Source organism: Sphingomonas sp. T1 (genome assembly GCF_902506585.1).
In the GTDB taxonomy this organism is placed as follows: Bacteria; Pseudomonadota; Alphaproteobacteria; order Sphingomonadales; family Sphingomonadaceae; genus Sphingomonas; species Sphingomonas aerolata.
In genome coordinates, this window is record NZ_LR733875.1 from 3,322,602 (window position 1) to 3,435,728 (window position 113,127).

105 protein-coding genes, 2 tRNA genes, 1 pseudogene and 2 riboswitches (1 of these 110 cut by a window edge) are annotated in these 113,127 nt (G+C 67.3%); of the genes and pseudogenes, 76 read left to right on the forward strand and 32 right to left on the reverse strand.

The window, feature by feature from the left end; translation table 11 throughout:
- The 3 genes in view from GV027_RS15135 to GV027_RS15145 are tightly spaced (at most 31 nt apart) and all read left to right on the forward strand, a layout consistent with a single transcriptional unit that may run on beyond the window.
- Positions 1–1,335, forward strand: partial view of a hypothetical protein gene (locus GV027_RS15135; protein WP_159512364.1) — the 3' portion only. It extends 558 nt beyond the left edge of the window; the window shows 1,335 of its 1,893 coding nt (coding positions 559–1,893); its start codon lies off the left edge, out of view; the stop codon is at positions 1,333–1,335.
- Positions 1,336–1,348: 13 nt separating this feature from the next.
- Complete coding sequence (locus GV027_RS15140) at positions 1,349–2,296, forward strand: tyrosine-type recombinase/integrase (RefSeq protein ID WP_159512365.1); 948 nt, start codon at positions 1,349–1,351, stop codon at positions 2,294–2,296.
- A gap of 31 nt (positions 2,297–2,327) precedes the next feature.
- Positions 2,328–3,275 carry an acetyl-CoA carboxylase carboxyltransferase subunit alpha gene (locus GV027_RS15145; protein ID WP_159512366.1) on the forward strand — a complete coding sequence of 316 codons (948 nt, stop codon included), beginning with the start codon at positions 2,328–2,330 and terminating at the stop codon, positions 3,273–3,275.
- A gap of 76 nt (positions 3,276–3,351) precedes the next feature.
- Here the strand turns inward: GV027_RS15145 and GV027_RS15150 are convergent, their stop codons facing one another.
- Both GV027_RS15150 and GV027_RS15155 read right to left on the reverse strand, forming a co-directional pair.
- A complete protein-coding gene (locus GV027_RS15150; RefSeq protein ID WP_031396231.1) occupies positions 3,352–3,525 on the reverse strand; it encodes a Flp family type IVb pilin in 174 nt (57 codons plus the stop codon).
- A 120-nt stretch (positions 3,526–3,645) separates the two neighbouring features.
- A complete protein-coding gene (locus GV027_RS15155; RefSeq protein WP_443029542.1) occupies positions 3,646–3,861 on the reverse strand; it encodes a Flp family type IVb pilin in 216 nt (71 codons plus the stop codon).
- Between the two features lie 31 nt (positions 3,862–3,892).
- On the opposite strand from GV027_RS15155, the gene GV027_RS15160 reads away from it, so the two are divergent.
- Positions 3,893–4,303 carry a (deoxy)nucleoside triphosphate pyrophosphohydrolase gene (locus tag GV027_RS15160; RefSeq protein WP_037529009.1) on the forward strand — a complete coding sequence of 137 codons (411 nt, stop codon included), beginning with the start codon at positions 3,893–3,895 and terminating at the stop codon, positions 4,301–4,303.
- A gap of 39 nt (positions 4,304–4,342) precedes the next feature.
- Here GV027_RS15160 and GV027_RS15165 read toward each other — a convergent pair whose 3' ends face one another.
- Entirely contained in the window at positions 4,343–4,924 is a 582-nt protein-coding gene (locus GV027_RS15165; protein ID WP_159512367.1) for a DUF1989 domain-containing protein, read from the reverse strand.
- Positions 4,917–5,615, reverse strand: coding sequence for a guanitoxin biosynthesis heme-dependent pre-guanitoxin N-hydroxylase GntA (gntA, locus tag GV027_RS15170; RefSeq protein WP_159512368.1), 699 nt, complete (start codon positions 5,613–5,615; stop codon positions 4,917–4,919). The genes GV027_RS15165 and gntA overlap by 8 nt, the downstream gene beginning before the upstream one ends.
- Before the next feature lie 122 nt (positions 5,616–5,737).
- Between gntA and GV027_RS15175 the strand changes: the two genes are divergently transcribed.
- The 4 genes from GV027_RS15175 (at position 5,738) to GV027_RS15190 (ending at position 10,241) form a co-directional block, all read left to right on the forward strand.
- Positions 5,738–6,472 (forward strand): Crp/Fnr family transcriptional regulator, encoded by a 735-nt coding sequence (locus GV027_RS15175; protein ID WP_159512959.1) that lies wholly within the window; start codon positions 5,738–5,740, stop codon positions 6,470–6,472.
- Positions 6,469–6,687, forward strand: coding sequence for a hypothetical protein (locus tag GV027_RS15180; RefSeq protein ID WP_159512369.1), 219 nt, complete (start codon positions 6,469–6,471; stop codon positions 6,685–6,687). The genes GV027_RS15175 and GV027_RS15180 overlap by 4 nt, the downstream gene beginning before the upstream one ends.
- A gap of 195 nt (positions 6,688–6,882) precedes the next feature.
- A complete protein-coding gene (locus GV027_RS15185) occupies positions 6,883–8,952 on the forward strand; it encodes a M3 family metallopeptidase (protein ID WP_236559251.1) in 2,070 nt (689 codons plus the stop codon).
- Positions 8,952–10,241: an MFS transporter gene (locus tag GV027_RS15190; protein WP_159512370.1), complete on the forward strand. Its 1,290-nt coding sequence runs from the start codon at positions 8,952–8,954 to the stop codon at positions 10,239–10,241. Before GV027_RS15185 ends, GV027_RS15190 begins: the two co-directional genes overlap by 1 nt.
- 42 nt (positions 10,242–10,283) lie before the next feature.
- Here the strand turns inward: GV027_RS15190 and GV027_RS15195 are convergent, their stop codons facing one another.
- From GV027_RS15195 to GV027_RS15215, 5 genes are all read right to left on the reverse strand, one after another.
- Positions 10,284–11,600 (reverse strand): sensor histidine kinase, encoded by a 1,317-nt coding sequence (locus GV027_RS15195; protein WP_159512961.1) that lies wholly within the window; start codon positions 11,598–11,600, stop codon positions 10,284–10,286.
- 52 nt (positions 11,601–11,652) lie between these two features.
- On the reverse strand, positions 11,653–12,372 hold the full coding sequence (locus GV027_RS15200; RefSeq protein ID WP_031395033.1) for a response regulator: 720 nt from the start codon (positions 12,370–12,372) through the stop codon (positions 11,653–11,655).
- Positions 12,373–12,456: 84 nt separating this feature from the next.
- Positions 12,457–13,107 carry a hypothetical protein gene (locus GV027_RS15205; RefSeq protein ID WP_159512371.1) on the reverse strand — a complete coding sequence of 217 codons (651 nt, stop codon included), beginning with the start codon at positions 13,105–13,107 and terminating at the stop codon, positions 12,457–12,459.
- Positions 13,108–13,255: 148 nt separating this feature from the next.
- Positions 13,256–14,032, reverse strand: coding sequence for a thioesterase family protein (locus tag GV027_RS15210; RefSeq protein ID WP_159512372.1), 777 nt, complete (start codon positions 14,030–14,032; stop codon positions 13,256–13,258).
- Positions 14,029–15,597 carry a class I adenylate-forming enzyme family protein gene (locus GV027_RS15215; RefSeq protein ID WP_159512373.1) on the reverse strand — a complete coding sequence of 523 codons (1,569 nt, stop codon included), beginning with the start codon at positions 15,595–15,597 and terminating at the stop codon, positions 14,029–14,031. The genes GV027_RS15210 and GV027_RS15215 overlap by 4 nt, the downstream gene beginning before the upstream one ends.
- A 77-nt stretch (positions 15,598–15,674) precedes the next feature.
- Between GV027_RS15215 and GV027_RS15220 the strand changes: the two genes are divergently transcribed.
- The 3 genes from GV027_RS15220 (at position 15,675) to GV027_RS15230 (ending at position 21,553) form a co-directional block, all read left to right on the forward strand.
- On the forward strand, positions 15,675–16,289 hold the full coding sequence (locus tag GV027_RS15220; RefSeq protein WP_159512374.1) for a glutathione S-transferase family protein: 615 nt from the start codon (positions 15,675–15,677) through the stop codon (positions 16,287–16,289).
- 682 nt (positions 16,290–16,971) lie between these two features.
- Positions 16,972–20,151 (forward strand): TonB-dependent receptor domain-containing protein, encoded by a 3,180-nt coding sequence (locus GV027_RS15225; protein WP_159512375.1) that lies wholly within the window; start codon positions 16,972–16,974, stop codon positions 20,149–20,151.
- A 79-nt stretch (positions 20,152–20,230) separates the two neighbouring features.
- Positions 20,231–21,553 (forward strand): spinster family MFS transporter, encoded by a 1,323-nt coding sequence (locus GV027_RS15230; protein ID WP_234387509.1) that lies wholly within the window; start codon positions 20,231–20,233, stop codon positions 21,551–21,553.
- A gap of 64 nt (positions 21,554–21,617) precedes the next feature.
- On the opposite strand, the gene GV027_RS15235 is transcribed toward GV027_RS15230, so the two are convergent.
- Positions 21,618–22,847 (reverse strand): TetR/AcrR family transcriptional regulator, encoded by a 1,230-nt coding sequence (locus tag GV027_RS15235; protein WP_159512376.1) that lies wholly within the window; start codon positions 22,845–22,847, stop codon positions 21,618–21,620.
- Between the two features lie 156 nt (positions 22,848–23,003).
- Here GV027_RS15235 and GV027_RS15240 point away from each other — a divergent pair, with 156 nt between their 5' ends.
- The 5 genes from GV027_RS15240 (at position 23,004) to GV027_RS15260 (ending at position 28,195) form a co-directional block, all read left to right on the forward strand.
- On the forward strand, positions 23,004–24,287 hold the full coding sequence (locus GV027_RS15240) for an acyl-CoA dehydrogenase family protein (RefSeq protein ID WP_159512377.1): 1,284 nt from the start codon (positions 23,004–23,006) through the stop codon (positions 24,285–24,287).
- Positions 24,288–24,410: 123 nt separating this feature from the next.
- Positions 24,411–25,493, forward strand: a complete 1,083-nt coding sequence (locus tag GV027_RS15245; protein ID WP_037527369.1) for a Zn-dependent alcohol dehydrogenase — start codon at positions 24,411–24,413, stop codon at positions 25,491–25,493.
- A complete protein-coding gene (locus GV027_RS15250) occupies positions 25,490–26,569 on the forward strand; it encodes a phosphotransferase family protein (protein ID WP_159512378.1) in 1,080 nt (359 codons plus the stop codon). Before GV027_RS15245 ends, GV027_RS15250 begins: the two co-directional genes overlap by 4 nt.
- Positions 26,570–26,604: 35 nt before the next feature.
- Positions 26,605–27,369 (forward strand): SDR family NAD(P)-dependent oxidoreductase, encoded by a 765-nt coding sequence (locus GV027_RS15255; protein WP_159512962.1) that lies wholly within the window; start codon positions 26,605–26,607, stop codon positions 27,367–27,369.
- Between the two features lie 13 nt (positions 27,370–27,382).
- Entirely contained in the window at positions 27,383–28,195 is an 813-nt protein-coding gene (locus GV027_RS15260; protein ID WP_167396666.1) for an SDR family NAD(P)-dependent oxidoreductase, read from the forward strand.
- A gap of 10 nt (positions 28,196–28,205) precedes the next feature.
- On the opposite strand, the gene GV027_RS15265 is transcribed toward GV027_RS15260, so the two are convergent.
- The 6 genes from GV027_RS15265 to GV027_RS15290 all read right to left on the reverse strand — a co-directional run bounded on the left by GV027_RS15265 (position 28,206) and on the right by GV027_RS15290 (position 35,470).
- On the reverse strand, positions 28,206–28,619 hold the full coding sequence (locus tag GV027_RS15265; protein ID WP_159512379.1) for a BLUF domain-containing protein: 414 nt from the start codon (positions 28,617–28,619) through the stop codon (positions 28,206–28,208).
- A gap of 76 nt (positions 28,620–28,695) precedes the next feature.
- A complete protein-coding gene (locus GV027_RS15270) occupies positions 28,696–29,583 on the reverse strand; it encodes an acyl-CoA thioesterase (protein ID WP_031440969.1) in 888 nt (295 codons plus the stop codon).
- A gap of 73 nt (positions 29,584–29,656) precedes the next feature.
- Positions 29,657–30,784, reverse strand: a complete 1,128-nt coding sequence (locus tag GV027_RS15275) for an acyl-CoA dehydrogenase family protein (RefSeq protein WP_159512380.1) — start codon at positions 30,782–30,784, stop codon at positions 29,657–29,659.
- 90 nt (positions 30,785–30,874) lie between these two features.
- Positions 30,875–32,056, reverse strand: coding sequence for an acyl-CoA dehydrogenase family protein (locus GV027_RS15280; RefSeq protein WP_159512381.1), 1,182 nt, complete (start codon positions 32,054–32,056; stop codon positions 30,875–30,877).
- 123 nt (positions 32,057–32,179) lie between these two features.
- Positions 32,180–34,210 (reverse strand): 3-hydroxyacyl-CoA dehydrogenase NAD-binding domain-containing protein, encoded by a 2,031-nt coding sequence (locus tag GV027_RS15285; RefSeq protein ID WP_159512382.1) that lies wholly within the window; start codon positions 34,208–34,210, stop codon positions 32,180–32,182.
- A 30-nt stretch (positions 34,211–34,240) separates the two neighbouring features.
- Positions 34,241–35,470: a serine hydrolase domain-containing protein gene (locus GV027_RS15290; RefSeq protein WP_159512383.1), complete on the reverse strand. Its 1,230-nt coding sequence runs from the start codon at positions 35,468–35,470 to the stop codon at positions 34,241–34,243.
- Between the two features lie 187 nt (positions 35,471–35,657).
- Between GV027_RS15290 and GV027_RS15295 the strand changes: the two genes are divergently transcribed.
- The 4 genes from GV027_RS15295 (at position 35,658) to GV027_RS15310 (ending at position 39,057) form a co-directional block, all read left to right on the forward strand.
- Positions 35,658–37,367 carry a class I adenylate-forming enzyme family protein gene (locus GV027_RS15295; protein WP_159512963.1) on the forward strand — a complete coding sequence of 570 codons (1,710 nt, stop codon included), beginning with the start codon at positions 35,658–35,660 and terminating at the stop codon, positions 37,365–37,367.
- A gap of 243 nt (positions 37,368–37,610) precedes the next feature.
- Entirely contained in the window at positions 37,611–38,759 is a 1,149-nt protein-coding gene (locus GV027_RS15300; protein ID WP_107931384.1) for an AI-2E family transporter, read from the forward strand.
- Positions 38,760–38,814: 55 nt separating this feature from the next.
- Positions 38,815–38,891: transfer RNA gene (locus GV027_RS15305), tRNA-Asp, on the forward strand.
- 89 nt (positions 38,892–38,980) lie between these two features.
- A tRNA-Asp gene (locus GV027_RS15310) sits at positions 38,981–39,057 on the forward strand.
- Between the two features lie 71 nt (positions 39,058–39,128).
- Here GV027_RS15310 and GV027_RS15315 read toward each other — a convergent pair.
- The 4 genes from GV027_RS15315 to GV027_RS15330 all read right to left on the reverse strand — a co-directional run bounded on the left by GV027_RS15315 (position 39,129) and on the right by GV027_RS15330 (position 40,608).
- Positions 39,129–39,329 carry a DUF2842 domain-containing protein gene (locus GV027_RS15315; protein ID WP_031396564.1) on the reverse strand — a complete coding sequence of 67 codons (201 nt, stop codon included), beginning with the start codon at positions 39,327–39,329 and terminating at the stop codon, positions 39,129–39,131.
- Complete coding sequence (locus GV027_RS15320; RefSeq protein WP_159512384.1) at positions 39,326–39,859, reverse strand: 5-formyltetrahydrofolate cyclo-ligase; 534 nt, start codon at positions 39,857–39,859, stop codon at positions 39,326–39,328. Before GV027_RS15320 ends, GV027_RS15315 begins: the two co-directional genes overlap by 4 nt.
- 216 nt (positions 39,860–40,075) lie before the next feature.
- Entirely contained in the window at positions 40,076–40,384 is a 309-nt protein-coding gene (locus GV027_RS15325; RefSeq protein ID WP_031440961.1) for a cell division protein ZapA, read from the reverse strand.
- Positions 40,384–40,608 carry a hypothetical protein gene (locus tag GV027_RS15330; protein ID WP_159512385.1) on the reverse strand — a complete coding sequence of 75 codons (225 nt, stop codon included), beginning with the start codon at positions 40,606–40,608 and terminating at the stop codon, positions 40,384–40,386. The genes GV027_RS15325 and GV027_RS15330 overlap by 1 nt, the downstream gene beginning before the upstream one ends.
- A gap of 144 nt (positions 40,609–40,752) precedes the next feature.
- Between GV027_RS15330 and gap the strand changes: the two genes are divergently transcribed.
- The 3 genes from gap (at position 40,753) to GV027_RS15345 (ending at position 43,539) form a co-directional block, all read left to right on the forward strand.
- Complete coding sequence (gene gap / locus GV027_RS15335; RefSeq protein WP_031396568.1) at positions 40,753–41,763, forward strand: type I glyceraldehyde-3-phosphate dehydrogenase; 1,011 nt, start codon at positions 40,753–40,755, stop codon at positions 41,761–41,763.
- Positions 41,764–41,941: 178 nt separating this feature from the next.
- Positions 41,942–42,352, forward strand: coding sequence for an MOSC domain-containing protein (locus tag GV027_RS15340; protein WP_201302688.1), 411 nt, complete (start codon positions 41,942–41,944; stop codon positions 42,350–42,352).
- Entirely contained in the window at positions 42,349–43,539 is a 1,191-nt protein-coding gene (locus tag GV027_RS15345) for a phosphoglycerate kinase (protein ID WP_159512386.1), read from the forward strand. Before GV027_RS15340 ends, GV027_RS15345 begins: the two co-directional genes overlap by 4 nt.
- Here the strand turns inward: GV027_RS15345 and GV027_RS15350 are convergent.
- Positions 43,536–44,045: a TlpA family protein disulfide reductase gene (locus GV027_RS15350; protein ID WP_159512387.1), complete on the reverse strand. Its 510-nt coding sequence runs from the start codon at positions 44,043–44,045 to the stop codon at positions 43,536–43,538. The genes GV027_RS15345 and GV027_RS15350 overlap by 4 nt on opposite strands.
- A gap of 155 nt (positions 44,046–44,200) precedes the next feature.
- Between GV027_RS15350 and relB the strand changes: the two genes are divergently transcribed.
- From relB to GV027_RS15480, 26 genes are all read left to right on the forward strand, one after another.
- Positions 44,201–44,467 (forward strand): type II toxin-antitoxin system RelB family antitoxin, encoded by a 267-nt coding sequence (relB, locus tag GV027_RS15355; RefSeq protein WP_159512388.1) that lies wholly within the window; start codon positions 44,201–44,203, stop codon positions 44,465–44,467.
- Entirely contained in the window at positions 44,464–44,796 is a 333-nt protein-coding gene (locus tag GV027_RS15360) for a type II toxin-antitoxin system PemK/MazF family toxin (protein WP_056674787.1), read from the forward strand. The genes relB and GV027_RS15360 overlap by 4 nt, the downstream gene beginning before the upstream one ends.
- 20 nt (positions 44,797–44,816) lie before the next feature.
- A complete protein-coding gene (locus GV027_RS15365; RefSeq protein ID WP_107929739.1) occupies positions 44,817–45,737 on the forward strand; it encodes a class I fructose-bisphosphate aldolase in 921 nt (306 codons plus the stop codon).
- Positions 45,738–45,812: 75 nt separating this feature from the next.
- Positions 45,813–46,499 (forward strand): thiamine phosphate synthase, encoded by a 687-nt coding sequence (gene thiE, locus GV027_RS15370; RefSeq protein WP_159512389.1) that lies wholly within the window; start codon positions 45,813–45,815, stop codon positions 46,497–46,499.
- 172 nt (positions 46,500–46,671) lie between these two features.
- Positions 46,672–47,682 carry a L,D-transpeptidase family protein gene (locus tag GV027_RS15375; RefSeq protein WP_159512390.1) on the forward strand — a complete coding sequence of 337 codons (1,011 nt, stop codon included), beginning with the start codon at positions 46,672–46,674 and terminating at the stop codon, positions 47,680–47,682.
- 4 nt (positions 47,683–47,686) lie between these two features.
- Positions 47,687–48,298, forward strand: a complete 612-nt coding sequence (locus GV027_RS15380) for a M23 family metallopeptidase (protein ID WP_031440953.1) — start codon at positions 47,687–47,689, stop codon at positions 48,296–48,298.
- A gap of 73 nt (positions 48,299–48,371) precedes the next feature.
- A complete protein-coding gene (gene efp, locus GV027_RS15385) occupies positions 48,372–48,935 on the forward strand; it encodes an elongation factor P (RefSeq protein WP_037527514.1) in 564 nt (187 codons plus the stop codon).
- A gap of 162 nt (positions 48,936–49,097) precedes the next feature.
- The gene (locus GV027_RS15390) at positions 49,098–49,910 is read left to right on the forward strand and encodes an inositol monophosphatase family protein (protein ID WP_031393846.1); all 813 of its coding nucleotides are present in this window, start codon (positions 49,098–49,100) and stop codon (positions 49,908–49,910) included.
- Positions 49,911–50,161: 251 nt separating this feature from the next.
- Positions 50,162–50,536 carry an NADH-quinone oxidoreductase subunit A gene (locus GV027_RS15395; protein ID WP_031393845.1) on the forward strand — a complete coding sequence of 125 codons (375 nt, stop codon included), beginning with the start codon at positions 50,162–50,164 and terminating at the stop codon, positions 50,534–50,536.
- Positions 50,527–51,096: a NuoB/complex I 20 kDa subunit family protein gene (locus GV027_RS15400; RefSeq protein WP_159512391.1), complete on the forward strand. Its 570-nt coding sequence runs from the start codon at positions 50,527–50,529 to the stop codon at positions 51,094–51,096. The genes GV027_RS15395 and GV027_RS15400 overlap by 10 nt, the downstream gene beginning before the upstream one ends.
- The gene (locus tag GV027_RS15405; RefSeq protein ID WP_056674793.1) at positions 51,093–51,941 is read left to right on the forward strand and encodes an NADH-quinone oxidoreductase subunit C; all 849 of its coding nucleotides are present in this window, start codon (positions 51,093–51,095) and stop codon (positions 51,939–51,941) included. The genes GV027_RS15400 and GV027_RS15405 overlap by 4 nt, the downstream gene beginning before the upstream one ends.
- Positions 51,942–51,961: 20 nt before the next feature.
- A complete protein-coding gene (locus tag GV027_RS15410; RefSeq protein WP_443029558.1) occupies positions 51,962–53,173 on the forward strand; it encodes an NADH-quinone oxidoreductase subunit D in 1,212 nt (403 codons plus the stop codon).
- Positions 53,173–53,841 (forward strand): complex I 24 kDa subunit family protein, encoded by a 669-nt coding sequence (locus tag GV027_RS15415; protein WP_031393841.1) that lies wholly within the window; start codon positions 53,173–53,175, stop codon positions 53,839–53,841. The genes GV027_RS15410 and GV027_RS15415 overlap by 1 nt, the downstream gene beginning before the upstream one ends.
- A complete protein-coding gene (gene nuoF / locus GV027_RS15420) occupies positions 53,841–55,142 on the forward strand; it encodes an NADH-quinone oxidoreductase subunit NuoF (protein ID WP_056050371.1) in 1,302 nt (433 codons plus the stop codon). Before GV027_RS15415 ends, nuoF begins: the two co-directional genes overlap by 1 nt.
- Positions 55,142–57,136, forward strand: a complete 1,995-nt coding sequence (gene nuoG / locus GV027_RS15425) for an NADH-quinone oxidoreductase subunit NuoG (protein WP_159512393.1) — start codon at positions 55,142–55,144, stop codon at positions 57,134–57,136. The genes nuoF and nuoG overlap by 1 nt, the downstream gene beginning before the upstream one ends.
- Positions 57,133–58,182 carry an NADH-quinone oxidoreductase subunit NuoH gene (gene nuoH, locus GV027_RS15430; protein ID WP_031393838.1) on the forward strand — a complete coding sequence of 350 codons (1,050 nt, stop codon included), beginning with the start codon at positions 57,133–57,135 and terminating at the stop codon, positions 58,180–58,182. The genes nuoG and nuoH overlap by 4 nt, the downstream gene beginning before the upstream one ends.
- Positions 58,179–58,664 (forward strand): NADH-quinone oxidoreductase subunit NuoI, encoded by a 486-nt coding sequence (gene nuoI / locus GV027_RS15435; RefSeq protein ID WP_031393837.1) that lies wholly within the window; start codon positions 58,179–58,181, stop codon positions 58,662–58,664. Before nuoH ends, nuoI begins: the two co-directional genes overlap by 4 nt.
- Before the next feature lie 119 nt (positions 58,665–58,783).
- A complete protein-coding gene (locus GV027_RS15440) occupies positions 58,784–59,395 on the forward strand; it encodes an NADH-quinone oxidoreductase subunit J (protein ID WP_031440949.1) in 612 nt (203 codons plus the stop codon).
- Entirely contained in the window at positions 59,392–59,700 is a 309-nt protein-coding gene (nuoK, locus tag GV027_RS15445; RefSeq protein WP_031393835.1) for an NADH-quinone oxidoreductase subunit NuoK, read from the forward strand. The genes GV027_RS15440 and nuoK overlap by 4 nt, the downstream gene beginning before the upstream one ends.
- Positions 59,701–59,705: 5 nt before the next feature.
- Entirely contained in the window at positions 59,706–61,814 is a 2,109-nt protein-coding gene (gene nuoL / locus GV027_RS15450; RefSeq protein ID WP_159512394.1) for an NADH-quinone oxidoreductase subunit L, read from the forward strand.
- Entirely contained in the window at positions 61,814–63,346 is a 1,533-nt protein-coding gene (locus tag GV027_RS15455) for an NADH-quinone oxidoreductase subunit M (RefSeq protein WP_159512395.1), read from the forward strand. Before nuoL ends, GV027_RS15455 begins: the two co-directional genes overlap by 1 nt.
- Positions 63,346–64,791 (forward strand): NADH-quinone oxidoreductase subunit NuoN, encoded by a 1,446-nt coding sequence (gene nuoN / locus GV027_RS15460; protein ID WP_159512396.1) that lies wholly within the window; start codon positions 63,346–63,348, stop codon positions 64,789–64,791. Before GV027_RS15455 ends, nuoN begins: the two co-directional genes overlap by 1 nt.
- The gene (locus GV027_RS15465) at positions 64,758–65,525 is read left to right on the forward strand and encodes a biotin--[acetyl-CoA-carboxylase] ligase (protein WP_201302631.1); all 768 of its coding nucleotides are present in this window, start codon (positions 64,758–64,760) and stop codon (positions 65,523–65,525) included. Before nuoN ends, GV027_RS15465 begins: the two co-directional genes overlap by 34 nt.
- A 72-nt stretch (positions 65,526–65,597) precedes the next feature.
- Positions 65,598–66,374 carry a type III pantothenate kinase gene (locus tag GV027_RS15470; protein WP_159512397.1) on the forward strand — a complete coding sequence of 259 codons (777 nt, stop codon included), beginning with the start codon at positions 65,598–65,600 and terminating at the stop codon, positions 66,372–66,374.
- Positions 66,375–66,437: 63 nt separating this feature from the next.
- Complete coding sequence (locus tag GV027_RS15475) at positions 66,438–68,075, forward strand: ribonuclease J (RefSeq protein WP_159512398.1); 1,638 nt, start codon at positions 66,438–66,440, stop codon at positions 68,073–68,075.
- A gap of 4 nt (positions 68,076–68,079) precedes the next feature.
- The gene (locus GV027_RS15480) at positions 68,080–68,361 is read left to right on the forward strand and encodes a DUF1467 family protein (RefSeq protein WP_031393778.1); all 282 of its coding nucleotides are present in this window, start codon (positions 68,080–68,082) and stop codon (positions 68,359–68,361) included.
- 23 nt (positions 68,362–68,384) lie between these two features.
- Here the strand turns inward: GV027_RS15480 and GV027_RS15485 are convergent, their stop codons facing one another.
- Positions 68,385–70,580, reverse strand: coding sequence for a hypothetical protein (locus tag GV027_RS15485; RefSeq protein ID WP_328799469.1), 2,196 nt, complete (start codon positions 70,578–70,580; stop codon positions 68,385–68,387).
- A gap of 182 nt (positions 70,581–70,762) precedes the next feature.
- On the opposite strand from GV027_RS15485, the gene GV027_RS15490 reads away from it, so the two are divergent.
- From GV027_RS15490 to GV027_RS15505, 4 genes are all read left to right on the forward strand, one after another.
- Positions 70,763–71,056: an Hpt domain-containing protein gene (locus tag GV027_RS15490; protein WP_159512400.1), complete on the forward strand. Its 294-nt coding sequence runs from the start codon at positions 70,763–70,765 to the stop codon at positions 71,054–71,056.
- A gap of 80 nt (positions 71,057–71,136) precedes the next feature.
- The gene (locus tag GV027_RS15495; protein ID WP_159512401.1) at positions 71,137–72,318 is read left to right on the forward strand and encodes a hypothetical protein; all 1,182 of its coding nucleotides are present in this window, start codon (positions 71,137–71,139) and stop codon (positions 72,316–72,318) included.
- 34 nt (positions 72,319–72,352) lie between these two features.
- Positions 72,353–73,483 carry a DUF2336 domain-containing protein gene (locus GV027_RS15500; RefSeq protein ID WP_159512402.1) on the forward strand — a complete coding sequence of 377 codons (1,131 nt, stop codon included), beginning with the start codon at positions 72,353–72,355 and terminating at the stop codon, positions 73,481–73,483.
- A complete protein-coding gene (locus tag GV027_RS15505) occupies positions 73,480–74,898 on the forward strand; it encodes a sensor histidine kinase (protein WP_159512403.1) in 1,419 nt (472 codons plus the stop codon). The genes GV027_RS15500 and GV027_RS15505 overlap by 4 nt, the downstream gene beginning before the upstream one ends.
- Here GV027_RS15505 and GV027_RS15510 read toward each other — a convergent pair.
- From GV027_RS15510 to gltX, 3 genes are read right to left on the reverse strand one after another with little or no spacing between them, the layout of a single operon-like run.
- Entirely contained in the window at positions 74,854–75,054 is a 201-nt protein-coding gene (locus tag GV027_RS15510) for a hypothetical protein (RefSeq protein WP_159512404.1), read from the reverse strand. The genes GV027_RS15505 and GV027_RS15510 overlap by 45 nt on opposite strands.
- Position 75,055: 1 nt before the next feature.
- Complete coding sequence (locus GV027_RS15515) at positions 75,056–76,339, reverse strand: citrate synthase (RefSeq protein ID WP_159512405.1); 1,284 nt, start codon at positions 76,337–76,339, stop codon at positions 75,056–75,058.
- 25 nt (positions 76,340–76,364) lie between these two features.
- Positions 76,365–77,870 (reverse strand): glutamate--tRNA ligase, encoded by a 1,506-nt coding sequence (gene gltX / locus GV027_RS15520; protein ID WP_081877730.1) that lies wholly within the window; start codon positions 77,868–77,870, stop codon positions 76,365–76,367.
- Between the two features lie 103 nt (positions 77,871–77,973).
- Between gltX and GV027_RS21815 the strand changes: the two are divergent.
- Both GV027_RS21815 and GV027_RS21820 read left to right on the forward strand, forming a co-directional pair.
- Positions 77,974–78,996 (forward strand): annotated as a pseudogene (locus GV027_RS21815) (ComEC/Rec2 family competence protein); the annotation flags it as partial.
- A gap of 88 nt (positions 78,997–79,084) precedes the next feature.
- Complete coding sequence (locus GV027_RS21820; protein WP_328799470.1) at positions 79,085–80,098, forward strand: ComEC/Rec2 family competence protein; 1,014 nt, start codon at positions 79,085–79,087, stop codon at positions 80,096–80,098.
- Between the two features lie 159 nt (positions 80,099–80,257).
- Here the strand turns inward: GV027_RS21820 and lexA are convergent, their stop codons facing one another.
- Together lexA and GV027_RS15535 are read right to left on the reverse strand one after the other, a co-directional pair.
- Positions 80,258–80,983 (reverse strand): transcriptional repressor LexA, encoded by a 726-nt coding sequence (gene lexA, locus GV027_RS15530; protein WP_031440935.1) that lies wholly within the window; start codon positions 80,981–80,983, stop codon positions 80,258–80,260.
- 68 nt (positions 80,984–81,051) lie between these two features.
- Positions 81,052–82,236 (reverse strand): molybdopterin molybdotransferase MoeA, encoded by a 1,185-nt coding sequence (locus GV027_RS15535; protein ID WP_159512406.1) that lies wholly within the window; start codon positions 82,234–82,236, stop codon positions 81,052–81,054.
- A gap of 237 nt (positions 82,237–82,473) precedes the next feature.
- Positions 82,474–82,686: riboswitch (cobalamin riboswitch) on the forward strand.
- 179 nt (positions 82,687–82,865) lie between these two features.
- On the opposite strand from GV027_RS15535, the gene GV027_RS15540 reads away from it, so the two are divergent.
- The 7 genes from GV027_RS15540 (at position 82,866) to cobJ (ending at position 92,054) form a co-directional block, all read left to right on the forward strand.
- Positions 82,866–83,903: a HoxN/HupN/NixA family nickel/cobalt transporter gene (locus GV027_RS15540; RefSeq protein ID WP_443029559.1), complete on the forward strand. Its 1,038-nt coding sequence runs from the start codon at positions 82,866–82,868 to the stop codon at positions 83,901–83,903.
- 160 nt (positions 83,904–84,063) lie between these two features.
- A riboswitch (cobalamin riboswitch) is annotated at positions 84,064–84,280 on the forward strand.
- A gap of 138 nt (positions 84,281–84,418) precedes the next feature.
- Positions 84,419–85,468 carry a cobalamin biosynthesis protein CobW gene (gene cobW / locus GV027_RS15545; protein WP_159512407.1) on the forward strand — a complete coding sequence of 350 codons (1,050 nt, stop codon included), beginning with the start codon at positions 84,419–84,421 and terminating at the stop codon, positions 85,466–85,468.
- A 5-nt stretch (positions 85,469–85,473) separates the two neighbouring features.
- Entirely contained in the window at positions 85,474–88,767 is a 3,294-nt protein-coding gene (gene cobN, locus GV027_RS15550; protein WP_159512408.1) for a cobaltochelatase subunit CobN, read from the forward strand.
- A complete protein-coding gene (locus GV027_RS15555) occupies positions 88,764–89,888 on the forward strand; it encodes a cobalamin biosynthesis protein CobG (protein WP_159512409.1) in 1,125 nt (374 codons plus the stop codon). Before cobN ends, GV027_RS15555 begins: the two co-directional genes overlap by 4 nt.
- On the forward strand, positions 89,888–90,517 hold the full coding sequence (locus tag GV027_RS15560) for a precorrin-8X methylmutase (protein WP_159512410.1): 630 nt from the start codon (positions 89,888–89,890) through the stop codon (positions 90,515–90,517). The genes GV027_RS15555 and GV027_RS15560 overlap by 1 nt, the downstream gene beginning before the upstream one ends.
- Positions 90,514–91,293, forward strand: a complete 780-nt coding sequence (gene cobI, locus GV027_RS15565; RefSeq protein ID WP_159512411.1) for a precorrin-2 C(20)-methyltransferase — start codon at positions 90,514–90,516, stop codon at positions 91,291–91,293. The genes GV027_RS15560 and cobI overlap by 4 nt, the downstream gene beginning before the upstream one ends.
- Positions 91,290–92,054: a precorrin-3B C(17)-methyltransferase gene (cobJ, locus tag GV027_RS15570; RefSeq protein WP_159512412.1), complete on the forward strand. Its 765-nt coding sequence runs from the start codon at positions 91,290–91,292 to the stop codon at positions 92,052–92,054. Before cobI ends, cobJ begins: the two co-directional genes overlap by 4 nt.
- Here the strand turns inward: cobJ and GV027_RS15575 are convergent.
- A complete protein-coding gene (locus GV027_RS15575) occupies positions 92,030–92,779 on the reverse strand; it encodes a cobalt-precorrin-6A reductase (RefSeq protein WP_159512967.1) in 750 nt (249 codons plus the stop codon). The genes cobJ and GV027_RS15575 overlap by 25 nt on opposite strands.
- Between GV027_RS15575 and cbiE the strand changes: the two genes are divergently transcribed.
- Genes cbiE through cobF form a run of 6 tightly spaced genes read left to right on the forward strand, consistent with a single transcriptional unit; the run spans position 92,769 to position 97,929 of the window.
- Positions 92,769–93,974: a precorrin-6y C5,15-methyltransferase (decarboxylating) subunit CbiE gene (cbiE, locus tag GV027_RS15580; RefSeq protein ID WP_443029543.1), complete on the forward strand. Its 1,206-nt coding sequence runs from the start codon at positions 92,769–92,771 to the stop codon at positions 93,972–93,974. The two genes, GV027_RS15575 and cbiE, sit on opposite strands and share 11 nt — an antisense overlap.
- Complete coding sequence (locus GV027_RS15585; protein WP_159512414.1) at positions 93,971–94,336, forward strand: cobalamin biosynthesis protein; 366 nt, start codon at positions 93,971–93,973, stop codon at positions 94,334–94,336. Before cbiE ends, GV027_RS15585 begins: the two co-directional genes overlap by 4 nt.
- Positions 94,333–95,118: a precorrin-4 C(11)-methyltransferase gene (gene cobM, locus GV027_RS15590; RefSeq protein WP_159512415.1), complete on the forward strand. Its 786-nt coding sequence runs from the start codon at positions 94,333–94,335 to the stop codon at positions 95,116–95,118. The genes GV027_RS15585 and cobM overlap by 4 nt, the downstream gene beginning before the upstream one ends.
- A gap of 8 nt (positions 95,119–95,126) precedes the next feature.
- On the forward strand, positions 95,127–96,449 hold the full coding sequence (locus GV027_RS15595) for a cobyrinate a,c-diamide synthase (protein WP_159512968.1): 1,323 nt from the start codon (positions 95,127–95,129) through the stop codon (positions 96,447–96,449).
- A complete protein-coding gene (gene cobA / locus GV027_RS15600) occupies positions 96,446–97,165 on the forward strand; it encodes a uroporphyrinogen-III C-methyltransferase (protein WP_031440828.1) in 720 nt (239 codons plus the stop codon). Before GV027_RS15595 ends, cobA begins: the two co-directional genes overlap by 4 nt.
- Positions 97,162–97,929 carry a precorrin-6A synthase (deacetylating) gene (gene cobF, locus GV027_RS15605; RefSeq protein WP_236559252.1) on the forward strand — a complete coding sequence of 256 codons (768 nt, stop codon included), beginning with the start codon at positions 97,162–97,164 and terminating at the stop codon, positions 97,927–97,929. The genes cobA and cobF overlap by 4 nt, the downstream gene beginning before the upstream one ends.
- A gap of 3 nt (positions 97,930–97,932) precedes the next feature.
- Here the strand turns inward: cobF and GV027_RS15610 are convergent, their stop codons facing one another.
- Both GV027_RS15610 and GV027_RS15615 read right to left on the reverse strand, forming a co-directional pair.
- Positions 97,933–101,091 (reverse strand): helicase-related protein, encoded by a 3,159-nt coding sequence (locus GV027_RS15610; RefSeq protein WP_159512416.1) that lies wholly within the window; start codon positions 101,089–101,091, stop codon positions 97,933–97,935.
- Positions 101,092–101,182: 91 nt separating this feature from the next.
- Entirely contained in the window at positions 101,183–101,938 is a 756-nt protein-coding gene (locus GV027_RS15615) for a Crp/Fnr family transcriptional regulator (RefSeq protein WP_159512417.1), read from the reverse strand.
- 142 nt (positions 101,939–102,080) lie between these two features.
- On the opposite strand from GV027_RS15615, the gene GV027_RS15620 reads away from it, so the two are divergent.
- From GV027_RS15620 to GV027_RS15655, 8 genes are all read left to right on the forward strand, one after another.
- The gene (locus GV027_RS15620) at positions 102,081–102,914 is read left to right on the forward strand and encodes an alpha/beta hydrolase (RefSeq protein ID WP_236559253.1); all 834 of its coding nucleotides are present in this window, start codon (positions 102,081–102,083) and stop codon (positions 102,912–102,914) included.
- A gap of 134 nt (positions 102,915–103,048) precedes the next feature.
- Positions 103,049–105,082, forward strand: coding sequence for an alpha/beta fold hydrolase (locus tag GV027_RS15625; protein ID WP_159512418.1), 2,034 nt, complete (start codon positions 103,049–103,051; stop codon positions 105,080–105,082).
- Between the two features lie 299 nt (positions 105,083–105,381).
- The gene (locus GV027_RS15630; protein WP_236559254.1) at positions 105,382–107,259 is read left to right on the forward strand and encodes an HAD family hydrolase; all 1,878 of its coding nucleotides are present in this window, start codon (positions 105,382–105,384) and stop codon (positions 107,257–107,259) included.
- Positions 107,256–108,368 carry a glycosyltransferase gene (locus GV027_RS15635; RefSeq protein WP_159512420.1) on the forward strand — a complete coding sequence of 371 codons (1,113 nt, stop codon included), beginning with the start codon at positions 107,256–107,258 and terminating at the stop codon, positions 108,366–108,368. Before GV027_RS15630 ends, GV027_RS15635 begins: the two co-directional genes overlap by 4 nt.
- Positions 108,369–108,431: 63 nt before the next feature.
- Positions 108,432–109,352, forward strand: a complete 921-nt coding sequence (locus GV027_RS15640) for a glycosyltransferase family 2 protein (RefSeq protein WP_159512421.1) — start codon at positions 108,432–108,434, stop codon at positions 109,350–109,352.
- Complete coding sequence (locus GV027_RS15645) at positions 109,349–110,422, forward strand: glycosyltransferase (RefSeq protein ID WP_159512422.1); 1,074 nt, start codon at positions 109,349–109,351, stop codon at positions 110,420–110,422. Before GV027_RS15640 ends, GV027_RS15645 begins: the two co-directional genes overlap by 4 nt.
- Positions 110,419–111,327 (forward strand): polysaccharide pyruvyl transferase family protein, encoded by a 909-nt coding sequence (locus GV027_RS15650; protein WP_236559255.1) that lies wholly within the window; start codon positions 110,419–110,421, stop codon positions 111,325–111,327. Before GV027_RS15645 ends, GV027_RS15650 begins: the two co-directional genes overlap by 4 nt.
- Positions 111,324–112,250: a glycosyltransferase family 2 protein gene (locus GV027_RS15655; protein ID WP_159512424.1), complete on the forward strand. Its 927-nt coding sequence runs from the start codon at positions 111,324–111,326 to the stop codon at positions 112,248–112,250. The genes GV027_RS15650 and GV027_RS15655 overlap by 4 nt, the downstream gene beginning before the upstream one ends.
- Positions 112,251–112,318: 68 nt before the next feature.
- Here the strand turns inward: GV027_RS15655 and nusG are convergent, their stop codons facing one another.
- A complete protein-coding gene (nusG, locus tag GV027_RS15660) occupies positions 112,319–112,855 on the reverse strand; it encodes a transcription termination/antitermination protein NusG (protein WP_159512425.1) in 537 nt (178 codons plus the stop codon).
- Between the two features lie 9 nt (positions 112,856–112,864).
- Complete coding sequence (gene secE, locus GV027_RS15665; RefSeq protein ID WP_031393770.1) at positions 112,865–113,062, reverse strand: preprotein translocase subunit SecE; 198 nt, start codon at positions 113,060–113,062, stop codon at positions 112,865–112,867.
- Between the last annotated feature and the right edge of the window lie 65 nt (positions 113,063–113,127).

Below are 113,127 nucleotides of genomic sequence, written 5' to 3' on the forward strand. Positions count from 1 at the left end.
CGGGCGCTCGTGTCGCGGGTCGAGACCCCGGTCGGCGTCAACGGCGCGGATTTCGCCGCCGAGCGCGCCTGGCTGTTGCTGCGCATGGGCGAGTCCGTCGCCGCGCGTGCGGTGGTGCAGGGCGTCGATACCGGCAATTACACACCCAAACTCTATCAGGTAGCGATGAACGCCGGTCTCGCCGCGGGCGATCCAGGCGCGCTGTGCCCGCTCGTCGAGGGCGCGATGCAACGCGCACCGGCACGCGGCTGGACGATGGCGCAGGCGATGTGCGCGGGGCTGTCGGGATCGCCGACCCAGGCCGGCACGCTGATCACCGCGGCACGGCGCCGCAACGTCGCGTCGGGCGTCGACATGCTGCTCGCGCAGAAGGTCGTCGGCGCGGGCGGGCAGGGGCGTCAGGCGGTCACGATCGAATGGGATTCGGTCGACCAGCTGACCTCGTGGCGGTTCGGCCTGGCGATGGCGACCGGCGTCGCCGTTCCCGATGCGCTGTACCGGACCGTCGGCGTGCAGGCGACCTATTGGCGGGCGCTGTCGCCTGCGATGACGATCGCCGACCGCCTGCCCGCCGCGGACGCCGCCGCGGCGCAAGGCGTGCTGTCGAGCGCAGCACTGGTCGATCTCTATGCGGCGGCGGAGGCGGACGACAGCGTGCAGAGCGCGGTGGCCGCGACCGTGCAGGACCTGCGCACCGCCTATGCCGACCGCAACGCCGAAGGCCGGATGACCGCGCTGCGATCGATCTGGGGCAAGGCGGACGATGCTTGGCCGTCCTATGCCCGGATGGTGCTGACCGCGCGGGCGGCGGCACGGATCCCGCCCGCAAATGGCGAACGCGATGCGGACCGGATGGTCGCCGCGATGCTGTCCGCGGGGCTCGACCGGACCGCGGCGCGCTGGCGCGGCACGGTCGCCAAGGGGGGCGATGGCTGGGCGATGATCGCGCTGGCGGATCCCGATGCGACCGGTCGCCTGAGCTATGGCGATCTGGCTGCCTATAGCGGTGGCCGCGGCGATTCGGCCCTGAAGCAGCGTCTGCTGTTCGCCGGACTGGCCGGGCTCGGGCGTCTGAGCGCGGGCGATATCGAACGGGCCGCGCAGGCGCTGGCGGTTCCGATCGGCACCGAAAATGGCTGGACGCGTGCGCTCGACAAGGCCGCGCGGGCCGGCCAGACGGGGACGGTCGCGCTGCTCGCGGCGACGGGCATGCAGACCGCCAGCTGGCACGGCATGCCGCCCGAGGCCTTGTACCGGATCGTCGCGGCCCTGCGCGCCGTGGGACTTGAGGGCGAGGCCCGGATGATCGCGGCCGAGGCGATCGCGCGCGCGTGACGCGGGCCCGATCATGACCGATGCGGTCGCCGGGGCAAATGCGTTCGAGCGCGCGCCGCCGGCGAGCGACCGGGCGCTGATCGAGCGGTTCCTCGAGATGATGGCGGCGGAATCGGGCGCCGCGGCGAACACGATCGCGGCGTATCGCAGCGATCTCATGCTCGCATCACGCGTCGCCGAGGGCGCGCTGGCCCGCGCGGACGGCGATGCGCTGGGGCGGCTGGCGGACAGCTGGAGCAGCCTGTCGCGCGCGACGGTAGGCCGCAAGTCCGCGGCCTTGCGGCGCTTTTTTGGATTTCTCGCCGACGAAGGGCATCGCAGTGACGATCCGGGCAAGGCACTGCCGCGGCCGGGCACGGCACGGCCCTTGCCGAAGATCCTCAGCCATGCCGATGTCGACCGGTTGTTCGCCGCGATCGTCGAGCGCGTCGCGCGCGATCCGATGGATCCGGCCGACCTGCGGCTCTCCGCGCTGATCGAACTGCTTTACGGATCGGGGTTGCGTGCGACCGAGCTCGTCAGCCTGCCACGCGCCGCGGTGCATCCCGACCGGCCGTTCCTGATCCTGCGCGGCAAGGGCGGGCGCGAGCGGCTCGTGCCGATTTCCGACCGGGCGCGTGCCGCCGTCGCGCTGTGGCGCACGCATGTCGCGGCGGATCAGCCGTGGCTGTTCCCCTCCGGCAAGGGGCATTTGTCACGGATTCGCCTGTACCAGATCGTCAAGGCGCTGGCCGCAGAGGCGGGGGTGCCCCCCGACCGCGTCAGCCCGCATGTCCTGCGCCACGCCTTCGCGACGCATCTGCTCGCGGGGGGCGCCGATCTGAGGGCGTTGCAGGCGATGCTCGGGCATGCCGATATCGCGACGACGGAGATCTATACGCATGTCGAGGCGAGCAAACTGATCGAGCTCGTCAACACCCGCCACCCCCTGACCGATCCGGAGCACGCGACCTCACGTTGACGTTCCGGCGCGCGCCCCGTAACCGACGCGGATGCCAAGCTTCCTCGACTTTGAGAAACCCATCGCCGAACTGCAGGGGCGGATCGACGAACTTCGTGAGACCGCCAGCGATGGCAATCTCGATCTGTCCGCCGATATCATGCGGTTGCAGGCGAAATCCGACAAGCTGCTGAAGGACACCTTCGCCCGGTTGACGCCGTGGCAGAAGACGCAGGTCGCGCGCCATCCCGAGCGGCCGCACTTCAAGGATTATGCGGCCGCGCTGTTCGAGGAATTCATGCCGCTCGCCGGTGACCGGGCGTTCGGCGACGACCAGGCGATCCTGGGGGGCTTTGCGACGTTCCGCGGCCGCAAGATCATGGTGCTCGGCCATGAGAAGGGCGACGATACCGCAAGCCGGTTGCGGCACAATTTCGGCATGGGCAAGCCCGAGGGCTATCGTAAGGCGATCCGCCTCGTCGAGCTTGCGGACCGGTTCGGCCTGCCGATCGTGACGCTGGTCGACACGTCGGGGGCGTTTCCCGGCATCCAGGCGGAAGAGCGCGGGCAGGCGGAGGCGATCGCCCGGTCGACCGAAGCCTGCTTGAACGCAGGCGTGCCGATCGTCTCGGCGATCGTCGGCGAGGGCGGATCAGGTGGCGCGGTCGCGCTGGCGGCGGGCAATCGCGTGCTGATGTTCGAACATGCCATTTATTCGGTGATCAGCCCCGAAGGCTGTGCGTCGATCCTGTGGCGTACCGCGGACAAGGCGGCTGAGGCGGCGGAGGCGATGCGGATCACCGCGCAGGATCTGAAGGCGTTCGGCGTGATCGACACGATCGTCCCCGAACCGCTGGGTGGCGCGCACCGTGACCGCGCGGTGGCGATCGACGCGCTGGGCGACGCGCTGACGGATGCACTCGACTCGCTCGTTCCTTTGTCGCCGGTCGAGCTGCGCAAGGAACGCCAGGCCAAGTTCCTCAAGATGGGTCGTCTCTGAGCCCGACAACGAAAGGGCGGCGGATCCGAAGATCCGCCGCCCTATGCGTTTCGTTTCGATCCTGGGACCGAGCAGATCAGGTCGTCGAGCCGTTCAGCTTGGTCGAGACGTTGTTGAACGTCTTGTTCAGGCTGCCACCCAGGCCCTGCATTGCGGCGATGGCTGCGACGGCGATCAGCGCGGCGATCAGGCCGTACTCGATTGCGGTTGCGCCCTTGGTGTTCTTGAAAATCTTCCGAAGCGTCTGCATTCCGGTCTCCATCGTTAAAAGCATCAGTCACCCGGCCGCCCGGGGCTACACCGGATCAGCAATTCCGTGACTAGACGTGACCCATTGAGAAAAGCTTAAACGGGCGGATTTTTGCTATGGTTAGCGCGCGTTAGCTACTCGGTTGTGCAGCATGCTCCAGAGCGCCGTAGTGCCATCAGCAAGATAGACGAGTCCGGCAATCATGCCGAGAACGACGAGCGCAAGAATAAGGCCGTATTCGACTGCGGTAGCGCCGCGCCGGTCGGTGATGAGCGCGGCCGCAGCGGCGCGGATCTTGCGACGCATGGTCTTTACGACGATCAGCTTCGGCTTCATGGCATGCCCTATACAGCGCGGAGATTAACGAATGACCAAAGTCGCTTACTTGTTGCCGGTCGTCGCCGCCGCGCTGGTCGATGCGGACGGCCGCGTCCTGCTACAGCAGCGCCCCGAGGGCCGCTCGCTTGCAGGTCTGTGGGAGTTTCCGGGCGGCAAGGTCGAGCCAGGCGAAACGCCCGAAGCCGCCTTGATCCGCGAGTTGGAAGAGGAACTGGCGATCACCGTGCCGCAGGCCTGCCTTGCCCCCGCCGCCTTCGCCAGTGCGCCGCTCGACGACCGGCATCTGCTCCTGCTTCTCTATATCACGCGCAAATGGACCGGCGTGCCGCGCGCGCTCGAGGCATCCGCGTTGCGCTGGGTCCGCCCGGCGGACATGCACGACCTGCCGATGCCACCTGCCGACCGGCCGTTGATCGGACTGCTCGACGCCTTGTTGTGAGCTCACCTCCGGCGTTTCGGCGCCAAAGGGCAGACGGCGTCAGTCGATCCGGTACTGGATCGGTTTGAACGCACCGCCATTGGACTGGAGCGCGGAACAGGCGGTCAAGCCGATGATCAGGTCCATCTCTGCGCGGAACGTGACGGTGTCGCCGGCGCGGCTGAGGGGTGGTTCGACCGTGAACGCCCCCGTCGTGCCATCGATCGGCACGTTCATGAAGCAGTTGAACGCGACCGGGATCGCATCCGGCTCGATACCATAAGGCGCGAGGGCGGCCGCGAGATTGCCGAAGCAGCCCCGGTGCGGATCGGTGTCGCCGTAGATGATCGCGAAGGTTTCCTTCGAACACGGCGTCAGCAGGAAATCATGCCGGCCGACATCGTCGGCGATGATGTCGAGCATCACGGTGCTGCGGTTCGAATAGAGCCGGTCGCCCGTGGTGAGATAGAGCCGGCTGGCATAGTCCAGCGTCCGCCCCGACGAAATCACCTCGCGCGTGTCGGCGCAGCTATAAGCCAGAAGATCGGCGACCTGCCGGCCCTCGGGATCGATCACGGTCAGCGTCTGGCCGCGATCGAGCATGAAGGCTGTCCCCGACCGGGGGCTGATCGTCTCAACCATGTGCACTGCTCCGCTTGAACGGGCATTTCCAGGAATCATCGACGACCCGCCCGCTATACTGGCGTGCCTCGCTCGATTCGCCGTGGCGCGCAAGCATCGGGTTCATCGACCCCGCCAGCTCGAGATCGCGCGCCAGGATCGACGTGCGCAGCTTGTCGTAACGCTGTTGCGTCCGGAGCACCTCGAACTGATCGTGGAGGTTGAACACCATCGCCGGCGCCTCGAAACGACGCGCGGGACGACTGGCCTGCGGATGCAGGCCGACGACGAAAAATGCCTCGCCGGAAAAGCTCAGCGAAAAATGCGGATCATCGGGATCGGCGCTGACCGATGGATCGGGACGATGACCAAGCCACGCATCCTTGTCGCTCAGCGACTGGGCCCGGGCCCAGAGGTGCGCTTCAAATTCCTCTTCGCTCAGGTGCGTGGCACTGTCGGCCGGACCTTCGAACAGCACCACGAGCGTCCGGAAGATCGCGCGGTCCTCATGATATTTTCGAACCGTGTCGCCCAACATGGGCAGGATGCGCAGGTCGTCCCATGCCGATCGAAGGTCGCGCGCGACGATGATGTCCATCTGCCCCTTCGCCAGCGCCGACTTGGCGCCGACACACGGGAAGGCAGTGTCCTTGATCGTCACGATGAACGCGCGTGCGAGCGGATGGTCGTTTTGGGATTGCGGCTGATACATGGTCGACGAGGAACAGATGGCCGGCGGCTTTGTTTCGCCTTCGACGCGATTGACTCATCTCGATCAATATGAATCCGCTGATGAGCGCGTCACGTGCGCGGTATTGCGGTGGGGAAACAGGCATGCTGACGGAAAAATTTTTGCTGGGCCGAGGCCGCGAGGACCTGAGCGCACAGGAAAAGCAGATCCTGGAAGACAGCGTCGCCGAGGTAAGGTCGCTGCCGCCGCGTCATCGCCTCGTGCGTGCCGGCCAGCCCGTCCAGACGAGCACGCTGCTGCTCGAAGGGTTCATCTGCCGTTACATGGATGATCGGGATGGTCTGCGGCAGCTCGTCGCCGTCCATATCCCGGGGGATTTTGTCGATCTTCACGCCTTCCCGATGAAGCGGCTGGATCATGACGTCGCCACATTGGGGCCGGTAAAGGTCGCGACGTTCGATCATGCGACGCTGAAGACGATTACGGAACGGCATCCGCATCTGACGCAGCGGCTCTGGTTCAGCACGCTGCTGGATGCGGCGATGCACCGCGAATGGATTTTCCGGATGGGGCGGCTCGGCGCCGAGGGCCGCGTGGCGCATCTGTTCTGCGAGATCTACGCACGATTGGCGATGGTCGGCTTGGCGAAGGACGGCTGCTACACGCTGCCGATGACCCAGCCCGATCTGGCGGAGGCCTGCGGCATCACCGGTGTCCACGTCAATCGTGTGCTGCGCTTGCTGCGAGAGCGCAAGCTGGTGACATTCCGGGCAAATACCGTCGAGATCATGGATCCAGCCGGGCTGGCGAGTGTTGGGGAATTTCATCCCGACTATCTTTACGGGACGAGCGCCACCCCCGCCGGAGCCTTTGCATGAACGACAGGTTGAAGCCGGAGGACGAGCCGGGCGTAGCGGCGGCCGAGCAGGGGCAGGTGACGCTTGATGGACCCAATGGCCTGGCAATCGCGATGACGCCCGCGGCGGCGGCCGAAACGGGCCGCCGGCTGATCGAGGCGGCACGTCTAGCTGAACAGCAGACCCCGCCTTCAAACGCTATGGATGGGCATTCAGAGGCGTCTGACGACGTCTAGTCCCGGGCAGCCTGACCGGTCCTTCGGCGCCTTGGACACGGCCTGCCAGCGCGGGCCGGGGGGTGCCGCCGCGGCACGCGGGGTTCCGCATCTGCACATTGTCTCTATGATGGCGTCAACATCGTCCGGGAGAACCATGTGCATTTTCTACCCCTCGCAATCAGTGCAGCCGCATTGATGGCGTCAGCATCTACCATGGCGCAGACCGCGGTCGCGCCCTCCGCCAATCCGCTGCTTGCCGACTGGACCGGCCCCGCAGGCGGGGTGCCGCCCTGGGACAAGGTCCGCCCCGAACTGTTCCCGCAGGCGTTCGAGACGACGCTGGCGGAGCGCACCGCCGAATATCGCAAGATCGCCGATAACCCGGCCAAGCCGACCTTCGCGAACACGATCGTGCCGATGCAGCTTGCGGGCAAGCGCTACGGGCAGGTGATGACGCTGTTCGGCGTGATGACGGGCAACATGAATACGCCCGCCTATCAGAAGCTCGACCGCGAATGGTCGCCCAAATTTTCCGCCGCGTCGGATGCGATCACGTTCGACAAGCCGTTGTTTGCGCGGATCCAGGCGATCTACGACGCGCGCAATTCGAGCGGGCTGGACGCGCAGCAGATCCGGCTCGTGACGCGGATCTATGACAGCTATGTGCGCCAGGGCGCGAAACTGAACGATGCCCAGAAGGCGCAGCTTTCTCAGTATAACCAGCAGCTCGCGACGCAGTTCTCGACCTTTGGCGAGAAGTTGCTCGCCGACGAGAGCAAGGCGATCTCGGTCACCGACGAAGCGCAGCTGGCCGGGCTTCCCGACAGCGTGAAGGCGGTCGCCAAGGCCGCGGCGGCCGAGCGCAAGCTGCCGGGCTTCGCGATCGTCAACACGCGCAGCGCGGTCGATCCGGTGCTGACCTACGCGACCGACCGCGCGCTGCGTGAGAAGGTGTGGCGCGCGTTCGTCAATCGCGGCGATAACGGCGATGCCAACGACACGAACGCGACGATCGCGCAGATCGTCAAGCTGCGTGCCGACCGCGCGCATCTGCTCGGGTTCAAGACGCATGCCGACTGGCGGATGCAGGACACGATGGCCAAGACGCCCGCCGCGGCGATGGACCTGATGATGCGCGTCTGGCCCGCCGCCAAGGGGCGCGTCGCCGAAGAGGTCGCCGACATGCAGAAGATCGCCGGCGCGTCGCTGACGATCGAGCCCTGGGATTACCGCTTCTATCAGGAGAAGGTCCGCAAGAGCCGCTACGATCTCGACCAGGCGCAGCTCAAGCCGTATTTCGAGCTCGGCAACATCATCCAGGGATCGCTTTACGCCGCCAACCGGCTGTACGGGCTGAACTTCAAGGAGATCACCGGCACGGTGCCGGTGTTCGAGCCGAACATGCGTGTGTGGAGCGTGACGGACAAGACCGGCAAGGATGTCGGGCTGTTCTACCGCGACGATTTCGCGCGGACCGGCAAGCGCTCGGGCGCCTGGGCGAACACCTATCGCGGGCAGCGCGGGCTTGCCCCGGCGCAGCTGGTGCTGTCGTCGAACAACAATAACTTCGCCAAGGGCGCACCCGGCGAGCCGATCCTGATCAGCCTCGACGATGCGCAGACGCTGTTCCACGAATTCGGCCATGCGATCCACGCGATGCTGCAGAACGTCCAGTATCCGGGCCTTGCAGGGACGCCGCGCGACTTCGTCGAATATCCGAGCCAGGTGAACGAGCATTGGCTGCTCACCCGCGACGTGCTCGACAAATATGCGCGGCATTACCAGACCAAGGCGGCGATGCCGCAGGATCTGCTCGACAAGATCGAGAAGTCACGGACGTTCAACCAGGGTTTCGCCACCGCGGAATATCTGTCGTCGGCAATCGTCGACATGAAGATACACACCGTGGCCAATGGCGTGATCGACCCGGACAAGTTCGAGGCGGCGACGCTCGCCGAAATCGGCATGCCGAAGCAGCTGGTGATGCGGCACCGCGTGCCGCAGTTCCAGCATCTGTTCTCGTCCGACAGTTATTCAGCGGGCTATTACAGCTATCTCTGGTCCGAGACGATGGACGCGGACACGTTCGCTGCGTTCGAGGAGGCGGGCAGCCCCTGGGACAAGCCGACCGCGGACAAGTTCGCCAGGCTCCTGCTGTCGACGGGTAACGAGACCGATCGCGCGGAGGCGTACCGCGCCTTTCGCGGTCGCGACCCGGATGTGAACGCGTTGCTCAAGAAGCGCGGCTTTGCCCCAACCCAAGCCGCACAGGACGCGAAATAATGGCCCCCGATCAGAAGACACGCCTGAAAGCGATCATCGGCGGATCGACCGGCAATCTCGTCGAATGGTTCGACTGGTACGTCTATTCCGCCTTCACGCTCTACTTCGCGCCGCACTTCTTCCCCTCAACCGACCGCACGGCGCAGCTGCTGAGCGCGGCGGCGATCTTTGCCGTCGGCTTCCTGATGCGGCCGATCGGCGCGTGGATCATGGGGGTCTATTCGGATCGCCACGGCCGCAAGGCGGGGCTGACCGTCGCGGTGACGCTGATGTGCGCAGGCTCGCTGATCATCGCATGCACGCCGGGATACGAGACGATTGGCGTGTTCGCGCCGATCATGCTGGTGATCGCACGCCTGATGCAGGGGTTGTCGGTCGGCGGTGAATATGGCGCGTCGGCGACCTATCTGACCGAAATGGCGGGCAAGGATCGCCGCGGCTTCTTCTCATCGTTCCAGTATGTCACGCTGATCTCGGGCCAGTTGCTCGCGATCTGCGTGCTGCTGGTGCTCCAATCGACGATGAGCGAGGCGGCACTCGATTCCTGGGGCTGGCGCATTCCGTTCGCGATCGGTGCGGTCCTGGCCGTGGTCGTGTTCTATATTCGTCGCGGGCTGGCCGAAACGCAGAGCTTCGAGAATGCCAAGTCCGAGGCGGGCGACGGCAAGCCCAAGTCGGGCTTCCTCCAGCTGATCACCAAGCATCCGCGCGAGACGATGACGGTGATGCTGCTGACCGCAGGCGGTACGCTCGCCTTCTACGCCTACTCGATCTACATGCAGAAGTTCCTGGTGAACACGAGCGGTTTCAGCCGCGAAGTGGCGAGCCAGATCAATGCCGCGACGCTGTTCGTGTTCATGCTGCTCCAGCCGATCGCGGGCGGGTTGTCGGATCGGGTCGGCCGCAAGCCGCTCATGATCGCGTTCGGTATTGCGGGCGTGCTGTTCACCTATCCGATCTTCACCGCGCTCGAGACCGCGACCAACCCGCTCTATGCCGGGTTGCTGGTGATGGCGGCGCTGCTGATCGTGACGGGCTACACCTCGATCAACGCAGTCGTGAAGGCTGAGTTATTCCCTGCGCATATCCGTGCGCTGGGTGTGGCCTTGCCCTATGCGCTCGCCAACACGCTGTTCGGCGGGACCGCCGAATATGTCGCGCTCAAGTTCAAGGATTCCGGGTTCGAGCGCGGCTTCTACTGGTATGTGACCGGGATGATCGCGGTGTCGCTGATCGTGTATCTGCGGATGAAGGATACGCGGACCAACAGCCAGATCGTCGAGGACTAGGCGAGCATTGTCCCCCTCTCCGGTGGGGAGGGGGAAGACCGGTCAGCGCGGGAGTTCGATGATCGCGTCCAGGCCGCCGCCCGTGCGGTTGACGAGGCGGATCTCGCCGCCGGCCTCGCGGATGATCGCGCGGGCGAGCGCGAGGCCCAGTCCGATGCCACCGGTTTCGCGATTGCGTGACGTCTCCAGCCGGGTGAACGCATCGAACACGTCGCCCATGCGATCCTCGGGGATCCCGGGTCCCTGATCGGCGACGACGATCGCGACGCGGCGCGCATCCGCCTCGACGCGGACCTCCGCCGACACACCATATTTGACCGCATTTTCGATCAGGTTGCGAACTGCACGTCGGATCAGCGAGGGGCGCAAGTGCATCCGCAGCCGCCCCGCCTCGACGAACGTCACATTGTCACCGATATCGCGGAAATCCTCGACCACCGCGTCGACCAGCGCCGCCAGATCGACATCGGTCGGCGGCTCGCTCGGACGGCCGAGCCGGGCGAGCGACAGGATGTCGTCGAGCGTGCGGTTCATCTCGGCGATCGTGTCCGCCATCCGCGTGCGATCGGTGTCGTCCTCGACCGATTCGATACGGACACGCAGTGCTGCCAGCGGCGTGCGCAGGTCATGGCCGATCGCACCGAGCATCCGATCCTTCTCGTCGAGCATCGCGGTGACGCGCAGCCGCAGCGCGTTGAAGGCGCCGACCAGCGCGGCGACGTCGTCGGGGCCGCGAACCGACAGCGCGATACCCGGCTCGCCCGGCCGGAACGACTCCGCCGCGGCGCGCAGATCGCGCAACGGGCGCGACATCCGCCGGACGATCCACAGCACCGGCAACAGCACGATGACGTACAGGATCGCGGTCTGGCTCAACAGTGCGAACAGCAGCCGCCAACCCGGCTGCGGCCACGGCGCGGTGATCGCCAGCCACCCGCGGCCCGGCTGTTCGACCGCGATCACCAGCGTGGGGCCCTGCAGGTCGCCCCGCCGGTCGGCGTTGCGACGACCCTCCCGCCGCCGGGACCCGGCATCGTCGTCGGAAACCGGGCGCAGACCGGTATCGATCCGGCCCACCGTCAGCCCTTGGTCGGCAAGCTGGCGACGGAGTTCCGCCGCGACCTCCGGATGCCGCTGATAGGCGAAGGGGGCGAGCGGATTGGCGGTGAGGCGACGGACCCGGCCGCGGTCGGCGGTCAGCGGCCGCCCGGCATGCGCCTCGCGTTCGAGCGCATCGGCAATCCGCGTCGCCACCGGTCGCGTGGCCTGGGCGAGACGGAATTCGGTCCGGTCGCGAAGGATGAGCCCGAAATTGATCGCCTGCGCGACGAACAGGGCGAGTGCGATGAGCAGCGCCATCTGCCCTGCCAGACTGCGCGGCCAGGGCCGGGACGCCGTCACGGGTGCGCGATCACAGACGGATGACCTCGGCCGCCAGCGTATAGCCGCCGCCCCAGACCGTCTTGATAAGTTCGGGCGTCTTGGCATCCGCCTCGATCTTGCGACGCAGCCGGCTGACCTGGTTGTCGATCGCGCGATCGAACGCGGCGGCCTCGCGCCCCTGGGTCAGATCGAGCAGCTGGTCGCGGGTCAGGACCTGGCGCGGTCGCGTGACGAGCGCGAGCAGCAGGTTGTACTCGCCGGTCGACAACGGCACCGACACGCCTTCACGGTCGACCAGCGCGCGTTCGCCCGATTTCAGAACCCAGCCGGCAAAGGCGTAGGAATTGGCCTCGGGCGCATGCTGACGTGCGCCGCCCGCGGTGGCGCGGCGCAGGACGACCTTCACCCGCGTCGCGAGTTCGCGCGGCGAGAAAGGCTTCACGACATAATCGTCGGCGCCCATTTCCAGCCCGACGATCCGGTCGGTTTCCTCCGCGCGCGCGGTGAGCAGGATGACCGGCACGTCGCTGGTCGCGGCGATGTGGCGGCACAGGCTCAGCCCGTCCTCGCCCGGCATCATGATGTCGAGGATGACGAGGTCGATCGCATAGGCGGTCAGCCGCGTCCGCGCGGCTTCCGCGTCGCCCGCCTGCGTGACGCGAAATCCCTGCTTCGTCAGATAGGCGGCCAGTGGCTCGCGGATCGAACGCTCGTCATCGACGAGCAACAGATGCGGCATGTCTCCCATGGGGGCGACGTCTAGCATGGTGCGTGTCCAAAGGAAGCGCCGGACGATCGCAGACCGTCCGGCGCGCAGGGGCAGGGGGGCAGATTACTGATCGGTGTCGCCGCCAGCCCGGTCCATCCGGTGCCCGCGACCATGGCGCATCGCACGGCGATCCGGCCGCTCGCTCGCGTCGAGCTGTCCGTCACGATTGGCGTCCATCCGGTCGAAACGCTGCCCGGCACGGTCGATGAATTCGGCGCGTGTGAGCACGCCGTCACCGCCGCCGCGCCTGCCGCGCATCATCTGGCCCTTCCTGCCGTCCGCCATGCCTGCGCGCTCGGGCGGGAGCGTCTTGCCGCGTGCCGCCATCCGGGCCTCGCGACGATCGCGCATCGCTTCGCGTGCCGCCTGGCGTTCGGCCGCCGTCACGATGCCGTCGCCGTCGGCGTCCAATCGGGCGAACTGGGCCTCGGCCTGCGCGACGACTTCGGCGCGGGTGAGGACGCCGTCGCGATCGGTGTCGGCCTGCATCATCGGCCCGCCGCGCATCCGGCCTGCGCGCTGCGGGCCGGGACCGCGCGGGCGCGCTTCGGGCGCCGCCTGCGCCTGGCCGGCGATGGTCGTCTGCAGCGCGGCGCGATTGGCGGCGCTGGTGGCGGCGGCGTCGGCGCGGTCGGCGGGGGCGGACTGTGCGCCGCATGCCGTGGCGGCAAAGCTGCTGGCAGTCAGCGCCAGCGTGAGCAGGGTCTTGCGCATCGCGTATCTCCGGTCGGACGGGGCTGATCCCCATCGAATGTCCCGGTTATGATGGTCTGCTGTCGCGACGCTTTGTCAGGTGACGGATAAACTGTCGCAATCTGTATCGTGCACGTCACATTCGCGCGCGGCCGACCTGACGTGGCCGTCAGGCGAAGATCGCGACGCTCTGCATCTGTTCGGCGATCGGCAGGCCTTGCGCGTTCCAGATCGCCATCGACTGGCTCGAACTGCCGTCGCGGACATAGTCGGTCGTCGCGCGCAACAGCCACCAGCCATTTTGCGTCACCGGTTGCGGGCCGAGAATGTTGAGCAGCCAGGTCATCGAGCTGAGCGGTGCCGGCCCGCCGAGCAGCTTGAGCGCGGAAGGTGGCAGGCAGTCGGCGACCGCGATCAGTTCGACCATCGGATCGATGCCGTCGCGATCCGCCAGCCGGACCCAGCGCAACCATTCGGCGGGGCCGACGCTGTCGTCGCGCCGGTCGAGCAGATCGAAATTGCGCGAGAAGGCGACCGCGCTGTGGCCGCGATAGGTCGCGGTGTCGGCGTCGGGTACCGCGAAGGCGGGCGCGGTGCCGGTGTGGTGGTCGACGCGCGAGGCGATCGGCCCCATGAAGACGAAGGTGGCGCGCAGCCCGAGCCCTGCCGCGCTTTCGACGTCCGCCTGGACGAACGCGGCATTGCGGCCGCGTCTTAGCCGCGTCGCGCGGATGACGATGTCGCCTGACAGCGGCCCGATGAACGAGACTTGCGCCGACCGGAGCGGTGGCAGGTCGGTGTCCGACATTTGCGCGGCATGCAGCGCGAGCGCGGCCGAGAACCCGCCATAGGCGGTGCGCCCCTGCAGCCAATTGTCCGGCACGGTCCCGCGCCAGCCGCCCTCGGTCGGTTGCAGCGCGTCGATCGCCTGTCGGAGACTGGTCATGCCGGCGTGCCCGTCAGCCGGTCGCGCAGTTCGCGTTTGAGCACCTTGCCGATCGCGCTGCGGGGAAGTTCGCTGGTCGGATGGATGCCCGACAGGCGCTGGGTCTTGCCGAGCTGCGCGTTGGTCCATGCCAGGATATCCGCCGGGTTAGCCTCGGGCGAGCGAGGGACGATGACCGCAACCGGCGTCTCGCCCCAGCTCTCCGACGGCATGCCGATGACCGCGCAATCGGCGACGTCGGGATGCTGCCCAAGCACCGCCTCGAGGTCGGAGGGGTAGATGTTGAACCCGCCCGAGATGATCAGGTCCTTCTTGCGATCCATCAGGATCAGGAAGCCGTCCTCGTCGAACCGACCGACATCGCCGTGGCGGATATAGCGGTTGCCCTCGGCATCATGCCATTCGGCGTCGCGCGTCGCAGCGCTGCGGCCGTGATAGCCGTTCATCATTGCGGGCGAGCGGCCGACAACCTCGCCCATTTCGCCCGGCGGCACCTCGACGCCGTCGTCGTCGATCAGGCGGATCTCGTGCCCCGGCATCGGCTGACCCACGCTGTGCAGCTTGGTCGGATGCGCGGTCGCGTTGAGCGCGCAGCTCGCTCCGCCTTCGGTCATGCCGTAGAACTCGAGGAGCAACCCTGGCCAGCGTGCGACGACGTCGGCCTTCAGCGCGGCGGAGAAGGGCGCGCTGGTGCTCGTCTTGAAGCGGAACGCCGACAGGTCGAACGCGTCGAAATTGGGGAGCGCCATGATCCGCTGATACTGGACCGGGACGAGCATCGTGTGCGTCGCGCGGTAGCGCTCGGCGAGCGTCAGATAACCGCGCGCGTCGAACTTGCCCATCAGCACGACGCTGCCGCCCCAGCCGAGCGTCGGCAGGACGCTGACCAGCGTGGTGTTCGAATAGAGCGGCGTCGCGATCATCGTGACCGCAGTGTCGAACCCTGCGGCGCTGTTGCGCGCGATATGCGCCCAGCGCATCGCATGGCTCTGGACGATCCCCTTGGGCGTGCCGGTCGTGCCCGACGAGTAGATGATGTTGAACGCATCGCCAGGCGCGATCGCCACGGGCGTGGGGCGTGCGGCATCGGGTGCGAGCCAGCTCTCCAACAGCTCGGCGTCGCCGGACGGCCCCTGGGGCGGCAGGTGGGCATCCGACATCAGCAGGGTCCGCGCGGTGATGCGTTCGTCGGCCAGAGCCTGCGCCATGGCCTCGTCCAGCACGACGATCGGCGCGCCGCTGTCCGCGATCATCGCCGCGATCGCTGCGGGAGTCGCCGACGGCGCGATCGGGGTCGCAACACAGCCGGCCCGTACCGCGCCAAGGAAAACACAAAGATAGCTGGTCGACGGTGCGGCAACGATCGCGATCGCCTGTCCCGCGGCGATGCCGTCGCGTTGCAGCGCTGCCGCGACACGGTCCATCGTCCGGTCGAGCGTCGCATAGTCGATACTGCCCTGTGAATCCGCGATGGCGGTCGATGATCCGCGTTCGCGGGCATGCGCGCGGATCAGATCCGGCAGGGTCGCGAAGTCGGTAGCGAGCAAATCGGAGGCGATCGTCATATCCGCGTGGCTAGGCGAAGTGCGCGTCGAATGCCATACGCGATATTCGAAAAGGCGACTCGCAAAAGGATCAGCTGATGTTGTTCTACGACAGTGCCTCGCCGGCGCCCAACCCGCGCCGCGTCCGGATCTTCCTTGCCGAAAAGCAGGTGCGCATTCCGATGGTGCAGGTGTCGATACCAAAGGCGGAGCACAAGGCGGCGCCGTTCCTCGCGGTGAACCCCTATGGCCGGACGCCTGCGCTGGCGTTCGACGATGGCCGCGTGCTGACCGAGAGCGTCGCGATCTGTCGATATTTCGAGGCCCTGCATCCGGAGCCGCCGCTTTTCGGGCACGGCGCGCACAATATCGCCGAGGTGGACATGTGGACGCGGCGGGTCGAATTGCGGCTGATGACGCCGCTGTCGCTGGTGTGGCAGCATACGCATCCCTGGACGGCGCGGATCGTGAAGCCGCAATATACCGAATTCGGCGAAACCCAGAGGCCGCGTGTCCGGGCGGCCATGGCGGAGTTCGACGCTGCGCTGGCGGACACCGAATGGCTCGATGGGGTGCGCTATACCATTGCCGACATCGTCCTGCTGACGACGATCGATTTCGCCGGTTTCGTCGGCATTCCCATCCCGGACGAGTTGGAGCATCTCAGGGCCTGGCACGACCGCGCGTCGGCCCGTCCGAGCGCAGAGGCCTAGCGCCGCTGGCGTCCCGGGTCTTGGCCCCGGCCTCGTGCTTCGGACCGGCCCGACGTGGTCGGAGGGCTCTCATGTTGGCATCCCCGACTTTAGTCCGGCATCCGCGACGGCGCCCGAACTTCCCTTTGCATCCCCCGGCGAATCATGCCAATAGCTGCCCATACCTGATGTTCAGTTTCGGAAAGAGACGGACTTAGGGTGGTTGAGCCTCGCAGCACTCGCGCAGTGCTCGGTATCGACAGGCAGGCAGTCCAACAGGTCGCCGCCTTGACGAGTTTGGAGAGGGGATAAGGCGGAAGGACGGCAAGGCCGTACCTTCCGCCGTCCTTCCTGAAACCCCAGCATCAGCGAGCATTGTGCGACCTGGCCTGACGTCGCGTGCGCTGCCCCGTTTTGCGTCATCATCGGCGTGATCTGATTGCGGCGCTTGAAGGCCGGCGGCGGCTGGTTTCCTTAGGGTCGGACCGCTGCGGCAAAGGCCCTCTCCCCGGGGCCACATTATCGCAAGATCGAAAAATGGTTCTGGCCGATCCGGAACTGGCGAAAGCCGTCTACATGACAGTATTGGCAGGAATTAGTGGCAATATGCTACGATTTTCCCGCTTGACGCGTAAGGCGTAGAAGAATCTATTCGATGATGCGGTACGGGCCAAAGTGCTTCGGCCGAACAGGGGAGAGTGATGTGGCCAAGCAGCGCTATTTCGTCGCGTCCGCGTTTTTCGTCATTGCATGGGCCCTTGCCGTTCCGGCGGCAGCGCAAATCGGGGGTGATCCACAACCATTGGGAACGACGGGAGCGGGGCAGGTCACAGCGACCCCCGCGCAGTCTGCCGCCGTCCAGTCCGAAAATGCCGACATCATCGTCACCGGCTCGCTGATCCGCGGGTCGTCCGAGGATGCCGCCGCACCCGTCGACGTGATTTCGGGCGATGAACTCGCGAAGCAGGGCGCGCCGACCGCGGTCGAACTGCTCAAGAACCTGCCGACCTCGAACGGCGTGACCGGCGACGCGAACCAATTCGACAGCCGCAGTCAGGGCAATGAAGGCGTCGCGTCGGTCAACCTGCGCGGGCTGGGGCCGCAACGTACGCTGGTGCTGCTCAACGGCAAGCGGCTGGTGCCGGTCGGGGGCGGTATTCCGATCGTCGACATCAACCTGATCCCGTCGGCCGCGATCGGCCGCGTCGAGGTGCTCAAGGACGGGGCCGCCGCGACTTATGGCTCGGACGCGATCGCGGGCGTGGTCAATTTCATCACGCGCACCGACCAGCAGGGTTTCCTGGTGTCGGGCGACTATCGCTATATCGACGGGTCGAAGGGCGATTACGGCACGGCCATGAGCTATGGTCACAGCGGCAACGGCGTGCGGATGCTGGCGTCGTTCGGCTATCAGCATCGGTCCGAGCTGCGTACCACCGATCGAGATTTTACGATCCAGCCCTACGCCAACAATCCCCAGGGCGGGTGGACCGGCGGCGGCAACCCCGGCAATCTCGATTTCAACGCGACCGTTCCGTTTCTCGACCCGGTCAGCGGGCGTCTGTTCACCGGCTATGGCGCGAACGGCGTGTCGAACGGGGTGAATTTCGTTCGCGATCTGGGGTGTGAATCGCTCGGCGGATTCCGCAGCGTCGCGGGCTCGACCACACCGACGCCGACTGCGGTCGGGACGATCGCCGTGCCGACCGATCGATGCTTCAACAATTACGGTCAGTTCGGCAATCTGGTCGAGCCGGAGGACCGGTATCAGGCCTATGCCGAGGTCGCGATCGACCTCACCAGTTCGCTGCAATTCACCGCGACCGCGCTCTATGGAGCGACATCGACGCGGATCACGACGTCGCCGACCTATCTGCCGACGCTGCCGCCATCGGCGAATGCGGCGGGCGGCGGCGCGGGCTTCTTCCAGGTGCCGACCTATGCACCCGCACTGCGCGATTATTGCCAGGTCTATGGTGCGGCGGCGGGCTGCCTGACCGCGAACGGCACGCCGCTCGCACCCGCGCTCGCCTTCCCCGTGCTGTTCCGTCCGGCACTGCTTGGTGGCAATCCGGTCATGCGGGGCGGGGACAATGACCGCGGATCGGCATTTTCCAAGCGCCAGTCCGAGGAAATGCGCTTTACCGCGGACCTGTCGTGGGAGGTCACCGACCGGATCAACCTGACCGCGAGCGGGACCTATTCGCAATATGTCCGCGAGAATGAGGGGACCGACACGTTCGGTGACCTGCTGCAGAACGCGATCGCAGGTTTTGGTGGCCCCAATTGCGCCTATGCGACCACCGCGTCGCGCGCCGGGCTGACCGCTGCGCAGATCGCTTCGCTTGCCGGAACGAATGGCTGCACCTTCTTCAACCCGTTCTCGACCGCGGTGGCGGCAAACCCGGTCACGGGCCAGGTGAACCCCAATTATGCCGGGTCACGCGGTACCAACGGGCTCAGCACCGCGCCCGGTGCGGGATTGGTCAACGACATTGCGACGGTCGACAATTTCTTCCGGACGACGCGCACCGTCTACAACACGCAATTGTTCGTCGGCGATCTCGTGCTCGGCGGGCGGACGGGGCTGCGACTGCCCGGCGGCGATGTCGGCTTTGCGATCGGCGGCCAGTATCGGCGCAATTATTATGCCGTGAACTATAATGCCGACAGCAATCTGGCGGTCAATCCCTGCCCTGGGACGCCGCTCAATCCGCGTGCGACCTGTACGCCGCAGACGGGTGCGCTGGGCTTTCTTGGCACCAACCGGAACGCGTCCTCGGTGGGCGACGTGAAGGCGCTGTTCGCCGAGCTGCAGCTGCCGATCCTCGAGGCGATCAACGCCCAGCTGTCCGCGCGGTACGAGGATTATGGTGGCAATGTCGGGTCGACCTTCAATCCGCAGGGACGGTTGCGAATCCAGGTGGCGCCGTGGCTGGCGCTGCGCGGCGGGGCCGGGACGACGTTCCGTGGACCGCCCGCGCAGCAGCTCGAAGGCAATCTGACCGCGCTGCAGATCATCGGCACCTCGTTCCGCGCGGTCGACATCAACGGCAATCCGGATCTCGAGCCTGAAAAGGCGACGACCTATAGCGGCGGCGTGATCCTCGACGCGGGCGGGTTCAATGCGAGCGTCGATTATTTCCGCTACGACCTGAAGGGGCCGATCGAGCAGGAGCCGACACAGGGCATCGTCAACGCATTGTTCGGTGCGAGCGGCGCGGCCAATTGCGGCAATGCCGCCTTTGCCGCGCTCCAGCAGCGCTTCACCTTCACCGGTGCGGGCTGCGGCGTCGGCAATGTCCAGCGGTTGCGCACCGTCTATGTCAACAGCGCCAATGTCACGACCTCGGGTCTCGACATCCAGGCAAGCTTCCGCGGCGAGCTCGGGCTGGCGACCGTCACGGTGGGCGCGACCGGCACCTATGTCATCGACTACAAGACCAAGGACGTGACGGTCGAGGGGATCGTCGTGCAGCCCGCGTTCGACGGTGTCGGCCTGCTCAACTACCAGACGACCGCCTATCCGGTGCCCGAAATCAAGGGCAACTGGTATGTGCAGGGTGATTACGATGTCGCCAGCCTGCGGGTGCAGTTCAACTATATCGATGGCTATACCGACCAACGCGGCGCGGCGATCTTCGGGCCGAACTTCGGTGCTCTGGCGGGTGGATCGGTGACGGGCGGCAAGGAGATCGGCGCGTTCAAGACGATGGACGCCACGCTGAGGATCGCGTTGCCGACCGGATCGACGGTGTCGCTGTCCGCGCTCAACATCTTCGACCGCGCGCCGCCCTTCGCGCGGCTGGACCAGAATTACGATCCGTTCACCGCCTCGCCGCTCGGGTTCACCGCAAAACTCGGTTTGTCGCAAAAATTCTGATTGCTCTCGGCGCTGGCCTTGCTTTCAACGATTGGGTACGGTCCCAACAAGGTCGCAAGGCCAGCAACGATACGAGAGGATGACCATGGCGACAGCGTTGAAGACGCATTCCGACATCGCCGATTCCCTGGCCATGAAGCGCCGCGGCCTGACGCTCACCCTGCTCACGCTCACCTATTTCTTCAGCTATATGGATCGGCAGATCCTCGCGATCCTGCTCGAACGCATCAAGGCGGACCTCGTGCTGACCGACACGCAGCTTGGGCTGCTTTCGGGACTGGTGTTCGCGATCTTCTACGCGACGCTCGGCATTCCGGTCGCGCGACTGGCGGACCGGACGAGCCGTCGCAACATCATCGCGGTGAGCCTGACGATCTGGAGCGCGATGACCGCGATGTGCGGTCTGGCGCAAAACTTCACGCAACTCATGCTGTTCCGCATCGGGGTCGGAATCGGCGAGGCCGGATCCAGCCCGCCCAGCCATTCGATCATCGCCGATCTCTACCCGCCCGAAAAGCGCGCGGGTGCGATGGCGGTCTATTCGCTCGGCGTGGTGCTGGGGGCGGGCTTCGGGACGCTGATCGGTGGCGTCGTTGCACACAGCTATGGCTGGCGGGTGGCGATGATGACCGTCGGGCTGCCCGGTATCGCGCTGGCGGTGCTCGTCCGGCTGTTCATGGTCGAACCGCGTCGCGGCCTGTCCGACGCCGGCCCGGTCGCCGCGCCGGCGCCGATGCCGAGCGTCGCGCAGGGCTTTGCCTCGATGTGGGCGAGCGCGCCCGCGCGGCATCTCGTCGTCGGCGTGACCCTGACCTCGATGATCGGGTACGCGCTGACGGGGTGGGGGCCGAGCTTCATGCAGCGCTCGCTGGGTATCTCGATGCTCGACGTGTCGCGCTACATCGCGCTGCCGGGTGCCCTGTTCGGGGCAATCTCGGCGCTCGCCGGCGGCAAGATCGCCGATGTGCTCGCCAAGCGCCACGGCCTTCACGTGCAGAGCTGGGTCGTGCTCGTCATGAAGGGGCTGTCGCTGCCCTTCGCGCTGGCCTTCTACCTGATCGACGTGCCGGCAATCGCGATCGGCAGCTATTTCGTCTACCTGATCTTCGCCAATTCCTACCTGGGGCCGAGTTTCGCACTGATCCAGCATCTCGCGCCGCTGAAGACCCGTGCGATGTGGGCGGCGATCACGTTGCTGGTCATCAACCTGGTCGGCCTCGGCCTCGGCCCGACGATGGTCGGCTGGCTGAGCGACCTGTTAAAACCGACCTTTGGCGAGGAATCACTACGCTATGCGCTGGTCATCATCGTGATGATGACGCCCTGGGCGCTCTATCATTACTGGCGTGCGGGCGTGCTGCTCAAGCGCGACGAGCATCAGGCTGCGTTCGCGACGGCCTGAGACGTCGGGGGCGGGGAGCGGCGCGGCAGTCTGCCTGTGCCGGTCCCCGCCGCTCCTCTGCCGATCAATCGTCGAACAGGCCGTACATCAGCGTCGAGGCATACATCGCCACAGCCCGCTCGCGCGGCATCGTCGACGCCCATTTGCGCATGTCGAAGGCGGCATTCTGGACCGCCATCAGCGCCTGTGCGGCGATGAGCGCATCGACCGCGCGGATCGAGCCTTCGCCGATCCCGTCCATCATCATCCCCGCATAGCGCCGCGCGATCCCGTTCGAGCGCTCGACCATCGCGTCGCGGACGCTCGGCGGCAGGCCGCTGAGCGCCGTCGTGCGGAGCAGCGGACCGCGTTCGGCGAACTGGACGTCGAGCAAAGTCGCGACGGTGCTCGACAGCTTGTGCCAATAGCTGCCGCCCTCGGCCTCACCGCGTCCCTGCGCATCGGCGATCGTGTCGAAGCTGCGGCGATAGCAGGCGATGACCAGATCGTCCTTGGCATCGAGATGGTGGTAGAAGCTGCCCTTGGTGACGTTCAGTTCGGACGCGATCTTCTGCACCGATGCGCCGCGATAGCCTAGTTCGTTGATAAGCCGCGTCGCCGCCAGCAGGAACGCCTCGCGCCCCGGTTCGGCATCGTCATGGCTAAGGTCGAGCAGCGTCGGTGCCCAGCGCGCACCCGGCCCGGCGATGCCGTGCGCGAACACGTCCATCAACCGCGCCTCGACACGGGTATATTGGTCGGGCTCGTAGCGCGTCAGCCAGATCGGCAACCAGAAGGTATTTTCGAGCAGGACGTGCGCGCGCGCGCTCTGAATGTCGGTCTGTGCGCGGCCGGTCGACGGGCCCCAGAGGAGGCGGGTGCGGCGGAACACTTCGCGCCAGCCGTTCATCAGCCGGCTGCGGATCGGGTCTTCGGTGGCGCGCAGATCGGAGAGGACCGCGAACGCCTTTTCCTCGCCGCGCTGGATCCGGCCGAGCCGCGCCATGTTGAGCGCAAGATAGCGGGCGACGCGCGCCTGCGGGGTCGGTTCGACCATCGCCTCGTCGAGCATCCGCAGCAGATAATCGAGCGTGTTCTCGAACGCGGCGGCGGCAAGGTCTTCCTTGCGCTTGAAATAGTAAGTAACGCTCGTCGTGTTGAGCCCGACCCGCCGCGCGACGTCCGCGAAGGTCATGCCCTTGGCGCTTTGCTCGTTGATCGCCTCTGCGGCTGCGGCGAGGATGGCGTCACGCTTGGCACGGAAGCGCTTCGTTCCCTGTTCGCCGTCTTCGATCGCCTCTGCCGGAACCTTCATCAAAATACCCTAACAGCTTCGATTTGAAGTTACAGTGCTTTTTAGGCGCTTTCGTGGCCGAGCGGAAAACCGGCTTTCGGCACGCTCCGGGATGCTTTACCGAATACGCGGTATGGTCTAATCGACCGCCAGACCGTGGACCGATGGAGAGCCCGCATGGATTTCAGCTTCAGCGACCGAGAGACCTATTTCCGAGATCGCGTGCGCGACTTCATCGATCAGAATATCCGCCCGCGTCAGGCCGACTACGACGCGCAGGCCCACCATGGCGAGCGCTGGAAGGTGATTCCGGTAATCGAGGAGATGAAGGAAAAGGCCAAGGCCGCGGGGCTGTGGAATTTCTTCATGCCCCCCCATTCCGGGCAAACTCACGTCGATGACAGCTTCGTGTTCGAGGGAACGCAGCTGACCAATCTTGAATATGCGTTATGCGCCGAGGAGATGGGCAAGGTCAGCTGGGCGAGCGAATGTTTCAACTGCTCGGCGCCCGATACAGGCAATATGGAGGTATTCCATCGCTATGGAACCCGCGAGCAGAAGGAGGCGTGGCTCGGCCCGCTGATGCGCGGCGAGGTCCGGTCCGCCTTTTTGATGACCGAGCCTGCGGTGGCGTCATCGGACGCGACCAATATCGAGACGTCGATGGTCCGCGACGGCGATCATTACGTGATCAACGGGACGAAATGGTGGTCGTCGGGGGTCGGCGATCCGCGCTGCAAGATCGCGATCGTCATGGGCAAGACGAGCTTCGAGGGATCGCGGCATCAGCAGCAGAGCCAGATCCTGGTGCCGATGGACACGCCCGGCGTGACGATCAAGCGGATGCTGTCCGTCTATGGCTATGACCACGCGCCGCACGGGCATGGCGAGGTCGTGCTCGAGAATGTCCGCGTGCCGGTCGAGAACGTGCTGCTGGGCGAAGGACGCGGGTTCGAGATCGCGCAGGGCCGGCTCGGGCCGGGCCGCATCCACCACTGCATGCGGACGATCGGCGTCGCGGAGACCGCGATCGAGGCGATGGCGAAGCGGCTGCTGAGCCGTGTCGCGTTCGGCAAGCGGATCGCCGACTTCTCGGTCTGGGAGGAGCGGATCGCGACCGCGCGGATCGATATCGAGATGACGCGGCTGCTGTGCCTCAAGGCCGCGGACATGATGGACAAGGCCGGCAACAAATCCGCACAGATCGAGATCTCGATGATCAAGGTCGCCGCGCCGAACATGGCGCTGAGGATCCTTGACGATGCAATCCAGGCGCATGGCGGCGGCGGCGTGTCGGACGATTTCCGGCTTGCGCACGACTGGGCGGCAATGCGGACGCTGCGCTTCGCCGATGGTCCCGACGAGGTCCACAACCGGTCGATCGCGCGTAACGAATTCGGCAAATACGGGGACTTCCGAAAGGGGAGCGTGTCGAGCGGGGATGTCGGGGTGAGCCGCTGACCCTGTCCCGTTCGTCCTGAGCGCAGTCGAAGGACATGCCCCGAACGAGCCAGTCCTTCGATTTCGCTCGGGACGAACGGCATTTTTGATTGCGCGCCCGCCAAATCTGGAGCCAGACCACCCATGAAAGCCGCAGTCCTTTTTGAAGCCAATACGCCGCTCAGCATCGAGGACGTCACCGTCTCGAAGCCGGGTCCGCGTGAGGTGTTGATCCGTACCGTCGCGGTCGGGGTGTGTCGCTCCGACCTGCACTTCGTCGACGGCGCCTATCCGCATGCGATGCCGACCATCCCGGGGCACGAGGCTTGCGGCGTGGTCGAGGCGGTCGGTGACGAGGTCGCCATGGTCAAGGTGGGCGACCATGTCGTCACCTGCCTGTCGGCGTTTTGCGGCCACTGTGAGTTCTGCGTGACCGGCCGCATGGCGCTCTGCGTTGACAGTTCGGTGCGGCGTCCAAAGGGCGCGCCGCCGCGGCTGATGCTGGGTGACCGGCCGATCGCGCAGATGCTGAACCTGAGCGCCTATGCCGAGATGATGCTGGTGCACGAACATGCCTGCGTCGCGATCGACCGCGACATGCCGATGGACCGTGCGGCGCTGCTCGGCTGCGCGATCACGACCGGGGCGGGCGCGGTGTTCAACACGACCGACGTGACGCCGGGCGAGACGGTGTGCGTGGTCGGGTGCGGCGGGATCGGGCTGGCGGCGGTGAACGCTGCGAAGATCGCGGGTGCGGGCAAGATCATCGCGCTCGATCCGGTGCCGGAGAAGCGCGCGATGGCGGAGAAGCTTGGCGCCACGCACAGCTTTGACGCGCTGTCCGAGACCGCCGCGGACGAGGTCGTCGCGCTGACCAGGGGCGGCGTCCACCATGCGATCGAGGCGGTCGGCCGGACGCAGTCGGCGGCGACCGCGGTCAAGGTGCTGCGGCGCGGCGGGACCGCGACGATCCTGGGCATGATGCCGCTGGGCGAGAAGGTCGGGCTGTCGGCGATGGACCTGTTGTCGGGCAAGCGGCTGCAGGGCGGGTTCATGGGGTCAAATCGGTTTCCGGTCGACATCCCGCGGCTCGTCGATTTCTACATGCGCGGGCTGCTCGATCTCGACACGATCATCGCGGACCGGATGCCGCTCGAACGGATCAACGATGCGTTCGACGAATTGCGCCGCGGCGACACGACGCGCAGCGTGATCACCTTCGCATGAGCAGCGACGCAGCCAGCACGATGGTCGGTACGATCCCGGTCGGCGAGCGGGACCGGCTCGATCTCGACCGTTTGACGGCATGGATGACGGAGTCGGTCGAAGGCTTTGCCGGGCCGCTGCGCTACGCCAAGTTCGCCGGCGGCCAGTCGAACCCGACCTATCGGCTCGACACGCCGGCGCGCGCCTATGTCCTGCGACGCAAGCCGTTCGGGCCGATCCTGCCCTCGGCGCATGCGGTCGAGCGCGAATATGCGGTGATCGCCGGGCTTCATCCGACGGGCTTCCCGGTGCCGCGACCGTACGGGCTTTGCGAGGATCCCGACGTCATCGGCGCGCCATTCTACGTGATGGAGATGGTCGAAGGCCGGACAATCTGGGACGGCGCGATGCCGGGTGCGACGCCCGCCGAACGCCGCGCGCATTATGACGCGATGATCGACGCGCTCGCCGCGCTCCACAACACCGATTACGCGGCGGCGGGGCTCGCATCCTATGGCAAGCCCGGCAATTATTTCGAGCGGCAGGTGGGGCGCTGGACCAAGCAATATCGCGCGGCGGAGACCGAGCGGATGGAGTCGGTCGAGCGGCTGATCGACTGGTTGCCGCGCACCTTGCCCGACCAGACGCGGACGTCGATCGTCCACGGTGACTATCGCATCGACAACATGATCTTCGCCAATGCAACGGACGGCGCGGGCGCGAAGGTGATCGCGGTGCTCGACTGGGAATTGTCGACGCTCGGCGATCCGCTCGCCGACTTTTCCTACATGCTGATGAGCTGGGTGACCGAGCCCGAAGGCCGGTCGGGGGTGCTCGGCCTGACCGGTCCGGAGACCGGGATTCCGACGATCGAGCAGGTCGTCGCGCGCTATTGCGCTGCGACCGGGCGGGACGGCGTCCCCGATCTCAACTGGTATTTCGCCTATAACCTCTTCCGGCTCACCGGGATCGTCCAGGGGATCAAGAAGCGGATCATCGACGGCACAGCGTCGAGCGCGCAGGCCGAAGCGACGGTCGCCAAGGTGCACGCGCTGGCGGATGCGGCATGGGGCTTTGCGGTGAAGGCGGGCGCATGACGCACGTCCCGAATGCGGAAGGGGAGAGGCAGGGCATGACGCAGTTCGACCTGCGCAGGAAGGTCGCGATCATCACCGGATCGTCGCGCGGGATCGGCAAGGCGAGCGCTTTCGAGCTGGCGGCACATGGCGCGAGGGTGGTGATCTCCAGCCGGAAACAGGAGGCGTGCGATGCCGTCGCGGCGGAGATCAACGCGCGCTACGGCGAGGGCCGCGCGATCGCGGTCGCGGCGAACATCGCCGACAAGGCGGCGCTCCAGCATCTCGTCGACACGACCCGCAGTGCGTTCGGCCGCATCGACGTGCTGGTCTGCAACGCCGCCTCCAACCCCTATTACGGACCCCAGGCGGGGATCGGCGACGACCAGTTCCGCAAGATCCTCGACAACAACATCGTTTCCAACCACTGGCTGATCCAGATGGTCGCCCCCGGCATGACGGAGCAGCGGGACGGCAGCATCATCATCATTTCCTCGATCGGCGGGCTTCGCGGATCGCCGGTCATCGGCGCCTATTGCATCAGCAAGGCCGCCGACATGCAGCTCGCACGCAATCTCGCGGTCGAGTTCGGCCCGTCGGGCGTCCGCGTGAACTGTATCGCGCCAGGCCTGATCCGCACCGATTTCGCGCGCGTGCTGTGGGAGGATCCCGAGCGGATCGCGGCGGCGAACACCCGCGTGCCGCTGCGACGCATCGGCGAACCCGAGGAAATCGCGGGCGCGGTGGTGTTTCTCGCCGCATCCGCGAGCCGTTTCATGACCGGGCAGACGCTGGTCATCGACGGCGGCGTCACGATCTAAAGGGGAGGGCATCATGCGGTTCGAGAACAGGTCGATCATCGTCACCGGCGCAGGATCCGGCATCGGCCGCGCGGCGGCATTGCTGTTCGCGGCAGAGGGCGGGCACGTCGTTGTCGCGGACCGTACCGAGGGTGCGGACGAGACCGCGCATCTGATCAGCCAGGCCGGCGGCATCGCCACCCCGATCCGTGTCGACGCGGGGGAGGAGGAGGACGTGATCCGCATGGTCGCGCTCGCCTGTGATACATATGGCGGGCTCGACGTGCTGTTCGCCAATGCCGGCATCTCGGGCGGCATGGCCAATCTCTTCGACACCGACGTCGCGCTGATCACCGAAGTGCTGCGGGTCAATCTGATCGGTCCGTTCCTCGCCATCAAGCACGCGGCACCACGGATCGTCGCGCACGCGGCCGAGACGGGCAGGGGCGGCGCGATCGTTCTGACCGCGAGTGTCGCCGGGTTACGGTCGGGCGCGGGGTCGCCGGCCTATTCCGCGTCCAAGGCGGGGGTGATCAACCTCGCGGCGGTGTCGGCGCAGCAGCTGTCGGGTGCGAACGTCCGGGTCAATGCGATCTGCCCCGGGCTGACCGAGACGGGGATGACCAAACCGGTGTTCGATTACGCGCGCGAGGCCAACAAGATGGACCGCGTCGGCCGTCTCAACCCGCTCCACCGCGGCGCGCAGCCCGAGGAGCTTGCCCGGGTCGCGGTGTTCCTCGCCTCCGATGACGCAAGCTACGTCAATGGTCAGGCGATCGTGGTCGATGGCGGATTGTCGTCGAGCCATCCCGTGACGCGACAGGATTACGGCAAGACCGCAGCCTGAGGTGGTCCGCTCAAGCGGCTGAGAGATGGAGGTCGGCGAAACCGGTGAAATAGCCGCGTAGCGTCGGGTCCTCGATCGGTGCGATCAGCGCCGCGATCGTGGCGGCCGGCGACGCCGCGCCACCACCAGGCGCGGCGCCGCTGGCAAATCCCATCGACCAGCTGCCGAAGCTGCGCTCGGTGATCGTCTGTTTCGCGAGCTGCACCATCGCGAAATGCCGGTCGTCGCGCTGGATGCGATCGAAGGTGCGCGACACGGCGAGATCATCGCCTTCGAGCACCTGAAGGAACCTGTTGCCGCCAGCGATGAGCAGACCGGTCACGCCCGCGGCGGCATTGTTGCGCCGCGAGACCCGCAGGATCTCGTCGATGACCGGCTGTGTCACACGGCCACGCGACGTGCTGATATAGAGAAGGCGCTGCATGCCGATGATCCCGGAGAATGATTCCGCGGGACTAATCGGAAGTTACGAAGACCGGGTTAACTCGCGTAAACCAAGGCTATTTTCGCATCCGGATCAGCCCCTCCTGCGCGACGCTCGCGACCAGCCGTCCGTCGCGGGAGAAGATCTTGCCGCGGTTGAAGCCGCGCGCATGGCCCGACCAGGGGGCATCGCAGGCATAGAGCAGCCAGTCGTCCGCGCGGAAATCCTCGTGCAGCCATAGCGAATGATCGAGGCTGGCGGTCTGCAGACCCGGCGTGATCCAGTTGATCCCGTGCGGCAGCAACGCGGTTCCCAACAACGCCATGTCCGAGGCATAGGACAGGACCGCGCGGTGCATCGCCGGGTCATCGCCGATCGGCGCCACGATCCGAAACCAGTTGGCATGGTTCGGCGCCTGCGCGGGCGGATCGATCCAGCTGCGCGGGTTGACCGGGCGGACCTCGATCGGGCGCCAGCGCAGCATGTGCGCACGGAATTTCTCCGGAATGCCGTCGATATTCTCCAGCCGCAGGTCACGATCGGAGCGCAGGTCCTCGGGCGGCGCGACGTCGGGCATCGCGTCCTGATGATGAAGCCCGTCCTCGGGGGTCTGGAACGATGCCGCCATGTTGAGGATCGGCTGGCCCTTTTGCATCGCAATGACGCGACGCGTGGCAAAGCTGCGGCCCTCGAAATCGCGGACGACGCGGTAGACGATCGGGTAATCCTCGTTGCCCGGCCGCATGAAATAGGCGTGGAGCGAATGCGCGGCCTTGGGCGCCTCGGTCGAGCGCTGCGCGGCCTGGAGTGCCTGCGCGATCACCTGTCCACCGAACACGCGGCCGACGCCGCCGGGCTGGCGCTTGCCGACATAGAGGTCGGTGTCGACCTCGTCGATCTCGAGCAGGTCGACGAGGCCCTGGGCGAGGGCTTGGGGTGTTACTTCGGCAGTATCGTCAGGCATTTGACCTCCTTGGTCTCCCGCGACGGCGGGAGCCCAGTCTGGGCCCCCGCCTTCGCGGGGGTACAAGTTCGGGTCAATAGCCCGCGGCGATGGCCAGCCGGTCGGCGTGGAAGTTGGCGTCGCCGAACAGCTCCGCCAGGACGCGCGCGCGCTTCATGTAGAAACCGATGTCATATTCGTCGGTCATGCCGATGCCACCGTGCATCTGCACGCTTTCCTGCACGCTGAGCGTCGTCGCGAGCGCGGTCATCGCCTTGGCGACGGAGACGGCCTCGTCGGCCTTGTCGTGGCCCAGATCGAGCAGCTGCTGGGCCTTCAGGACCGCGGCGCGCGCGACCTCCATCTCCGAATAGAGATGCGCCGCGCGGTGCTGGAGCGCCTGGAAGCTGCCGATCAGCGTGCCGAACTGTTTGCGCTGCTTCATATAGCCGATCGTCATGTCCATCGCGCCGCCGCCGACGCCGAGCAGCTCGGCGGACGCGCCGGTGCGGCCCGCGCGGAGCAGGCGGTCGAGCGGGGCGCGGCCGGCATCGACCTCGCCGATCACCGCGTCGGCATCGACCTCGACCCCGTCGAAGTCGAGCCGTGCGGCCAGGCTTGCATCGGCAAGGCGTTCGGCGTTCGCGCTGAGCCCGGCGGCGTCCTTCGGCACCGCGAACAGGGTGATGCCGTCCGCATCGTCCGCGCCGCCTGCGGTGCGCGCGGCGACGATGATCAGGTCGGCGGTGTGGCCATGCGCAACGAAGCGTTTGGCGCCGGTCAGCCTGAAGCCGTTGCCCGCGCGTTCGGCGGTCATCGCGATGCTGTCGCGGTGCTTGGCAGCCTCGTCGATGGCGAGTGCGGCGACGGTCTCGCCGGCGATGATGCCGGGGAACCAGCGTTCGGCCTGGCCGGTGCCCTTGAGCGCCTCGACCGCGGCGACGGCGGTGGTCAGGAACGGGGAGGGCGACAGGTTGCGACCGATCTGTTCGAGCACGACGCCCGCCTCGACATGGCCAAGGCCGAGTCCGCCCTGGTCCTCGCCGATCAGGATGCCGGTGAAGCCCATCTCGGCGAACTGCTTCCACAGGTCGCGCGAGAAGCCGGTGGCGTCCTCGGCATCGCGAAGCGCGCGCATGTGGCTGACGGGGGCGTGTTCGGCGACGAAGTCGCGGATCGTGTCCTGAAGGACGGTCTGGTCGTCGTCGAGATAGAGTGGCATTTCTGTTCCCCCGCGGAGGCGGGGGCCCAGGAGCCCCGCGCGCAGCGTTCGTGATTCTGGGCTCCCGCTTTCGCGGGAGAACGGTAGAGCTCAGGCCGGCAGTTCGAGGATTCGCTTGGCGATGATGTTGAGCTGGATCTCGCTCGTCCCGCCCTCGATCGAGTTCGCCTTGGTGCGCAGCCACGAGCGCGGGATCGCACCGCCGCGCGAGCGGTCGCTCTCCCATTCGAGCGCGTCGGAGCCGCCCGCCGCCATCATCAGTTCGTAGCGCGACTTGTTCAGCTCAGTGCCGTAATATTTCATCATGCTCGGCTGCGCGGGATGGGCCTTGCCCGCCTTCAGTTCGTCGATGAAGCGTTCGGACATCGCCCCGAACGCCTTGGCGCGCACCTCGAACAGCGCGATCGACGCGCGGAGCAGCGGGTCGGCGAGGCGGCCGTCATGGCCGAGCCCGACGGTGGCGATCGCACCGTCGATCAACGGGTTGCCGCCCGACGAGGCGAGCCCCATGCCCGAGATCATCTCGCGTTCGTGGCCGAGCAGATATTTGGCGACGTCCCAGCCCTTGTTCTCCTCGTACACCCGGTTGACCTTGGGGACCTCGACATTGTCGAAGAAGGTTTCGCAGAAGGGGGAATTGCCGCTGATCAGCAGGATCGGCTTGGTCGAGACGCCGGGGGTGGCCATGTCGAACAGCACGAAGCTGATCCCGCCCTGCTTCGACGTCTTGTCGGTGCGGACGAGGCAGAAGATCCAGTCCGCCATGTCGGCATAGGACGTCCAGACCTTCTGGCCGTTGACGAGATAATGGTCGCCCTTGTCCTCCGCCGAGGTGGCGAGGCCGGCGAGATCGGAGCCCGCATTGGGTTCGGAATAGCCCTGGCACCAGCGGATCTCGCCGCGCGCGATCTTGGTCAGGTGATCGAGCTTCTGCTCCTCGGTGCCATATTTGAGCAGTGCCGGCCCGAGCATCGAGATGCCGAAGCTGTTGAGCGGGTTGCGCGCCTTGATCGCCGCCATCTCCTCGCGCAGGATCTTGGTCTCGGCAGGCGACAGGCCACCGCCGCCATAGGCCTTGGGCCAGTCGGGGACGGTCCATCCCCTGGCGGCCATCCGGTCGAGCCAGTCCTTCTGCGCGGGGCTCGATGGCTTGAACTGGCGACCGCCCCAACAGACATCGTCTTCCGAGCGGACGGGCTTGCGCATCTCGGGCGGGCAGTTTTCCGCGAGCCAGGCGCGGGTTTCGGTGCGGAAGGTGTCGAGGTCGGTCATCGGGTCTTCCTTTCTCCCTCTCCCCTGCGAGGAGAGGGTGGGGTGAGGGGCTGCCAGGGGCGGAGCACGGCTTGGCTGCCCCTCACCCCGGCCCTCTCCCCCGAGGGGGAGAGGGCGTAAAATTTACTTGATCTTTCCACCGCTCGCGGCGGCGTCCTTGAGCGACTTGGCAACGGGGAAGCCGTATTTCTCGAGCCCGGCGACGACCTTTGGCAAGCCTTCCGACTGCGCCCAGAACATCGGGCCGCCGCGATAGACCGGCCAGCCGTAACCGTAGATCCACACCACATCGACGTCGGACGCACGCTGCGCCTTGCCCTCTTCGAGGATCAGCGCGCCTTCGTTGACCATCGTGTAGAGCGTGCGCGCGACGATCTCCTCGTCGCTGATCTCGCGCGGGGTGACGCCAGACTTTGCGCGGAAATCGTCGATGATTTCGGCGACGCGGGGGGAGTTGGACGGCGTGCGCTTCTCGTCATAATCGTAGAAGCCCGCCTTGGTCTTCTGGCCCCAACGGTTTTCTGCCGCCAGTGCATCGCGGATATTCTCGATCCGGCTCGGGTCGCGGTGCCAGCCGATGTCGACGCCGGCGAGGTCGCTCATCTGGAACGGGCCCATCGGCATGCCGAATGCGACATGGACGCGGTCGATCTGCTCGGGGCTCGCACCTTCGAGCAGCAGCTTGGTCGCCTCGACCTGGCGCGGCATCAGCATGCGGTTGCCGATGAAGCCGTAGGTGACGCCCGCCACCACGGCGACCTTCCTGATCTTCTTGGCAAGCGCCATGACGGTCGCGAGCACGTCGTCCGCGGTCTTGTCACCGCGAACCACCTCGAGCAGTTTCATGACGTTGGCAGGCGAGAAGAAGTGCATGCCCACGACGTCCTCGGGACGCTTCGTGCACGCGGCGATCTCGTCGATGTTCAGATAGGAGGTGTTCGAGGCGAGGATCGCGCCGGGCTTGGCGATCGCGTCGAGCTTGGTGAAGATGTCCTTCTTCACCTCCATCGTCTCGTACACCGCCTCGATGATCAGGTCGCATTCGGCGAGGTCGGCGAAATCGAGCGTGGGCTTGAGCGCGCCCATTGCCTGTTCGACCTGTTCGGGCTTCATCCGGCCCTTGGCGGCGGTCGCCTCGTAATTCTTGCGGACGACGCCGGTGCCGCGGTCGAGTGCCTCCTGCTGCATCTCGACGATCGTGACGGGGATGCCGGCGGACAGGAAGTTCATCGCGATGCCGCCGCCCATCGTGCCCGCGCCGATCACGCCGACGCGTTTGATCTCGCGCAGCCTGGTATCGGCGGGGACGTCGTCGATCTTGGCGGCCTGGCGCTCGGCGAAGAAGATGTGGCGCTGCGCGGCGGACTGGACGCCCATCATGAGCGCCATGAACTGCTCGCGTTCAAACGCGACGCCATCGGCGAAGCTCGACCCATCAGAGGCCTTCTCGACGCAGGCGATATTGGCGGCGGGGGCGTCGAAGTTGCGGAAGCGGCGGGCGTTCTCCTTCTTGAATGCGGCGACCGCGTCGGGATCGGCCTGCGCGGTCTTCTCGGACGCGCGGGGCAGGGGGCGCTTCGCCGCGATCTCGCGCGCGAAGGCGATCGCGTCGGCTTCCAGGCTGTCCTCGCCGACGATCTTGTCGATCAGGCCGGCGTCGAGCGCCTTCTTCGCGGAGATCGGATCGCCCTTGGCGGTCATCTCGAGCGCGAGCTTGACGCCGGCGATGCGCGGGATGCGCTGCGTGCCACCCGCGCCGGGGAGAAGGCCGAGCTTGACCTCGGGCGTGCCGATCTTGGCCGAGGGAACGGCGACGCGGTAATGGCAGCCGAGTGTCACTTCGCAGCCGCCGCCGAGCGCGGTGCCGTGGATCGCGGCGACGACCGGCTTGGACGACGCCTCGATCATGTCGACGACGGTCGGCAGGCCGGGCTCGACCATCGGCTTGCCGAATTCGGTGATGTCGGCGCCCGCGAAGAAGGTGCGGCCGTCGCAGCGGATCACCATCGCGGTGATGCTCGCCTCGGCGACGCCGTCCTTGATCGCGGCCTCGAGCCCCTGGCGGACTGCGGCGCCGAGCGCGTTGACCGGCGGGTTGTTCGAGATGATGACGAGGACGTCGTCATGGCGTTCGGTGCGGATCGGGGTGGTCATTATTCTCTCCTGGTGACGGCCGCTGACGGGTCAGGTCATAGCGGCGTAGATCATCGTCTTGAGCTCGCGGCGGATGGGGTAGAGGCTGCTGGGCGAGACCTGGGTCATGAAGACCATCGACAGGCGTTCGACCGGATCGATGAAGAAGGCGGTCGAGAACATCCCGCCCCAGTAATATTCGCCCTTCGACCCCGGCATCATCGACCGTACCGGGTCGATCGTCACCGCAAAGCCCAGCCCGAAACCGGTGCCGGCATTGGTCGCCTCGCTGAACATCGACCGGGACATCGTCGTCAGGTCGGCGCCGCCGGGCAGATGGTTCTGCGTCATGAGTTCGAGCGTCTTGCGGCCGAGGATCCGCGCACCGTCGAGTTCGCCGCCGTTGAGGCACATCTGGCAGAAGCGCTGATAGTCGAGCGCGGTCGAGACGAGCCCGCCCCCGCCCGACAACAGCGTCGGCGGACGGCTCCACGCGCTCTTCTCGCCGCGATCGAGCATCGTGCGCTCCTTGCCCGGCGCGACCGTGTAGCAATCGGTCAGGCGATTTGTCTTGTCGGCGGGAACCTGGAATCCCGTGTCGTCCATCTTCAGCGGCACGAAGATCCGCGTCGTGAAGAAGGTGTCGAGCGTGACGCCGGACACGCGCTCGACCACCGCGCCGAGCACGTCGGTTGCCACCGAATAGTTCCACGCGGTCCCCGGCGAGAATTCGAGCGGCAAAGCCCCCAGCGCGGCGACGAAGCCGTCGAGATCGAGATTGCCGTGCCAGTTCTCGATCTTGCCTTCGCGATAGGCGGCGTCGACGTTCGACCGGTTCTGGAAGCCGTAGGTCAGACCCGAAGTGTGGCGGAGCAGGTCGATCATCCGCATCGGCTCGGCGGTCGGTTTCACCGCAAAGGGGACCCCCGCACCGCCGCCATTATAGACGCCGATCCCCTTGAACGCGGGCAGGACGTGATGGACCGGGGTGTCGAGTGCGACGAGGCCCTGTTCGACCAGCATCATGAACGCGACCGAGGTGATCGGCTTGGTCATCGACGCGATCCGGAACAACGAGGTCTCGTCGATAGGCGCGCCGCCCTCGCGGGCGAGGCCCTGATGCGAGAAATGCACGGTTTCGCCGTCGCGCGCGATCAGCAGCTGCGCATTGGGGAGCTTGCCGGTGACGATATAGCGGTCTTTCAACAGCCTATCGATCGCGGCGAGCCGTGCCGGATCGAAGCCATGCCGTTCAGCCGCCCCAGCGAACGCGGCGGTCATCGCCAGCTTCCCCGCATGCACCATACCCCCGGTTCGAACATAGGCACTCCTATTGCCTTGAGTGGCGTGCAAATCAACTCTAAACGTGCATCTGGTTGGCGGATAAGCCAAACCCGAAATTCATATTTGGAGTAGGCTGGCCTTGGCTCATGAACCAATCATCGCCCTGGACCCCAACTGGCCGGTCATGTCGATGGCGGAAACCGAACGGCGTCTGACTGCGCCCGGCGGCAAGTTCGAGATGGAGACCGTGTCGATCGGCGGGGTCGCGACGCGCGTGTGGAAGAATGCGCCGCCGTCGCTGCGTTACCTGATCCAGGCCGCGCGCGGGCATGGCGAGCGCGTCTTCACCATCTATGAAGACGAGCGCGTGACCTATGAAGCGACGTGGCGCGCGGTGACGACGCTGGCGGCGCATCTGCGTACGCAGGGCATCGGGCCGGGCGACCGTGTCGCGCTGGCGATGCGCAATCTGCCCGAATGGCCGGTCGCGTTCTTCGCAGCGACCGCGATCGGCGCGGTGATGGTGCCGTTGAACGCGTGGTGGACGGGTGCGGAGATGGCCTATGGTCTCGCCGATTCGGGTGCCCGGGTCCTGATCACCGACGATGAACGCCATCACCGGCTCGAGGATATCTACGCGACGATCCCGTCGCTGGAGCAGGTGCTGGTCAGCCGCGCGGTCGCGCCGCTGACCGGTATCGCAGCGCCGCTGGAGGGCGTGATCGGGACGTCCTCGCACTGGGCGGCGCTGCCCGACCGGCCGCTGCCCGATGCTGTGATCGCGCCCGATGACGATGCCACGATCTTCTATACCAGCGGTACGACCGGTGCCCCCAAGGGGGCGCTGGGGACGCATCGCAACATGATGTCGAACATCCTGACCGGGGGCTATTCGGGCGCGCGCTCGGCCTTGCGGCGCGGCGAGGCGCCGCCCGAGCCGACCCCGCGCGTGACGCTGACCGTCATCCCGCTCTTCCACGTCACCGCCTGCTCGGCGGGCATGATGGGCGTGATCGCGACGGGGAGCACGATGATCTTCATGCGCAAGTGGGACACCGTCCGTGCGATGGAGATCATAGAACGCGAAAAGGTGAACGTGACCGGCGGCGTGCCGACGATCGCGTGGCAGCTGATCGAGCATCCCGACCGCGGCAACTATGATCTCTCGTCGCTCGAATCGATCGCCTATGGCGGCGCGCCCTCGGCCCCCGAGCTGGTCAGGCGCATCCATAGCGAGCTCGGCGCGCTGCCCGGCAATGGCTGGGGCATGACCGAGACGATGGCGACGGTTACGCATCACGGCGCGGAGGATTATCTCAACCGGCCGAGCAGTGCGGGGCCCCCCGCGCCGGTCGTCGACCTGAAGATCGTCGCGGAGGACGGCGTCACCGCGCTTCCGATCGGCGAGGTCGGCGAGCTCTGGGCGCGCGGGCCGATGATCGTGAAGGGCTATTGGAACAAGCCGGAGGCGACCGCGACGACGTTCATCGACGGCTGGGTGCGCACGGGCGATCTCGCGCGCCTCGACGAGGAGGGGTTCTGCTACATCGTCGACCGCGCCAAGGACATGATCATCCGGGGTGGCGAAAACATCTATTCGTCGGAGGTCGAGAATGTCCTCTACGCGCATCCCGCGGTCACCGACTGCGCGCTGATCGGACTGCCGCACCGCACGCTCGGCGAGGAGCCGGTTGCCGTCGTCCACCTCGCCCCCGGTGGTGAGGCGAGCGAGGCCGAACTGCAGGCCTGGGTGCGCGAACGGCTCGCGGCGTTCAAGACGCCCGTCGCCATCCGCTTCGTGCCCGAGACCTTGCCCCGCAACGCGAACGGCAAGATCCTGAAAAAGGACCTGCAATCGCTTTTTGCGGATCGGATTCCCGCCACGGCATCATAGTTCAGGGCGATTCGTTCTGCATCGCGCAGGCGGAGCGTCAACACCGCTTGAATGCCGCCCCGATTGTGACAAGGGGAAGGGCAAGCGAGGGGTAACGGCATGGCGAACGACGATTATACGGCCCAGGCGGGTACGGCGGACGTCCATGAGGGAGGGCCGCCGCCCGCCGGGGGCGGGGCAACCACGGCGACCAGCGCGGAAGGGGTGTTCGAACCCCCGATCGGCGTTGGTGTCGAGGATGCGATGCGGATCGCGCAGCGACGCGATCGCCTGCTCGCCGCGCTGACGCTGACCGCCGGAATCGGGCTGGTCATCGCCTTGCCGTTCGCGTTGAAGGCAGGGGCGGAGTTCTTCCTGCCGCTGACGACCGCGCTGGTGATCGCCGTCGCGCTGATTCCGGTGCTCGAATGGCTCGAACGGCGGGGCGTGCCGTCGCCGATCGCGGCCCTCGCGTGCATTCTGGTGTTCCTGGTCGCCGCCAATGTCGCGATCGCCGCGATCCTCGTGCCGGCAACCGACTTTTTCCGGCTGCTGCCGACCCGACTCGACCGGATCCAGAGCAATCTCGCGCCGCTGCTCGATCTGTATTCAAGCCTCGAGAAATATGTGAACCGGACGCTGCGGCAGGTCGCGTCGACGCCGATCAAGCAGCCCGCGACCGCGGGCGTCGCGGCACCAAGTTCGATCCTCGAATTCGCCGCGACATCCGCGCCGGCAGTCATCGTCCAGCTGCTGTTCGGGATCCTGATCGTGTTCTTCTTCCTGTCCGGCTGGACGGGCATGCGGCGGCAGACGATCACGGGTCGCACGAGCTTCGACGGGGCGATGGCGACCGCACGCGTGATTCAGGACGTGGTCGACGACGTCTCGGCCTATCTCGGCACGATCACGGTCATCAATGTCCTGCTTGGGATCGTGACCGGTACCGCCTTGTGGGCGATCGGCATGCCCTATCCGGCGATGTGGGGCGGGATCGTAGCCCTGCTGAACTATATCCCCTATTTCGGACCCGTGATCGGCGCGTTCCTGCTCGGGCTGGGCGGGTTGATGACCTTCTCGGATATTTGGATGGCGTTGCTTCCCCCGGCATTGATGTACGGGCTGCATCTGGTCGAGGCGAATGCGATCACGCCGTTCATCGTCGGCCACCGGCTGACGATCAGCCCGCTGCTGATCCTGATTTCTCTGAGCTTCTGGGGCTGGGTCTGGGGCACGCTCGGCGCGTTGCTGGCGGTGCCGCTGCTGATCATCATCCAGACCGTGCTGGGCGCGGCGGGCAAGCCCGATATCGCGGGGTTCCTGTTCGAGCACGGCACGCTGGTCCAGCAGAAAAGCGGGCGGAATCGCCGTCGGGGGGACGCGTCCGACGACCAACGTGAAACAGGCGGCTGAATGGGGGTTGACGCTATCCCAACCCTCGCCTAGTTGCCGCCTCCACGCTGTTTCAGCGGGTGTAGCTCAGTTGGTTAGAGCGCCGGCCTGTCACGCCGGAGGTCGCGGGTTCGAGTCCCGTCACTCGCGCCATCGTTAGTCGATGGTGTGAGATAGTGTCTACGACGGTGACGACCGCCACACCCGTTTGCGGGTAGTGTGCAGAGGTCGTCATTGGGAATGCGGGTGTAGCTCAGTTGGTTAGAGCGCCGGCCTGTCACGCCGGAGGTCGCGGGTTCGAGTCCCGTCACTCGCGCCACCCCAAGGGGTGGCCGAGCCCCCCTTTAAAATATCAGCCGCCCCCAGATGCTGTCCGGATAGCGACCGGGATCAGCGCCCCGTCTCCATCCAGCGCAGCACGGGTTTCAGCGGCGCTATCCAGATCAGCCCTGTGACGAGATAGAATGCCAGCTGGCCCAGCCAGTGCCAGCTGCCGACGATCGTCGACAGGCTGACGATCGCGACGCACCACAGCGTGATCAGCAACAGGATGCCGAGCATCCCGGCGGGTTTGCGCCAGCTAGGTGTCATGGTGTGATCCAGTCCTTGTCTGTGGCGATGGCGTGAAGCGGCACGTCCCAGGCGTCGGGCGTCAGCGCGTCGACCTCCTGGATCGCGAGCGCGATGCCGATTCGCCATGCGTCGGGATGCGCAAGAAATGCGCGGTCGTAATAGCCTGCACCCTGGCCGATGCGATTGCCATGGCGATCGAACCCCACCAGCGGGGTCAGGATGATATCTGGGGCGAGCGCGGCGGCATCGGCCGGGGGCTGGTGAAGCCCGAAGGGGCCGGCGATCAGCGCAGCTTCCGTCTCCCAGGCGAGAAACCGCATCGGCTGGTCGCGGCGCACGACGTGGGGAAGCGCGATGACGCACCCTGCCTCGACAGCGGCGCGTGCGAAGGGGGAGGGATCCGCCTCGCCAGCCATCGGAACATAGGAGGCGACGGTCAGGCCGGACGAGAGCCGGGCCAGGAACGCGTCCGGGACGCGGATCTCGACCGGCGCGGCGGCCGCACGGGCGGCCCGCAATGCGGTGCGGAGCGCGGCCTTGTCGCTCACGGGTGCGGATCGATCATGCGGGTATCGTCCGATGACGGGAATGGTGATGTGGCGGGCCCACCATGGCCGTGTGCCGGGTTATCCACTGACGCACGGTACGTCAGGTGGGGACCATATGCTTCGGACCAGGGTCCTAACAGGGACAGCCCCCTATGGATGATGAATAGCCTCAGGGATAATAAAGGCTCGTACCGGGCAGAACCCGCCAAGACCAATCTAGGCGCTCGGCGGGCTTTGCTCAAGGGCCTGTGCGAGTCCTTCGAGACGATCGGCGATGCGCGTCAGTGCGATCTCGCTGACCGCCGATCCTTCGGGCGGCCGATGCGCGGCTTCGTCGAGATCATCGGCGAGCATGAGCGCTACGAACAGCATCGCGCGTTCGGCACTGAGCCCCCCGGCGGCGCGGTCCGCGACCGGCCAGCGTTCGGCGAGCATCGCGCCGAGCAGACGCACGCGCGACTCCTCGCCGTCGCGACACGCCACCGCATGCGGGCGGCCACCGATATCGAGCATGACCTGCGCCATCAGATGGGGCTCCCGCGGGTGATGACGTCGTCGAGCGCGGCGACCGCCTCCGCCATGCGCGCCTTGAGTGCGGCATGCCGCCTGGCGAGTGCGTCGCCGCTTTCGGCGCGTGCGTGGATCGCGGCTTCGATCCGGCCGATAGCGGCGTCGATCCTGTCGACCGCGGTTGGACCGTCGGGAGGCCTGTCGACGGCCGTCGGCGCGTCGGGAAGAGTATCTGGCATAGATTGCGAGATAGCATGGCCGGGGGGCGCGGCAAGCGGCTTTCGCCCGTGCCGCACACCGTCCATGGTGTTGACAGGGCGCCCCACCGCCCCGCAAAGGCAGCGCGCCCGGAACGGACTCACGGGCGTAGCGGAGATACAGCAATGACGGTCAAGGTTGCGATCAACGGTTTCGGGCGGATCGGCCGGCTCGTTGCCCGCGCGGTTCTCGAGCAGTCGAACGGCGCACTCGAACTCGTCGCGATCAACGATCTCGGCGACGCCAAGTCGAACGCCTGGCTGTTCAAGCGCGACAGCGTTCACGGCAAATATCCGGGCGACGTGTCGGCCGAGGGCAATGAACTCGTCGTCGACGGCAAGCGCATCCGCGTCACCGCCGAGCGCGACCCCGCGAACCTGCCGCACGCCGAACTGGGCGTCGACATCGTGCTCGAATGCACCGGCTTCTTCACCGACAAGGCAAGCTGCCAGAAGCATCTCGACGCCGGCGCCAAGAAGGTGCTGATCTCGGCACCGGGCAAGAATGTCGACCTGACGGTCGTCTATGGCGTCAACCACGACAAGCTGACGGCCGAGCACACGATCGTGTCGAACGCGTCGTGCACGACCAACTGCCTGGCTCCCGTCGCCAAGGTGCTGAACGACGCGATCGGAATCGAGCGCGGGCTGATGACGACGATCCATGCCTATACCAACGACCAGAAGATCCTGGACCAGATCCACCCGGACCTGCGTCGCGCACGCGCTGCGGCGATGTCGATGATCCCGACCACGACGGGCGCCGCGCGCGCCGTGTCCGAAGTGCTGCCCGAACTGAAGGGCAAGCTCGACGGGTCGGCAATCCGCGTGCCCGTGCCGGACGTCTCGCTGATCGACCTGACCTTCACCCCGTCGCGCGACACGACGCGCGAAGAAGTGAACGCGGTGCTGAAGGCGGCATCCGAGAGCGGCCCGCTGGTCGGCGTGCTCGACTGGTCGGACGAGCCGCTCGTCTCGATCGATCTCCAGCATACCCCGGCCTCGTCGACGATCGACAGCCTGGAGACCGCAGTGATCGACGGCAAGCTGGTCCGCGTCGTCAGCTGGTACGACAATGAATGGGGCTTCTCGAACCGCATGGTCGACACGGCCACGGCGATGGCGAAGTTCATCTGAACTTGCGATCCATGTACCCCCTCTTCCGTTCGCTTCGAGCGCAGTCGAGAAGCCGCTTCGCGTGACAGATGGTGTCTCGACTGCGCTCGACACGAACGGGCAGGGGGCGGTGGCCTCGACCTTGAATAGGGCAGGCACGATCGCCGGCATCGCGCGTCACGCCCGCGCGAAAGCCCCGATGGAGGTTCTCGACCATGTCGAGATCACCATCGAGGCCGGGCTGCATGGTGACTTTCGCGGCTATGTGAAGCCCGGCGGCAGGGGGCGGCGTCAGGTCACGTTGCTCGAACGCGGCGACTGGGATGCCGCGATGGCCGAGGTCGGCTGTGACATTCCCTGGTACGAACGCCGCGCGAACCTTCTCGTCGACGGCTTCGACCTTCCCCAGATACCCGGCACGCGGCTTCGCATCGGCGCGGACGTGGTGCTGGAGGTGACGCGCCACACCGATCCGTGCGAACGGATGGAAGCCCTGGCGCCAGGATTGTTCGCCGCGCTCACGCCCGACTGGCGGGGCGGGGCGTGTACCCGCGTTTTGATGGGCGGCAGAATCGCCGTCGGTGACGAGATCAGGATCGAAGAACCATGAGCAAGCCATTCAAGACGCTCGACGACATGGGCGATGTGCGGGGCAAGCGCGTGCTTGTCCGCGAAGACCTCAACGTGCCGATGGCCGAAGGCGCCGTCACCGACGACACGCGCTTGAGGGCGACCGTCGCAACGGTCGGCGAACTGGCCGACAAGGGCGCGATCGTCCTGATCCTTGCCCATTTCGGCCGCCCCAAGGGCAATCCGAGCCCGGAATTTTCGCTCTCGCAGGTCGTCCGGCCGTATAGCGACGTGCTGGGCCGCGAGGTTCGCTATGTCGACTGGGAGGGCGCGGACGACGCGGTCGCGATGCTCGAACCCGGTGACATCGCGGTGCTGGAGAACACGCGCTTCTTCGGCGGCGAGGAGACGAATGATCCGGCGGTGGTCGCGCGTTTCGCCAGCCTCGGCGATCTCTACGTCAACGACGCCTTCTCCGCCGCGCACCGCGCGCACGCCTCGACCGAGGGGCTGGCACACGTCCTGCCGGCCTTTGCCGGCCGTGCGATGGAGGCCGAACTCGACGCGCTCCAGAAGGCGCTGGGTGCGCCGGAGCATCCTGTGGCAGCAGTCGTTGGCGGCGCGAAGGTATCGTCGAAGCTCGACGTGCTGCGGCACCTGGTCACGCGCGTCGATCACCTGATCATTGGCGGCGGCATGGCCAACACCTTCCTCGCGGCGCGCGGCGTCGATGTCGGCAAAAGCCTGTGCGAGCATGAGCTCGCCGCCACCTGCGAACAGATCATGGAGGCCGCCGACAAGGCGAACTGCACCGTCCATCTGCCGTACGACGTCGTCGTTGCGAAGGAGTTCAAGCCGAACCCCGCCACGCGTACGATCAACGTGCACGAGGTCGCAGCGGACGAGATGATCCTCGACGTTGGCCCGGCTGCGGTCGAATCGCTTGGCGACGTCCTGAAGAATTGCCGGACTCTCGTCTGGAACGGTCCGCTCGGCGCGTTCGAGACGCCGCCATTCGATACCGCCACGGTCGCGCTCGCCAAGACGGCGGCGGCACTCACCGAGGGTGGTTCGCTGGTCTCGGTCGCAGGGGGTGGCGATACGGTCGCGGCGCTCAACCATGCCGGGGTCGCGGATGCGTTTACCTTCGTGTCGACCGCCGGCGGTGCGTTCCTGGAATGGATGGAGGGCAAGGACCTTCCCGGCGTCGCCGCGCTGACCCGTTAAGGCGTCGGCGCCGGCTCGTTGAGCAGGGGCACGAGCAGCGTGTTCAGGTCGGCCAGGTCGAACGCGCCGGGTTTCGCATAGCGGACGACCCCGGCGCGATCGATGATGTAGTTGGTCGGCAGCGCGCCCATGACGCCGAACGCCCCCTTGATCCGCCGCGCCGATGGTATCGCCAGCGCCGCGAAGACTGGTTTCAGCTTGTACGCCGGGAGCGAGTCTTCGGTTGCGACCGCGAAGACGCGCAGGCCATTGTCCTTGCGCAGCCGGTAATAGGTATCGAGCAGCGGCAATTCCGCCTTGCACGGCCCGCACCATGTCGCCCAGAAATTGAGAATGACGACCTGTCCGTGCAGGTCGGTGCTGCTGATCTTGCTGCCGTCGATCAGCGTCATCTCGAACCTTGGCGCCCGGTCGCCCACCTTGATCGTCGCCGACGCGTGGGACGGCATTATCGCGGTCGCCAGCGCCAGAGCGCTCACAATCACGCCCTTTGTCGAAACCGTCATCGCCCGCTCTCCCCCCGGAGGTTTGCCCTTCGACATCCTCGGCGTCCGGGGATCGTGCGTCAATCCATCCCTGGCGCGCGTTCGAGTGCGGTCGGGCAGGGGGTTGATCAAGCACCGCGCCTTGCCTATGTTTAACATGTTAAACGGAGACTCGGATGCTCGGCGTCAGGCTCGATAGCGACCTCGAAGAACGACTCGCGGCGGTCGCCCGCACGCAGGGGCGCAGCAAGAGCGATATCGCACGTGAAGCTGTGCGCCGCTACGTCGAACGCCACGATGAGGCGTTCCTTGCCGAAGCGCGGCGGCAATCGCTTGCGGCCGCAGCACTTGGCTGGACCGAAGACGACGAGGCATGGGAGCGGTTGGGCGTAGCCTGGGATGATCCGGAGCCTGCCAGCAATAGTCGGTCTGCCGCCGAATGAAACGCGGCGATATCGTGACTATTGCTGATGCCGGCGCGGGGGATTTTGCGCGAAAGCCGCGCCCTGCGCTCGTGGTTCAGGCCGATGCGTTCCTGCAGGATCACGACAGCGTTGCTGTGTGCTTGATCACCAGCCAGCTTGCCGGCCTCGGACTGTTCCGCATACCGATCGCGGCCAATGCCGATACGGGGCTACTCAAGTCGAGTGAGGTCAGTATCGACAAAGTGCAATCGGTCTGGCGGCATCGCATTGGTCGACGGGTCGGCGCGGCGTCCGACGAAACCATGTTTGCCGTGGATCAGGCACTGCGCCGGTGGCTCGCCCTTTAGATTTTGGAAAAGGACTTATCATGACCTCGACGATCACACCGCAAATCAAGACTATCCTCGACAAGTATGAGGCCACGAGTTCGGCGGTAAAGGCGAACCTTGCGCGCATCCTGATGCAGGGCAAGCTCGGCGGTACCGGCAAGCTGGTGATCCTGCCCGTCGACCAGGGCTTCGAGCACGGCCCGGCACGCAGCTTCTCGGTCAATCCGGCGGCCTATGACCCGCATTACCATTATCAGCTCGCGATCGACGCCGGGCTCAGCGCCTATGCAGCGCCGCTCGGCATGCTCGAGGCGGGCGCGGACACGTTCGCCGGGCAGATCCCGACGATCCTGAAGTGCAACAGCTCGAACAGCTGGGCGACGTCGATCGACCAGGCGGTGACCGCGACCGTGGCGGACGCGGTGCGGCTCGGCTCGGCGGCAATCGGCTTCACCATCTATCCGGGCGCGGACCAGTTCTTCGACCTGGTCGAGGAAATCCGCGAGCTGAGCGAAGAGGCCAAGTCGGTCGGCATCGCAACCGTGATCTGGTCCTATCCGCGCGGCGGCGAGCTGACCAAGGACGGCGAGCTCGCACTCGACGTCGGCGCCTATGCCGCGCACATGGCCGCGTTGCTCGGCGCGCACATCATCAAGACCAAGTTGCCGACCGATCATATCGAGCAGAAGGAAGCCAAGCCGCTCTATGCCGGGACCGACTGGTCCAAGCAGGCCGATCGCGTCAAACACGTCGTCCAGTCGAGCTTTGCCGGGCGTCGCATCAACGTGTTCTCGGGCGGCGCGTCCAAGGGTGCCGATGCGGTCTTCCAGGATGCACGCGACATTCGTGACGGCGGTGGCAACGGCTCGATCATCGGCCGCAACACCTTCCAGCGTCCGCGCGACGAGGCGCTGGCGATGCTCGACCGGATCATCCGGATCTACAAGAACGAGGAATAAGCGCGGCTTCGCCCGTCCGTTATCCCGGCTCTGCGCCGGGGTGACGGGCGCGGCGCGACCCGCTAGGGGCGGGGAATGACCGAAGAAGATCCGCTGGGCCCGCTCGACCCGACATTCGCCGAGAATTTCCGCCGCGACATGCGGCGGCCGCCATGTCAGCTCTATCTCGTCTCGCCGCTCGACGTCGGCGGCGACTTTCCCGAGCGGCTTGCGCGCGCGCTCGACGCCGGGCCGGTGGCCGCGTTCCAGTTCCGCGTGAAGGACATCGACCAGCATGCCGCCGCCGCGCTCGGCGCGCCGCTGCGCGCGATCTGCGCCGAGCGCGACGTCGCGTTCATCGTCAACGACGATATCGGGCTGGCGAAGCGGCTCGACGCGGACGGCGTGCATCTCGGGCAGAGCGATGGCGATCCGCGCGCGGCTCGCGCGCAGCTTGGCCCCAATGCGCAGATCGGCGTGACCTGTCACGGCAGCCGGCATCTGGCGATGGAAGCGGGCGAGGCCGGCGCGGACTATGTCGCGTTCGGGGCCTTTCATCCGACCACGACCAAGACCGTCGAGCATCTGGCCGAGCCCGTGCTCCTGTCCTGGTGGTCGACACTGTTCGAAATGCCATGTGTGGCGATCGGCGGGATCACGCCGGACAATGCTGCGGCGCTGGCAGCGGCGGGGGCCGACTTCATCGCGGTGTCGGGCGCCGTCTGGAATGGTGACGAGGTCGCTGCGGTCAAGGCATTCGGCGAGGTGCTCGCCAAGCGCTGAGACCCTGCGTCGCCCTCGGATACCTCAACTGTCGCGCTGCGCCTTGCGGCTCTGGATCCTGACTTTCGTCAGGATGACGGTTTGGGGTGATGGAGGCGCGTTGGCTGGCGTCACGGAAACAACCGTCGTTCCAACCGTTTGATGCAGTAGCGTAACGGTTGGGATGACGAGCATGACGGCATTTGTGACGAAAGCTTCGGTTCTTGCAGGTTGCCTGCTCGCGGCCCTGCCGGCGGTGGCGCAGCCTGTCCCTGCCAAGCCGGTACCGATCGACCGCAACGTACTGCACGTCCAGGTGATCCTCGATCATCTGGGTTTCGGTCCGGGCGTACTCGACGGACGCGGCGGGCAATCGCTCGTGGCCGCGCTCAAAGGGTTTCAAGAGGCCAAGGGGCTGCCGATTACGGGCAAGCCCGACACGCAGACGATGCGCGCGCTGTATCCCTATCGTGCGGCACGGCCGACCGTCACGGTCGCGCTGACGCCCGAGATGCTCGCGGGGCCGTTCGTCAATCCGCTGCCCAAGGACCCGGCGAAGCAGGCCGAGCTTCAGACGATCGGCTACCGGACGGTCATGGAGAAGCTGGGTGAGATGTTCCACACCACGCCGGCGGTGATCATGGCCCTCAACTCGCCGTCGACCAAATTGTCGGCGGGGACAAAGGTGGTGTTCCCTAACGCTCTCCCGACGTCGCGCGACTATGATCCGAAGTTCCGTCCCGACTGGCGCGCGACGCTCAACATGCTGAACGTCGATGCGAAGCAGCCTCAGGCGGATCACGTCGTCGTCGACAAGTCCGACGGCGTCCTCCGGGTGCTCGACGCGAACGACAAGCTGATCGCGCAGTTCTCCGCGACGATGGGGTCGAGCCACGACCCGCTGCCGCTGGGGACATGGACGATCAAGGGCTCCGACTATAACCCCAAATTCCACTTCAACCCGGCGCTGTTCTGGGATGCGAAGAAGGGACAGAAGAAGGAGATGCTGCCGCCGGGGCCGAACGGTCCAGTCGGCGTGGTGTGGATGGACCTGTCGAAGGATCATTACGGCATTCACGGCACGCCCAACCCCGAGACGATCGGGCGCGCCGAAAGCCATGGCTGTATCCGCCTGACGAACTGGGACGCGGCAAGGCTATCGATGATGATCAAGCCGGGGACCAAGGCGGTCTTCCAGGCCTGATCGCATGACGCGGACGTTCTGGGTTATTCTCGCGCTGATCGTCCTGGTGGTTGGCGCGTTCGCTTCGATGCTGTCTTTTGGGGATGGCGGGCGACGGTCGGTGGCGTGGCGCGCGTCGTCGCCGACGGCGTCGAACGTCGCGGTCGCGGAGGACGGGGTTGCGGACGCGCCCCGTTCGTTGACGATGCCGGTGCTGGGTGTCCCACGCACCGCGGTCGGCAACAGCTGGAACGATCCGCGCGGCGGCGGGCTGCGCGGGCATCATGGCACCGACATCATGGCGGCGGGCGGCACGCCGGTCGTCGCGGCGGCGCCAGGACGAATCGAGAAGCTGTTCCAGAGCGCGCTTGGCGGGATCACCGTCTATGTCCGGTCACCCGACCGGCGCTGGACCTATTATTATGCGCACCTCGCGGGCTATGCGCCGGGCGTGCGCGAAGGGATGGCGGTCGCGGCGGGGGACCGACTTGGCTATGTCGGCGACACTGGTGACGCGGGCGCAGGCAATTATCACCTGCATTTCGGGGTGAGCCGGATGCAGCCGGGCCAGCGCTGGTGGCAGGGCGAAGAGGTCAATCCCTACCCGCTGCTTGCCCGCGCGCGGCCATCCCGCTAAAGCGCGCGGCTTCGGGTTTCCGCACGGCCTTGCCTGGCGGACGGCCCCTAGCTCTTTCCAGCAGGAATCGGTCATGAAGATCAACGCGGTCGAGATTCGTCCCGGCAACATCCTTGAATATGAAGGCGGCATCTGGCGCGCCGTGAAGATTCAGCACACCCAGCCCGGCAAGGGCGGCGCCTATATGCAGGTCGAGATGAAGAACCTCATCGACGGCCGCAAGAGCAACACGCGCTTCCGCTCCGCCGAGAGCGTCGAGAAGGTGCGGCTCGACACCGTCGACTTCCAGTATCTGTTCCGCGACGGCGACGCGCTGACGTTCATGGACAAGGTCAATTACGAGCAGATCACGCTGGATGCCGACATCCTGGGCGACGCCGCGGCGTTCCTGCAGGACGGCATGGATGTCGTGATGGAGCTCTGGGAAGAGCGGCCGATTTCGGTCCAGCTGCCCGACACGATCGAGGCGCTGATCGTCGAGGCGGATGCGGTCGTGAAGGGGCAGACCGCCTCGTCGTCGTACAAGCCTGCGGTGCTCGAGAACGGCGTGCGCGTGATGGTGCCGCCGCACATCGGTGCCGGCACGCGGATCGTGGTCGACGTGTATGAGCAGACCTATGTAAGGCGTGCTGATTAAGGCCGAGCGGCCGAGACGGATAGCTTAAGCTATCCGCACGACCCGCCGGCCCGGCCGGCGGGCATGGCCCGGCCGACGACGCGGGCTTTGCCCGCGGCCTGGGTCTGCGGCACTGCCCCACCCCAACCCCTCCCCTGAAGGGGAGGGGCTGAAAGGATTGAAATGCCCAGCCATTCCGGCATCATGACCGTCATCGAGCGCGCCGCCCGCAAGGCCGCGCCGCGCCTGCGCCGCGATTTCAACGAAGTCCAGCAGCTGCAGGTCAGCCGCAAGGGTCCCGCCGACTTCGTCAGCCAGGCCGACCAGCGCGCCGAGCAGACGATCTTCGAAGAGCTGAGCCACGCACGCCCCGACTGGGGCATGTTGATGGAGGAGCGCGGCGAGGTCGCAGGCGATCCCAACAAGCCGCGCTTCATCGTCGACCCGCTCGATGGCACGTCGAACTTCCTCCACGGCATCCCGCATTTCTGCATCTCGATCGCGGTCGAGGAGCCGATGCCGAACGGCAAGCGCGAGGTCACGACTGCGCTCGTGTATCAGCCGCTTACCGACGAGAGCTTCTGGGCCGAGCGAGGCCGCGGCGCGTGGCTGACCGACCAGCGCCTGCGCGTGTCGTCGCGGCGCGATCTAGCCGATTCGCTGATCGCGACAGGTATTCCGTTCCTTGGTCATGGCGATTTCGCGCAGTGGAGCCGCATCTTCGGTGCGGTCGCGCCCGAGGTGGCGGGGATCCGCCGTCTCGGCGCGGCGGCGCTCGATCTCGCCTGGCTGGCAGCGGGGCGGTTCGACGGCTTCTGGGAATCGAACCTGAAGCCGTGGGACGTCGCGGCCGGGATGCTGCTGGTCAAGGAAGCGGGCGGCTACGTGACCGACTTCCGGGGTGGCGACCGCGCGATGGAGCGCAACGAGTTCCTCGCGGCGAATGATGCGCTGCATTCGCGGCTGCATAAGCTGGTGGCCGGCGCGCTGCGCTGATGCATTTCGGTCGGTAGGCCGGGCGGGCCTGCCAAATGTCCGTCACCCCAGTATTTGCTGGGGTGACGGTATTGCTGGGGGCTACGACCGGCGCCCGGCGGTTGCCGTTGCTTGCACAACCATGCAGGTAACGCAGGTTTCCCACGGGGCTCATACAGCTCTTGCGAGTGATTCTCACGGGCCGCCAGCCTTGCCCCACGGGGCCCATCGGCCTAAAGGCTCCCCATCTGTTCGCATCTGCGAGAAGCCATTTGGTCGACCTGTCGCACTATCTTCCGATCCTCCTGTTCCTCGGGGTCGCCATCGCATTGTCGAGCACGTTCGTGTTCCTGCCGATGGCTGTCTCCAGGCTCACCGGGTCGCACAAGCCTACGCCCGAGAAGCTGAGCGAATATGAGTGCGGCTTCCCCGCATTCGAGGATCCGCGCAGCCAGTTCGACGTGCGCTTCTACCTGATCGCCATCCTCTTCATCATCTTTGATCTCGAGGCGGCGTTTCTGTTTCCCTGGGCCGTCTCGGTCTTCACGCTTGGCTGGACCGCGTGGATCTCGATGATGATCTTTATCGGCGAACTGGCCCTCGGCCTCGCCTATGCATGGAAGAAGGGAGCACTCGATTGGGAGTAGAGCTCACATCGCAGCCCGGTTCCGGTCTGCTGGCACCCGCCGGCGGTGGCGCGATCCTGCCGCCCGACCAGGGCTTTTTCGACGGCCTGAACGGTGAACTGACCGACAAGGGTTTCCTGGTCACCTCGACCGAGGAGCTGTTCCAGTGGGCGCGTACCGGGTCGCTGTGGTGGATGACGTTCGGGCTCGCCTGCTGCGCGGTCGAGATGATCCACGTCAACATGCCGCGCTACGATCTCGAGCGCTTCGGCGCCGCACCGCGCGCGTCGCCGCGCCAGTCGGACGTGATGATCGTCGCCGGAACGCTGTGCAACAAGATGGCGCCCGCACTTCGCAAGGTCTACGACCAGATGTCGGAGCCGAAATATGTGATCTCGATGGGGTCCTGCGCGAACGGCGGCGGCTATTATCATTATAGCTACAGCGTTGTGCGCGGTTGTGACCGGATCGTCCCGGTCGACATCTACGTCCCGGGTTGCCCGCCGACTGCGGAAGCGCTGTTGTACGGCATCATGCAGTTGCAGCGGAAGATCCGGCGGTCCGGGAGCATCGAACGGTGAGGGCGCCCGCACCAGCCTATGCCGCCAATGACGGCGTGATCGACGCGGCTCGCGCCGCGCTCGGCGGCATGCTGCTCGACGCGGTCGACAAGGTCGGCGAGGTCGCTCTGCACGTCCGTCGCGAGGACCTGTACGACGCGATGATCGCGCTGCGCGACACGCCGGGGCTTGCCTATCAGCAGCTCATGGAGATCGCCGGCGTCGACTATCCCGATCGTGCCGAGCGGTTCGAGGTCGTCTATTGCATGCTGTCGCTGACGCGGAACCACCGCCTGCGCGTCCATGTCGCGACCGACGAGGACAAGCCGGTGCCGTCGGTTACCGACATCTGGCCGGTCGCCGGCTGGCTCGAGCGCGAAGTGTACGACATGTACGGCGTGCTGTTCAGCGGCAACCCGGACCTGCGCCGCATCCTGACCGATTACGGCTTTCGCGGCCATCCGCAGCGTAAGGACTTCCCGCTGACGGGTTATGTCGAGCTGCGCTATTCGGAAGAGGCCAAGCGCGTCGTGTACGAGCCGGTGCAGCTCGCGCAGGATTTCCGCACGTTCGACTTCATGAGTCCGTGGGAGGGCGCCGAATACGTCCTTCCGGGTGACGAGAAGGGCGCGCTGCCACAGGCCAAGGGCGCGCAGACGCCGCTGTCGGCCGATACGATCGTCAAGGCGGATGCGGCGCAGAGCGCGACCAAGGCGCCCGACGCGCCGAGCGAGCCCTATGCGAAGAAGGACGTCCAGAACACCACGCAGAGCGGTGCGGGCGAGCCCGATCCGGGCAACCAGAAGCAGGACAAGCCCGTGGAGTCGGACGTGATCCCGACCAAGGGCGGAGGACAGAACCAGTGAGTCTCTATGTAGAGGAGCTTCTGTGCGAGGGCGATGCGGCCGATCCCACGACCGGCGACGTCACGATCCAGAACTACACGATCAACTTCGGTCCGCAGCATCCGGCGGCGCACGGCGTGCTCCGTCTGGTCATGGAGCTCGACGGCGAGATCGTCGAGCGTGTCGACCCGCATGTCGGGCTGCTTCACCGCGGCACCGAGAAGCTGATCGAGTACAAGACCTACACGCAGGCGCTGCCCTATTTCGATCGTCTCGATTACTGCTCGCCGCTGTGCATGGAGCATAGTTGGGTGCTGGCGGTCGAGAAGCTGCTCGACCTCGAAGTGCCCGAGCGGGCGCAGTATCTGCGCGTGTTCTTCGCCGAGCTGACGCGCATCTCGAACCACATGCTCAACCTTGGCAGCCACGTCATGGACGTCGGCGCGATGACGCCGAACCTGTGGCTGTTCGAGATCCGCGAAGACTGCATGAACTTTTTCGAGCGCGTCAGCGGCGCGCGCATGCATTCCAACTATTTCCGTCCGGGTGGCGTGCATCAGGATGCACCGCTCAAGCTGCTCGCCGATATCGGCGACTGGCTCGACACGCGCCTGCCGCGGCTGTTCGAGGATGCGATTTCGCTCGTCGCCGACAACCGCATCTTCAAGCAGCGCAACGTCGACATCGCGATCGTCAGCCGTGACGATGCGATCAAATGGGGCTTTTCGGGCCCGATGATCCGCGGCTCGGGCATCGCCTGGGATCTGCGCAAGTCGCAGCCCTATGACGTCTATGCCAAGATGGACTTCGACGTGCCGGTCGGCACGCGTGGCGACTGCTATGACCGGTTCATGGTGCGCGTCGAGGAAGTGCGGCAGTCGGCACGGATCATGAAGCAGTGCCTGCGCGACATGCCCGAGGGGCCGATCGCGTCGCTCGACCGCAAGGTCGTGCCGCCCAAGCGCGCTGAGATGAAGCAGTCGATGGAAGCGCTGATCCATCACTTCAAGCTCTATACCGAGGGCTTCCACGTGCCCGCCGGCGACGTCTATGTGGCGACTGAAAGCCCCAAGGGCGAGTTCGGCGTGTATCTGGTCGCCGACGGCAGCAACAAGCCGTACCGCTGCAAGATCCGCCCGACCGCGTTTTCGCATCTCCAGGCCTTCGACTTCATGGCGAAGGGTCACATGCTGGCAGATACGACCGCGATCCTCGGCGCGATGGATATCGTTTTTGGTGAATGTGACCGCTGATGGCTGAAGCTCCGAAAATTCCCGACGAGGCAGAGACCCGCGCACGCTGGGGCTCGTTCGCCTGGACGGACGAGAACCAGGTGAAGGCGAACGAGATCCTCGGGCGCTACCCGAAGGGCCGCGAACAGTCGGCGTCGATCCCGTTCCTCGATCTCGCCCAGCGCCAGGTCGGTGCGGAAACGCAGACCCAGGGCTGGTTGCCGGTGCCGGTGATCGAGTTCGTCGCGCGTCAGATCGGCGTGCCGTACATGCGTGTCTACGAGGTCGTGACCTTCTACACGATGTTCAATCTCGCACCGGTCGGTCGCTATCACGTGCAGGTCTGTGGCACGACGCCGTGCATGTTGCGCGGGTCGGACGACGTGCTGGCCGCATGCAAGAACCGTGGTCTCGTCAAGGGCGGCACGACGCCGGACGGGATGTTCACGCTGACCGAGGTCGAGTGTCTGGGCACCTGCGCGAACGCGCCGATGGTCCAGATCAACGACGATAACTTCGAAGATCTCGACTACGACAAGACGACCGAGATCCTCGAGGCGCTGGCCAGTGGCGGCACGCCGACGCCGGGGCCGCAATTCGGTCGCCGCGCGAGCTGCCCCGAAGGCGGCCCGACCTCGCTCAAGGCGATGGTCGACGCGAACCACGATTACCGGGGGGAGTGGGCCTGATGCTCGCCGACAAGGACCGCATCTTCACCAACGTCTACGGCTTCCAGCCGTGGAATATCGACGCGGCGATCATGCGCGGCGATTGGGACAACACCAAGGACCTGATGGCGCTCGGCCAGGACGCGATCATCGACGTGATGAAGGCGTCGGGTCTGCGTGGCCGCGGCGGGGCAGGGTTCCCGACCGGCACCAAATGGTCGTTCATGCCCAAGGAGCCGAAGCCCGACCGGCCGAACTTCCTCGTCATCAACGCCGATGAATCCGAGCCGGGCAGCTGCAAGGATCGCGAGATCATCCGTCACGATCCGCACAAGCTGATCGAGGGCGCGCTGATCGCCGGGTTCGCGATGCGTGCGCGTGCCGCGTACATCTACATCCGCGGCGAATATATCCGCGAGGCTGAGACGCTGTTCGCGGCCGTTGCCGAGGCCTATGATCGCGGCTTCATCGGCAAGAATGCGTGCGGGTCGGGCTACGACTTCGACGTGTTCGTCCATCGCGGCGCCGGCGCCTATATCTGCGGCGAAGAGACCGCGATGCTCGAAAGCCTCGAGGGCAAGAAGGGCCAGCCGCGCCTCAAGCCGCCATTTCCCGCGGGTGCTGGGCTTTATGGCTGCCCGACGACGGTCAACAACGTTGAGTCGATCGCGGTCGCACCAACGATCCTGCGGCGCGGTGCGGCCTGGTTCTCGAGCTTCGGCGCAGAGAACAACCGCGGCACCAAGCTGTTCCAGATCAGCGGGCATGTGAACAAGCCGTGCGTCGTCGAGGAAGAGATGAGCATCTCGTTCCGCGACCTGATCGAGACGCATTGCGGTGGTATTCGTGGCGGCTGGGACAATCTGCTCGCGGTGATCCCGGGCGGCTCCTCGGTGCCGCTGGTGCCCGCCGCGCAGATCATGGACTGCGCGATGGATTTCGATGGCCTGAAGGCAGTCGGTTCGGGCCTCGGCACCGCGGCGATCATCGTCATGGACAAGTCGACCGACATCGTCCGTGCGATCAGCCGCATCTCCTACTTCTACAAGCATGAGAGCTGCGGCCAGTGCACGCCGTGCCGCGAAGGCACCGGCTGGATGTGGCGAGTGATGGAGCGGATGCGCACCGGCGATGCCGAGCTGTCCGAGATCGACATGCTCCAGCAGGTCACCAAGCAGGTCGAGGGTCACTCGATCTGTGCGCTCGGCGACGCCGCAGCCTGGCCGATCCAGGGCCTGATCAAGCATTTCCGCCCAGAGATGGAACGCCGTATCCGCGAACGTGGTGGTGACACCGCGCCGATGATGGAAGCCGCAGAGTAATGCCCTTAGTCAAAGTCGATGGCGTAGAGATTGAGGTGCCGCAGGGCGCCACCGTGCTGCAGGCGTGCGAGCTTGCCGGCAAGGAGATCCCGCGTTTCTGTTACCACGAGCGCCTGAGCATCGCCGGCAACTGCCGGATGTGCCTGGTCGAGGTGAAGCCTGGTCCGCCCAAGCCGCAGGCGTCGTGCGCGCTGCCCGCCGCGGACAAGCAGGAGATCTTCACCAACTCGCCGATGGTCAAGAATGCCCGCGAGGGCATCATGGAATTCCTGCTGATCAACCATCCGCTCGATTGCCCGATCTGCGATCAGGGCGGCGAGTGCGATCTGCAGGACCAGTCGGTCGCCTATGGCCGCGGCCATTCGCGCTATGACGAGAACAAGCGCGCGGTCACCGAGAAATATATGGGTCCGATCGTGAAGACGGTCATGACCCGCTGCATCCAGTGCACGCGCTGCATCCGCTTTGCCGAGGAAGTGTCCGGCGTCGAGGAGATCGGTGCGATCTTCCGCGGCGAGGACATGCAGATCACCTCGTATCTCGAAAATGCGGTCAAGAGCGAGCTGTCGGGCAACGTCGTCGACCTGTGCCCGGTCGGAGCGCTGACGTCGAAGCCCTACGCGTTCGAGGCGCGTCCGTGGGAACTCCGCAAGACGCTGACGATCGACGTCATGGACGCGGTCGGCACCAACATCCGGCTCGACAGCCGTGGCCGCCAGGTGCTGCGCTGCGTGCCGCGGATCAACGAGGACGTGAACGAGGAGTGGGCGACCGACAAGACGCGCCACGCGATCGACGGTCTGGTCCGTCGTCGTCTCGACAAGCCCTATGTCCGCGTGAACGGCAAGCTCCAGCCCGCGAACTGGGACGAGGCCTTCGCGGCGATCAAGGCGGTTGATGCCGGGTCGAGCGTGGCCGCGGTCGCAGGCGACCTGGTCGACTGTGAGACGATGTACGCCGCCAAGGCGCTGCTCGCGAAGATGGGCTCGACGATGCTCGAAGGCCGCCAGACCGGCATGGCCTATGACGCGTCGAACATCGCTGCGGTCAATTTCAACACGACGATCGCCGGTACCGAGCGTGCCGACGCGATCCTGCTGGTGGGCACCAACCTGCGCTGGGAAGCGCCGCTGGTGAACACGCGGGTTCGCAAGGCGATCAAGAAGGGCGCGAAGGTCTTCGCGATCGGCCCTGAGACCGAGCTGACCTACAAGGTCGAGTGGCTCGGCGACGATCTGGCCCTGCTCGGCAATCTGCCCGACGCAGTGACCGAGGCGTTCGGCAAGGCCGAGCGTCCGATGGTGATCGTCGGTGGCGCGGCGCTGAAGGGTGGCCACGGCGCCGCACTGAAGCTCGTCGACACGCTGGGCCTCGTCAAGGACGGCTGGAACGGCTTCAACGTCGTCCATATGGCCGCGTCGCGGATGGGCGGGCTGATGCTCGGCTATGCGCAGACGGGCGGAATCGCTGACGTGATGGGGGCGAAGCTCGGCTTCTTCCTCGGCGCGGACGAGGTCGATTTCAGCCAGTTCGCGGGCTTCAAGGTGTTCGTGGGGCATCACGGCGACAAGGGTGCGGCGGCTGCCGACGTCATCCTGCCGGGCGTGACCTATGCCGAGAAGTCGGGAACCTGGGTCAATCTCGAAGGTCGCGTCCAGCGCGGCGAGCGTGCAGTGTTCGCCCCCGGCGATGCGCGCGACGACTGGTCGATCTTCCGCGCGCTGTCCGACACGCTCGGCCACACGCTGCCGTTCGACAGCTTCGAGGGGCTGCGCGAAGAGATGTTCGCTGCCGTTCCCGCGCTGCGTCACCAGGCGCTCGCGACGTTCGAGTGGAGCCCGCCGTCGCTCGACGGTGCAGGCGAGGGGGTTCTGGCCGGCTATCCGATCAAGGACTTCTACCTGACCAACGCGATCTGCCGCGCATCGCCGACGATGCAGCGCTGCTCGGCTGAACTTCTCCACGGGGAAGACTTTGCGGAGGCAGCCGAATGATCTCCTGGTTCGAATCCTCGCTCGGTTACGACTGGGCGTTCTTCCTCGCGACGATCATCGACATTCTCGCAATCGCGCTGCCGGTGATGCTGGCGGTTGCGATGATCATCTATGCCGATCGCAAGATCTGGGCGGCGATGGCGCTTCGGCGTGGTCCGAACGTGGTGGGTCCGTTCGGCCTGCTGCAGAGCTTTGCCGACGGCCTGAAGGTGTTCCTGCAGGAGACGATCGTCCCCGCAGCCGCCAACCGCGCGCTGTTCCTGCTGGCGCCGATCATCACCTTCACGGTCGCGCTGATCGTCTGGGCGGTGATCCCGTTCCAGCCCGGCGTCGTGCTCGCGGACATTAATGTCGGCTTGCTCTACGTGCTCGCGGCGTCTTCGCTCGGCGTGTACGGGATCATCCTCGCGGGCTGGGCGTCGAACTCGAAATATCCGTTCTACTCGGCGTTGCGTGCGGCCGCGCAGATGGTCAGCTACGAAGTCGCGATCGGGTTCATCCTGATCTCGGTCGTGCTGTGGTCGGGCACGTTCAACCTGTCGGGCATCGTGACCGCGCAGCAGAACATGTTCGGGCTGCACATCAACGGCTATATCGTCAATCCGCTGCTGTTCCCGATGGCGGTGATGTTCTTCATCTCGAGCCTTGCGGAAACGCAGCGTGCACCGTTCGATCTTACCGAGGCGGAGAGCGAGCTCGTCGCCGGTTACCAGACCGAATATTCGTCGATGGCGTTCGCGCTGTTCTGGCTGGGTGAGTATGCCAACGTCATCCTGATGTGCGCGCTCAACGCGACGCTCTTCTGGGGTGGGTGGCTGCCGCCGGTCGACTGGGCGCCGCTCTATTACGTGCCGGGGATCATCTGGCTGTTCGCCAAGATCCTGTTCTTCTTCTTCCTGTTCAGCTGGGTGAAGGCGACCGTGCCGCGCTATCGCTATGATCAGCTGATGCGGCTCGGCTGGAAGATTTTCCTGCCTGTCTCGCTGTTCTGGGTTTTCCTCGTGTCGGGCGTGTTGATGCTGACGCGCGTTGGAGTGGGTTCATGAGCGTTGCTCAGATCATCAAGTCGTTCACCCTGTGGGAATTCGTGAAGGCGCACGCGTTGACGCTTCGCTATTTCTTCAAGGAAAAGGCGACGATCAACTATCCGTACGAGCGTAACCCGGTGTCCCCGCGGTTCCGCGGCGAGCATGCGCTGCGTCGTTATCCGAATGGCGAAGAGCGGTGCATCGCGTGCAAGCTGTGCGAGGCCGTGTGCCCCGCCCAGGCGATCACGATCGAGGCCGAGCCGCGCGACGACGGCTCGCGCCGCACGACGCGCTACGACATTGACATGACCAAGTGCATCTATTGCGGCCTGTGCGCCGAGGCGTGCCCGGTCGATGCGATCGTCGAGGGTCCGAATTACGAATTCTCGACCGAGACGCGCGAAGAGCTGATCTACGACAAGTCGAAGCTGCTCGATAACGGCGATCGCTGGGAAAGCGCGATCGCGGCGAACCTTGCCGCCGATGCGCCGTACCGTTAAGCGAGCGCCGCGATGACACAGATTAACTCCGTCATCCCAGCGCAGGCTGGGATCTCCCCGTTTCCGAGCGCGCCCGCGCGGCGTGAGACCCCGGCGTTCGCTGGGGTGACGAGGACCTCATGATCCAGGCCTTAGCCTTTTATCTCTTCGCTTTCGTCGTCGTCCTGTCGGGCGCCATGACGATCGCGTCGCGCAATCCGGTCCATTCGGTGATGTGGCTGATCCTCGCCTTCTTCAACGCGGCGGGTCTGATGATCCTCGTCGGGGCCGAGTTCATCGCGATGCTGCTCGTCATCGTCTATGTCGGCGCGGTCGCGGTGCTGTTCCTGTTCGTCGTCATGATGCTCGACATCGACTTTGCCGAGATGCGTGCCGGCGTGGCACGGTACTTCGGTATCGGGCTGGCGCTCGCGGTCGCACTTGCAGCCGAGGTCATGATCGCGATCGGCGCGTGGAGCACCGGGCCGATCCAGCTCGCGCGGCGCGCGGCGCCGATCGATGCGCGGGTGCCCAACATCCAGGCGATCGGCAACCTGCTCTACACGCGCTATCTGTTCGTGTTCGAGGCGGCCGGGCTCGTCCTGCTCGTCGCGATGATCGGTGCGATCGTGCTGACGCATCGCCAGCGTGGCGGCGTGAAGGCGCAGAACATCAGCCGTCAGAACGCACGCCGTCCGCAGGACGCAACGCGCAACACGCGCCCGGTCGTCGGGCAGGGAGTCGAACTGTGACGATCGGTCTCGTCCACTACCTCGTCGTCGCGGCGATCCTGTTCACCATGGGGGTGCTCGGCATCTTCCTGAACCGCAAGAACCTCATCGTTATCCTGATGGCGATCGAGCTGATCCTGCTCGCGGTGAACATCAATCTCGTCGCCTTCTCGGCCTTTCTCAACGATCTTGTCGGACAGGTGTTCGCGATGTTCGTGCTGACGGTCGCAGCGGGTGAGGCCGCGATCGGCCTGGCCATTCTGGTCATCTATTTCCGCGGTCGCGGCACCATTGCGGTCGACGACGTCAACCGGATGAAGGGGTAATACGGTTGATCCAGCTTATCGTCTTCCTGCCGTTACTGGCCGCGATCGTTGCCGGGTTCGGCAATCGCGCGATCGGCAACGTGCCGGCGAAAATCGTCACCACGGCCGCATTGTTCGCGTCGTGCCTGTTGTCCTGGCCGATCTTCCTCGGTTTCATGGCGGGCACCAGCAGCGCGACCGTCGAGCCGTTGCTCAACTTCATCCAGTCGGGCGACATGAACGTCGCGTGGTCGCTGCGCGTCGATGCGCTGACCGCGGTGATGCTCGTGGTCGTCACCTCGGTGTCGGCGCTCGTCCATCTATATAGCTGGGGCTATATGGATGAGGATCCCGACCAGCCGCGCTTCTTTGCGTATCTGTCGCTGTTCACCTTCGCGATGCTGATGCTCGTGACCGCGAACAATCTCGTCCAGATGTTCTTCGGCTGGGAAGGCGTGGGCCTCGCGTCCTACCTCCTGATCGGCTTCTGGTTCCGCAAGCCCTCGGCCAGCGCGGCGGCGATCAAGGCGTTCGTCGTCAACCGCGTTGGCGATCTGGGCTTCATGCTCGGCATCTTCGGCACCTTCCTGGTGTTCGGTACGGTGTCGATCCCTGAGATCCTGGCCGCGGCGCCCGGCATGGCCGGATCGACGATCGGCTTCCTCGGCTACCGCTTCGATACGATGACGGTGCTGTGTCTGCTGCTGTTCGTCGGCGCGATGGGCAAGTCGGCACAGCTCGGCCTGCACACCTGGCTGCCCGACGCGATGGAGGGCCCGACGCCGGTGTCAGCGCTGATCCACGCGGCGACGATGGTCACCGCGGGCGTGTTCATGGTGTGCCGCCTGTCGCCGATGTTCGAGATGAGCCCGGTCGCGCTGACCGTGGTCACCTCGGTCGGTGCCGCGACCTGCCTGTTCGCCGCCACTTGCGGCCTCGTCCAGACCGACATCAAGCGCGTCATCGCCTATTCGACCTGTTCGCAGCTCGGCTACATGTTCTTCGCCGCGGGCGTCGGAGCCTATGGCGCGGCGATGTTCCACCTGTTCACGCATGCCTTCTTCAAGGCGCTGCTGTTCCTGGGTGCCGGCTCGGTGATCCATGCGATGCACCACGAGCAGGACATGCGCTATTATGGCGGCCTGCGTAAGAAGATCCCGGTGACGTTTTGGGGCATGATGGCGGGTACGCTCGCGATCACCGGCGTCGGCATCCCCGGCATCTTCGGCAACACCGCATTCGGGTTCGCAGGCTTCCATTCGAAGGATGCGATCATCGAGGCGAGCTGGGCCGCGGGTCAGCCGGGCGTGTGGTTCGTCGGTGTGCTCGTCGCATTGCTCACCAGCTTCTATTCGTGGCGCGTGATGTTCCTCACCTTCTGGGGCAAGCCGCGCTGGGCCGCATCGGAGCACATCCAGCATGCGCTCCACGACGCCCATGGTCACGACGATCATGCGCATGACGCGCATCATGTCGACGATCATCATGCGAACCCGGCCAAGGCCGAGGATTCAGGCCATGCGCCGCATGATCATCACGATGCCGTGCAAGCGCCGGCAGAAGGCGATGGCGGGTATCATCCGCATGAGAGCCCGCTGCCGATGCTGATCCCGCTGATCGTCCTGTCGATCGGTGCGGTGCTGGCGGGCTTCGTCTTCCACGGTTACTTCATCGAGCCGAGCGCAGGCGAAGAGTTCTGGAAGGGCGCACTCGCGTTCCGCGAACATCTGATGCACGAGATGCACGGCGTGCCGCTCATCATCAAGCTGTCGGCGACGATCGCGATGCTGCTCGGCCTGCTGACCGCCTGGTACGCCTATATCAAGAACCCGTCCTTCCCGGGCAAGGTGATCGAACAGTTCGGCGTGCTCTACGACTTCCTGCTGCATAAGTGGTATTTCGACGAGCTGTACGACCTGATCTTCGTCCGTCCCGCCTTCGCGATCGGCCGCTTCCTGTGGCACCGCGGCGACGAGAAGACGATTAACCGGTTCGGCCCCGACGGGTCGGCCTGGCTGGTCCAGGTCGGCGCGCGCGTCGCCGGCCGCTTCCAGACGGGATATCTCTACACCTATGCCTTCGTCATGCTGATCGGCCTGACAGCCGCCGTAACCTGGGCGATCGGACTCTATTGATGACCGGCTTTCCTATCCTTTCCGTCCTGATCGCGGTCCCGATGATCGCGGCCATCGCGTGCCTGTTTGTCTCGGCGAACACGGCCCGGATGCTCGCGCTGACGGCAACGCTGATCGACTTCGTGCTCGGCATCATGCTGTGGATGAACTTCGATATCGGCGGCGCACAGTGGCAGTTCGTCGAGCATGCCCCCGGCATCTTCGGGCCGTTCGGCTGGTCGCTCGGCATCGACGGCTTCGCGCTGATGCTGATCATGCTCAGCGTGTTCCTGATGCCGATCTGCATCGGTGCCAGCTGGCGCTCGATCACGACCCGCGTGCCGGAATATATGGCGGCGTTCCTGTTTACCGAAGTGCTGATGATCGGCACGTTCGCGGCGCAGGACCTGTTCCTGTTCTACGTCTTCTTCGAAGCCGGCCTGATCCCGATGTACCTGATCATCGGGATCTGGGGCGGCGCGAACCGGATCTACGCGTCGTACAAGTTCTTTCTGTACACGCTGCTCGGCTCGGTCCTGATGTTCATCGCGATGCTCTACATGGCGAAGACCGCGGGCACGACGAGCATCCCGGCGCTGCTGAACTACGACTTCCCGGCGCATGTGCAGACCTGGCTGTGGCTGGCGTTCTTCGCGTCATTCGCGGTCAAGATGCCGATGTGGCCGGTCCACACCTGGTTGCCAGACGCGCACGTGCAGGCGCCGACCGCAGGCTCGGTGATCCTGGCGGGCGTGCTGCTCAAGCTCGGCGGATACGGCTTCCTGCGCTTCCTGTTGCCGATGTTCCCCGAAGCGTCGGGCCAGCTGACCTGGCTGATCTTCGGCCTGTCGGCGGTCGCGGTGATCTACACGTCGCTGGTCGCGCTTGTGCAGTCGGACATGAAGAAGCTGATCGCCTATTCGTCGGTCGCGCATATGGCGATCGTCACGATCGGCCTGTTCGCGTTCAACCGGCAGGGCATCGAAGGCGCGATGATCATGATGCTGAGCCACGGGCTCGTATCAGGTGCATTGTTCCTGTGCGTCGGCGTGATCTACGACCAGCTCCATACCCGCGAGATCTCGCGCTATGGCGGCCTGGCGATCAACATGCCGCGCTATGCGATCTTCTTCCTGTTCTTCACCATGGCGTCGATCGGTTTGCCGGGCACCAGCGGCTTCGTCGCCGAGTTCCTGTCGCTGATGGGCACCTATCAGGTCTCGACCTGGACGGCGCTGCTCTGCACGACCAGCATCATCCTGGGCGCGGCGTACATGCTGTATCTGTACCGCCGCGTGGTCTTCGGCGAGATCAAGTCGGACGACGTCCGCGGCATGGTCGATCTGTCGGCGCGCGAATTCTGGTTGCTCGCGCCGATCGCAGCCGTCGTGCTGTGGATGGGCGTCTATCCCGAGAGCTTCCTCGCGCCGATGCGCAAGGATGTGAGCGTCCTGCTCGCGCGCGTCGACCGCGCCAAGCCGGCCAGCGATTCGAACCCAACTGCGGGGAAGCCCGCCACCGTGCATGAAGCCGCGCACGGGGAGGCACACTGATGGAATACGCCGCTAACATCGCAATGACGCTGCCCGAGTTGGTGCTGGCACTGGGCGCGATCGCGCTGATGCTCGTCTCGGCCTGGGGCGGGGACACGTCGACGCGCGCCGTGTCGATCGCATCCGTGTTCGTTCTGGTCGGCGCCGGAATCGCGCTGGTCGGTCCGGCGTCGTCGGGCGGCTATGCGTTCGACGGCCTCTACCGTGCCGATGCGTTCGGTGCCTTTGCCAAGGTGCTGATCTACATCGCGTCAGCGGTCGCGATCATGATGGCGCCGAGCTTCTTCGCACGGTCGCAGGGTGAGGATCTTCGCCCCGAATATCCGGTGCTGATCCTGTTTTCGGCGTGCGGCATGGGCATCATGGTCTCGGCCAGCGACATGCTGACGCTCTATGTCGGTCTCGAGCTGCAGAGCCTTGCGGCGTACGTCCTCGCCAGCTTCATGCGGCGCGACGGGCGTTCGGCCGAGGCAGGCCTCAAATATTTCGTGCTCGGCGCGCTCGCCAGCGGCATCCTGTTGTACGGCATCTCGCTGGTCTACGGTTTCAGCGGCACGACTTTGTTCTCGGGCATCGCTGACGCCTATGCCGGGACCAAGTCGCTTGGCTTGCTGTTCGGTCTGGTGTTCGTCTTCGCAGGCCTCGCATTCAAGATCAGCGCAGTGCCGTTCCACATGTGGACGCCCGACGTTTATGAAGGCGCACCGACGCCCGTCACCGCCTTCTTCGCCTCGGCTCCCAAGGTCGCGGCAATGGCGATGGCGGTACGCGTCGCGATCGAGGCAATGGGGCCGGCGACGGACCAGTGGCGTCAGATCGTGATCTTCGCGGCGCTTGCCTCGATCATCCTCGGCGCGGTCGCGGCAATCGGTCAGACCAACGTCAAGCGCCTGCTGGCCTATTCGTCGATCAACAATGTCGGCTTCGCACTGATCGGTCTCGCTGCAGGGACGCCGGAAGGTGTGTCGGGCGTGCTGATGTATCTGACGATCTATGTCGCGATGACGTTGGGCTCGTTCCTGGTCGTGCTGCAGATGCGCGGCGATGACGGGCAGCCGGTCGAGACGATCGCGAGCCTGGCGGGCATGTCGCGGACGCGGCCGGGGCTTGCCGCCGCACTCGCGATCTTCATGTTCAGCCTTGCCGGTATTCCGCCGCTGTTCGGCTTCTATGCGAAGTTCGCGGTGTTCAGTGCGGCAGTCGATGCAGGCCTCTTCCCGCTCGCCGTGGTCGGCATCGCGGCATCGGTGATCGGCGCCTATTATTACCTGCGCGTCGTCAAGACGATGTACTTCGACGATCCGGCACCCGCCTTTGCGCCGATGGAGAACAAGGTCGAGGGCGGGTTGATCGCGCTGGCGGCGGTATTCGTCTCGCCGGCCGGCTATCTGCTCATCCCCGTGCTCGGCGCATGGACGATGGCGGCAGCGCGGGCGTTGTTCTGAGCATTATCCGTACCGTTGCGGAGACAGGATCGACCAATGCCGACCTGCTGGCGCTGGCTCGCACCGGCGCCGATGACGGCCTCTGGCTGAGGGCGGTTCGGCAGACTGCAGGACGCGGCCGGCAGGGGCGGGAATGGTCGTCCCCCGACGGCAATCTCTATGCGAGCACGCTGGTGCGGTTGCGCCTGGGCGATCCGCCCGCCGCCAGCCTCGCGCTCGTCGCGGCAGTCGCGTTGTATGAGACCGTGTCGACCTTCCTCGTTGCCGGTATCCGGCAGGGGACGACGGACCCGAACGCGACGCTGCTGCTCAAATGGCCGAATGACCTGCTGCTCGCCGATGCCAAGCTTTCCGGTATCCTGCTCGAGCGCGCGGACGACGCGGTCGTCGTTGGCTTTGGCGTCAACATCGCGCACCATCCCGAGTTGCCCGATCGCAAGACGACCGATCTCACGGTGCATGGCGTCGTCATTGAGCCCGCGTCGTTCCTCGACATCCTTGCCGACGGGTTTGCGCGCTGGGTCGCGCGTTGGCGGACGGAGGGGCTGGCGCCCGTCCGTGCGCGCTGGGTCGATTGCGCGCATCCGGCGGGAACCGCGCTGACCGCGCGGCTCGCGGACGGCGACGCGGTCGAGGGACTGTTCGTGGGGCTCGATAGCGATGGCGCGTTGATCCTGCGCACCGCGTCGGGCGAGCGCCGTGTCATCCACGCCGCCGACATATTCCTGCTGTGATGCGGCGCGTCATCGCCATCGCCACGGGTCTCGACTATGCACTATCCGCACGGAAAGGTTGAAGGTCCCCGCATGCTGCTCGCCATCGATGCCGGCAATACCAATGTCGTGTTCGCGCTCGTCGAGAAGGGCGTCATCGTCGCGCGGTGGCGGATCGCGACCGATCCACGCCGCACCGCGGACGAGTATGCGGTGTGGCTGAGCCAGCTGATGCAGCTCGGCGGGCACGACCGGGGCGCGGTCGAGGGCGTGATTATCGCAACGGTCGTGCCGCGCGCGCTGCACAATCTGCAGGTGCTGGCGTCGAAATATTTCTCGACCGAGGCGCTGATCGCCGGCCGCGCGCCGGTCGAATGGGGGATCGCGATCGACGTCGACGAGCCGGCATCGCTCGGTGCTGACCGTGCGGTCAACACGATCGCCGCGCATGCGCTGCACGACGGCGACCTGATCGTCATCGATTTCGGCACCGCGACGACGTTCGACCTCGTCGACTATCGCGGCGCGTACAAGGGCGGCATCATCGCGCCGGGGATCAATCTGTCGCTCGACGCGCTGGTCACCGCTGCGGCCAAATTGCCGCGCATCGCGATCGAGGCGCCCGCCGATACCAGCGTGATCGGGCTGAACACGGTCTCGCAGATGCACATCGGCATCTATTGGGGCTATGTCGCGATGATCGAGGGGCTGGTCGCGCGGATGAAGGCCGAGGTCGGGCGTCCGGTCAAAGTCATTGCGACCGGCGGACTTGCGACGCTCTTCGAAAAACAGACCGACGTGTTCGACGTCATCGAGGCCGACCTGACGATCCAGGGGCTGGCGATGATGTGGGACCGTCACCATATCTAGGGCCATTAGGCTCGCGCCAACCGGCCTGCGGGCCACATTCCCCTTTAATCCTGAAAGTAATCAATGACTCCGAAGAACGAACTCCTTTTCTGTGGCCTTGGCGGCTCCGGCGAAATCGGCATGAACGTCAACCTGTATGGCTGCCAGGGCAAATGGGTGATGGTCGATCTCGGCATCACCTTTGCCGATCCGCAATATCCCGGCGTCGACGTCATCCTGCCCGACCTGTCCTTCATCGAGGAGCGGATCGACGATCTGCTCGGCATCGTGATCACGCACGGCCATGAAGACCATATCGGATCGCTGCCCTATCTCGCCGAAGACCTTGGCGTGCCGATCTATGCGACGCCGTTCACAATGGGCCTGGTCCGCGGCAAGCTCGAGGAAGAGGGGATCGCCAACCGCGTGAAGCTCAAGATGATCCCGATGGGCGGCAACTTCCAGCTCGGGCCGTTCGGCTTCACCTTCGTCGAAATGTCGCATTCGATCCCCGAGGCGAACGCGTTGCTGATCGACACGCCCTATGGTCGCGTGTTCCACACCGGCGACTGGAAGCTCGACAAGAACCCGGTGATCGGCAATCCGACCAAGCCCGAAGGCTTCATGGCGATCGGCGACAAGGGCGTCGACGTGCTGGTCTGCGATTCCACCAACATCTTCAACACCACCGCATCGGGCAGCGAGAGCACGGTCCGCAAGGGTCTGTTCGAAGAGGTCAGCAAGGCCAAGGGCCGGGTGATGATCACCAGCTTCGCGTCGAATGCCGCACGGCTCCACACGTTCGGCGAAGTCGCGAAGGAAACCGGGCGCAAGCTGTGCGTCACCGGACGTTCGCTCGACCGGATCATCAAGGTCGCGCGCGCGACGGGGTATCTGAAGGACTTCCCCGAGACGATCGATCCCGACACCGCGATGCGTTTGCCCAAGAACAAGGTTCTGATCGTCGCCACCGGCGGGCAGGGCGAGGAGCGTGCCGCGCTCGCGCGGGTTGCCAATGGCAGCCACACGATCACGCTCGAGGCCGATGACACGGTGATCTTCTCGTCGAAGCAGATCCCCGGCAACGAGGTCCAGATCGGCCGCATCCAGAACACGCTGGCCGCCAAGGGCATCCGGATGGTGACCGAGCGCCAGGCGCACGTCCACGTCTCGGGCCATCCCGGCCAGCCGGAACTCGCGCAAATGTACGAGTGGCTGCGTCCCGACATGCTGATCCCGACGCATGGCGAGATGCGCCACATGATGGAGCATGCGCGCTTCGGGCTGGAGCAGGGGATTCCCCGTGCGCTGGTGCAGAGCAACGGTGACATCGTCCGGCTGGCGCCCAAGGGGCCGGTCAAGATCGGCAATGCGACAGTCGGCCGCCTGGTCCTCGACGGTGACGTGATCCTGCCGGCGGACGGCACCACGCTGAACGAGCGTCGCAAGCTGGCTATCAATGGCCAGATTTCGGTCGCGGTGGCGATCGGCAAGGACGGGCGGATGCTCGGCCAGCCGCAGGTCCGCGTTCAGGGCGTGCCGGTGGAGGAAGATCGTGCCGCGTTCGTCGCGGATGCGGTCCAGGCGGTTGCCGACACCGTGCGGGGCGGCAAGCGCGATATCGACAAGATGCGCGAGCAGGTCCGGCTTGCGGTCCGCAAGGTCTCGACGCGCTGGACCGGCAAGAAGCCGATCGTCGACGTTCTGCTGATCGAAGGCTGAGCTGATGCGCTGGACCTCGGCACTCGCGATCTACGTCCTGTTCTGGGCGTTCTCGGTGTTCTTGGTCCTGCCATTCGGTGTGCGGACGACGCGTGAGGTCGGGGGCGAAACCGTCCCCGGCCAGTCCGAGAGCGCGCCGCATGATTTTCACGCCGGCCGCGTGGCCTGGCGCGTGACGATCGTCGCGACGACGCTGTTCGTGCTGTTCCAGCTGAATTACGCTTACGGCTGGATCACGCCGCAGATGTTCGACCTGTTCGACACACGCGACATGGTCCGCCGCTAACCCGACCGGGGCGGGCGCCCCCTTTACCGCAGGCGTTCTATCGCCTGTGCGAGCGCCACGTAGAGCTTGCCCATATCCGACGAGAGCAAGGTGACACCGAGCGGTGAGCCGTCGCGCTGTGCGAGGATCGCACGCAACATCGATTCGAAGTCGTGGATGTAGCGGTTCACCATCTCGCGGAAGCCCGCATCGTCGTCATACAGGTTCGCGATCGCGCGGGCGTCGTTCGCATCCAAGATGCGCACCGCCCGCCGCGTGAAGACGCCGCGATCACCCTTGAGATAGGCGGCCCAGGCGCTGTCGGCGACTTCGGGCGCGAACGCCTTGGCGATGTCGATCGAGGCGGAGTTCAGCGATTCGATGAGCAGCGAGACCCGCCGCGCGAAGGTGTCGCGGTCGGCGGTTTCGCGGTCGTTGCGTGCCTCTTCGAGCCGGGTTTCGACGACCGCGGTCTGCTGTGCGATCGCATCGACCTGTGCCGCCAGCCGCTCGGTCGCGCGCGTCGTCGCGTCGACCGCGGCGTCGGTCGCGTCGCCGATCGCCTGAATCTGCCGATCGACGGTGTCGCCGGTCGCGCGACGCAGCGCAGCGCTGCTGGCGAGCTCGAGCGCCTGCGCGGCGTCGGGAATGACCTGAGCGAGCGTGTGGCGCGCGGTATCCGCCGCCGCGGTCGCGGTCTCGCGGACGCGCAGCAACGCCTCGACGAGACGGGGTGCGGCCTCTTCGGAGAAGCTGTTGGTGCGGTCGATCGTCTCGTCGACCATCTGGCCGAGTGCGTCCGCCTTGGCGCGACCCGAGGCCAGCGTGTCGAGCAGCGTGTTCGACAGACGATCGACCACGCTACGCTGTTCGGCGATGACACCGGCAATCGCCTCGATCGCGTCGTGCGTGCTTTCGGCCGCAGTGACGAGCGCGAGCAGTTCGGGCTTTGCCGCCACCACGATCGCCTTGCTGTCGGCGACGCGCCGGTCGAGCCGGGACAGCGCGTCAGGCAGGGTTTCGTCGATCTCGCGCGCCGCGGCGTCGAGGGCGATCAGCAGCGACTCGGTCGTGCCGATCGTCCGCCCCGCCATCGCCTCGCCCGAGCGGAGCGCCTCGGTCATCGCGTCCGCCGAGCCGCCCAGCGCGCTGATCGACGCAGCGAGCAACTGGGTCCGCTCGACACCATGATGGTGGAGCGTGTTGATCCGCGTCTCGACCTGGTCGAGGCCTGCACCGAGCGACCCGAGGATATCCTCCCCGGATGCGCGCTGATCCTCGAGGCGGCGGGCAACCTGTGCGATCGCCGAATCGACGCCGGCGATCCGGTCGGCGATTGCCTCGGCGCTTGCGCGCGTCGCGCCGTCGAGTGCAGCCTGATTGGCACTGACCATCGCCAGCACCGCGTCACCCTGCGCGGCGATACCCTTGCGTGCCTCGTCGACCGCATCGGCGGTGCGCCCGAGCAGCGCGTCGACCGCTGCGGACATCGTCTCGGTGACGGCCTCGAGCCGCGCGCCGGCGGTTTCGCTGGTCGCCTCCATCCGGATGATATGCGCGGCCAGCCGCTGCGCCGCGCCGCTCGCGACCGCATCGGCCTCCCGCCCACGGGCCGCCAGCGCGCCGATCTGCGCATCGAGGGCACCGGCATGTTCGCTGGCGGAAAGGCCTGCGCGCTCGAGCTGGTCCGCCATCGCTTCGGTCTCGGCATGCGCGCGCGGCAGCGAGGCAAGCAGGACACCGAGCGACGTCTGCGTCGCGTCTGCCGCAGCAACGAGGCTGCGCGTGTGTGCGTCGGCGCGTTCGATCTCGGTCGCGAAGCCTTCGCCGATCGCACCGAGAAATTGATGCGCGGTCTCGCCCATCGTCATCAGCGTGTCGACCTGATCCGCCAGATGACGGCGATTGCGGTCGATCGTCTGCGCGGTCGCGGCGACCGCCTGCTCGAGCCGGGCGGATTCCGCCTGCATCGCGCGCGCCGTGACACCGAACCGCGCCGCCTCGGCCCGGCTCGTCCGCATCGCGAGCAACCAGATGATGCCGATCAGCGCCGGCACGACGCACAGCGCCGCGAGAAGCTGGACCAGCGCGACCGGTCCGATCGCACCGATCTCGCCGCGGACGAGCCAGAGCATGACGGCGAGCCAGAGCAGGACCGCGGCGATCGCCGCACCCGCGAAGATCCGCCCGCGATCGGCGCCGTCGTCGTCCGCCGGCAGGATATAGTCGTCGATAAACACGGGTGCGCGTTCCTTCAAAGGCGGTGGTGGGACGTCGCCAAGGTCCGGATCCCGGGCAGGGTCCGCGCGCAGGCCGATGATGGAAGAACCCCCGTTCATGCCCGGGTTTTACCATGAAATCGGCTTTGACAAAGCGAATAGCGCAACCTCCCGTTAAGTCGGTCGCGTGTACGCCCCATCTCATGGCCTATGATCCCGGAGCAATCGACGCCGCCCTGGCAGCCGCGGTCGGGGACGATCCGCTGCTGATCGCCGACCTGCACCTCGCCTTCACCCACAGCGCGGCTGACGCGCTGGACGCTATGGTGGACGCATCCGGCGCCGAGGCGTGGCGCGCCGCGGCATGGCGGCTGAAGGGGCTGGCGGCGAGCTTTGGCGCGATGCCGCTGATGACGCTGGCGCGCGCGGCGGCCGACACCCCGCCCGGCGACGACGACATGCTGCGCCGGCTGCGCGACGCGGTCGAGCAGCTTTGACCCGGATGCAGGGCGTCGATCTGCACGCGCTTCCGACGCGCGGGCTTTGCATCCGCCGTTTCGACGCCTAACAGCCGCAGATGCTTGCCGGGCTTCTCTTTGCTATTCACGATGCCGACGATCGTCCCGATCGCCTGGCTGCCACTTTGCCGTTCAGCGGCGTCACGCTGATCGAGTATCAGGCGCGGTTGCTGATTGCAGCCGGCGTGCGTCAGGTCATCGTCGTCGTCGCGCGGCTGACGCCCGAGTTGCTGGGCGCGATCAATCGCATCAACCGCCGCGGTGTCGCGGTCGATACCGTCCGGACTGCGGCCGAGGCGATGGAGAAGCTCCATCCGCTGGCGCGCGTCTTGATGCTCGGCGACGGGCTGGTGACGACCGAGAGCATCGTCGCGGCGATGGCGAACGAGGGTGGCGATGCGCTGCTCGTCGTGCCGGAGGACGATGCCGGACCCGGGTTCGAGCGCGTCGGCGGCCAGATGGCATGGGCCGGTGTCGCCCGGCTGGAGCCCGCGCGGATCGCCGAAGTCGCGGGCCTTCCCAATGATTACGACCTGCAATCGACGCTGCTGCGGATCGCGGTGCAGGCGCGCGCGGTGCAGATCCTGTTGCCGACCGATGCAATTCGCAGCGGGCACGGCATCGAGCGCGAGGCGCGGACGCTGGAAGAACGCGGTCGTGCGGTGCTGGCAACGATCGTGTCGGGGCGTAGCGGCTGGTTCGACCGTTTCGTGCTCGCGCCGATCGCCAGGCTCGGCCTGCCGTTCCTGGTCGATAAGAGCGTTGCCGGCACGACCGTCGGCGCGACGTCGCTGGGTATCGCCGTAGCCGGGCTTGGCGCCATGCTGTTCGGCTGGCTGGCGACCGGACTGGTGCTTGCCAGCACGGCCTGTGTCGGTCTGGCGATCGGCTCGGTGCTGAGTGGCCTGCGCGACGATGAGTCGGTCGCGACGATGCAGACGCGTGGGATCGGCGTCGTCAGCGCGCTCGCCGTCCTGCTGTTTGCCTTTCTGTGGGCGGGCTATTCGGCGGACAACAGCGCGCTGGTCATGGCGGCCGCGCTGCTTGCGATCGCGGCACTGGGCGAACGCGCGATCGTCGAGCGCGCGCGCCGCATGTGGTGGGGCAGTGCGCCGGCCTATCTGCTGATCGTCACGATCGTCGCGATCCTCGGATTTCCGCTGTTGGGGCTTGCGATCGCCGGACTGTACGCGACGGTCACGCTGGCTGCGGCAATCGAGCATCTTCGTCTTCAGCCTTAGTACCGCCTTAACAATAAGGGGGTAGGCACGGCGCATGTCGGTTGGCTCTGAACCCTTGCCTGATCCCGCGCTGTCACGCGCGAGTGCGATCGCGCGCGCCGCGCGTGCGCGTCAGCGGGCCGACGACCGGCTGGAAACCACGATCACCGACTTTTTCCTGACCGCCGATGCGCGGCTGGAAGAACGTACGCGGTTGATGCTGGCGCATGTCCTGCGCGGCATCATCGGGGCGATCGAGGCGGATATCCGCCGTCATGCCGCCCGCGTTCTCGCCGGGCTGGGGGAGACGACGCGGGCGGAGGCGATCCTGACGCAGGGCGGCGCCTTGCTGCGACTGACGCGGTCGGGGGTGTTGCGCGACCGCGATCTGCTGAAGGACCTGATCGCACGCGTCCGGCATGACCTGATCGCCGATGCCCTTCCCGCCGCGATCGCCGGTCCCGAGGAGCCGAGCCTGTTGATCCGCCTGACGGGGGTGTCGGATACGACCGTCGCCACCGCGGCCGGCGCTCTGCTCGCGGCGGAAAGCCGGCGTCGCGCGGCCAATGAATCGGGAATGATCGCGGGAAGCGACGTGCCCGCCGACCTGCATCGCCGCCTCGTCTGGTGGGTTGCCGCGGCGGTGCGCGACGGGCTTGACGATGCCTTGAAGGACGCTGGCGAGATGGTCGCGATGCAGGGCCGCGGCCAGAGTGATCAGGCAATCACCGAAGCGGCGCTGCGCAGCCTTGCCGCGCATGATGACGCGGAGCGCCCCGAGGCCGTCGCGATCCGCCTCGCCGCGGCGATCGATGCCCGTCGCGACGAATTGCCGGCGCTGCTGGTCGAGGCGCTCGGCGACCGGCGTCTGACCCTGTTCGTTGCGGTGCTGGCGCATGCGATCGGGATCGATGCCGAACAGGTCCGGGTGATCGTACTCGATCCCGACGGAGAGCAACTGTGGCTGGCACTGCGGGCGGCGGATCTTGACCGGGAGACGATCGCGCGGATCGGGCTGGCGCTGGCCGATGCCGATCCACGCCGTGATATCGAAAGTTTCGCCGACGCGCTCGACAGCATCGCGAGCGTCGCGGTCGACGACGCGCGCGCGGCGATAGCACCGCTGGCGATGCACCGCGAGTTTCGCGCTGCGTTGCGGGCGCTGGCCGGGGCAGACCGACGATGACGGGATATACGACAGGCGACACTGCGGTCGCACTGGCGGAAGTGGCAGGGGACGGCGTGTTGCTGTCGGCGGATCCAATCCTGCTTGCGCTCAACAGCCGCGCCGGGGGGGTGATCGGCGCGCCGATCGCGGTGCCGCAGCTCGCGATGATCGCACGTCTGGCGCGCCGGCTGGGAATCGCGGTTTCGCGTAGCGTGGTGATCGCCGACGACGACGTCGATCTCGATCTGTGGGTCCGTGCGCAGCCCGAGGGCGATACGGTCGGCCTTGCGGTGAGCGGCTGGCGCGAACTCCAGCCATGGCGTCCAGCCGCGCCGAACCCCGGTGCAGGCGTCGATTTCCTGTCGAGTGGTGCCGACTGGCGCTGGGAAACCGACGCAGCACTTCGCCTGACATTTGTATCGCCCGACGCAGGGCCCCGCATGGGCGTCGACCCGCTCGCGTTGCTCGGCAAGCCGCTGACGAGCCTCGTCATGCTCGACAGCGGCGATGACGGCGCGCTGCCGATCCTCGACGCGGTCGCGCGCCGTCAGCCGCTCGACGCACAGCCCGCGCGGCTGCGGGGGTCGGGCCGCGCGATCATGCTGAGCGCCGTGGTCCGCCGTGACGCGGAACGCGCCTTTGCCGGGTTCATCGGCAGCGGGCAACTGATCGACGATCCCGCGGACGTACCATCGCCGCCCGCCAAGCCCCGGCCGGCAGGGGCGGACCAGCTGTCGCCGACCTTCACCGCCGGGCTCGACCGTGCACTGCGGACACCGCTGGCGCGCATCGTCGCGAACGCCGACAGTATCCATGCGCAGACCGATGGTCTGGTGCAGCCCGATTATGCCGATTATGCCGCGGATATCGCCAATGCCGGCCGCCATCTGCTGGCGCTGGTCGACGATCTGGTCGATCTTCAGGCGGTCGAGCGGCCCGACTTCGCGCTGCTTCTCGAGACGATCGATCTGGCCGATATTGCGCGGCGTGCTGCCGGGCTGCTGGCGGTGCGGGCGGGGAATGCGAATGTGACGATCACCCGTCCCGCCGCGGAAGCCCGCGTCGTCGCGCGCGGCGATTTCCGTCGCGTGTTGCAGATCCTGGTCAATCTGATCGGCAACGCGGTGCGCTATTCGCAGTCGGGTGGCGCGGTGCTGGTGACGGCGCATGCGGGTAGCGATCAGGTGACCGTCGTCGTCGCGGATACCGGCAAGGGCGTTGCGCCTGCGGATCATGCGCGGATATTCGAGAAGTTCGAGCGGGTTGATGCGTCCGAGCCGGGCGGCAACGGCCTCGGCCTCTATATCGCGCGGCGGCTGGCACGTGCGATGGGCGGCGACCTGACGATCGACAGCGCGATCGGCGAGGGCGCGCGGTTCGTGTTGTCGTTACCGACGCAGGCGGCGCGCAGCCAGGATCAGTACCAGGCCTAATACCGCAAGCGCGGCGCCGCGGTCCGCCCAAGGCCGCTGATCGAGCATGAAGCTCGATGGCGGCCAATGGACATAGCCAAGCCCCTGGCCGATCCACAGGAACCCCATCAGCGCGCACAGCACGCCGATGACCATGAGGATCGGCCGGAGCTTCATCTCAGCGCGACGCCATCGGCGTATAGTCGCGCTGCGTCGGGCCGCTGTAGAGCTGGCGCGGACGGCCGATCTTCTGGTCGGGATCGGTGATCATCTCGTTCCACTGCGCGACCCAGCCGACGGTGCGGGCGAGTGCGAAGAGCACGGTGAACATCGAGGTCGGGAAGCCGATCGCCGAGAGGATGACGCCCGAATAGAAGTCGACGTTCGGGAACAGCTTCTTCTCGATGAAGTAGGGATCGTTGAGCGCGAGACGCTCGAGCTCGATCGCCACGTCGAACACGGGGTCGGTGACACCCAGCTCGCCGAGCACTTCCTTGACGGTCGTCTGCATGACGGCCGCGCGCGGGTCGTAGTTCTTGTAGACGCGGTGACCGAAGCCCATCAGGCGGAACGGATCGTTCTTGTCCTTCGCGCGGGCGATGAACTCGGGGATCCGATCGACCGTGCCGATCTCATGCAGCATGTTGAGCGCGGCTTCGTTCGCGCCGCCATGCGCGGGGCCCCACAGGCAGGCGATGCCGGCCGCGATGCACGCGAACGGGTTGGCGCCCGACGAGCCGGCAAGACGGACGGTCGAGGTCGACGCGTTCTGCTCGTGGTCGGCGTGGAGGATGAAGATGCGGTCCATCGCCTTTTCGACGATCGGGTTCACGACGTACTTCTCGGCCGGGACGGCGAACGTCATCTTCAGGAAGTTGCCGGTGTAGCTCAGCGTGTTGTCCGGATAGACGAACGGCTGGCCGACACTGTACTTGTACGCCATCGCGGCGATCGTCGGCATCTTGGCGATCAGGCGGTGCGACGCGATGACGCGCTGTGCCGGATCGTGGATGTCGGTCGAATCGTGATAGAAGGCCGAGAGCGCGCCGACGACGCCGCACAGGATCGCCATCGGATGCGCGTCGCGACGGAAGCCACGGAAGAACTGTGCGAGCTGTTCATGCACCATCGTGTGGCGAGTGATCGTGTTCGAGAAGGTCGACAGCTCGTCTTCGCTCGGCAGTTCGCCGTTCAGCAGCAGATAGGCGACTTCCATGAAGTTCGACTGTTCGGCGAGCTCGCCGATCGTGTAGCCGCGGTGGAGCAGCGTGCCCGCATCGCCGTCGATATAGGTCAGCTTCGACTGGCACGAGGCGGTCGAGGTGAAGCCCGGATCATAGGTGAAATTGTCGGTCTGCGCGTACAGCTTGCGGATGTCGATGACATCGGGGCCGACCGTACCGGACATGACCGGATAATCGAATTCCTTGCCGTCGACCTTGAGGTTTGCGGTCTCGCTCATGCTTGTATCCTTCCTCGAAATCTTATCAGTCTGCCATCCGGTCGGCGATCCGACCGAGGCTCTCGTCACGCCCGAGCAGGTCGAGCACATCGAATATTCCCGGCGACGTCTTGCGACCGGTCAGCGCGGCGCGAAGGGGTTGTGCAACCTGCCCGAGCTTTAGGCTTCGCGCTTCGGCCACGCGCCGTACCGCGCCTTCGAGCGCTTCCGTATCCCACTTGTCGAGCGCGTCAAGTTCAGCATGCGCGTTCGTCAGAATCGCACTCGCTTCACCCTGCAAAAGGCTCGCTGCGGCGTCATCCATGGCCAAGGGGCGCTGGCTGAACAGGAAATTCGAACCTTCGGCGAGTTCGTTCAGGTTCGCTGCACGTGGCTTCAGGACAGGCATCGCCCGAGTCAGAAGGTCGAGTCCGCCATCGGGCAGGGCGTGACCGAGGCGATCGGCGGCGAGCTGGGCCAGACGCGCATCATCGGCCTCGCGGATATAGTGGCCGTTCAGGTTCTCGAGCTTCTTCAGGTCGAAGCGCGAGGGCGACTTGCCGACGCCCGACAAATCGAACCATTCGACCGCCTGTTCGCGGCTGATGATCTCGTCATCACCGTGCCCCCAGCCGAGCCGCAGCAGGTAGTTGTCGAACGCCTCGGGCAGGATGCCCATCTCGTCGCGATACGCCTCGATGCCGACGGCGCCGTGACGCTTGGACAGCTTGGCACCATCGGGGCCGTGGATCAGCGGGATGTGCGCATAGATCGGATCGGGCCAGCCGCCCTCGATCGCGTCCATCGCGCGGTAGATCGGCAGCTGGCGGAACGCGTTGTTGAGGTGATCGTCACCGCGGATGACGTGCGTGACGCCCATGTCGTGATCGTCGACGACGACCGCGAGCATGTAGGTGGGCGTGCCATCGGAGCGGAGGAGGACGAGATCGTCGATTTCCTCGTTGCGGACCGTCACCGATCCCTGGACGCGATCCTCGATCGTGACCGCACCCTCCTGCGGCGCGCGCAGGCGGACGACATGGGGAAGATCGGGGGCCTCGCTCGCCGGCCGATCGCGCCACGGGCTGCGAATGCGGAGCGGCTTCTTGGCCGCCTGCGCCTCCGCGCGCATCGCCGCGATCTCGTCATTGGTCATGTAGCAGCGATAGGCGTGACCGGCCTCGACCATCTGGTGCGCGACGCGGGCGTGGCGATCGGCGCCAGCGAACTGCATGACGACGTCGCCGTCCCAGTCGATCCCCAGCCAGCGCATGCCGTCGATGATCGCGTCGATCGCCGGCTGGGTCGACCGCACGCGGTCGGTATCCTCGATACGCAGCAGGAATTTGCCGCCATTCGCCTTGGCGAACAGCCAGTTGAACAACGCCGTGCGTGCGCCGCCAAGATGCAGGAACCCCGTCGGCGACGGAGCGAAACGAGTAACCACGGGTGCGGCCGAAACGACGGCATCCGTATCAGATATTGCGCCCAACCGCGGGTGCTCCCAGACTGTAGAAACGATGGCCGGATCAGCCGTCGCCGCCTCTAGCATGCGTCCCCGGCGGCGACAAATGGGCGTGCCGCCCTGGATGGCGGAGCCGGGCCGGGCGATCGAACGCTGGCTGGAGGCAGAGCGCGACCAGCTCATAACCTGGATGCCGGTCGGGCTTGGCGGCGGCATCGCGCTGTGGTTCGTGCTGCCCGATCCCGTGGCATGGGGCACCGCGATCCTGGTGCTGGTCGCTGGCGGTTTGGCCGGACTTGCGGTGGGGCGCGGCGGGCGTGCAGCGCGGATGCTCGCGATCGGCGCGATTGCGGCGGCGCTCGGCATCGGGCTGATCTGGGTGCGATCGGACCGCGTGGCGGCACCGGTGCTCGCGGGGCCGACATTCGTGCAGCTGTCGGCGCGGGTCGAGACGATCGAACCGCTCCTCGCGCGTCGACTGGTGCGGTTGACGGTGCGGCCCGTCAGGCCGGGGCAGGACGCCGATGGCGCGCCGGTTGCGTTGCCAGGCCGCGTCCGCATCAACCTGGCAGAGGCGGATGCGCCAGCGGCGCTCGCAATCGGCGCGACGATAAAGCTTCGCGCGCGACTCATGCCGCCGCCCTTGCCCGCGGTGCCCGGCGCCTATGACTTTGCGCGCGTCGCCTGGTTTGGCGCGATCGGCGCGACGGGGCGGGGCTTTTCGCCTGTGGTGGTAGCAGAGCCGGGCCGCGGCGGCGCTGGAGTCCGGGTGGCGCTGTCGCGGCATATCGTCGCGCAGCTTGACGGGAGCGCGGGCGGGATCGCGGCGGCGCTGGCGACCGGCGACGTCGGCGCGATCAGCGACGCGGATGCGGAGGCGATGCGCCGCGCCGGGCTGGCGCATCTCCTTTCGGTAAGCGGCCTCCACATCACCGCGGCGGTCGCCGCGACGATGCTGATCGTGATGCGGCTGCTGGCGCTCAGCCCATGGCTCGCGCTGCACACGCGACTGCCATTGATCGCCGCGCTTGCCGGTGCCGCAGCGGCGATCGGCTACACCGTGCTGACGGGCAGCCAGGTGCCGACGATCCGCTCCTGCGTCGCGGCGTTGCTGGTGCTGGTCGCGCTGGCGATGGGGCGCGAGGCGATGACGTTGCGGCTCGTCGCGACGGGAGCGATCGCGGTGATGCTCGCGCTGCCTGAATCGCTCGCCGGGCCGAGCTTCCAATTGTCGTTCGCCGCGATCACCGCGATCATCGCGCTGCACGAGCATCCCGTCGTCCGTGCCACGTTCACGCCGCATGACGAGGGCCGCGGCAGGACGCCTGTTGCGCGGCGCCGTGTCGCTGCTGCTGACCGGGCTCGTCGTCGAGGCGGCGCTGATGCCGATCGCGGTCTATCATTTCCACAAGGCCGGGGTGTACGGCGCGGTGGCCAATATCGTCGCGATCCCGCTGACCACGTTCGTCGTGATGCCGTTCGAGGCGCTGGCGCTGCTGCTCGACACGATTGGGCTCGGCGCACCCGCCTGGTGGCTGGTGCAGCATGCGCTCGACGCGTTGCTGTGGCTTGCGCGTGCGGTCGCCCACGCACCGGGCGCAGTCCGCGCGTTGCCTGCGGTTCCCGACGGGGCGTTTGCCTTGATGGTCGGCGGCGGTGTGTGGATCGCGCTGTGGCGGACGCGGTGGCGACGGATCGGGATCCTGCCCTTGGCGGTCGGCGCGGCGTGGGCGCTGACGACGCCGTCACCCGATATCCTTGTAACGGGCGATGGGCGTCACGTCGCGGTCCGGACCGCCGCCGGGCTCGCGCTGCTCCGCGATCGGGCGGGGGACTATGTCCGCGATACGCTGGCGGAGAATGGCGGGGTCGATGGTGAGCCGCTGCTTCTCGCGGATCAGCCCGATGCGCGGCGCAGCCGCGACCTGTGCCTGACCGATGTCGTAGCCCGCGGCCGGGCTTGGCGCGTGCTGGCGACGCGCAGCGTTTACCGGGTGCCGATTGCGCAGATGGTTGCCGCATGCCGGCGCGCGGACATCGTCATCAGCGAGCGCGGGCTGCCGCGCGGTTGTACGCCGCGATGGCTGAAGCTCGACCGGTCGATGCTCGCGCGGACCGGGGGGATCGCGTTGACGTTGACCACGGGGCGGATGGTGACGGTGCTCAATCCGGGGGACCGGCACCCGTGGCGCGATCCACCGACGCTGGCGCGGCCAATGCGACGGTTCGGGGCGGCGGGCGATCAGCATGGGCTGGCCGGGGGGGCGGCGTCGGTCCGGTTTCGGGTGCCGGCTCGGGGGTGGTCAGAGCGATAGGTCGCGACTGGGTATGTCGGGTCATGATCCTGCGAAGGTGGGGCCTCCGATTGGGAGGGCCGCAATTCCGAAACGCGGACGATGGTGCCTGGGGCCGTTGGTCACGAACGCCACTGCCGGTTGCGTGGCGGTGATGACCGCCAGCGCCCCCAGCATTCGTCAGTCGTAGCGGCGCAGGATACCCGACAGCTTGCCCTGAACCCGGACCTGAGCGGGCGCATAACGCTGCGGGTCATAGGCGCGGTTGGCCGGGTCGAGCCGGACCATCGCGCCCTCGCGGCGGAAATATTTCAACGTCGCTTCGCTGTCCTCGATCAGCGCGACGACGATCTCGCCGTCGCGGGCGATCTCGGTACGGCGGATCAGCGCATAATCGCCATCGAGGATGCCGGCTTCGACCATCGAGTCCCCCGAAACCTCCAGCGCATAATGCTCGCCAGTGCCAAGCAAAGCGGCCGGGACGGCAAGCATCGAGCTGCCCTCGAAGGCTTCGATCGGGACGCCGGCGGCGATCCGGCCGTGCAGCGGGATCTCGACGACGTCGTTCGCCGCGATGCGGGCGGGCGACGCGGGCGTGGCGCTGGCCGTGTTCGGCGCAGATACGGTGTCGGCCGATGCCGCCACCTTCGGCCCCGACTTCGCCGCCGTCTGCCCTGTTGCCGCCTCGGGACGCTCGGGCATCCTCAGCACTTCGAGCGCGCGCGCCCGGTTGGGCAGGCGCCGGATGAAGTTGCGCTCCTCAAGCGCGCTGATCAGACGGTGCACGCCCGATTTCGATTTCAGGTCGAGCGCGTCCTTCATCTCCTCGAACGAGGGCGACACGCCCGTCTCGGCGAGGCGGTCATTGATGAAGCAGACAAGCTCGTGCTGCTTGCGCGTGAGCATAACGGTTCTCCGTCCGGAACAGACGAGGAACTTCTATGGAACACTTGCAGCTTCGTCAAGCGGTGACGTCACGCGATGACGAGGATTTCCGCCGAGTCGCCCGCCCTTGCCGCCGGCGCGTCGCCATCGCGGATGATCAGGCAGGACGAGCGGGCGAGCGTCAGCAGCATCGAGCTGTCCTGGATGGTCGAGGCATAGGCGCGGCCGTCGCGCAGTTCGGCGCGCATATAGTCGGTCCGCGACTGGTTGGGCGGAAGATCCTCGCCGAGCAGCGCATGCGTCGTCTGCGGCAGGGGATCGCGCGCGCCGAGCATGTGCGCGACGACGGGGCGGACGAACAGGATCGCGGTGACGAAGGCGGAGACGGGATTGCCCGGCAGGCCGAGCAGCATCGTCCTGCCAAGCGTGCCCGCCATCATCGGCTTGCCCGGGCGCAGCGCGATCCGCCAGAAGTCGATGCTGCCGCCCGCTGCCTCGATCGCGGGGCGGACGAGGTCGTGATCACCGACCGACGCCCCCCCGGTGGTCACGAGCAGATCGGCATCGACCCCGGCAAAGGCGTCACGCAGCGTGTCGAGCCGGTCGGGGAGGATTCCGAGATCGATAATGTCGACGGGCAGGTCGGCGAGCATCGCGGCGAGCATGATGCCGTTTGATTCCGGCAGCGGGACGGGGTCGCTGGTCGAGCCGGGCGGGACGAGTTCGTCCCCCGTCGCGGCGACGGCGACGCGCAGCCGGCGGCCAACCGACAAGGCGCCGTGCCCGCCGGTCGCAGCGACCGCGATGCGGGCGGGCGTCAGCCGGTCGCCGGCCGCGATCAGCCGCGTGCCGGTCGCGAAGTCGAGCCCCTTGCGGCGTGTGTTGCGTCCCTCGAAGGCGGGGCCTTCGCCGTCGAGCATCAGCCCGTCGCCGTCGCGCGCCGCCTCCTCCTGGACGAGCACAGTGTCGGCGCCCGCCGGCATCGCCGCGCCAGTGAAAATCCGCGTAGCCTGTCCCGCGCTGACCAAGCGGGCGAAGGGGCGGCCGGCGGCGCTTTCGCCGATGACCGTCCACGGCCCGGGCAGATCGGCGTAGCGGATCGCATAGCCGTCCATCGCCGAGAGGTCGGTCGCGGGCTGGGTGCGGCGGGCGAGAATGTCCTCCGCCGCCCAGCGACCCATCGCGGAGCGCAGCGGCACGGTTTCGGCCGGCACGCGCGATGCCATGGCGAAGAGGCGGGACTGGGCTTCGGCGACGGGGACGAGAGGGCGCATGCGGGCTCCGTTCAGCGGGGCGATGAAGGTCTGCGCTGCTCGCACGAATGCCGCGGGGCGGAAAGCGGGCAACGCCGCGACCGGCAGGACACCGGTCGGTTACGCGATCAACGTACGAGGTACGGCAGACGTTGCGGTGAGATGGGACGACATGTCCGGCGTTGCGCCGCACGCAAATCCTGTCGTCAGCGCGGGCAAAACGCGCTAGCCCTGTGGCGCAGGTCCGACGCAAGCCGGATCCGCACAGATCGCGTCGGTGCCCTTCGGGGCTTGAATGGGAATGCGGTGCGGGGTTCGCCCCAAGACCGCAGCTGTCCCTGCAACTGTAAGCGGCGAGCGACACGCACGCGCCCCCTGCGACGGGGGCAGCCACTGGGCCGATGGCCTGGGAAGGTGTGCGTCGAGCCTTGACCCGCGAGCCAGGAGACCTGCCGGCGTCTGGTCGCTCTTGTCCCGGTCCAGGGGGTGGCCGAGGCACGGTGAACGCCGTCTGAGCGACGACCATGCGGCGGGGGCCGCATCGGCGACGCATGCCGGCCGCTCATGGCGTCCGGTCGGCGCGCGTCCCGGTCGTTCGCGGCAGGCCCCCGTCCTCGTCGGACGCCGGGGATGTGCTAATGACCAAGATCATGACCGGGCGGACCGCCGGGCGTTCGACGCGACACCGGATCGGCTGGATGTTCGCGATGCTGGTTGCGGCCAACATCGCCGCCTGGGGATGGGCGTTCGCGCTGTTCCAGGCGCAGCCGCTGATGCTGGGCACCGCGATGCTCGCCTGGGGGCTGGGGCTGCGCCACGCGGTCGATGCGGATCATATCGCGGCGATCGACAATGTGACGCGCAAGCTGATGCAGGACGGGCAGCGGCCGATCGGGGTCGGCTTCTGGTTCGCGATCGGCCATTCGGGGATCGTCCTGATCGCCGCGGTCGCCATCGCGCTGACCGCGAGCGCTCTGTCACAGTTCGAGGCGTTCAAGCAGGCGGGCGGGGTGATCGCGACACTGATCTCCGCGCTGTTCCTGTTCACGATCGCGGCAATGAACCTGATCATCCTGCGATCGGTGTGGCGGACCTTCGGCCATGTCCGCGGCGGGGGGCGCTATGTCGAGGAGGATCTCGACCTGCTGCTCGGCAATCGCGGGCTGCTCGCGCGGCTGTTCCGGCCGATGTTCCGGCTGGTGACGCGCAGCTGGCACATGGCGCCGCTCGGGTTCCTGTTCGGGCTGGGGTTCGACACTGCGACCGAAGTCGCGATCCTCGGCCTGTCGGCGAGCCAGGCGGCGGACGGGTTGTCGATCGGTACGGTGCTGGTGCTGCCCGTGCTGTTCGCGACGGGCATGGCGCTGGTCGACAGTGCCGACGGGGTGGTGATGCTCGGCGCGTATGAATGGGCGTTCGTGAAGCCGATCCGCAAGCTCTATTACAACATCACGATCACGCTGATCTCGGCGATCGTCGCGATCGCGATCGGCGGGATCGAAACGCTCGCGCTGCTGGCGTCGAAGCTGGGCCTCAGCGGGGGCGTGTGGGACGTCGCTTCGGCGCTGGGCGAGAATTTCAACGGGCTGGGCTTTGCGATAATCGCGCTGTTCGTGGCGTGCTGGGTGCTGAGTTTTGCGATCTACCGGTGGAAGCGGTTCGACGAGATCGAGGTAGTGCGGGGCTAACAAACAGCGTCGTCATCCCGGGCTCGACCCGGCACCCAGAGCCAGGCACCGCATTTTGTTTGGCTCTGGGTCCTGACTTTCGTCGGGATGACGGAGGTCAGGTGCATTGGCACAACCGCCAAACTCCTCTAAACCCAACCGCGAGGTTTGGTTCTACCGAACCTCGACAGATCGCGCCGGTGCCCTTCGGGGCTTGAATGGGAATGCGGTGCGGGAGGTTTGCCTCCCAATGCCGCGGCTGTCCCTGCAACTGTAAGCGGTGAGCGAGACGCACAGGCCCCCGATGCGGGGGCAGCCACTGGGTCACGGGACCTGGGAAGGCGTGCATCGAGCTTCGACCCGCGAGCCAGGAGACCTGCCAGCGTCATGGTCGCTCTTGCCTTGATCCAGGGGATGGTCGCGGCACGGTACTCCGTCTGAGCGACGAACGCGTGCGGCCGTCTTGGTCGCGCGCGCGTGTGGCTGCGGATGTGCGTCCGTCCGTGGCTGTCGTTCCGACGCCCGGAGAGTATCGCATGACCGAACCCCAGCCGACCCTGGCCAAGATTCCCGTCACCATCGTCACCGGATTCCTCGGCGCGGGCAAGACCACGCTGATCAGCCACCTGATCCGGAATGCCGGTGGCCGGCGGCTCGCGGTGATCGTCAACGAATTCGGCACGCTCGGCATCGACGGCGACATATTGAAGGGCTGCGCGATCCCCGATTGCCCGGCCGAGAACGTCGTCGAGCTCGCCAATGGCTGCATCTGCTGCACCGTCGCTGACGATTTCATCCCGACCGTCGAGACTTTGCTCGCGCTCGACCCGCGGCCCGACCATATCCTGATCGAGACATCGGGGCTCGCCCTGCCCAAGCCGTTGCTGAAGGCGTTCGACTGGCCCGCGATCCGGTCGAAGATCACGGTCGACGGGGTGATCGCGCTGGCCGATGCGGAAGCGGTCGCCGCGGGGCGGTTCGCGCCCGACCTCGCCGCGATCGAGGCGCAGCGTCGCGCGGATCCGAGCGTCGATCACGAGACGCCGCTCGCCGAGGTGTTCGAGGACCAGCTCGCCTGTGCGGATCTGGTGCTGCTGACCAAGGCGGATCTGGCGGGCGAGGCGGGGGTGGCTGCGGCGCGCGCGGTGATCGCGGCGGAGTCCACGCGTGCGTTGCCGGTGATCGCGCTGACCGACGGGGTGATCGATCCGCGCGTCGTGCTCGGGCTGAACGCGGCGGCGGAGGACGACATCGCGGCGCGGCCGTCGCATCATGATGGCGCGGACGATCACGAGCATGACGATTTTGACAGCATGATCGTCGAGCTTGGCGAGATCGCGGACCCGGCGGCGCTGGCGGCACGGATCGAGACGCTGGCGCGCGACGCCGACATCCTGCGCGTGAAGGGCTATGCCGCGGTGACGGGCAAGCCGATGCGGCTGCTGGTGCAGGCGGTCGGGGCGCGGGTGCGGACGCAATATGACCGGCCGTGGCGCGCCGACGAGGCGCGCCAGACGCGGCTGGTGGTGATCGCCGAGCATGACCGGATCGACCCCGCAAGGATCCGGGCCGCGCTTCAGGGCTGACGACGATGCACGTCGTCTTCCGCGAAAGCCACGGGCTGGAGGAAAGCGCGGTCCCGCAGGACCTGGCGCAGAGCCCGGCGGACCTCGTCGTCCTGTCCTTTTCGGACGGGGATCTCGGCGCGTTCGCGGCCGGGTGGCGGCGTGCGGCGGCGAGTGGGAGCCCGCTGCCGTCGCTGCGGCTCGCCAACCTGTCTGCGCTCGCGCATCCGCTGTCGGTCGATACCTATGTCGAGCGGACGCTGGCGGGGGGTGAAGGCGCGAAGGGGATCGTGATCCGGCTGATCGGCGGGCGGTCCTACTGGTCCTATGGGTTGCAGCAGCTCGAGGCGCTGGCGCGGGCGCGGGGGATCGCGCTGGCGGTGCTGCCGGCCGACGGGCGGATCGACGCGCGGCTCGATGCGGCGTCGACGGTGCCGGTGTCGACGCTGCGTCGGCTCGCCGCGCTGTGCGACGACGGCGGCGCGGTCGCGGCGCAGGCGGCGCTGGCGCAGATGGCGCTGGCGGCGGGGCTCTATGCCGGGCCGGTCGCGGGCGTGAAGACGGTCCCCGAGGTCGGTGGCTGGCAGCCGCGCGACGGGGTGACGTGCCCCGCGGCGTTCGCGATGACCGCGACGCGGCCGCGAATCCTGCTGATCTTCTACCGCTCCTACCTGACCGCTGCCGATCTCGACCCGATCGAGGCGCTGCACGCCGGGCTGAGTGGGGCGGGGTTCGACGTCGTCGGGCTGTTCGCGCCGTCGCTGAAGGCGCCGGGCGTCGCGGGGTGGCTGGCGCGCTGGGTCGTCGCGCTGCGCCCGGCGGTGATCGTCAACGCGACCGCCTTTTCGGGCCGCGGCGCGGACGACACATCGCCGCTCGACGGGGCGGGGGTGCCGGTGTTCCAGGTCGCGCTGGCGACGTCGGATCGCGCCGCCTGGGCGGGGTCGATGCGCGGGTTGTCCCCCGCCGACCTGGCGATGCACGTCGTCCTGCCAGAGGTCGATGGACGGCTGTTCGCGGGCGTCGCAAGCTTCAAGGAGGACGGCGTACGCGACGACGCTCTCGGCTATGCTCGGCGCGAGCACCGGGCCGATCCCGAGCGGATCGCGGCGATCGTCGCGCGCGTGACCGCGTGGGTGCGACTGGCGGCGCGGCCGGTCGCTGAGCAGCGGCCCGCGGTCGTGCTGTCGACCTATCCGGGCAAGGAGTATCAGATGGCGCATGCGGTCGGGCTCGACGCGCTGGCGTCCGCGGAGGCGATCGTCGAGGATCTGGCGGCGGCGGGTTACGCGACCGGAGGGGCGGCGCCGCAAGCGCTGTCCAAGGCGCTGGCGACGGGGCGGATCGGGTGGCCGGTCGCGGCGTATCGCGCGGCGCTTGGGGGCCTGCCGGCCGTGTTGCGCGATGCACTCGAGGAAAGCTGGGGCGCGCCCGAGGACGATCCGGGCTGTGTGGACGGCGCGTTCCGGTTCGCAGGCGTCGAGCGGGGGGGCGCGGTGATCGCGCTCCAGCCCGAACGCGGGCGCAGTGCGGCGCGGGTCGGGGAGTATCACGACCTGTCGCGCTGTCCCCGTCATGCCTATGTCGCCTTCTATCTGTGGCTGCACGCGCGGGGGAGTGATGCGCTGATCCATGTCGGCGCGCACGGGACGCTCGAATGGCTGCCGGGCAAGGCGGTCGCGCTGTCGGGGGAATGCTGGCCCGAGGCGCTGACCGGGGCGATGCCGGTGCTCTATCCGTTCATCGTCAACGATCCGGGCGAGGCGGCGCAGGCGCGGCGGCGGATCGGCGCGGTGACGATCGGCCATGTCCCGCCGCCGGCCGCGACGACGCGCAGCGGCGCGGGGCTGGGGCGGCTCGAATCGCTGCTCGACGAGTTTTCGACCGCCGACGGGCTTGACCCCGCGCGCCGCGACCGGCTGCAGCGCGACATCGCCGACGAGGCGCGCGCGACCGGACTGGCGGCGACGCTGCGGCTCGACGAGGCGGCGAGCCAGGCGGAGGCGATCACCCGGATCGACACGTTCGTGTGCGACGTGAAGGAAAGCCAGTTCGGCGACGGGCTGCACGTTTACGGTCGTGGCGAACAGGGGGAGGCCGAGCGCGACGGGCTGCTGAACGCGTTGCGCGGCAGGCGGATCTCGGCGGGGCCGTCGGGGTCGCCGTGGCGCGGACGCAGCGACGTCCTGCCGACCGGGCGCAACCTGTATGCGACCGACGCGCGCGCGGTGCCGTCGCGCGCGGCGCATGCGCAGGGCGTGCGGCTGGCCGACGAACTGGTCCGCCGGCATCTGCAGGATGAGGGCGACTATCCGCGCGCGCTGGTCGTCGACCTGTGGGCGTCGGCGACGATGCGGACCGCGGGCGAGGAGTTCGCGATGGCGCTCCACCTGCTCGGCGCGGAGCCGGTCTGGGATCATGCGTCGGACCGCGTCACGGGGGTCGAGATCCTGCCGCTGGCAAGGCTCGACCGGCCGCGGATCGACGTGACGCTGCGCGTGTCGGGGTTGTTCCGCGATGCGTTTCCCGCGCTCGGCCAGATGTTCGGGCAGGCGGTGCGCGCGCTGGCGGCGCGCGACGAGCCCGGCGACTGGAACCCGTTCGTCGGCGAAGTTGTGGGTGCGCGCGTCTATGGGCCCGAGCCGGGTCGCTACGGGCTCGGGCTCGGCGATGCAGGCGAGACGTACGGCGAGGCGGCGCGGGCGGCGGCGGGCGCGGCGTGGCTGGCGGCGTCGAGTCATGCGCTGGAAGGAGCGGGCGACGACGGTGCGACGCGGTTCGATCCAGCGGGGATCCGCGACCGGGTCGCCGCCGCCGACGCGTTCGTCCATGTTCAGGACCTGCCCGAAACCGACCTGTTGCTCGCCGCGGATTATGCCGCGCACGAGGCGGGTTTCGCGGCGGCGCAGGCGGTTGCCGGGGGTAAGAGCGCGGCGCTGTATCATCTCGATGCGCGCGACCCGGAACGGCCGCGTGCGCGGTCGCTGGACGAAGAGATTGCGCGGGTCGTTCATGCGCGGGCGGCGAACCCGGCCTGGGTCGAGGGGATGATGCGGCACGGGTTTCGCGGCGGCGCGGAGATCGCCGCGACGCTCGACCATATGGCGATGTTCGCGCAGCTGGCGCGGGTGGTGTCGCCCGAGCTGATCGATCTCTACTATGATGCGACATTGGGGCGCGACGCGGTGCGGGCGTTTCTGGAGAGCGCGAACCCCGCGGCGCTGGCGGCGATGACCGCGCGGTTCGCGGCGCTGCATGCGGCCGGGCTGTGGCCGACGCGGCGCAATTCGATCCTCGCGCAGCTCGACCTGCCGGCATGAGCGCGTTCGTCGTCAAGGGATGGTGCCCCGATGCGTGGCGGCCGATGGCGGCGGGCGACGGGCTGCTGGTGCGGATCCGCCCGCCGCTCGGCCGGCTGACGCGCGCGCAGACACTCACGCTGTGCGATGCGGCAATGGCGTGGGGAAATGGCGAGATCGACGTGACAAGCCGCGCGAATTTCCAGATCCGGGGCGTGACCGAGGCGGGCTGGCGGGAGCTGGTCGAGGCGTTGCTGGCCGTCGGGCTGATCGATCCCGATCCGGAGCGCGAGGCGTGCGGCGCGATTCTGGTCGCGCCCGACTGGCGGGACGGGGACGACACGCAGCATATCGCCACCGCGTTGCGCGAGCGGCTGTCCGACCTGCCGGTGCTGCCTGGCAAGGTTGGTTTTGCGATTGATGCGGGCGCTGCACCGCTGCTGACCCGCGCGCCCGCTGACTTTCGGGTCGAGCGCGCGGCGGACGGCAGGTTGCTGGTGCGCGGCGAGGGGCGTGCGGCGGGGGTGGACGTGACGCGCGACACCGCGGTCGACGCGCTGATCGCGCTGGCGCGGTGGTTCGTCGACAGCGGCGGTGCGGCGGCGGGGCGGATGGCGCGCCACGCAGCGGCCGTGCCGGAGCCCGCGACCTTGGTTCCCGCGCCCACGGCGCCACCGCCCGAAGCCGGGGCGCATCCGCTGGGCGCGGCGATCGCGCTCGGCTTCGGGCGGATCGCGGCAGTAGAGTTGCGCGACCGGATCGCCGCAGACCCGGTCACGGCGATCCGCGTGACGCCGTGGCGGATGCTGATCCTCGAAGGCGGTGTGCCGGATAGCGCGCGTGACCAGAGCAGCGTGCGCGCCGGGGTCGACGCCTGTGTCGGTGCGCCCGCCTGCCCGCAGGCGAGCGTCGAGACGCGCGACCTCGCGCGGCGGCTGGCTCCGTTGGTTGCTGGCAGCCTGCACGTGTCGGGATGCGCCAAGGGGTGTGCGCGGGCGCGGCCTGCGGACGTGACGCTGACCGGGCGCGACGGGCGGTTCGACCTTTCCCTGCACACGCGCGCGGGCGCGCCGCCGCTGCTCGGCGCGCTCGAACCCGCTCAGATTATCGCCCATTTCTCCCAGCCGTCCGGAGCCGCCTGATGCCCTATGCCTATGAGACCGAGGGGGCCGCGATCTATCGCCAGTCGTTCGCGATGATCCGAGCCGAGGCGGATCTCGCGCGGTTTGACGCCGAGGAGGAGCCGGTCGCGGTGCGGATGATCCACGCTGCGGGGCTGGTCGCGCTGGCCAAGGATATCCGCTTTTCGCCGGGCTTCGCACGGACCGCGCGTGCGGCGTTGCGGGCGGGCGCGCCGATCCTGTGCGATGCGCGGATGGTGACCGAGGGGATCACGCGCGCGCGTTTGCCGGCGGACAATGCGGTGATCTGTACGCTGCACACGCCCGAGACGGTCGCGCTGGCGAGAGAAATGGCAACAACGCGCTCGGCCGCGGCGCTGGAGTTCTGGCGGCCGCATCTGGCGGGTGCGGTGGTGGCGATCGGCAATGCGCCGACCGCGCTGTTCCACCTGCTCAATATGCTTGAGGATCCCGATTGTCCGCGGCCCGCGGCGATCATCGGCTGTCCGGTGGGTTTCGTCGGTGCGGTCGAATCGAAGGATGCGCTGTGGGCGGCGCAGCCGGTGCCGTGCGTGATCGTCGAGGGGCGGCTGGGCGGCAGCGCGATCACCGTCGCGGCGATCAACGCGCTGGCGAGTGCGGCGGAATGATCGGGGTGGTGGAGCCCGTGCCGATTTTGGTGCCGCCGCCGGGACAGGTGGTCGTAACCGGCACGATCCACGGCGTCGGGCTGGGGCCGGGGGCGTGCGACCTGATGAGCGTGCGCGCGGATCGGCTGGTGCGCGGCGCGCGGCACGTCGCCTATTTCCGCAAGGCGGGGCGGCCGGGGCAGGCGCGGCGGATCGTCGAGGGGATGCTGCGCGACGACGTGATCGAATATCCGATGGAATATCCCGTCACCACCGAGATCGCATTGTCCGATCCGCGCTACAACGACCGGCTGTCGGGCTTTTACGCCGCGTGCATCGACCACCTCGCGGCGCTGGCGCTGGGCGGCGAGGACGTGGTCGTGCTGTGCGAGGGCGACCCGTTCTTCTACGGATCGTTCATGCATCTCTATACGCGGTTGCAGGGGGTCGCGCCGGTCGCGGTCGTCCCCGGCATCACCGGCATGTCGGGCGCCTGGACCGCGAGCGGCGCGCCGATCACCTGGGGCGACGACGTGCTGACGGTGGTGATGGGGACGCTGCCCGAGGCGGACCTGGTGCGGCGCATCCGCGACACCGATGCGCTGGTGGTGATGAAGATCGGCCGCCACCTCGCCAAGCTGCGCCGCGCGGTCGCCGCGGCGGGGCGCGAGGAGGCGGCGTGGCTGGTCGAATATGCGGCGATGGCGGAGCAGCGCGTCACGCGGCTGTGCGAGGCGGATGCGGTCACGCCCTATTTCGCGATCCTGCTGATCCATGGGCAGGGGCGGCGGCCATGACCCTGGATGCAGGGACCGGCTGGCTGGCGATTGCGGGGCTGGGGCCTGGCGATGCCGCGCTGGTGACGCCCGAGGTCAGCGCGGCGCTGGCCGAGGCGACCGACGTGATCGGCTATATCCCCTATGTCGCGAGGGTTCCGGCGCGCGACGGTCTGACACTGCATGCGAGCGACAACCGGGTCGAGATCGACCGCGCGCGCCATGCGCTCGAACTGGCAGCGGAAGGCGCGCGCGTCGTCGTCGTGTCGTCGGGGGATCCCGGCGTGTTCGCGATGGCGGCGGCGGTGTTCGAGGCGCTCGAGGCGGGGCCGGCGGCGTGGGGAGGGATCGACATCCGCGTGCTGCCGGGGATCACCGCGATGCTGGCGGCGAGTGCGCGCGCGGGGGCGCCGCTGGGGCATGATTTCTGCGCGATCAACCTGTCGGACAATCTGAAGCCCCAGGCGCTGATCGAGCGGCGCGTGCGGCTGGCGGCGGAGGCCGATTTCGCGATCGCCTTCTACAATCCGCGATCGAAGGCGCGACCCGACGGGCTGGTCCGCGCGTTCGAGATCCTTCGCACGACGTGCGGCGACGATCGCCCGGTGCTGTTCGCGCGGGCGGTGTCGACGCCCGAGGAAGCGCTGTCGATCGTACCGCTGACCGACGCGCGGGCGGAGATGGCGGACATGCGGACGATGGTGATCGTGGGGTCGAGCCTGACGCGGATCATCGCGCGGGCGCAGCGGCCGATCCTCTATACGCCGCGGTCCGCGCCATGATCGAGCCAGTCGAGCACCGCGTCGACCGTATCGACCGCGTGCCGCGCAGGCAGCGGCGGGCGGTCGATCATGATCACCGGCAGGCCGAGCGTGCGCGCGGCGACGAGCTTGGCCGCCGCGCCGCTGCCGCCCGCGTTCTTGCAGACGACCAGGTCGGTCGCGTGGTCGCGCATCAGCCGGGTGTCGCCGGCCGCGTCGAACGGGCCGCGATCGACGACCAGTCGGTAGCGGGGCAGCGGCGGCGGGCGGTCCGGCGTATCGACGAAGCGCAGCAGATAGTCGTGCTGCGGCTGCTGCGCGAAGGCATCGACATGCATCCGGCCGAGCGCGAGCATTACGCGCTGTGGCGGGCCGGCGAGCGCCGCGACTGCGCCCGAGATATCGGCGACGCGCTGCCAGCGATCGCCCGCGACCGGGGTCCAGGCGGGGCGGGTGAGCGCGACATGCGCGGCGCCCGCCTGTGCCGCGGCGTCGACCGCATGGCGGTGCATCTGCGCAGCGAAGGGATGCGTCGCGTCAATCAGGTGCGTGACACGGTGCTCTTTGAGATAGGTAATGAGGCCTCCGACGCCGCCAAAGCCGCCGATGCGGACGGGGACCGGCTGCGCGCGCGGGCTGGCGACGCGGCCGGCATAGCTCAGCACGGTCGGATCGCCGCGCGCCGCCAGCCGTGCGGCGAGCGCGCTGGCTTCGGTGGTGCCGCCGAGAAGCAGGATGGTCGGAATGACTGAGGCTCCGTGGCTGACGATCGTCGGGATTGGCGAGGACGGCGTGGCCGGGCTGTCCGCCGCGGCGCGCACGGCGCTGGCCGAGGCCGAGATCGTGACGGGCGCGACCCGGCATCTGGCGCTTGCCGGCGAGCTTAGGGGGGCGGCCGAGGCTTGGCCAGTGCCGTTCGAGGACGGGATCGCGCGGCTGATCGGGCATCGCGGCCGGCGGGTGGTGATGCTGGCGTCGGGGGATCCGTTCTGGTTCGGCGCGGGCACGTCGGTGACGCGGCACCTGAGCCCGGGCGAGTGGACCGCGCATCCCGCACCGTCGAGCTTCGCGCTGGCGGCGGCGCGGCTCGGCTGGGGACTCGAGGACTGCACATGCCTGGGGCTGCATGCCGCGCCGTTCGGCCGGTTGCGGCCGCACATCGCGCGGGGGCGGCGCGCGATCGTGCTGGTGCGCGACGGGGCGGCGGTCGGTGGACTGGCGGCGTATCTGGATGCGGCGGGGTTCGGCGCGTCGGCGCTGCACGTGCTGGAGGCGCTGGGCGGGCCGCGCGAGCGGATCCGCCACACGACCGCCGCGACGATGGCGTTCGACGACATCGCGCATCCGGTCGCGGTCGGGATCGTCTTCGACGGGGCGGGCGCGGTCATGCCGCAGGCGGGGCTGTCCGACGACTGGTTCGCGCATGACGGGCAGATCACCAAGTCGCCGATCCGCGCGGTGACGCTGGCAGCACTCGCGCCGAAACCGGGCGAGAGCCTGTGGGATATCGGCGCGGGATCGGGATCGATCGGGATCTCGTGGCTGCTGGCACATCCGTCGACCCGCGCGACCGCGTTCGAGGCGGATCCGGTGCGAGCGGGGCGGATCGTCGACAATGCGGCGACGCTGGGCGTCGACCGGCTGGTGGTGGTCGAGGGGCGGGCGCCCGAGTGTCTCGAAACGCAGGCATGTCCCGATGCGGTGTTCGTCGGCGGCGGCCTGTCCGAGGCGCTGTTGCGCGCGCTGTGGCCGCTGGTCGAGCAGGGCACACGGATCGTCGCCAATGCGGTGACGCTCGAATCGGAGGCACTGCTGACGCAGTGGCAGGCAGCCCAGGGGGGGAGCCTGATGCGGATCGAGGTGGCGCAGGCGGTGCCGATCGGGACGCGACGCGGTTGGCGCGCGCAGTTCCCGGTAGTGCAATGGGCGTATCCGGCATGATCGTCGCCGGTTTTGGCTTCAACACGGCCGCGGATGCCGCCGCGTTGCGCGCCGCGCTGGCCGCCGCGCAACAGGGCCTCCCGCCGGTCGAGGCGCTGGCGGCGCCCGATGACAAGCACGGGCTGCCCGGCGAGATCGCGGCGCTGCTGGGTCTGCCGCTGATCACGGTCGATCCCGCCGCGCTGACTGCGGCCAGTCCCGTCACCCGGTCGCCGGTAAGCCTTGCCGTGCGGGGGACCGGCAGCGTCGCGGAGGCCGCTGCACTCGCCGCCGCGGGGCAAGGCGCGCGGCTGCTGACCCTTCGCCACATTTCGCCGTGCCGACGCGCGACCTGCGCCATTGCCCAAGGATTTCGACCATGACCGTGCATTTCATTGGTGCAGGGCCGGGTGCGCCCGACCTGCTGACATTGCGGGGGCGCGACCGGATCGCGATGTCACCGGTGTGCCTCTATGCCGGGTCGCTGATCCCGGAGGCGCTGCTGGAGCATTGCCCGCCGGGCGCGCGGATCGTCAACACCGCGCCGATGGACCTCGACCAGATCATGGCCGAGATCGTCACCGCGCACGCAGGGGGGCAGGACGTCGCGCGGCTGCATTCGGGAGATCTGTCGATCTGGTCGGCGATGGGCGAGCAGCTGCGGCGGCTGCGCGCGCTGGACATTCCGGTGACGATCACCCCCGGCGTCCCCGCCTTTGCCGCCGCCGCCGCCGCGCTCGAGGTCGAGCTGACTTTGCCCGAGCTGGCGCAGTCGGTGGTGCTGACGCGGACGCCGGGGCGTGCGAGTTCTATGCCGGCGGCCGAGACGCTTGCCGCGTTCGCCGCGACGCAGGCGACGCTGGCGATCCACCTGTCGGTGCACAATCTGGCTGAGGTCGTCGCGGACCTGCTGCCCGCTTATGGTGGCGACTGCCCGGTCGCAGTGGTGTGGCGCGCGAGCTGGCCCGACGAGCAGATCGTCCGCGCGACGCTGTCGACGATCGAGGAGGCGGTGACGGGGCGGCCCGAGCGGACCGCGCTGATCCTGGTCGGGCGCGTGCTGGCGCCAGGCGATTTCGTGACGAGCAGCCTGTACGCGCAAGGCTATGACCGGCGGTTCCGGCCGCAATCGGCGGAGTCCCGGTTCGCAGGGGACACGCCATGACGCGCGGCATGACTCCGGGCCTGCTGGTTGCTGCGCCTGCGTCGGGAACGGGGAAGACGACGGTGATGCTCGGGCTGTTGCGCGCGCTGCGCGACGACGGGATCGCGGTGCAGCCGTTCAAATGCGGGCCGGACTATATCGACCCGGCGTTTCACCGCGCGGCGAGCGGGCGCGCGTCGTTCAACCTCGACAGCTGGGCGATGACGGGGCCGCGACTCGACGGGATCGCGGCGCGCGGCGACGATGCGGACATGACGCTGGCCGAGGGGTCGATGGGGCTGTTCGACGGCGTTGCGCACGCGGGCGCGACGGGCAATGGCGCGAGCGCGGACGTCGCGCGGCGGATGGGCTGGCCGGTCGTGCTGGTGATCGACGTGTCGGGGCAGGCGCAATCCGCGGCGGCGACCGCTTTGGGGTTCGCGCGCTACGATCCAAGCGTGCGGGTCGCAGGCGTGATCCTCAACCGCGTGGCGAGCGAGCGGCACGAACGGCTGGCACGCAGCGGGATGGAGGCGGTCGGGATCCGCGTGTTCGGTGCGCTGCCGCGGCGCGGCGACCTGACGCTCCCCGAGCGACATCTGGGGCTGGTGCAGGCGATCGAGCACCCTGCACTCGACGCGCAGATCGCGGCCTATGCGACGTTCCTGCGCGCGCATGTCGATATCGCCGCGCTCCGCGAGGCGGCCGCCGCCACGCCGCGAGCCGTCGCGCAGGGGACAGTCGTGCCCACCCCGCCGGCGCAGCGGATCGCGCTGGCTCAGGATGCCGCCTTTTCGTTCACCTATGCGCATGTGCTGGACGGGTGGCGCAGCGCAGGGGTGGAGATCCTGCCCTTTTCGCCGCTGGCGGACGAGGCGCCGGCGAAAGACGCGGATCTGGTCTGGCTGCCGGGGGGCTATCCCGAACTGCATGCGGGTGCGCTGGCGGCGGCGGACCGGTTCCGCCTGGCGCTGGCGCTGCATGCCGAAACGCGGCCGGTGCACGGCGAGTGCGGCGGCTATATGGCGCTGGGCGAGGGGCTGATCGATGCGGACGGCACCCGGCATCGGATGGCCGGGCTGCTCGGGCTGGTGACGAGTTATGAGAAGCGGCGGATGCATCTGGGCTATCGGCGGGCGACGCTGTACGCGCCGATCGGCGGGATCGCGGCGGGAGCGATGCTGGCGGGGCACGAGTTTCATTATTCGACGATCCTCGACCAGCCCGACGCGCCGCTGGCGCAGGTGGTCGACGCGAATGGGCAAGGAGTACCCGAAACCGGCTCGCATCGCGGCGGCGTGACGGGTAGTTTCTTCCACATGATCGCCCCCCTTGGCCAACCGGCTGCATGACCGGTTTCGTTTCGTTCGTCGGATCCGGCCCCGGCGACCCCGAATTGCTGACGCTGAAGGCGGTGACGCGGTTGCAGCGCGCCGACGTCGTGCTGTTCGACGACCTGTCGTCGGGCGCGGTGCTGGGCCATGCACGCGTCGGTGCCGAACTGGTCGCGGTCGGCAAGCGCGCGGGGCGGCCGTCGCCGCGCCAGTCGCATGTCTCGCAACTGCTGGTCGACCACGCGCTAACGGGGGCGCGCGTCGTCCGGCTGAAGTCTGGCGATGCGGGGATGTTCGGGCGGCTAGAGGAGGAGATCGTCGCGCTGCGCGAGGCGGGCGTGACGTTCGAGATCGTCCCGGGGATCAGCGCGGCGAGCGCGGCTGCTGCCGCCGCCGCGATCCCGCTGACGCGCCGGCTGTCCGCGCGCCGGGTGCAATATGTCACCGGCCATGACGTGACCGGGCAGTTGCCGCAGCAGCGCAACATGGCCGCGCTCGCCGATCCGGAGGCGACAACGGTCGTGTTCATGCCGCAGCGGACGTTTCCGGCTCTGGTTGAGTCGCTCGTCGCACATGGCCTGCCGGGCGACACGACCGCGCTGCTCGCCGAGAATGTCGGGCATCCCGACCAGAGCCTGACCTGGTCGACGATCGCGGGGCTCGCGGCGCGGCTGGCGGGGGGCGTGTCCGACAAGCCCGCGCTGATCCTCTATGGATCGTTGATGGCGCCGTGAGCGGAGTCGACATCGCGATATCGCTGATCGGGATCGGCACGGGCAATCCCGATCATGTGACGCGCGCCGCAGTCACGGCGATGAACGCCGCCGACCTGATCCTGTTGCCGCGGAAAGGCGCGGGGAAATCCGATCTGGTCGATCTGCGCCGGACGATCTGCGCCGCGCTGCTGACCGGGCCTGCCAGAGTGGCGGAGTTCGATCTGCCCGAGCGCGATGCGGACGCGCCGTACCGTGCGGCGGTCGATGCGTGGCACGATGATATCGCGGCGGTGTGGGCGGCGCAGATCGCCGAGCATCTGCCGGGCGGAGGACGGGTCGCGTTCCTCGTCTGGGGGGATCCGTCGCTCTACGACAGCAGCCTCCGGATCGCTAACCGGCTGCGAGCGGGAGGGCGGTCGATCGGGGTCAGCGTGGTGCCGGGGATCACCAGCCTGCAGGCGCTGACCGCGGCGCATGCGATCCCGCTCAACACGCTCGCTGCGCCCGTGACGATCACCACCGGTCGGCGGCTGCGCGCCGAGGGGTGGCCAGCGGGGGTCGAGACGCTGGCGGTGATGCTCGACGGGGCGTGCGCGTTCGAGACGCTCGCACCCGAGGGAATCACGATCTGGTGGGGGGCGTATTTGGGGATGGCGCAGGAGGCGTTGATCGCCGGGCCGCTCGCCTCGGTCAGGGCGGAGATCGTCACGTGCCGTACCGGGCTGCGCGCCCGGCACGGCTGGATCATGGACGTGTATCTCCTGCGCCGCACGGGCGGCTGAGCGTCACTCCGACAGGTCGCTCAGCAGCTCGCGGACGCGGTCGAGGCGGGCGAGGGGATCCTCGATCCGTTCGCGGACCAGCCAGCGGCGCTTCGCCGGTTCGAACGGCGCCGGAAGGGCGGCGGTCGGATTCCCCGGGGTGAAGGCGATGGCGCCCGGGCCGACATCGATCTGGCGAATGTCGGCGGCGGCGGCGAGTGCGCGGATCCGCGCGCATTCGAGCAGGCGGACGGCATTGTCGGGAAGTGCGCCGAACCGGTCCTCGAGCTCGGCCTGGAACGCATCGAGCGCGGCGATGTCGGTCAGATGCGCGAGCTGGCCGTAGAGCGTCAGCCGCAGGTCGGTCTCGGGGATCCACTCTTCGGGAAGCATGCCGCCGACGCCGAGATTGAGCACCGGCTGGCACTGATCGACCGGTTCGCCGCGCGCGGCTTTCAGCGCGCGACCCAGCAGGTGCTGGTAGAGGTCGATACCGATCAGCTTCATGTGGCCGGCCTGATCCTCGCCGACCAGATCGCCCGCGCCGCGCATGTCGAGATCACGCGCGCTGATCGCGAAGCCCGCGCCGAGCTGGTCGAAGGCCTGGAGCGTGCGCAGGCGCTTCATCGTCGCCTCGGCGATCATGGCCTCGCCGTCGGTCGACAGCAGGATCTGGCCCCGCCGGCCGCCGCGTCCGACCCGACCGCGCAGCTGGTGGAGCTGCGACAGGCCGAACCGGTCGGCATGGTGGACGATCATCGTGTTGGCGCGCGGCACGTCGAGCCCCGCCTCGATGATGTTGGTCGCGAGCAGCACATCGCCGTCGCCCGCGGCAAAGCCCGCCATTGCGTCGTCGAGCTCGGCCGCCTCCATCTTGCCGTGCGCGATGACGAGGCCGAGTTCGGGAACGAGCCGCGTGAGCGTTTTCGCGAGCGGGGCGATGTCCTCGATCCGCGGCACGACGACAAAGCTCTGGCCGCCACGCGCGCGTTCGCGGCGCAGCGCCTTGCGCACCGCGGCGTCGTCGAACGGCGCGACGATGGTGCGGATCGGCTGGCGGCGCGCGGGTGGCGTCGCGATGACCGAGATCGCCTGGATGCCGACCATCGCCGACTGGAGCGTGCGCGGGATCGGCGTGGCGCTGAGCGTGAGGACATGGCCCGCGCCCATGTCGCGCAGCGACGACTTGGCCTTCGCGCCGAACCGCTGTTCCTCGTCGATCACGACGAGCGCGAGATCGGCAAAGGCGACGCCCTTGCCGCCGACAGCGCTGGTGCCGACGACGACCGCGATAGACCCGTCGGCGAGCCCGGCGCAGACGCGCTTGCGCTCGGCAGGCGTCGACAGCCGAGACAACGCAGCGACCTCCAGCCCGGTGCCGACAAAGCGCGTGCGGAACGTTTCGAGATGCTGGCGGATCAGCACCGTGGTGGGCGCGACGATCGCGACCTGGCGACCAGCCAGCGCGACGAGCGCGGCGGCGCGGAGCGCAACCTCGGTCTTGCCATAGCCGACATCGCCGACAATCAGCCGGTCCATCGGCTTGCCGCTGGCGAGGTCGCTCCGGACCGCCGCAATCGCGCGGGCCTGGTCGGGGGTCTCGGAGAACGGGAAGCCCGCAGCGAACCGTTCGTAGAGCGCGACATCGGGTACGATCGGTGGTGTCGTCCGCGCGTCGCGTTCGGCGGCGACCGCCTGAAGCGCACGTGCGCTTTCCGCGATCGCGGTGTCGATCGCGGCGCGACGCTTGGTCCAGCTTCCCCCGTCGAGCGTGTCGAGCGTCACCGCATCCGCGTCTGCGCCATAACGCCAGATGCGATCGGCTTCATGCACGGGTACGAGCCGGCGGGCGCCCTTGGCATAGTCGAGCACGATCGCGTCGGCCGCGACGCCATCGAGGTCGGGCAGCGCCTCGACCCCGAGAACGCGACCGATGCCGTGATCCTCATGCACGACAATGTCGCCGGTCTGCAGCGTCGCACCTTCGGCAAAGGCCGCAACGCCAACACCGGGGCCGTCGTCCAGTCGTGCGCGGCTGCCGAGCAGATCGGCGGCGGCGACGATGGTGAGATCGGCATGGACAAAGCCCTGGTCGAGCGGAGCGCAGAGCAGTGACACCGAACCGACGGGTGCGGCCGCCGCCTCGGCAAGGCTGTCGACGTGTTCGGCGTCGACGCCGAGCCGCGATGCGAGGAAACGAAGGTCACGCGCGGACCCGGCGATCGCGAGCCGGCCGTCGGCGATCACCGAACGCGCGAAGCGGCGGAATGCGCGGACGGGATCGCGCCGCTCGATGAAGCGCGGGGTGCGTTCGACCGGGGTGTCGGTGGCGAGGATCTGGCGGCCGGCGGTCGCCTTGTTCCAGGCGCGCGTGTCGACCAGCGCGGCCTTGACCTGACGCGCCGCGGTGCCGTCGGCGGCAAGCGCCAGGAACCGCGTGCGGCGGTCGGCGACCAGAGGGTCGAAATGGAGCGCGGCGTCGGGCAGATGCTCGGTGATCGCGACGCCGTCACCCAGATCGGGTTCGCAGGCGCGACCGACGATCACCGCGTCGAGCGTTTCGAGGCTGCGCTGCGACACCGGGTCATAGCTGCGAATTTCGGTGATGACCGAATTGTCGTCGAATTCGATCCGGGCGGGGTTCGCGCGATCGGCCGGAAACAGGTCGACGACGCTGCCGCGGATCGCGATCTCGCCGGGTTCGTCGACGCGGTCGTCGATCGTGTAGCCGATCGTGTCGGCTAGCGCGGGTAGCGCGGCGATGTCGATCGTATCGCCGACGCGGAATACCGGTGGCGCCTCGTCGAACGCGGCGGGGGTGGGATAGCGGACTGCGCTCGCCTCGGCGGAAAGGACGAGGAGGATCGGGTCAGTCGAGGCTGTCGCGGTCGCGGCGCGCAGACGGCGCAGCGCCTCGACCCGGCGGCCGACATTGGCGGCGCTGGGCGGCGCGGAGTCGCCGGGGAGCGCATCGCTCGCAACGAGATGGACGACGGTCATCGCAGGGGCGAACCCCTCCGCGAGACAGGCGATCGCCTCGGCGCGCGCCTCGTCCTCGACTACCAGAATGGCACGGTCGATTCCGGCGGTCAGCAGCTCGGCAACGACGATCGCCGTGGGCAGGGTTGCCGGTGCGGCGCGCGTGTCGCCCGGCAGGTCGATATGGTCGGTACGCTTCAGCATGGCCCCTCCGGTCGGGCCGTTGGCGCCCATTGAATGAACGGTATGCGGACCGGCTCGTTCCGTGATCCGTGCACGAAATGTTCCGACTGGCTCAGCCGAGCAGGCGGCGATACTCGGATTCGGCATGGCCATAGGTGTCGCCCGCCATCCGCATCAGCACGTCGCGGTCGCGGACCAGCACGCGGCCGCGCACGGAGCGAATAGCCTGTTCTTCCTCGAGCCGGTGAAGCGCCTCTGTCACGCTGCTGCGCCGGACGCCGAGCATCAGGCGGAACTCCTCATGCGTCATGCAGATCGCGTCGTCGCGGATGCGATCGTGATAGAGCAGGATCCAGCGCGCCATGCGTCGCTCGATCGAATGCGCGAGCGACGATACGATTGTCCGCCCCATCTGGGTCATGAACACCTGGACGAAACGGAGCAGCGCGAGCCGCAGCGTGTCGCTCTGCGCGGCGGCGGCGTGGAAGCGGTCGAGCGGCAGCTGCAGCGCGACGCCCTGTTCGGCGCGCATCACGACGTCATAGGGCGAGCGGTTGTCGCCGAGCAGCGCGGACCAGCCGACAAAGCCCTCCGCGCCGATCAGCCCGACCGCAAAGCGATGATCGCCCTCGAGCGCGTCGAGCACGCCGGCGATCCCCTCCTCGGGAAAGCAGAGCGTCTCGATCCGGTCGCCCGCATGCGTCAGCGACTCGCCGACCGCAAAGGGGACGCGGTCGAGATGCGGCGCGATCAACGCGAAGTCGTCGGGGCTCAGACGCTGAAGCAGCCGGTTTCCTGTGCCTCGCGCCGACGACGCGTCGCCAGCCCCATCCCGGTCGATGGTTTCCAGTCGATTGTCGCCCACCATCACGCCCCCTGAAACACTGCACGAATTCAATACGATCCGGTCTTCGTCCGGTTTCGTACAGCAACTCCCACGCCGCCGCCGGGGTTGCGCCTCTCAATGATACAGGAGGCAATTTTGACACATTCCATTCGACGGACGCTGCGTGCCGACGACGCCCGACGCATCGGTGACGACGCAGGACATGCCCTATGGCAGCGACGCCAAGCAGTTTGCCCGCGTGTACAAGCCGGCGACCGCCGCCAATGCCAAGGGCCTGCCGGTCGTGGTCTATTATCACGGCGGCGGCTGGGTGATCGCGGACGTCGCGACCTATGACGCGGCACCGCGCGCGATGGCGAAGGCGCTGAACGCGATCGTCGTGTCGGTCGAATATCGTCATGCCCCCGAGTTCAAGTTCCCCGCACAGCATGACGACGCGGCGGCGGCCTATCGCTGGACGCTGGCCAATGCCGCGGCATGGGGTGGCAACCCGGCGAAGATCGCGGTTGCGGGCGAGAGCGCCGGCGGCAATCTGGCGGTCGCGACGGCGATCTATGCCCGCGACAATCGCCTGACCGCGCCACTGCACATCGTCTCGGTCTATCCGATCGCCAACAGCAGCAAGACGCTGCCGTCGCGCCGGGATTCGGCGAATGCGAAGCCGCTCAACGGCGCGATGCTGCCGTGGTTCGGCTATTACTACCAGACCAGCAAAGCGGACGCGCAGGATCCGCGGCTGAACCTGGTCGGGGCGAACCTGCGCGGGCTGCCGCCGACGACGATCATCAACGCACAGATCGATCCGCTGCGGTCGGACGGCGAGACGCTGGCCGCGGCGATGCGTGCGGCGGGCGACAAGGTCGAGCAGCGCACTTTCCCGGGCGTGACGCATGAGTTCTTCGGCATGGGCACGATCGTGCGTGGCGCGAAGGATGCGAACGATCTCGCGGTCGCACGGCTGAAGGCGGCGTTCGCCATGGCTCCTGCGAAGCGCTGATGCGTTGGGAGGGGGATCCTTTCTCCCTCCCATTTTTGCAGCGAGTAATGCCATGACGTTGACGACCCATGCCTCTTCGCCCCCCTATCGCGCCTTCGCGCGGGTCGCGGCCCTGTCGATGGCGGAGTGCTGATATGCCGGTGATAAACACGCCGACGCTGGCGATCGCCTATGCTGATACGGGCCCGCGCGAGGGCGACACGGTGTTGTTGCTGCACGGCTGGCCCGATGACTCCTCGACCTGGGACGACGTCCTGCCCGCGCTGCACGAAGCCGGGCTGCGGACGATCGTGCCGAGCCTGCGCGGGTTTGGCGAGACGCGGTTCGTGGCGGCGGATACGCCGCGCACCGGCAACAGCGCGGCCCTGGCGATGGACGCGATCGCGGTGATGGACGGGCTGGGGATCGCGCGGTTCATGGTCGCGGGGCATGACTGGGGCTCGAACATCGCCGAGGCGCTGGCGGTGGGATGGCCCGAGCGGGTGCAGCGGATCGCGATGCTCGCGACGCCGCCGCGACTGGGCGGCATGCCGACGCCGCCGTTCGAACAGACGCAGCGGCAATGGTACCACTGGTTCATGGCCACCGCGCGCGGCGCGCAGGCGGTGCGCGATGACCCCAGGGGATTTGCGCATGTCCACTGGACCAACTGGTCGCCGCCGGGCTGGTTCGATGAGGCGACCTTTGCACGGGTGGCGCGCGCGTTCGGGAATCCGGACTGGGTCGACGTCACGCTGCACAGCTATCGCGCGCGCTGGGACGAGGCGGCACCCGATCCCGCGAGCGTCTGGCTCGAGGAAGCGGTAAAGGCGAGCGAGACGCTGTCGCTGCCCGCGCTGTACATTCAGGGTGCGAAGGACGGGGTAAACCCGCCGAGCGCGACCACCGCGGTACCGGAGAAATTCTCGGGCCCCTTCGCCTTCGTCACCTTGCCGGGCGTCGGCCATTTTCCACAGCGTGAGCGGCCCGAGGCGGTCGCCGACCTGCTTGTCACGCTCTTCACCGGCGATCCCGCCACCTTGTCCGACACGATTTACCGGAGCCACGACATGTCCAAGTTCAAACCCCTTCTCGCAGGCGCCGCGCTGTTCGCACTCGCCGCCGCCGCAACCGCGGCCGGCGTCGCACAGGCCAGGACCGCGGCGAGCCCGCTGACTCAGGTGGCGACGTTCGACCACCAGGTGACCGGCGTCGCGGTGACCGCGGACGGGCGGCGGTTCGTCAACTTTCCGCGCTGGACCGACGATGCGCCGATCTCTGTCGCCGAGGTGCTGCCGGACGGAAAGCTCAAGGCCTATCCCGACGACACGTGGAACAGTTGGCGCAACGCGCGCGCGAACGAACTGCCGGTCGGCGACTATTTCATCTGCGTCCAGTCGATCGTCCCCGATGGCCACGGCAATCTGTGGGTGCTCGATCCCGGCGCGCCGGGTAACGAAAAGCCACTCGAGGGAGCACCGAAGCTGGTCAGGATCGACCTGGCGACGAACCGCGTGACCAAGGTGATCAAGGTCACGCCCGATGTCGCGCTCCAGGGCACGTACCTCAACGACATCCGCTTCTCGCCCGACGGCAAGACCGGCTACATCACGGATTCGGGTACGCGCGGCGCGATCATCGTGATCGACCTGGAGAGCGGCAAGGGAATGCGCGCGCTCGACGGGCATGGCTCGACGCAGATCGACAAGAGCGTGACCGTCATGACCGATGGCAAGCCGCTGGTTCGTCCCGATGGCCGCCAGCCGGCCTTCTCCGCGGACGGGATCGCAATCTCGAACGACGGCAAGACGCTGTATTATCAGGCGCTGACCGGCAAGACGCTGTACGCGATCGATACCGGGCTGCTCCGCGAGGGCGTGAGCGCAGCGCAGCAGGCGGCGGGGGTAAAGACCATCGCCGAGACGCATGTCGCGGACGGTCTGTGGATGAGCAAGGCGGGGGTGCTGTACATCACGTCGCCCACCGACGACAGCATCACGCGGCTGGTCGGCGATCACGTCGAGCCGGTGCTGACCGACAAGCGGCTGCGCTGGCCCGATACCTTCTCCGAAGGGCCCGACGGGCGGATCTATGTGACCGCGAGCCATATCCAGGACACCAGCTGGTTCAAGCCGGGTGCGCCGGCATCGCTGCCGACCGCATTGTTCGCATTCGACCCGGTGCGGTGACATAAACGGGCGCCCCGGGCATGCAGACATGCCGGGGCGCCGCTGTCCAGCAGCGGCAGAAAACGTCAGATTGCAACAGGGTTAACATAGCGCAACGCGATAACCGCGCACCCCGGGATCGAATGTCGTGGCGTGTCGTTTCGCCATACTAACGATACGGGGTCGCCTTGTTCATTCTCCATTTGGCCCTCGGGGGCTGCCTGAAAGCGCCGCCCATCGACTTCGGCATTACGGCCGACTCCGGGGGGCATCTTGCGTATGTGGTCGACGCAGCGCTGGTTCAGGCAAAGCTTCCCGGCGTGGACCGGGTCTCGATCGTTACCCGGTTGTTCCGGTCTGCGGATCTTCCATCCGTGCATGGCCTGCGATCGGAGTGCGTCACCGACAGATTGACGATCGACCGGGTCGATAGTGGCGACGACCGCTATCTCGAAAAGGAGGCGCTCGCCGCCGACCTGCCCGCATTCACCGAGGCGTTTTGCCGTCACATTGCCGGACTGGCGGTCATGCCCAACGTCATCCATGCGCATTTCGCCGATGCCGCAGCCGTCGCGATCGAGGCACGCCGCCGGTTCGGCATTCCGTTCGTCTACACGCCGCATGCGCTGGCGATCGACAAGCGGCGGCAGGGCCTTGGCGGAGCCGAACTCGACACGCGGATCGCGGCGGAGACGATCGCGATCGCCGCGGCGGATGCATTGATCGTGTCGACGCGGGACGAGGCCGAACGGCAGGTCCCGGCCTATGGCGTCGGGGTCGCGGGCCGGATCCACTGCGTTCCGCCAGGCGTACCGTGCCGTCCTGACACAGGTGACACGGTGACGCTTGTCGACCGCCTGGGAGACTGGCTCGATCGGCCTGATATCCCGATCCTGCTGGCGATCGCGCGACCGGTGGCGAAGAAGAACCTCGCGGCCCTTGTCCGCGCGTTTGCGGCGGATCCGGTTCTGCACGAACGTGCGAATCTGGTGATCCTCGCCGGGCAACATGGGGGCCAGTCGTCGAGTGAGGAACGGGCGGTGCTGGGCGAACTGCAGGCGCTTGCCGCTAGTCCTGCACTGCGCGGGCGATTCGCCTTGCCGCCGCGGCACGATGCTTCGGACGTCACTGCGCTGTACCGGCGAGCGGCGGCAGGCGGCGTGTTTGTCAACCCGGCGCTGCACGAACCGTTCGGGCTGACCCTGATCGAAGCGGCAGCGGCCGGCGTTCCGGTCGTCGCGACCCGCAACGGAGGGCCGGCGGAGATCGTCGCGCAGATCGGTCACGGCCTGCTGGTCGATCCGCGTGACGAACAAGGGATCGCGGCGGCCTGCCGCGCGGTGATCGAAGACGCCGGACTTCATGCGCGGCTGAGCCAAGCGGCGCGCGGGGGAAGTGTGGCGTATGACTGGCAGCGTTATGCAGGGTCGGCTGTCAGGATCTATGCGGCATTACGGCGCCAACCCGCTCTGCTGGCATGCGACATCGACAACACGCTGACCGGGTCGGTCGATGGTGCAGCGGCGTTCGCACGTTGGCGGCATGGCAGCAGCCTGCCGTTCGTGGTCGCGACGGGGCGCAGCTTCGCCGAGGCGCGCGCGGTGCTGGCGCAGTGGCATTTGCCCGAGCCGGACGCGTTCATTGTCGATGTCGGGACGCGGATCCTCCGTCCGGCGGCGCAAGGCGGGTGGCAGTCCTGCGCAGCGTTCACTGACGCGCTCGATAAGGACTGGGACCGGGCGGCGGTACGTGCGGCGATTGCCCCGCTCGGCATCTGCGCTCAGCCGGTCGTTACCGAGGGCGCGCACAAGCTCAGCTTCTTTGGCGACGCCGCCGACGCCGCAGCGATCCGCGCGGCTCTGACGCAGGCGGGGCTCGCAGCGCGGGTCGTGTTCTCGCACGGTCGGCTGATCGACGTGCTGTCCCCCGGCGGCGGCAAGGCGGCAGCGATCGCGGCTTATGCGGCCGGGTTGGGACTGACACTCGACGACTGCATCGCAGCGGGGGACAGCGGCAATGACCTCGACATGCTCGACGCATGCGGGTTCGCGATCGTCGTTGCCAATGCGAGTGATGAACTGTCGACGCTTGCCGCGCGTCCCGGGCTGCACCGCACCACGCGCAACCATGCCGCCGGGGTGGTCGAGGGGCTGGCACGGCTCGGATTGACCACGCCGGCCGTGCAAGTCGCGGCATGACGCGTCCGTTCGGCTATTTCGTCCACCATCAGGGTCGCGGGCATGCGGAACGTTGCGCCGCGATTCTGCAGGCGCTGCCGCCGTCGCGTTCCGTGACGATCTTCTGCGCGCGCGACGATATCTTCCCCGCGCTGCCGGCACAGGCGCGGATCGTGACAATCCCGTCGCTGTTCGAGCCGACCGGGGCGGAGGTGGCGATGGACTGGGTCGCGACGCCCGCGACGCTGCACTGCGCGCCGCTCGGCTGGCCGGGGATTCGAAGCGCGATGGCGACGATCGCCGACTGGTTCGCGCAAGCGGACCCCGCGCTGATGATCTGCGACGTGTCGGCGGAGATCGCGCAGCTGGCGCGGATCTGCAGCGTACCGCACGTGAAGGTGCTGCAGCATGGCGACCGCGGCGATGCCGGGCACCGCGCGGCCTATGACGGCGCCGCCGGGCTGCTCGCCGCGTTCCACCGCGATCTCGCCCAGCCCGACTGGGACGCGGCGATGGTCGAAAAGACGTGTTTCGCGGGCGGGCTGGGGGTCGATACGCAGGGGGCTGACCGGAGCGCGGCGCGGGAGCGGCTGGGGATCGGCGAGCGCGAGGAGATGATCCTCGTCATGGCCGGCGGCGGCGGCAGCGGGTTCGGGCAGGCGCCACTGGGCGTCGGCGCGCGCAGCCGGCCTGCCGCGCGCTGGATCACGATCGGGCCGGTCGTGCGCGACTGGCATGCGACCGAGCCCGCCAATATCGAACATCGCGGCTGGGTGGAGAATGCGGCGGACTATGTCGCGGCGGCGGATCTGGTGATCGCGTCGACGGGCAACACGACCTGCCAGCAGATCCTGGCGGCGGCGCGGCCGTGGATCGCGGTACCCGAGTGGCGCTATTTCGACGAGCAGCACCGCAAGGCCGACGCGCTGGGCGCGGCGGGGGTGGCGTGCATCCGGCCGCATCTGCCGTCGTCGGCGGACGCGTGGACGCAGGCGATCGACGCCGCCTATGCGCAGCACCGCCCCGAGCGGCAGCGCGCGATGATCGCCGAGGCCCCCGCCGACGATGCCGCGCGCTGGCTCGAAGCGCTGGCGGCAAGGCTCTGGGGCACGGCACCGCACCCGGCCTGATCCGTTCTGCCCCCGTCGTTACCCTGTTCCGTCCTGTTCCCAGATCCCATTGGAGCCCTACCCATGTCCGCTATCTCGATCGTCACGCTGGCCAAGGGGCGGGCCGAGCATCTCTACAATCTGGTTTTGGGGCTCACGCGACAGACGACCCCGCCGCGCGAACTGATCGTCGCGGTGATGCAGGACGAGCCCTATGTCCTGCCCGAGACGGATTTTCCGGTTCGCCAGCTGATGATCGCGGGCGAGGCGTTGCCGCTGGCCGCCGCGCGCAACCTGGCGGCGCGGACTGCGACGGGGGAGGGGCTGATCTTCCTCGACATGGACTGTATCCCGGCGCCGGGCCTGGTCGCGGACTATGCCGGGCACCTTGCAACCTATGACGGGTTGCTGATGGGCGAGGTGATGTACCTGCCGGGCGGCGCGACGAAGGGGGACTGGCGCAGCGAGGATTTCGCGGACGTCGCGGTGCGGCATTCGGACCGGCGCGGACCACCGGCCGAGGGAATCGAGGCGTGCAACGACTATCGCTGTTTCTGGTCGCTCAACTTCGCGATGCGGCGCGCGACCTTCCTCGCGGTCGGCGGGTTCCACGAGGGCTATAACGGCTATGGCGGCGAGGATACCGACTTCGGCAAGGTGCTCGACACCGCGGGCGTGCCGATCGCGTGGATCAAGGGCGGGCTGGCGCATCATCAATATCACCCGCACCACATGCCGCCGGTCCATCATCTCGACAGTGTGATCCGCAATGCCGAGCTGTTCGAGGCGCGCTGGGGCTATCGGACTATGGGGCACTGGCTGCACGCGTTCCGGCTGATGGGGCTGATCGACGACCGGCCCGGCCAGCCGATCCGCGTGCTGCGCCGCCCCGATGACGCGGATCTCGCGCTGACCGGACAGCAGAGCCACCAGCCCTATGCCAATACCGCAAGCGTCATCCGCCTGCTGGAAGAACGTGTCGCTGCGAGTGCTGCGGCGGCGTGAGGATCGCTTTGCTCTCGCACGTCCGCCAGCGGATCGCGCAGCCGTTCATGGGCGGGATGGAATCGCACAGCTGGTATCTGGCGGAAGGGCTGCAGGCACGCGGTCATGACGTCGTGCTGTTCGCGAGCGGCGACAGCGATCCGCGTTTCGCAATCGATCCGGTGCTGCCCCAGCATTACGAGCGCGTGTTTCCCTGGGCCGAGCATCGCGGGTCGGCGCCGCTGATCGCGCATGTCGACCAGGGCTATATCGCGGCGTGCGAGAGGATCGCGGCGGGTGGGTTCGACGTGGTGCACAACAACAGCCTGAGCCGCTTCCCGATCGAGCCGCAGCGGACCGCGATCGTGCCAACCGTCACCTCGCTCCACGTGCCGCCCTATGACGCGCTGCACTGGTTCGTGAAGGCGAGCCCGTCACCGACGCACCGGCTGACGGTGACGTCGCAAGCACAGCTGCGCGCCTGGTGGCCCGACGGTGCGCCCGCCGAGGCATCGGTGCTGCACAACGGCATCGACCCCGCGGCGTGGGGGTTCTCGCCCGCAGGGGACGGCAGCGCGATCTGGTCGGGACGGATGACGCCGAACAAGGGGCCGCATCTGGCGGTGCAGGCGGCGCAGCGCGCGGGCGTGGCGATCACGCTCTACGGACAGATCGAGGACCCGGATTATTGGGCGGCCGAGGTCGCGCCGCATCTGGGACCCGACGTTCGGTATGGCGGACATCTGGACGGCACGGCGCTGGCGTCGGCGCTCGGGCAGGCGTCGGTGTTCCTGTTCACGCCGTGCTGGGACGAGCCGTTCGGGCTGGTCGCGGCGGAGGCGATGGCGTGCGGCCTGCCAGTCGCCGCGTTCGACATGGGCGCGTCGCGCGAGGTCGTGGGCGAGGCGGGGTGTCTCGCTGGGCCGGGCGACGTCGCGGGGCTGGCGGCGGCGATCCCTGCGGCGATGGCGATTCCGCGCGATGTGCCGCGCGCTCGGGTCGAACGGCTGTTCACGCGCGACCGCTGGCTTGACCGGTGCGAGACACTCTATGCCGAGGTATGCGCGGCCAAGGCGGAGATGGTCGCGTGACGGTATCTGCACGGATACGGGGCGATGACGTCATCGCGGCGCAGCAGGAGGCGCTGGCGGCGCTGTACCGGCAGCATGTCGGGCACGGCGACCGCTATGCGCTGCTCGACTTTCCCGATCACGCCAATGTCGGCGACAGCGCGATCTGGCTGGGCGAGATCGCCATGCTCCGCGCGATCACCGGGCGCGATCCCGATCATGTCTGTACCTGGGACGCGTTCGACGCGGACGCGTTTCGCCGCGACAGTCCGGCGGGCGTCGTCTTCCTGCACGGTGGCGGCAATCTGGGCGATATCTGGCCGCATCATCAGCATTTCCGCGAGGCTATGCTGGCGGAGTTTCGCGACCGGACGATCGTCCAGCTGCCGCAGTCGATCCATTTCCGCGCTGGCGAGGGGCTCGACCGCTTCGCCGCCTGCGTCGCCGCGCACCCCGATTTCCACCTTTATGTCCGCGATGCGCAGAGCCTCGACCTCGCACAGCGGTTGTCCTGCACGGTCGCGCTCGCGCCTGATTCCGCGTTCGCGCTGGGGGCGCAGGCGCGTGGGCCGGCAGATTGCGATCTGCTGATGCTGATGCGGACCGATGACGAGCGCGTGGCGGGGGATCGCGGGCCGGTGCCCGAGGGGGCGGTGGTGCTCGACTGGCTCGAGGATGGCGTGCTGCCCCTATGGGAGGCGGGGATGCCGCGTGCTGCGCACTATGAGCGGCTGGCCGGTGCGCGGGTCGCGCGCGGGCTGACGCTGCTGTCGCGCGGGCGGCAGGTCGTCACCGACCGGCTGCACGCGCATATCCTCGCGCTGCTGCTGGGCACCCCGCACGTCGCGCTCGACAATGATTATGGCAAGCTGTCCGCCTATATCGCCGCCTGGACCGCGCCGTCGCCGCTGCTGCTGCGCGAATGATCGACGTCAGTGTGCTGATCTGCACGCGCGACCGGGGGGCGTCGCTGTCGCGCACGCTCGACTCGGTGACGCGCGCGGTCGGCGTCGCGGGGGACGTGGCGGTCGAGATGATCGTCGTCGACAACGGGTCCCGCGACGATACCGCGGCGCGTCTGGCAGCCTGGCAGGCGGAGCAGGCGTTTCCCGTGATGCTGCTGGCCGAGCCGCGCGCGGGGCTGGCGCGGGCGCGCAATCTGGGGCTGGCGCATGTCCGCGGGCGGATCGTCGCGATGACCGACGACGACTGCGTGCTCAAGCCGGGTTATCTGCTCGCGCTGGTCCGCCGGTTCGCCGGGGTCGCGACGCCGACGATCGTGGGCGGGCGGATCCTGCCGGGCGATGCCGCGGACCTGCCGGTGACGCTGAAGCTAGAGGATCATCCGATGGAGCCGGTGCCGGGCGCGTTTCCCGGCGGGTTCGTGATGGGCGCGAACCTTGCCTTCACGCACGACGTCATCGCGCGGACGGGGCCGTTCGATACGCGGTTCGGCGCGGGCGCGCGGTTCGTGGCGGCGGAGGATACCGATTTCCTGTTCCGCGCGATCGCGGCCGGGGTGGTCGTGGCCTATGACCCGTATTTTGTAGTTGAGCATCACCACGGGCGCTGCCGGCCCGACCAGGTGATCGCGCTGCTCGCGGGCTATGGCTATGGCGACGGCGCGCTCTACGCCAAGCATATCCTGACCGACCGGCGAATCCTGGGTGCGATCCGCCGCGACCTTGGCGACGCGCTCCGCGAGATCCGCGCTGGGACACGGCCCTTTCCCTATATCCGGCGCTTCCACAGCTTCCGCCTGCGCCACATGCTGCGCGGCTTCTTCGCTTATGCCGGGCACGGGCTTACGGCGCGGGTACGGCTTTCAAACGCACACGAAAAGGCCTGATGCCGCGGCGTCGCAGCATCAGGCCCATGATCGATTGTCCAGACCGAGCCCGCAGGCTCAGGCGGTGATTACTTCGAGCGTTCGACCTGCTCGAACTCGAGCTCGACCGGCGTGGCGCGTCCGAAGATCGACACCGACACCTTGACGCGGCTGCGGTCGAAATCGAGTTCCTCGACCAGACCGTTGAAGCTCGCGAACGGACCGTCGAGCACCTTGACCTGATCGCCGATCTCGTAGTCGACCTTGACCTTCTGCTTGGGAGCGGCCGCGGCCTCTTCCTCGCTGTTGAGCATCCGCGTGGCCTCAGCCTCGCTGATCGCCTGCGGCTTGCCCATGCTGCCGAGGAAGCCGGTCACCTTGGGGGTGTTCTTGACGAGGTGATAGACGTCGTCGTTCATGTTCAGCTTGGCGAGAACATAGCCCGGCATGAACTTGCGCTCGACCGCGATCTTCTTGCCGCGGCGGGCCTCGGTGATCGTCTCGGTGGGGACTTCGATCTGCTCGACGAGCTGTTCGAGACCCATACGGGTCGCCTCTGCCATGATCGAGTCGCGGACCTTGCCCTCGAAGCCCGAATAGGCGTGAATGATGTACCAGCGCGCCATGTGCGGACCTTATTGAGCGAGTTTCAGAAGGGCGGTGACGATCGCCTGAAGGATCGAGTCGACGCCGAAGAAGAAGAGCGCGAGGATCGTCGTCATGATGACGACCATCACCCCGGTCATGATCGTCTCGCGACGCGTCGGCCACGTAACCTTGGAGGTTTCGGTGCGGACCTGCCGGATGAATTCGAGTGGGGACGTTTTAGCCACGGTGCTGTTCGAACCCGCCTGATGGAGACATGAAAAGAAGCGAGGCATAGACCCATAACCCGCTC

What these genes read in the sequence shown, in the direction of transcription:
- GV027_RS15140 (WP_159512365.1), top strand. Translation starts at nt 1,349, where the DNA reads ATGACCGATGCGGTCGCCGGGGCAAATGCGTTCGAGCGCGCGCCGCCG.
- GV027_RS15145 (WP_159512366.1), top strand. Translation starts at nt 2,328, where the DNA reads ATGCCAAGCTTCCTCGACTTTGAGAAACCCATCGCCGAACTGCAGGGG.
- GV027_RS15150 (WP_031396231.1), bottom strand. Translation starts at nt 3,525, where the DNA reads ATGCAGACGCTTCGGAAGATTTTCAAGAACACCAAGGGCGCAACCGCA.
- GV027_RS15155 (WP_443029542.1), bottom strand. Translation starts at nt 3,861, where the DNA reads ATGAAGCCGAAGCTGATCGTCGTAAAGACCATGCGTCGCAAGATCCGC.
- GV027_RS15160 (WP_037529009.1), top strand. Translation starts at nt 3,893, where the DNA reads ATGACCAAAGTCGCTTACTTGTTGCCGGTCGTCGCCGCCGCGCTGGTC.
- GV027_RS15165 (WP_159512367.1), bottom strand. Translation starts at nt 4,924, where the DNA reads ATGGTTGAGACGATCAGCCCCCGGTCGGGGACAGCCTTCATGCTCGAT.
- gntA (WP_159512368.1), bottom strand. Translation starts at nt 5,615, where the DNA reads ATGTATCAGCCGCAATCCCAAAACGACCATCCGCTCGCACGCGCGTTC.
- GV027_RS15175 (WP_159512959.1), top strand. Translation starts at nt 5,738, where the DNA reads ATGCTGACGGAAAAATTTTTGCTGGGCCGAGGCCGCGAGGACCTGAGC.
- GV027_RS15180 (WP_159512369.1), top strand. Translation starts at nt 6,469, where the DNA reads ATGAACGACAGGTTGAAGCCGGAGGACGAGCCGGGCGTAGCGGCGGCC.
- GV027_RS15185 (WP_236559251.1), top strand. Translation starts at nt 6,883, where the DNA reads ATGGCGCAGACCGCGGTCGCGCCCTCCGCCAATCCGCTGCTTGCCGAC.
- GV027_RS15190 (WP_159512370.1), top strand. Translation starts at nt 8,952, where the DNA reads ATGGCCCCCGATCAGAAGACACGCCTGAAAGCGATCATCGGCGGATCG.
- GV027_RS15195 (WP_159512961.1), bottom strand. Translation starts at nt 11,600, where the DNA reads ATGGCGCTGCTCATCGCACTCGCCCTGTTCGTCGCGCAGGCGATCAAT.
- GV027_RS15200 (WP_031395033.1), bottom strand. Translation starts at nt 12,372, where the DNA reads ATGGGAGACATGCCGCATCTGTTGCTCGTCGATGACGAGCGTTCGATC.
- GV027_RS15205 (WP_159512371.1), bottom strand. Translation starts at nt 13,107, where the DNA reads ATGCGCAAGACCCTGCTCACGCTGGCGCTGACTGCCAGCAGCTTTGCC.
- GV027_RS15210 (WP_159512372.1), bottom strand. Translation starts at nt 14,032, where the DNA reads ATGACCAGTCTCCGACAGGCGATCGACGCGCTGCAACCGACCGAGGGC.
- GV027_RS15215 (WP_159512373.1), bottom strand. Translation starts at nt 15,597, where the DNA reads ATGACGATCGCCTCCGATTTGCTCGCTACCGACTTCGCGACCCTGCCG.
- GV027_RS15220 (WP_159512374.1), top strand. Translation starts at nt 15,675, where the DNA reads ATGTTGTTCTACGACAGTGCCTCGCCGGCGCCCAACCCGCGCCGCGTC.
- GV027_RS15230 (WP_234387509.1), top strand. Translation starts at nt 20,231, where the DNA reads ATGACCATGGCGACAGCGTTGAAGACGCATTCCGACATCGCCGATTCC.
- GV027_RS15235 (WP_159512376.1), bottom strand. Translation starts at nt 22,847, where the DNA reads ATGAAGGTTCCGGCAGAGGCGATCGAAGACGGCGAACAGGGAACGAAG.
- GV027_RS15240 (WP_159512377.1), top strand. Translation starts at nt 23,004, where the DNA reads ATGGATTTCAGCTTCAGCGACCGAGAGACCTATTTCCGAGATCGCGTG.
- GV027_RS15245 (WP_037527369.1), top strand. Translation starts at nt 24,411, where the DNA reads ATGAAAGCCGCAGTCCTTTTTGAAGCCAATACGCCGCTCAGCATCGAG.
- GV027_RS15250 (WP_159512378.1), top strand. Translation starts at nt 25,490, where the DNA reads ATGAGCAGCGACGCAGCCAGCACGATGGTCGGTACGATCCCGGTCGGC.
- GV027_RS15255 (WP_159512962.1), top strand. Translation starts at nt 26,605, where the DNA reads ATGACGCAGTTCGACCTGCGCAGGAAGGTCGCGATCATCACCGGATCG.
- GV027_RS15260 (WP_167396666.1), top strand. Translation starts at nt 27,383, where the DNA reads ATGCGGTTCGAGAACAGGTCGATCATCGTCACCGGCGCAGGATCCGGC.
- GV027_RS15265 (WP_159512379.1), bottom strand. Translation starts at nt 28,619, where the DNA reads ATGCAGCGCCTTCTCTATATCAGCACGTCGCGTGGCCGTGTGACACAG.
- GV027_RS15270 (WP_031440969.1), bottom strand. Translation starts at nt 29,583, where the DNA reads ATGCCTGACGATACTGCCGAAGTAACACCCCAAGCCCTCGCCCAGGGC.
- GV027_RS15275 (WP_159512380.1), bottom strand. Translation starts at nt 30,784, where the DNA reads ATGCCACTCTATCTCGACGACGACCAGACCGTCCTTCAGGACACGATC.
- GV027_RS15280 (WP_159512381.1), bottom strand. Translation starts at nt 32,056, where the DNA reads ATGACCGACCTCGACACCTTCCGCACCGAAACCCGCGCCTGGCTCGCG.
- GV027_RS15285 (WP_159512382.1), bottom strand. Translation starts at nt 34,210, where the DNA reads ATGACCACCCCGATCCGCACCGAACGCCATGACGACGTCCTCGTCATC.
- GV027_RS15290 (WP_159512383.1), bottom strand. Translation starts at nt 35,470, where the DNA reads ATGACCGCCGCGTTCGCTGGGGCGGCTGAACGGCATGGCTTCGATCCG.
- GV027_RS15295 (WP_159512963.1), top strand. Translation starts at nt 35,658, where the DNA reads ATGTCGATGGCGGAAACCGAACGGCGTCTGACTGCGCCCGGCGGCAAG.
- GV027_RS15300 (WP_107931384.1), top strand. Translation starts at nt 37,611, where the DNA reads ATGCGGATCGCGCAGCGACGCGATCGCCTGCTCGCCGCGCTGACGCTG.
- GV027_RS15315 (WP_031396564.1), bottom strand. Translation starts at nt 39,329, where the DNA reads ATGACACCTAGCTGGCGCAAACCCGCCGGGATGCTCGGCATCCTGTTG.
- GV027_RS15325 (WP_031440961.1), bottom strand. Translation starts at nt 40,384, where the DNA reads ATGGCGCAGGTCATGCTCGATATCGGTGGCCGCCCGCATGCGGTGGCG.
- GV027_RS15330 (WP_159512385.1), bottom strand. Translation starts at nt 40,608, where the DNA reads ATGCCAGATACTCTTCCCGACGCGCCGACGGCCGTCGACAGGCCTCCC.
- gap (WP_031396568.1), top strand. Translation starts at nt 40,753, where the DNA reads ATGACGGTCAAGGTTGCGATCAACGGTTTCGGGCGGATCGGCCGGCTC.
- GV027_RS15340 (WP_201302688.1), top strand. Translation starts at nt 41,942, where the DNA reads ATGGAGGTTCTCGACCATGTCGAGATCACCATCGAGGCCGGGCTGCAT.
- GV027_RS15345 (WP_159512386.1), top strand. Translation starts at nt 42,349, where the DNA reads ATGAGCAAGCCATTCAAGACGCTCGACGACATGGGCGATGTGCGGGGC.
- GV027_RS15350 (WP_159512387.1), bottom strand. Translation starts at nt 44,045, where the DNA reads ATGACGGTTTCGACAAAGGGCGTGATTGTGAGCGCTCTGGCGCTGGCG.
- relB (WP_159512388.1), top strand. Translation starts at nt 44,201, where the DNA reads ATGCTCGGCGTCAGGCTCGATAGCGACCTCGAAGAACGACTCGCGGCG.
- GV027_RS15360 (WP_056674787.1), top strand. Translation starts at nt 44,464, where the DNA reads ATGAAACGCGGCGATATCGTGACTATTGCTGATGCCGGCGCGGGGGAT.
- GV027_RS15365 (WP_107929739.1), top strand. Translation starts at nt 44,817, where the DNA reads ATGACCTCGACGATCACACCGCAAATCAAGACTATCCTCGACAAGTAT.
- thiE (WP_159512389.1), top strand. Translation starts at nt 45,813, where the DNA reads ATGACCGAAGAAGATCCGCTGGGCCCGCTCGACCCGACATTCGCCGAG.
- GV027_RS15375 (WP_159512390.1), top strand. Translation starts at nt 46,672, where the DNA reads ATGACGGCATTTGTGACGAAAGCTTCGGTTCTTGCAGGTTGCCTGCTC.
- GV027_RS15380 (WP_031440953.1), top strand. Translation starts at nt 47,687, where the DNA reads ATGACGCGGACGTTCTGGGTTATTCTCGCGCTGATCGTCCTGGTGGTT.
- efp (WP_037527514.1), top strand. Translation starts at nt 48,372, where the DNA reads ATGAAGATCAACGCGGTCGAGATTCGTCCCGGCAACATCCTTGAATAT.
- GV027_RS15390 (WP_031393846.1), top strand. Translation starts at nt 49,098, where the DNA reads ATGCCCAGCCATTCCGGCATCATGACCGTCATCGAGCGCGCCGCCCGC.
- GV027_RS15415 (WP_031393841.1), top strand. Translation starts at nt 53,173, where the DNA reads ATGGCTGAAGCTCCGAAAATTCCCGACGAGGCAGAGACCCGCGCACGC.
- nuoF (WP_056050371.1), top strand. Translation starts at nt 53,841, where the DNA reads ATGCTCGCCGACAAGGACCGCATCTTCACCAACGTCTACGGCTTCCAG.
- nuoG (WP_159512393.1), top strand. Translation starts at nt 55,142, where the DNA reads ATGCCCTTAGTCAAAGTCGATGGCGTAGAGATTGAGGTGCCGCAGGGC.
- nuoH (WP_031393838.1), top strand. Translation starts at nt 57,133, where the DNA reads ATGATCTCCTGGTTCGAATCCTCGCTCGGTTACGACTGGGCGTTCTTC.
- nuoI (WP_031393837.1), top strand. Translation starts at nt 58,179, where the DNA reads ATGAGCGTTGCTCAGATCATCAAGTCGTTCACCCTGTGGGAATTCGTG.
- GV027_RS15440 (WP_031440949.1), top strand. Translation starts at nt 58,784, where the DNA reads ATGATCCAGGCCTTAGCCTTTTATCTCTTCGCTTTCGTCGTCGTCCTG.
- GV027_RS15455 (WP_159512395.1), top strand. Translation starts at nt 61,814, where the DNA reads ATGACCGGCTTTCCTATCCTTTCCGTCCTGATCGCGGTCCCGATGATC.
- nuoN (WP_159512396.1), top strand. Translation starts at nt 63,346, where the DNA reads ATGGAATACGCCGCTAACATCGCAATGACGCTGCCCGAGTTGGTGCTG.
- GV027_RS15465 (WP_201302631.1), top strand. Translation starts at nt 64,758, where the DNA reads ATGGACGATGGCGGCAGCGCGGGCGTTGTTCTGAGCATTATCCGTACC.
- GV027_RS15470 (WP_159512397.1), top strand. Translation starts at nt 65,598, where the DNA reads ATGCTGCTCGCCATCGATGCCGGCAATACCAATGTCGTGTTCGCGCTC.
- GV027_RS15475 (WP_159512398.1), top strand. Translation starts at nt 66,438, where the DNA reads ATGACTCCGAAGAACGAACTCCTTTTCTGTGGCCTTGGCGGCTCCGGC.
- GV027_RS15480 (WP_031393778.1), top strand. Translation starts at nt 68,080, where the DNA reads ATGCGCTGGACCTCGGCACTCGCGATCTACGTCCTGTTCTGGGCGTTC.
- GV027_RS15490 (WP_159512400.1), top strand. Translation starts at nt 70,763, where the DNA reads ATGGCCTATGATCCCGGAGCAATCGACGCCGCCCTGGCAGCCGCGGTC.
- GV027_RS15495 (WP_159512401.1), top strand. Translation starts at nt 71,137, where the DNA reads ATGCTTGCCGGGCTTCTCTTTGCTATTCACGATGCCGACGATCGTCCC.
- GV027_RS15500 (WP_159512402.1), top strand. Translation starts at nt 72,353, where the DNA reads ATGTCGGTTGGCTCTGAACCCTTGCCTGATCCCGCGCTGTCACGCGCG.
- GV027_RS15505 (WP_159512403.1), top strand. Translation starts at nt 73,480, where the DNA reads ATGACGGGATATACGACAGGCGACACTGCGGTCGCACTGGCGGAAGTG.
- GV027_RS15510 (WP_159512404.1), bottom strand. Translation starts at nt 75,054, where the DNA reads ATGAAGCTCCGGCCGATCCTCATGGTCATCGGCGTGCTGTGCGCGCTG.
- GV027_RS15515 (WP_159512405.1), bottom strand. Translation starts at nt 76,339, where the DNA reads ATGAGCGAGACCGCAAACCTCAAGGTCGACGGCAAGGAATTCGATTAT.
- gltX (WP_081877730.1), bottom strand. Translation starts at nt 77,870, where the DNA reads ATGCTAGAGGCGGCGACGGCTGATCCGGCCATCGTTTCTACAGTCTGG.
- GV027_RS21820 (WP_328799470.1), top strand. Translation starts at nt 79,085, where the DNA reads ATGACGAGGGCCGCGGCAGGACGCCTGTTGCGCGGCGCCGTGTCGCTG.
- lexA (WP_031440935.1), bottom strand. Translation starts at nt 80,983, where the DNA reads ATGCTCACGCGCAAGCAGCACGAGCTTGTCTGCTTCATCAATGACCGC.
- GV027_RS15535 (WP_159512406.1), bottom strand. Translation starts at nt 82,236, where the DNA reads ATGCGCCCTCTCGTCCCCGTCGCCGAAGCCCAGTCCCGCCTCTTCGCC.
- GV027_RS15540 (WP_443029559.1), top strand. Translation starts at nt 82,866, where the DNA reads ATGACCGGGCGGACCGCCGGGCGTTCGACGCGACACCGGATCGGCTGG.
- cobW (WP_159512407.1), top strand. Translation starts at nt 84,419, where the DNA reads ATGACCGAACCCCAGCCGACCCTGGCCAAGATTCCCGTCACCATCGTC.
- cobN (WP_159512408.1), top strand. Translation starts at nt 85,474, where the DNA reads ATGCACGTCGTCTTCCGCGAAAGCCACGGGCTGGAGGAAAGCGCGGTC.
- GV027_RS15555 (WP_159512409.1), top strand. Translation starts at nt 88,764, where the DNA reads ATGAGCGCGTTCGTCGTCAAGGGATGGTGCCCCGATGCGTGGCGGCCG.
- GV027_RS15560 (WP_159512410.1), top strand. Translation starts at nt 89,888, where the DNA reads ATGCCCTATGCCTATGAGACCGAGGGGGCCGCGATCTATCGCCAGTCG.
- cobI (WP_159512411.1), top strand. Translation starts at nt 90,514, where the DNA reads ATGATCGGGGTGGTGGAGCCCGTGCCGATTTTGGTGCCGCCGCCGGGA.
- cobJ (WP_159512412.1), top strand. Translation starts at nt 91,290, where the DNA reads ATGACCCTGGATGCAGGGACCGGCTGGCTGGCGATTGCGGGGCTGGGG.
- cbiE (WP_443029543.1), top strand. Translation starts at nt 92,769, where the DNA reads ATGGTCGGAATGACTGAGGCTCCGTGGCTGACGATCGTCGGGATTGGC.
- GV027_RS15585 (WP_159512414.1), top strand. Translation starts at nt 93,971, where the DNA reads ATGATCGTCGCCGGTTTTGGCTTCAACACGGCCGCGGATGCCGCCGCG.
- cobM (WP_159512415.1), top strand. Translation starts at nt 94,333, where the DNA reads ATGACCGTGCATTTCATTGGTGCAGGGCCGGGTGCGCCCGACCTGCTG.
- GV027_RS15595 (WP_159512968.1), top strand. Translation starts at nt 95,127, where the DNA reads ATGACTCCGGGCCTGCTGGTTGCTGCGCCTGCGTCGGGAACGGGGAAG.
- cobA (WP_031440828.1), top strand. Translation starts at nt 96,446, where the DNA reads ATGACCGGTTTCGTTTCGTTCGTCGGATCCGGCCCCGGCGACCCCGAA.
- GV027_RS15610 (WP_159512416.1), bottom strand. Translation starts at nt 101,091, where the DNA reads ATGCTGAAGCGTACCGACCATATCGACCTGCCGGGCGACACGCGCGCC.
- GV027_RS15615 (WP_159512417.1), bottom strand. Translation starts at nt 101,938, where the DNA reads ATGGTGGGCGACAATCGACTGGAAACCATCGACCGGGATGGGGCTGGC.
- GV027_RS15625 (WP_159512418.1), top strand. Translation starts at nt 103,049, where the DNA reads ATGCCGGTGATAAACACGCCGACGCTGGCGATCGCCTATGCTGATACG.
- GV027_RS15635 (WP_159512420.1), top strand. Translation starts at nt 107,256, where the DNA reads ATGACGCGTCCGTTCGGCTATTTCGTCCACCATCAGGGTCGCGGGCAT.
- GV027_RS15640 (WP_159512421.1), top strand. Translation starts at nt 108,432, where the DNA reads ATGTCCGCTATCTCGATCGTCACGCTGGCCAAGGGGCGGGCCGAGCAT.
- GV027_RS15655 (WP_159512424.1), top strand. Translation starts at nt 111,324, where the DNA reads ATGATCGACGTCAGTGTGCTGATCTGCACGCGCGACCGGGGGGCGTCG.
- nusG (WP_159512425.1), bottom strand. Translation starts at nt 112,855, where the DNA reads ATGGCGCGCTGGTACATCATTCACGCCTATTCGGGCTTCGAGGGCAAG.